This is a genomic window from Streptomyces sp. NPDC048664 (assembly GCF_040650555.1).
Lineage (GTDB): Bacteria > Actinomycetota > Actinomycetes > Streptomycetales > Streptomycetaceae > Streptomyces.
This window is the reverse complement of sequence record NZ_JBEZHK010000010.1, coordinates 172,577-256,951: the sequence shown is the minus strand read 5'-3', so window position 1 is coordinate 256,951 and position 84,375 is coordinate 172,577. Positions and strand designations below refer to the sequence as shown.

The 84,375-nt window shown below is 71.1% G+C and carries 66 protein-coding genes and 2 tRNA genes; 19 read left to right on the top strand and 49 right to left on the bottom strand.

The genetic code is table 11. The features are described 5' to 3' along the window. Positions 1 to 157: 157 nt before the first annotated feature. Positions 158 to 1,288, top strand: a complete 1,131-nt coding sequence (locus AB0C59_RS14320) for a M48 family metallopeptidase (protein ID WP_363004145.1) — start codon at positions 158 to 160, stop codon at positions 1,286 to 1,288. 36 nt (positions 1,289 to 1,324) lie between these two features. On the opposite strand, the gene AB0C59_RS14315 is transcribed toward AB0C59_RS14320, so the two are convergent. The 6 genes from AB0C59_RS14315 to galE form a co-directional block, all read right to left on the bottom strand. Further along, the gene (locus tag AB0C59_RS14315; protein ID WP_363004143.1) at positions 1,325 to 2,383 is read right to left on the bottom strand and encodes a hypothetical protein; all 1,059 of its coding nucleotides are present in this window, start codon (positions 2,381 to 2,383) and stop codon (positions 1,325 to 1,327) included. 160 nt (positions 2,384 to 2,543) lie between these two features. After that, positions 2,544 to 3,167, bottom strand: a complete 624-nt coding sequence (locus tag AB0C59_RS14310) for a hypothetical protein (RefSeq protein WP_363004141.1) — start codon at positions 3,165 to 3,167, stop codon at positions 2,544 to 2,546. A 101-nt stretch (positions 3,168 to 3,268) separates the two neighbouring features. Then, positions 3,269 to 4,555, bottom strand: a complete 1,287-nt coding sequence (locus tag AB0C59_RS14305) for a glutamate-5-semialdehyde dehydrogenase (protein WP_363004139.1) — start codon at positions 4,553 to 4,555, stop codon at positions 3,269 to 3,271. Between the two features lie 75 nt (positions 4,556 to 4,630). After that, positions 4,631 to 5,119, bottom strand: coding sequence for a hypothetical protein (locus AB0C59_RS14300; protein WP_363004137.1), 489 nt, complete (start codon positions 5,117 to 5,119; stop codon positions 4,631 to 4,633). Positions 5,120 to 5,312: 193 nt separating this feature from the next. Beyond that, the gene (gene proB, locus AB0C59_RS14295) at positions 5,313 to 6,419 is read right to left on the bottom strand and encodes a glutamate 5-kinase (protein WP_363004136.1); all 1,107 of its coding nucleotides are present in this window, start codon (positions 6,417 to 6,419) and stop codon (positions 5,313 to 5,315) included. Between the two features lie 160 nt (positions 6,420 to 6,579). Further along, positions 6,580 to 7,551, bottom strand: coding sequence for a UDP-glucose 4-epimerase GalE (gene galE, locus AB0C59_RS14290; protein ID WP_363004134.1), 972 nt, complete (start codon positions 7,549 to 7,551; stop codon positions 6,580 to 6,582). A gap of 329 nt (positions 7,552 to 7,880) precedes the next feature. On the opposite strand from galE, the gene AB0C59_RS14285 reads away from it, so the two are divergent. Both AB0C59_RS14285 and AB0C59_RS14280 read left to right on the top strand, forming a co-directional pair. After that, positions 7,881 to 10,112 carry a CDP-glycerol glycerophosphotransferase family protein gene (locus AB0C59_RS14285; protein ID WP_363004132.1) on the top strand — a complete coding sequence of 744 codons (2,232 nt, stop codon included), beginning with the start codon at positions 7,881 to 7,883 and terminating at the stop codon, positions 10,110 to 10,112. A gap of 25 nt (positions 10,113 to 10,137) precedes the next feature. Continuing rightward, positions 10,138 to 13,701 (top strand): CDP-glycerol glycerophosphotransferase family protein, encoded by a 3,564-nt coding sequence (locus AB0C59_RS14280; protein WP_363004130.1) that lies wholly within the window; start codon positions 10,138 to 10,140, stop codon positions 13,699 to 13,701. Between the two features lie 87 nt (positions 13,702 to 13,788). Here AB0C59_RS14280 and AB0C59_RS14275 read toward each other — a convergent pair whose 3' ends face one another. The 6 genes from AB0C59_RS14275 to AB0C59_RS14250 form a co-directional block, all read right to left on the bottom strand. Beyond that, positions 13,789 to 14,853: a glycosyltransferase family A protein gene (locus AB0C59_RS14275; protein WP_363004128.1), complete on the bottom strand. Its 1,065-nt coding sequence runs from the start codon at positions 14,851 to 14,853 to the stop codon at positions 13,789 to 13,791. 157 nt (positions 14,854 to 15,010) lie between these two features. Beyond that, complete coding sequence (obgE, locus tag AB0C59_RS14270; RefSeq protein WP_363004126.1) at positions 15,011 to 16,456, bottom strand: GTPase ObgE; 1,446 nt, start codon at positions 16,454 to 16,456, stop codon at positions 15,011 to 15,013. Positions 16,457 to 16,624: 168 nt separating this feature from the next. Then, entirely contained in the window at positions 16,625 to 16,879 is a 255-nt protein-coding gene (rpmA, locus tag AB0C59_RS14265; RefSeq protein ID WP_363004124.1) for a 50S ribosomal protein L27, read from the bottom strand. Between the two features lie 14 nt (positions 16,880 to 16,893). Further along, a complete protein-coding gene (rplU, locus tag AB0C59_RS14260) occupies positions 16,894 to 17,214 on the bottom strand; it encodes a 50S ribosomal protein L21 (RefSeq protein WP_363004122.1) in 321 nt (106 codons plus the stop codon). A 255-nt stretch (positions 17,215 to 17,469) separates the two neighbouring features. Continuing rightward, complete coding sequence (locus AB0C59_RS14255; protein ID WP_363004120.1) at positions 17,470 to 21,489, bottom strand: Rne/Rng family ribonuclease; 4,020 nt, start codon at positions 21,487 to 21,489, stop codon at positions 17,470 to 17,472. Between the two features lie 244 nt (positions 21,490 to 21,733). After that, on the bottom strand, positions 21,734 to 22,528 hold the full coding sequence (locus tag AB0C59_RS14250) for a TIGR03936 family radical SAM-associated protein (protein WP_363004118.1): 795 nt from the start codon (positions 22,526 to 22,528) through the stop codon (positions 21,734 to 21,736). A 387-nt stretch (positions 22,529 to 22,915) separates the two neighbouring features. Between AB0C59_RS14250 and AB0C59_RS14245 the strand changes: the two genes are divergently transcribed. Then, a complete protein-coding gene (locus AB0C59_RS14245) occupies positions 22,916 to 23,500 on the top strand; it encodes a TerD family protein (RefSeq protein ID WP_363004167.1) in 585 nt (194 codons plus the stop codon). A gap of 121 nt (positions 23,501 to 23,621) precedes the next feature. Further along, the gene (locus tag AB0C59_RS14240; RefSeq protein ID WP_363004116.1) at positions 23,622 to 24,212 is read left to right on the top strand and encodes a hypothetical protein; all 591 of its coding nucleotides are present in this window, start codon (positions 23,622 to 23,624) and stop codon (positions 24,210 to 24,212) included. A gap of 43 nt (positions 24,213 to 24,255) precedes the next feature. Here the strand turns inward: AB0C59_RS14240 and AB0C59_RS14235 are convergent, their stop codons facing one another. Further along, complete coding sequence (locus AB0C59_RS14235; RefSeq protein ID WP_363004114.1) at positions 24,256 to 24,807, bottom strand: MarR family transcriptional regulator; 552 nt, start codon at positions 24,805 to 24,807, stop codon at positions 24,256 to 24,258. A 195-nt stretch (positions 24,808 to 25,002) separates the two neighbouring features. Between AB0C59_RS14235 and AB0C59_RS14230 the strand changes: the two genes are divergently transcribed. Then, the gene (locus tag AB0C59_RS14230) at positions 25,003 to 26,091 is read left to right on the top strand and encodes an alkene reductase (protein ID WP_363004112.1); all 1,089 of its coding nucleotides are present in this window, start codon (positions 25,003 to 25,005) and stop codon (positions 26,089 to 26,091) included. Between the two features lie 14 nt (positions 26,092 to 26,105). Continuing rightward, the gene (locus AB0C59_RS14225; protein ID WP_363004110.1) at positions 26,106 to 27,011 is read left to right on the top strand and encodes an NADP-dependent oxidoreductase; all 906 of its coding nucleotides are present in this window, start codon (positions 26,106 to 26,108) and stop codon (positions 27,009 to 27,011) included. Between the two features lie 94 nt (positions 27,012 to 27,105). On the opposite strand, the gene AB0C59_RS14220 is transcribed toward AB0C59_RS14225, so the two are convergent. Together AB0C59_RS14220 and AB0C59_RS14215 are read right to left on the bottom strand one after the other, a co-directional pair. Then, the gene (locus tag AB0C59_RS14220; RefSeq protein ID WP_363004108.1) at positions 27,106 to 27,606 is read right to left on the bottom strand and encodes a DUF3761 domain-containing protein; all 501 of its coding nucleotides are present in this window, start codon (positions 27,604 to 27,606) and stop codon (positions 27,106 to 27,108) included. 108 nt (positions 27,607 to 27,714) lie between these two features. Further along, entirely contained in the window at positions 27,715 to 29,019 is a 1,305-nt protein-coding gene (locus tag AB0C59_RS14215) for a hypothetical protein (RefSeq protein ID WP_363004106.1), read from the bottom strand. Positions 29,020 to 29,432: 413 nt separating this feature from the next. Here AB0C59_RS14215 and AB0C59_RS14210 point away from each other — a divergent pair, with 413 nt between their 5' ends. After that, complete coding sequence (locus AB0C59_RS14210; RefSeq protein ID WP_363004104.1) at positions 29,433 to 29,939, top strand: RICIN domain-containing protein; 507 nt, start codon at positions 29,433 to 29,435, stop codon at positions 29,937 to 29,939. A gap of 115 nt (positions 29,940 to 30,054) precedes the next feature. On the opposite strand, the gene AB0C59_RS14205 is transcribed toward AB0C59_RS14210, so the two are convergent. From AB0C59_RS14205 to AB0C59_RS14155, 11 genes are all read right to left on the bottom strand, one after another. After that, positions 30,055 to 32,025, bottom strand: coding sequence for a TIGR03960 family B12-binding radical SAM protein (locus tag AB0C59_RS14205; protein ID WP_363004102.1), 1,971 nt, complete (start codon positions 32,023 to 32,025; stop codon positions 30,055 to 30,057). Between the two features lie 125 nt (positions 32,026 to 32,150). Continuing rightward, the gene (locus tag AB0C59_RS14200; RefSeq protein WP_363004100.1) at positions 32,151 to 33,662 is read right to left on the bottom strand and encodes a CYTH and CHAD domain-containing protein; all 1,512 of its coding nucleotides are present in this window, start codon (positions 33,660 to 33,662) and stop codon (positions 32,151 to 32,153) included. A 147-nt stretch (positions 33,663 to 33,809) separates the two neighbouring features. Next, positions 33,810 to 35,006, bottom strand: coding sequence for a rod shape-determining protein RodA (rodA, locus tag AB0C59_RS14195; protein WP_363004098.1), 1,197 nt, complete (start codon positions 35,004 to 35,006; stop codon positions 33,810 to 33,812). Then, positions 35,003 to 37,255, bottom strand: a complete 2,253-nt coding sequence (gene mrdA / locus AB0C59_RS14190; RefSeq protein WP_363004096.1) for a penicillin-binding protein 2 — start codon at positions 37,253 to 37,255, stop codon at positions 35,003 to 35,005. Before mrdA ends, rodA begins: the two co-directional genes overlap by 4 nt. A gap of 180 nt (positions 37,256 to 37,435) precedes the next feature. Further along, positions 37,436 to 38,104 carry a rod shape-determining protein MreD gene (gene mreD / locus AB0C59_RS14185; protein ID WP_363004094.1) on the bottom strand — a complete coding sequence of 223 codons (669 nt, stop codon included), beginning with the start codon at positions 38,102 to 38,104 and terminating at the stop codon, positions 37,436 to 37,438. 12 nt (positions 38,105 to 38,116) lie between these two features. After that, positions 38,117 to 39,169 (bottom strand): rod shape-determining protein MreC, encoded by a 1,053-nt coding sequence (gene mreC / locus AB0C59_RS14180; RefSeq protein ID WP_363004092.1) that lies wholly within the window; start codon positions 39,167 to 39,169, stop codon positions 38,117 to 38,119. A 328-nt stretch (positions 39,170 to 39,497) separates the two neighbouring features. After that, complete coding sequence (locus tag AB0C59_RS14175; protein ID WP_252421539.1) at positions 39,498 to 40,517, bottom strand: rod shape-determining protein; 1,020 nt, start codon at positions 40,515 to 40,517, stop codon at positions 39,498 to 39,500. Between the two features lie 342 nt (positions 40,518 to 40,859). Further along, positions 40,860 to 41,273, bottom strand: coding sequence for a nucleoside-diphosphate kinase (gene ndk, locus AB0C59_RS14170; RefSeq protein ID WP_363004089.1), 414 nt, complete (start codon positions 41,271 to 41,273; stop codon positions 40,860 to 40,862). 148 nt (positions 41,274 to 41,421) lie between these two features. Next, complete coding sequence (locus tag AB0C59_RS14165; RefSeq protein WP_363004087.1) at positions 41,422 to 41,778, bottom strand: DUF4233 domain-containing protein; 357 nt, start codon at positions 41,776 to 41,778, stop codon at positions 41,422 to 41,424. 6 nt (positions 41,779 to 41,784) lie between these two features. Beyond that, a complete protein-coding gene (locus tag AB0C59_RS14160; protein WP_363004085.1) occupies positions 41,785 to 43,293 on the bottom strand; it encodes a folylpolyglutamate synthase/dihydrofolate synthase family protein in 1,509 nt (502 codons plus the stop codon). A 142-nt stretch (positions 43,294 to 43,435) separates the two neighbouring features. After that, a complete protein-coding gene (locus AB0C59_RS14155) occupies positions 43,436 to 46,060 on the bottom strand; it encodes a valine--tRNA ligase (RefSeq protein ID WP_363004083.1) in 2,625 nt (874 codons plus the stop codon). 137 nt (positions 46,061 to 46,197) lie between these two features. Between AB0C59_RS14155 and AB0C59_RS14150 the strand changes: the two genes are divergently transcribed. Then, positions 46,198 to 47,184, top strand: coding sequence for a hypothetical protein (locus AB0C59_RS14150; RefSeq protein ID WP_363004081.1), 987 nt, complete (start codon positions 46,198 to 46,200; stop codon positions 47,182 to 47,184). Positions 47,185 to 47,247: 63 nt separating this feature from the next. On the opposite strand, the gene clpX is transcribed toward AB0C59_RS14150, so the two are convergent. From clpX to AB0C59_RS14125, 5 genes are all read right to left on the bottom strand, one after another. Beyond that, positions 47,248 to 48,534: an ATP-dependent Clp protease ATP-binding subunit ClpX gene (gene clpX, locus AB0C59_RS14145; RefSeq protein WP_363004079.1), complete on the bottom strand. Its 1,287-nt coding sequence runs from the start codon at positions 48,532 to 48,534 to the stop codon at positions 47,248 to 47,250. A 203-nt stretch (positions 48,535 to 48,737) separates the two neighbouring features. Continuing rightward, the gene (locus AB0C59_RS14140; protein ID WP_363004077.1) at positions 48,738 to 49,418 is read right to left on the bottom strand and encodes an ATP-dependent Clp protease proteolytic subunit; all 681 of its coding nucleotides are present in this window, start codon (positions 49,416 to 49,418) and stop codon (positions 48,738 to 48,740) included. 65 nt (positions 49,419 to 49,483) lie between these two features. Beyond that, complete coding sequence (locus tag AB0C59_RS14135; RefSeq protein ID WP_363004165.1) at positions 49,484 to 50,095, bottom strand: ATP-dependent Clp protease proteolytic subunit; 612 nt, start codon at positions 50,093 to 50,095, stop codon at positions 49,484 to 49,486. A 461-nt stretch (positions 50,096 to 50,556) separates the two neighbouring features. Then, positions 50,557 to 51,927: a trigger factor gene (tig, locus tag AB0C59_RS14130; RefSeq protein ID WP_363004075.1), complete on the bottom strand. Its 1,371-nt coding sequence runs from the start codon at positions 51,925 to 51,927 to the stop codon at positions 50,557 to 50,559. Between the two features lie 203 nt (positions 51,928 to 52,130). Then, positions 52,131 to 52,207: transfer RNA gene (locus AB0C59_RS14125), tRNA-Pro, on the bottom strand. A 214-nt stretch (positions 52,208 to 52,421) separates the two neighbouring features. Between AB0C59_RS14125 and AB0C59_RS14120 the strand changes: the two genes are divergently transcribed. Then, positions 52,422 to 52,492: transfer RNA gene (locus AB0C59_RS14120), tRNA-Gly, on the top strand. A gap of 69 nt (positions 52,493 to 52,561) precedes the next feature. Here AB0C59_RS14120 and AB0C59_RS14115 read toward each other — a convergent pair. After that, positions 52,562 to 53,644 carry a tyrosine-type recombinase/integrase gene (locus AB0C59_RS14115; RefSeq protein WP_363004073.1) on the bottom strand — a complete coding sequence of 361 codons (1,083 nt, stop codon included), beginning with the start codon at positions 53,642 to 53,644 and terminating at the stop codon, positions 52,562 to 52,564. 726 nt (positions 53,645 to 54,370) lie between these two features. On the opposite strand from AB0C59_RS14115, the gene AB0C59_RS14110 reads away from it, so the two are divergent. Beyond that, complete coding sequence (locus AB0C59_RS14110; RefSeq protein WP_363004071.1) at positions 54,371 to 54,859, top strand: hypothetical protein; 489 nt, start codon at positions 54,371 to 54,373, stop codon at positions 54,857 to 54,859. Positions 54,860 to 55,183: 324 nt separating this feature from the next. On the opposite strand, the gene AB0C59_RS14105 is transcribed toward AB0C59_RS14110, so the two are convergent. Further along, entirely contained in the window at positions 55,184 to 55,378 is a 195-nt protein-coding gene (locus AB0C59_RS14105; protein ID WP_363004069.1) for a hypothetical protein, read from the bottom strand. A 546-nt stretch (positions 55,379 to 55,924) separates the two neighbouring features. On the opposite strand from AB0C59_RS14105, the gene AB0C59_RS14100 reads away from it, so the two are divergent. After that, positions 55,925 to 57,061: an acyltransferase family protein gene (locus AB0C59_RS14100; protein ID WP_363004067.1), complete on the top strand. Its 1,137-nt coding sequence runs from the start codon at positions 55,925 to 55,927 to the stop codon at positions 57,059 to 57,061. A 48-nt stretch (positions 57,062 to 57,109) separates the two neighbouring features. On the opposite strand, the gene AB0C59_RS14095 is transcribed toward AB0C59_RS14100, so the two are convergent. From AB0C59_RS14095 to AB0C59_RS14060, 8 genes are all read right to left on the bottom strand, one after another. Beyond that, the gene (locus AB0C59_RS14095) at positions 57,110 to 57,562 is read right to left on the bottom strand and encodes an HD domain-containing protein (protein ID WP_363004065.1); all 453 of its coding nucleotides are present in this window, start codon (positions 57,560 to 57,562) and stop codon (positions 57,110 to 57,112) included. Positions 57,563 to 57,576: 14 nt separating this feature from the next. Next, positions 57,577 to 57,969 (bottom strand): hypothetical protein, encoded by a 393-nt coding sequence (locus AB0C59_RS14090; protein WP_363004063.1) that lies wholly within the window; start codon positions 57,967 to 57,969, stop codon positions 57,577 to 57,579. Between the two features lie 129 nt (positions 57,970 to 58,098). After that, positions 58,099 to 58,503: a hypothetical protein gene (locus tag AB0C59_RS14085; RefSeq protein WP_363004061.1), complete on the bottom strand. Its 405-nt coding sequence runs from the start codon at positions 58,501 to 58,503 to the stop codon at positions 58,099 to 58,101. Positions 58,504 to 58,544: 41 nt separating this feature from the next. After that, a complete protein-coding gene (locus AB0C59_RS14080) occupies positions 58,545 to 60,368 on the bottom strand; it encodes an ADP-ribosyltransferase (protein ID WP_363004059.1) in 1,824 nt (607 codons plus the stop codon). Next, positions 60,365 to 60,730: a DUF6507 family protein gene (locus AB0C59_RS14075; RefSeq protein WP_363004057.1), complete on the bottom strand. Its 366-nt coding sequence runs from the start codon at positions 60,728 to 60,730 to the stop codon at positions 60,365 to 60,367. The genes AB0C59_RS14080 and AB0C59_RS14075 overlap by 4 nt, the downstream gene beginning before the upstream one ends. A gap of 21 nt (positions 60,731 to 60,751) precedes the next feature. Next, positions 60,752 to 61,066, bottom strand: a complete 315-nt coding sequence (locus AB0C59_RS14070; RefSeq protein ID WP_363004055.1) for a pore-forming ESAT-6 family protein — start codon at positions 61,064 to 61,066, stop codon at positions 60,752 to 60,754. A gap of 22 nt (positions 61,067 to 61,088) precedes the next feature. Then, on the bottom strand, positions 61,089 to 61,415 hold the full coding sequence (locus AB0C59_RS14065) for a hypothetical protein (protein WP_363004163.1): 327 nt from the start codon (positions 61,413 to 61,415) through the stop codon (positions 61,089 to 61,091). 186 nt (positions 61,416 to 61,601) lie between these two features. Beyond that, entirely contained in the window at positions 61,602 to 62,783 is a 1,182-nt protein-coding gene (locus tag AB0C59_RS14060; protein ID WP_363004053.1) for a PP2C family protein-serine/threonine phosphatase, read from the bottom strand. Between the two features lie 149 nt (positions 62,784 to 62,932). On the opposite strand from AB0C59_RS14060, the gene AB0C59_RS14055 reads away from it, so the two are divergent. Further along, positions 62,933 to 64,162 carry a GNAT family N-acetyltransferase gene (locus AB0C59_RS14055; protein ID WP_363004051.1) on the top strand — a complete coding sequence of 410 codons (1,230 nt, stop codon included), beginning with the start codon at positions 62,933 to 62,935 and terminating at the stop codon, positions 64,160 to 64,162. A gap of 142 nt (positions 64,163 to 64,304) precedes the next feature. Here the strand turns inward: AB0C59_RS14055 and AB0C59_RS14050 are convergent, their stop codons facing one another. Both AB0C59_RS14050 and AB0C59_RS14045 read right to left on the bottom strand, forming a co-directional pair. Beyond that, positions 64,305 to 65,132 (bottom strand): DNA-formamidopyrimidine glycosylase family protein, encoded by an 828-nt coding sequence (locus AB0C59_RS14050; RefSeq protein ID WP_363004049.1) that lies wholly within the window; start codon positions 65,130 to 65,132, stop codon positions 64,305 to 64,307. A gap of 88 nt (positions 65,133 to 65,220) precedes the next feature. Beyond that, positions 65,221 to 65,706, bottom strand: a complete 486-nt coding sequence (locus AB0C59_RS14045) for a ribose-5-phosphate isomerase (protein ID WP_363004047.1) — start codon at positions 65,704 to 65,706, stop codon at positions 65,221 to 65,223. A gap of 262 nt (positions 65,707 to 65,968) precedes the next feature. On the opposite strand from AB0C59_RS14045, the gene AB0C59_RS14040 reads away from it, so the two are divergent. Beyond that, positions 65,969 to 67,453 (top strand): amino acid permease, encoded by a 1,485-nt coding sequence (locus AB0C59_RS14040; protein ID WP_363004045.1) that lies wholly within the window; start codon positions 65,969 to 65,971, stop codon positions 67,451 to 67,453. A gap of 83 nt (positions 67,454 to 67,536) precedes the next feature. Here the strand turns inward: AB0C59_RS14040 and AB0C59_RS14035 are convergent, their stop codons facing one another. Next, positions 67,537 to 68,124, bottom strand: coding sequence for a biotin transporter BioY (locus AB0C59_RS14035; protein WP_363004043.1), 588 nt, complete (start codon positions 68,122 to 68,124; stop codon positions 67,537 to 67,539). Between the two features lie 382 nt (positions 68,125 to 68,506). Here AB0C59_RS14035 and AB0C59_RS14030 point away from each other — a divergent pair, with 382 nt between their 5' ends. Next, positions 68,507 to 69,904: an amino acid permease gene (locus AB0C59_RS14030; RefSeq protein ID WP_363004041.1), complete on the top strand. Its 1,398-nt coding sequence runs from the start codon at positions 68,507 to 68,509 to the stop codon at positions 69,902 to 69,904. A gap of 56 nt (positions 69,905 to 69,960) precedes the next feature. Here the strand turns inward: AB0C59_RS14030 and AB0C59_RS14025 are convergent, their stop codons facing one another. Next, complete coding sequence (locus AB0C59_RS14025; protein ID WP_363004039.1) at positions 69,961 to 70,623, bottom strand: DsbA family protein; 663 nt, start codon at positions 70,621 to 70,623, stop codon at positions 69,961 to 69,963. Between the two features lie 152 nt (positions 70,624 to 70,775). On the opposite strand from AB0C59_RS14025, the gene pepN reads away from it, so the two are divergent. Both pepN and AB0C59_RS14015 read left to right on the top strand, forming a co-directional pair. Beyond that, a complete protein-coding gene (gene pepN / locus AB0C59_RS14020; RefSeq protein ID WP_363004037.1) occupies positions 70,776 to 73,343 on the top strand; it encodes an aminopeptidase N in 2,568 nt (855 codons plus the stop codon). A gap of 370 nt (positions 73,344 to 73,713) precedes the next feature. Next, entirely contained in the window at positions 73,714 to 74,778 is a 1,065-nt protein-coding gene (locus AB0C59_RS14015; RefSeq protein WP_363004035.1) for a hypothetical protein, read from the top strand. 30 nt (positions 74,779 to 74,808) lie between these two features. Here the strand turns inward: AB0C59_RS14015 and AB0C59_RS14010 are convergent, their stop codons facing one another. From AB0C59_RS14010 to AB0C59_RS14000, 3 genes are all read right to left on the bottom strand, one after another. Then, on the bottom strand, positions 74,809 to 76,020 hold the full coding sequence (locus tag AB0C59_RS14010) for a glycosyltransferase (RefSeq protein ID WP_363004033.1): 1,212 nt from the start codon (positions 76,018 to 76,020) through the stop codon (positions 74,809 to 74,811). Positions 76,021 to 76,277: 257 nt separating this feature from the next. Continuing rightward, positions 76,278 to 78,020, bottom strand: coding sequence for a TIGR03767 family metallophosphoesterase (locus tag AB0C59_RS14005; RefSeq protein ID WP_363004031.1), 1,743 nt, complete (start codon positions 78,018 to 78,020; stop codon positions 76,278 to 76,280). Between the two features lie 302 nt (positions 78,021 to 78,322). Further along, entirely contained in the window at positions 78,323 to 78,781 is a 459-nt protein-coding gene (locus AB0C59_RS14000) for an NUDIX hydrolase (RefSeq protein ID WP_363004029.1), read from the bottom strand. Between the two features lie 325 nt (positions 78,782 to 79,106). Here AB0C59_RS14000 and AB0C59_RS13995 point away from each other — a divergent pair, with 325 nt between their 5' ends. Together AB0C59_RS13995 and AB0C59_RS13990 are read left to right on the top strand one after the other, a co-directional pair. Beyond that, positions 79,107 to 82,421, top strand: a complete 3,315-nt coding sequence (locus AB0C59_RS13995) for a S8 family serine peptidase (RefSeq protein WP_363004027.1) — start codon at positions 79,107 to 79,109, stop codon at positions 82,419 to 82,421. Between the two features lie 355 nt (positions 82,422 to 82,776). After that, positions 82,777 to 83,793, top strand: a complete 1,017-nt coding sequence (locus AB0C59_RS13990) for an aspartate-semialdehyde dehydrogenase (RefSeq protein ID WP_363004026.1) — start codon at positions 82,777 to 82,779, stop codon at positions 83,791 to 83,793. 54 nt (positions 83,794 to 83,847) lie between these two features. Here AB0C59_RS13990 and AB0C59_RS13985 read toward each other — a convergent pair whose 3' ends face one another. After that, the gene (locus tag AB0C59_RS13985) at positions 83,848 to 84,339 is read right to left on the bottom strand and encodes a DUF1203 domain-containing protein (protein WP_363004024.1); all 492 of its coding nucleotides are present in this window, start codon (positions 84,337 to 84,339) and stop codon (positions 83,848 to 83,850) included. Positions 84,340 to 84,375 lie beyond the last annotated feature (36 nt).

Genomic DNA, 84,375 nt, shown 5'->3' with positions numbered 1-84,375 from the left:
ACATGTTCAGACGAAGGCCGTTTCCACGTACGGCAGTTACCGAACCGAGTGATCAAGTACGACGCACCGTTCGACAGCACACGTTAAAGATCAAGTTAGGCTGGACCTCGCTTCGGGGGCCACGTCGCGCGGGCCATCCAGACACCTGGGGGAAGACATGTCCGACACAGACCGCCCCGGCGCGAGCGGGCACGGCAGCGGCCACGAGCAGGTGCCGGGCCGGCGGCGCAGGCGCTTCCCGCGGATCTCCTCGCGGGCGTACGAGCATCCGGCGGACCGGTCGGCCCTGGTCGCCCTGCGCAGGCTCAGCGGCTTCGACGTGGTCTTCAAGGCCCTCAGCGGACTGCTGCCCGAACGCAGCCTCAGGCTGCTGTACCTCTCCGACTCGGTGCGGGTGTCGGAGAGGCAGTTCGCGCATCTGCACGCGATGCTGCGGGACGCCTGCCACATCCTGGACCTGGAGAAGGTCCCGCCGATGTACGTCACCCAGGACCCGCAGCCGAACGCGATGTGCGTCGGCCTCGACGAGCCGATCATCGTCGTGACGACCGGGCTGGTGGAGCTCCTCGACGAGGAGGAGATGCGGGCCGTCGTCGGGCACGAGGTCGGGCACGCGCTGTCCGGGCACGCGGTGTACCGCACCGTCCTGCTGTTCCTGACCGACCTGGCCGTACGGGTGTCCTGGATCCCGCTGGGCAACCTCGCGGTCATGGCGATCGTGACCGCGCTGCGGGAGTGGTTCCGCAAGTCGGAGCTGTCCGCCGACCGGGCCGGGCTGCTGGTCGGCCAGGACGTCCAGGCCTCGATGCGGGGCCTGATGAAGATCGCGGGCGGCAACCACCTGCACGAGATGAACGTGGACGCCTTCCTCGAGCAGGCCGAGGAGTACGAGGCCGGGGGCGATCTGCGCGACTCGGTGCTCAAGATCCTCAACCTGCTGCCGCGCAGCCATCCCTTCACCGCGGTGCGCGCCGCCGAGCTGAGGAGGTGGGCCTCCTCGCGCGACCACCAGCGCATCATGGACGGCCACTATCCGCGGCGGGACGAGGACCAGGACACCTCGGTCTCCGGCTCGTTCCGGGACTCGGCGGCCAGCTACGTGAACGACGTGAAGGAGTCCAGGGACCCGCTGATGAAGCTGGTCGGGGACCTCGCCGGCGGCGCGAGCGACCTCGGCGGCAGGGTGCGTCGCGGCTTCACGGGCTTCACGGGCGGCGCCCCCGAGGACACCGGGGGCCGGCCGCCCGGCACCGAGCCGGACGACGAGGGCACCGACGACGGCGCCTGATGCCGCGGGCCGTCGGTCGGCCGGCCCCGTCGGGGGTCACCGGGTCGTGAGGGCGCCGCACAGCGCCTCGGGCGTGGTGGCGCTGTAGGGGTTCGTGGCGGGGGGCGGGGCCGTGTCGGGGGTGTGGCCCGCCAACAGCGGGCGCAGATGGGTCGTCGAGTCCTCGGCGCAGGCGAGCGGGCCGGCCTGGAGGTACGAGGTGAGCAGCTGAGCCTGGTGCAGGCGCAGGTCGTCGCGGTCGAAGCGGAACGTCAGCCCGCGGCGGACGGTGAACAGGGAGGCTTGCGCCCTCGCGTCCGCGCCGGTCGGCTTCAGGGCGTACACCAGGACGTGGTCGGCCGTGACCTCCAGGGTCTCGGGGCCACTCTCCGCCACTCGCAGCGTGCCCCGCACCCGGATGCCGCGGTCGGCCAGCTGGGCGTGGGACGGGTCGAAGCGGACCAGCCAGCCGGTGGGCAGGTGCCGTCCGTCCGCGGCCGGCCGCTGGAAACTCCGGTCGAACTGGTCGAGCTGCCCCGCGTCGACCAGGACCCGTACCGGGCGCACGGCGCCGCCGGTGAGCACGGCCGGGTCGAGCGAGGACTCGACGACGTAGTCCTTCGCGGTGGCCAGGGCGGCGATCACCTGGCCTTCGGAGAAGTGCGTGGTGCGCCGGGTGGACGGCAGGGTGACGCCCTCGGCACCCACCCGGAACCGGGCGGCGGGGCTGGCCGCGTACAGCGCCTCGGCGTCGGTGGAGCCCGGCACGGCGGTGCGCGGGGCGAGGGGTATGACGGTCATGCGGGCCGGATCGACGGGCTGCGCCCGGGGGTCCTGGTACGGGTGGCGCATTCCCATGTAGATCGCGGTGCCGAAGGCGACGGCTATCAGCAGGACCAGGGCCAGGACCTGCCGGGACAGCCCGCGGTGGATCGCGGGGCGCCGGCGTACGGCCGGTGAGTGGTCGGTCATCCGCTCGTGCGCGGAGTACTCCTTGAGGCGGGCAGCCCGGACGAACGATTCGTCGAACACGACGGAGCGGTACTCGTATTCGTCCTCGCCGCCACCGGAGGCACCCTCGGGGGTCCCCTCGGGTGGGTCTCCAGGCCTGCCCATACCTTCAGGGTAGGTCCCCGGAGCCTTGGGTAAACGCCCTGTCGCACGACAAGTTTTGACAGGTTCTCACCACACCGGACAGGTGTCGAACATCCTCGCCCCCGGCCTTGCCCAGGGGGTCATCGGCCTCGGGGGGTCAGGGCCTCAGAGGGTCAGGGCCTCAGGGCGTCCGCGGCACCGCCGGGTGGGCGCGGGACGAGGAGGTGGCCGGTGCGGAGGGCCCCGTACTGCTCGCGCCCGTCTCCCTGCCCTGCTCCAGTCCGGTCGTGGCCGGTGGCGGGATCTGCTCCTGCCGGCCCGAGGAAGCGCCCCGGTACACGGCGGTGAACGCCAGCGCGACCATGCCTATGCCCATCACGAGGGCGAGCATCCAGGCGACCGGGCGGTGCCAGCGGGCGCCCGTGCCGTACCCCCGGTAGGTGCCCGGCGCGCCGTACCGCCCGCCCGGGTGGTCGTCGTCGTCCAGGTCGTCGAGGTCGTCCGGGTCGCCGAGGCCGAGCCCGCGGCCGAACGCGTCGGGCCCGAAGCCGTCCTCGTGGCGCTCGTCGTCGCCTCGCGTGCCTCTGGCGTGGGCCCGGCGCGCCTCGGCCTCCTGGGCCTCCGCGCGGGCCTGGGCGGCGGCGACGAGTCTCTCCACCGCCGTCGGCTCATGGACCACCGCGGCCCGTACGAAGGCCTCGTCGAAGACCACGGAGGCGAACTCTTCGTCCCTACCTCCGCGGTCGCGGTCGTCGTCGGGCTCCTGACCGTCGTGAAACGGCATGCCCCCCACGTCCTCCGGCACGGATCCAGAGTAGACCTGGGGGGTCAATTTGGGCAGACGGTACGGAAATTCGTCCGGCCCCCTCCGCCCGGTGGGACCGGGGCCGGACGCCGGGCGCCGGATCAGCGCCGTACGTGCCCGTCCCCGGTCACGATGTACTTCGTGCTGGTCAGTTCCGGCAGGCCCATCGGGCCCCTGGCGTGCAGTTTCTGGGTGGAGATGCCGATCTCCGCGCCGAAGCCGAACTGGCCGCCGTCGGTGAAGCGCGTGGACGCGTTCACGGCCACCGTGGTCGAATCGACCAGTCGGGTGAACAGGCGGGCGGCCTGCTGCGAGGTGGTGACGATCGCCTCGGTGTGCCCGGAGCTCCACAGCCGGATGTGCTGCACGGCCCGCTCCAGGGAGTCCACGACGGCGGCCGCGATGTCGTACGACAGGTACTCGGTGTCCCAGTCCTCCGGCGTGGCCTCCACCACCGTCGCCCGGGAGCCCTCGGCGTACTCCCGCACGCGCTCGTCGGCGTGCACGGTGACCCCGGCGTCCGCGAGGGCGTCCAGGGCGCGCGGCAGGAACTCGGCCGCGATGTCCTGGTGGACCAGGAGCGTCTCGGCGGCGTTGCACACGCTCACCCGGTGGGCCTTGGAGTTGATCAGGATCTCGACCGCCATGTCGATGTCCGCCTGGGCGTCCACGTAGACATGGCAGTTGCCGGTGCCGGTCTCGATCACGGGGACCGTGGACTCCTCCACGACCGTGCGGATCAGGGAGGCGCCGCCGCGCGGGATGAGCACGTCGACCAGGCCCCGGGCCCGCATCAGCTCGCGCACCGACTCGCGGCTCTCGCCGGGCACGAGCTGCACCGCGTCGGCGGGCAGCCCGGCGCCGCCCACGGCGTCGCGCAGGACCCGCACGAGGGCGCTGTTGGACTCGTACGCGGAGGACGAGCCGCGCAGCAGCACCGCGTTGCCCGACTTCAGGCACAGGGCCGCGGCGTCGACGGTCACGTTCGGCCGGGCCTCGTAGATGATCCCGACGACGCCGAGGGGCACGCGCACCTGCCGCAGGTCGATGCCGTTGGGGAGGGTGGAGCCGCGGACGACCTCGCCGACCGGGTCGGGCAGGGCCGCGACGTCCCGGACGTCGGAGGCGATGGCCCGGATCCGCTCGGGTGTGAGCGTGAGCCGGTCGACGATCGCCTCGCTGGTGCCGGCCTCGCGCGCCTTGGCGATGTCCTTGGCGTTGGCCTGGACGATCTCGCTCGTCCTGACCTCCAGCGCGTCCGCGACGGCCAGCAGCGCGTCGTCCTTCTCGGCCCGCGGCAGCGGCGCGAGGTCGGCGGCGGCGGCCTGGGCGCGATAGGCGGCCTGGGTGACCGGGGACATCGAGTCGTACGGCGAGAGCGTGGTCATGAAGGAAGCGTAGTGCGCCGCTCCGGCCCCTTACGGCACGTCCCAGGGAACGAGACGTCCGCGGGCCGGGGCGGCTCAGAAGGGGTGGACGCCCACCGGCGTCGCCCGCGCCGGACCGTATCCCTCGGCCACCCGCTGGTGGTACGTCTCGCGGTCGATGACCTCGAGGCCGACGATCTCCCAGGGCGGCAGCCCCGCGCTCTGGCGGTGCTCGCCCCACAGGCGCAGGGCGAGGGCGGCGGCGTCGTGCAGGTCGCGGGCCTCCTCCCAGTAGCGGATCTCCGCGTGGTCGCCCGCGTAGCGGCTGGTCAGCAGGAAGGGGTGGTCGTGGGCGAGCTGCTCCAGGGCCCGCCGCACCTCCTCCACCGGCGCCTGGCGCCCGGAGACGCTGAGGGTGACGTGCCACAGCCGGGGCACGTCACCGGGCTCCTCGTAGGAGTCACCGGCCCTGACGCTGGTCAGGGCGCGTTCCTCCCCCACCGTGCGCGGGGTGCCGCCGTCGCGGGAGGCACCGGAGGTGCCGCGACCGCGGAACGCCGCCGCCCCAGGTCGCACTCGTCTCACGACGGCCTCCTTCACGCAGAACGCGGTAGCAGTGGGTGCCCCGGGGCGACCTTCCCCGGGGCACGTCCCCCAGGGAAAGTGGAGCAGGCCGCAGCGCTTCATGGGGCGGTTTTACGGAACGTCTGCCCCCGGGGGCAGACGGGGAGCGGTCGGAAAACCGCTGGAGGACCGCCGCGGAACCGGCGCGGCCGGGTCACGGGTGCAGGAGGACCAGGTCGTCCCGGTGGACGACCTCGCGCTCGTAGGCGGGCCCCAGGTCACGTGCCAGCTCCCGGGTCGAGCGGCCGATCAGCCGGGGGATCTCCTTGGCGTCGAAGTTGACGAGCCCGCGTGCCACCGCCCGGCCCGTGCCGTCGCGCAGCTCGACCGGGTCGCCGGCGGCGAAGTCGCCCTCGACCGCCGCGATACCGGCGGGCAGCAGCGAGGTACGGCGTTCGACGACCGCGCGCACGGCCCCGTCGTCCAGCGTGAGCGCGCCCTGCGGCGCCGAGGCGTGCTGGAGCCACAGCAGCCGGCCCGCGGAGCGCTTGCCGGTGGTGTGGAAGTACGTGCCGGTGTCGCGGCCCGCGAGGGCGTCGGCGGCGTGGACGGCGGAGGTGAGCACCACCGGGATGCCGGCGGCCGCCGCGATCCGGGCCGCCTCGACCTTGGTGACCATGCCCCCGGTGCCGACACCGGCCCTGCCCGCGCTGCCGATCTCGACCTGCGCGAGATCCTCCGGCCGCCGGACCTCCGCTATCCGGGAGGTACCGGGCTTGCCGGGGTCCCCGTCGTAGACGCCGTCCACGTCGGAGAGCAGGACCAGCAGGTCGGCGTGGACCAGATGGGCGACGAGGGCGGCGAGGCGGTCGTTGTCGCCGAAGCGGATCTCGTCCGTGGCGACGGTGTCGTTCTCGTTGACGATCGGGAAGGCACCCATCGCGAGCAGCTTGTCGAGGGTGCGGGAGGCGTTGCGGTGGTGGGCGCGGCGGCTGGTGTCGTCGGAGGTCAGCAGCACCTGGCCGACGCGTACGCCGTAGCGGGCGAAGGAGGCGGTGTAGCGGGCCACGAGCAGGCCCTGGCCGACGCTGGCGGCGGCCTGCTGCCGGGCGAGGTCGGTGGGGCGGCGGCGCAGGCCCAGCGGGGCGAGACCGGCGGCGATGGCTCCGGAGGAGACGAGGACGATCTCCCGCTCGCCCCCGCCGCGGGCCTTGGCGAGGACGTCGACCAGGGCGTCGACACGGTCCGCGTCGAGTCCGCCCGCCGCGGTCGTCAGGGACGAGGAACCGACCTTGACGACGATCCTGCGGGCCTTCGCCACACTCTTCCTGGCCCCTGACACTGCCCCTGACACCTGCGGCCGTCCCCTTCGCCTGCGCTCACCGACGGCCGGCGGAGAGCCGGCTGCCTGGTGCGCAATCTACGCGAAGGGGCTCGGCGGCCGCAGGGCCGCGGGACGCGCCCCGCGGCCCCGTCGGACCTCAGCGGTGGTGGTGGCGCCAGCCCTGCCAGGCCGACTCGATCATCTCGTCCAGGTCGTGGCGCGCGGACCAGCCCAGTTCCCCGCGGATGCGGTCCGCCGAGGCCACCACACGGGCGGGGTCGCCCGGGCGGCGGTCGGTCACCTCCGGGGCGCTCTGCTCGTTCCCGGTGACCTTGAGGATGCGGTCCACCATCTGCTGTACCGAACTGCCCTCGCCACGGCCGATGTTGAGGGTGAGCGCGGTGCCCTCGGGGGCCTCTGCCAGGCGCCGCGCGGCGGCCAGGTGGGCGGAGGCGATGTCCTGGACGTGGATGTAGTCGCGCACGCAGGTGCCGTCGGGCGTGCTGTAGTCGTCGCCGAAGATCCGGGGTGCCTCGCCCGCCTCCAGGCGCTCGAACACCATGGGGATGAGGTTGAAGACACCGGTGTCGGCGAGTTCGGGAGCGGCGGCCCCGGCCACGTTGAAGTAGCGCAGGCTGGCGCCCCGCACCCCGTGGGCGCGCGCGGCGGCGGCGATCAGCCACTCACCGACCAGCTTGGTCTCGCCGTAGGGGCTCATCGGCTCGCAGGGGGTGTCCTCCGTGACGAGGTCCACATCCGGCATGCCGTAGACGGCGGCGGAGGAGGAGAAGACGATCCGGCCGACGCCGGCGGCCTCCATCGCCTCCAGGAGGGTCTGCAGTCCGGTGACGTTCTCCCGGTAGTAGTGGAGCGGGCGCTCCACCGACTCCCCCACCTGCTTCTTGGCCGCGATGTGCACCACACCCGTCACGGCGTGGTCGCGCAGGGCCTGCTCCAGCAGGGGCCCGTCCAGCACACTGCCCACGATCAGCGGCACCCCCGAGGGCACCCGGGCGGCGTCTCCCGTGGAGAGGTCGTCGTACACGACCACACTCTCGCCGCCCTCGACCATGGCGCGCACCACGTGTGCTCCGATGTATCCGGCGCCGCCCGTGACCAGCCAGCTCATCCTCATGCCTCCCGGGTCTTCGTCACTGGAACAGCAGACTCTGCCATGCGCCGCAATAAATCGAGTCCGGCATATGGGGCACACCGGCAAAGCAGGCAGGTGCGCCCAACTGTGAGGAAGTTCTCCAGCAGGGCGCAAATCCCCTACAGGAGCCCGGATCAGAAGTTCGTGACTATGGCGACCGATTAACCAACTTCGCACCGCCCCCACGGAAACTTCTAGTGAATCCCTTACGCTGATGCGGCGGCGCGCCGCTTGCCGCTCCCCCGGCAAGCACGCTCCGGCCCCGCTCACGCTCGCGTGGTCAGCCCCCGGAACAGGTTGTAAGGATGCCCCGACTCTCCCTCGTCGTCCCTGCATACAAAGTGCAGGGATACCTGCCCGAGTGTCTCGACTCGATTCTCGGACAGGACTACGCGGACTTCGAAGTCATCGCGGTGGACGACTGCTCCCCGGACGCTTCGGGAGCGATTTTCGACGAGTACGCGGAGCGCGACCCGCGCGTTCATGTGATGCACCTCACCGAGAACGTGGGGCTCGGACGCGCGCGCAACGCCGGCCTGGAGAAGGCCCAGGGCGACTACGTGCTGTTCCTGGACAGTGACGACACGCTGACCGACGGTGCGCTCAAGGCGATAGCCGACCGCCTCGACGCGACCGGGGACCCCGAGATACTCGTCTACGACTACGCGCGCAGCTACTGGGACGGGCGTGTCCGCCCCAACCAGCGGGCGGACCTCCTGGGGAGCGACGGACCGGAGGTGTTCGCGCTCACCGAGCGGCCGCAGCTGCTCGACCTGCTCCAGATCGTCTGGAACAAGGCCTACCGCCGGGACTTCGTCACCCGCCACGGCCTCACCTTCCCGCCGGGGTACTACGAGGACGCGCCCTGGACGTTCTGCTCCATGATCAGCGCGGAGCGCATCGCCCTGCTGGACCGGGTCTGCGTGATGTACCGGCAGCGGCGCGAGGGCGGCAACATCCTCAAGACCGTCAGCCGCAAGCACTTCGACGTCTTCGACCAGTACCGCCGCGTCTTCGACTACGTCGACTCCCGCCCCGAACTGGCGATCTGGCGGGCCCCGCTGTTCCGCAAGATGAGCGACCACTACCTGACGGTGCTGGAGCGCCCCGAGCGCCTGCCGCAGGACGCGCGGGCCGAGTTCTTCCACCGCGCCGCCCAGGACTACCGCGCGCGCCTGCCCGAGGACTTCCAGCGCCCGGCCGGCGGCCGCGGCCACAAGTACGCCCTGCTGGAGCGGGACGCGTACACCGCGATGGCCGGCGCCGCGGCGGCGATACGGCTGCGCAAGGCCGTCAGGACCCGCACGCGCACCGCGATCAACCGCTCCAAGCGCAGCGCGATGGGCGTCTTCTACCAGTCCCAGCTGAAGCTGCCGCTGGACGAGAACCTGGCGCTGTTCTCCGCCTACTGGAGCCGCAGCGTCTCCTGCAACCCGGCGGCCATCGACGCCGAACTCGCCCGTCTGGCCCCGCACGTCCGCCGGGTGTGGGCGGTGCGGCCGGACGCGGTGGCCGGCGTGCCCAAGGGCGTGGAGTACGTGCGGGTGGGCTCGCGCGAGTACTGGTCCGCCCTCGCCCGCGCCAAGTACCTCGTGAACAACGTCAACTTCGCCGACGCGGTCGTCAAGCGCGAGGGCCAGATCCATCTCCAGACCCATCACGGCACGCCGCTGAAGACCATGGGCCTGGACCAGCGCAAGTACCCGGCCTCCACGGCGATGGACTTCGACAAGCTCCTGGAGCGCTGCGACCGCTGGGACTTCAGCCTCAGCGCCAACCGGTTCTCCACCGCCGTGTGGGAGCGGGTGTACCCGTGCTCGTACACCTCCCTGGAGAGCGGCTACCCGCGCAACGACGCCCTCGTGAACGCCACCGCCGACGACGTGCGCGCGGCACGCGCCGCGCTCGGACTGGCCGAGGGCACCCGGGCGTTCCTGTACATGCCCACACACCGCGAGTACCAGCCGGGCTTCACCCCGGCCCTCGACCTCGCCCGCCTCGCCGACGACCTGGGGCCCGACGTGACCCTGCTGGTGCGGGGCCACTACTTCTACGGCTCGTCCCCGCACGTGGCCGAGCTGCGCCGCAGCGGACGGATCGTGGACGTCTCGGGGCACGCCCGGGTGGAGGAGCTGTACCTCGCCGCGGACGCGCTCGTCACGGACTACTCCTCCGCGATGTTCGACTACGCGGTCCTGGACCGGCCCATCGTGATCTACGCCCCCGACTGGGACATCTACTCGGCGGTGCGCGGCACCTACTTCGACCTGCTCCAGCAGCCGCCCGGCGCGGTGGCGAGAACGCAGACCGAGCTGATCGGACTGCTCGGATCGCAGGAGTACGACAGCCCCCGGGCCGCTGCGCACCGGGAGGCGTTCCGCCGTCGCTACTGCGAGTTCGACGACGGCCGGGCGGCCGAGCGCGTGGTGCGGCGGGTCTTCCTCGGCGAGAGGACCCCGCTGCCGTTCATCCCGTTCGCCGACCGTCCCCACGCACCGAACCCCGCCCAGGCGCTCGCGCCGGCCGCGCGGGCCTGAACCTGGATAGGAGATCCCCCACGCCATGGCCCCTCGGCTCAGCGTCATCGTCCCGATCTACAACGTGGAGCGGTATCTGCCCGCCTGCCTCGACTCGCTGGCGGCGCAGACCTTCCGCGACATCGAAGTGCTGATGGTGGACGACGGTTCGCCCGACGACTCCGCCGCCATCGCGGCCGAGTACGCCGCCCGCGACGCGCGGTTCAAGCTGATCCGCAAGGAGAACGCCGGACTCGGCGCCGCCCGCAACACGGGCATCGCCCACATGTCCCCCGAGGCGGAGTTCCTGACCTTCGTGGACAGCGACGACGTCATCCCGCCGGACGCCTACCGGCTGATGGTCACCAGCCTGGACGGATCGGGCTCGGACCTCGCCACCGGCAACGTCTTCCACCTCAAGGGCGAGAAGTCCTGGCAGGTGCCGCTGCTGAAGATGCTCGCCGGCGAGGCCCGCAAGCGCACCCACATCTCGAAGAACCCCAAGCTGGTCGCCGACCGCATCGCCTGCAACAAGGTCTTCCGGCGCACCTTCTGGGAGGGCGAGGGCTTCGCCTTCCCCGAGGGCATCCTGCACGAGGACATCCCCGTCGTGCTGCCCGCCCACTACAAGGCGCAGGCCATCGACATCATCGGTGAGCCGACGTACTTCTGGCGGCTGCGCGAGGGCGAGTCGGCGCCCTCGATCACCCAGCGCCGCAAGGAGCCGCAGGCGATCCGCGACCGCGTCACCGCCGTGAGCATGGTCAGCGACTTCCTCGCCCAGGAGCAGGACCCCGAGTTCGCCGAGTACAAGCGCCAGTACGACGACCGGGTCCTGCGCGACGACCTGCGCCTGTTCCTGCGTGTCCTGCCCGACGCCACGGCCGAGTTCCACGAGGCGTTCCTGGAGGCGGCCAACCGCTACCTCGACACCATCGACCCGAAGATCGTCATGGCGCTGCCGACGGATCTGCGGGTGCAGTGGCTCCTGGTGCGCAAGCACGCCATGCCCGAGCTGATCGCGCTCCTGGCCTCCCAGCGCCGCAAGGACCCCGTCGAGGTCTCCGGCACGTTCCGCAAGTACGCCAGCTTCCGCACCCTCGAGGAGAGCGGGTTCGAGCTGCCCAAGGCGGCCCTGCGCATCGACGGCGACCTCGGCCTGCGCGCCCCGCTGCGCTCGGTCACCTGGCAGGACGGCAAGCTGCTGCTGTCCGGTGACGCCTGGATCGACAAGGTCGACATGGCCTCCAAGCGCGCCAGCCTCAAGGTCCTCCAGCTCAAGCGCGAGGGCTCCCGCCGCCGTATGTTCCTGACGGCCAAGAACGCCTACCACCCCGAGTGCACCACCGACTCGGGCCAGAAGCGCTACAACTACGACTGGGCGGGCTGGGAGCTGGAGTTCGACCCGGCGAAGCTGCGCAAGGGCGGCGCCTGGCAGGAAGGCCTGTGGCACGTCGGCGTCAACGTCTACGCCTCCGGTCTGGTCCGGCGCAGCGGCGTCTGGGCCCGGGGCGGCTCCGCGGCCAACTTCCCGCCCTACCAGTGGCTGGACGACGACTTCCGGCTGCTGCCGAGCGTCGAGCGCGGCGCGTTCAAGCTGCGGGTCGAGCGGGTGCGCGCGCTGGTCACCGACCGCGCTCTGGACGGCGACGCGCTGTCCGTCGGCGGCGAGATACGCACCGACCTCCTGCCCGGTGAGACGGTGACGCTGCGTCTGAGCAACGCCAAGGGCGGCGAGGTGCGCACCTACCCCGTCGAGGTCACGCGGGACGGCGCGAGGACGGCCTTCCGGGCCCGTGTGCCGCTGACCGACGTGGCCCTGCTCGGCGACGAGAGCGTGGACGGCAAGGCGCAGCCCGAGCGCCGCCTGTGGAGCACGGTCCTGCTGGCCACCTCCGCGGACGGCAAGGAGCGCCAGTTCAGCAGTGTCATGAGCGAGAGCCTCGAGGACGTCAGCTTCGATCTGCCGGCGTCCTTCGGCGAGGCGGGCGCCCACCGGGAGATCGCCCTGGTCGGCGGCCACAACGGCTACCTCAAGATCATCGGCCGCAAGCGCCGCGCCATGATCACCGGGATCGGCCTGGAGAACGACCGGATCGTGGTGCGCGGCCACGCCAGCCCGGAGCTGATCGGCTCCGAGCTCGTCCTCAAGGCCGGCAACCGCTTCGACGAGCGCCGGACACCGGTGGAGTGGTCCAAGGACGCCACGTTCACGGTGGCCTTCGACCCGTCCGTGATGGGCGGCTCCGGCCAGGTACCGCTGAAGGCCGGCCGCTGGAACCTGCTGCTGCGCGCCGCGGACACCCGGGTGCCGGACACCGAGTTCGTCGTGGACCGGCTCGCCGCCGCGCAGTTCCCGCTGCGCGCCGAGCTGAGCGACCGCCGCTACTGGTTCGAGAACCGCTGGGGCGACTTCCCGCAGCTCAACTGCCGCTCGGAGCTGAGCGACCTGGAGCGCGGCCCCTACCGGCAGCTCCAGCTGCGCCGCGAGGTGTACGAGCCGCTGCGCCAGGAGCCTTTGCGCGAGCAGGTGTTCTTCCTCAGCTACAACGGCAAGCAGTACTCCGACAGCCCGCGCGCCATGCACGAGGAACTCCTGCGCCGCGGCAGCGACATGAAGTTCCTGTGGGCGGTGCGCGACGGCCAGGTGACCCTGCCGCCGACCGCCGAGAAGGTCCGCATGTGGGGCCGCGAGTGGTTCGAGGCGCTGGCCACGTCCAAGTACATCGTCACCAACGGGCATCTGCCCGAGTGGGTGGAGCGCCGCCCCGGCCAGGTGATCGTGCAGACCTGGCACGGCACCATGCTGAAGAAGATCGGCCACGACATCGAGACCCTGTACTTCGACCGCGAGTACCAGAACCGTCTGGCGCTGGAGGCGAAGAACTGGAGCCTGCTCGTCTCGTCCAACCGGTTCTCCACGCCCATCCTCAAGCGCGCCTTCTCCTACGACGGGGAGGTCCTCGAAGCCGGCTACCCGCGCAACGACTACCTCTACTCCCCGGACCGGGACAAGATCGCCGAAAAGGTGCGCCAGGAACTGGGCGTGCCCAGCGACAAGAAGATCGTGCTGTACGCGCCGACCTGGCGTGACGACCAGTCGCACAGCGCCGGCCAGTACCTCTTCGACCTGCGGATCGACCTGGAGGACGCGCAGAAGCGGCTGGGCGAGGACCACGTCCTGCTCATCCGGCGCCACTCCAACGTGGTGGACGCGGTGCCGGGCGCGGGCAACGGGTTCGTGTACGACGCCTCGGAGTACCCGGACATCGCGGACCTGTACGTCGCGGCCGACATCATGATCACGGACTACTCGTCGGTCATGTTCGACTACGCGCACCTCAAGCGGCCCATGCTCTTCTTCACCTACGACCTGGAGCACTACCGGGACAAGCTGCGCGGGTTCTACTTCGACTTCGAACAGGACTCGCCCGGCCCGCTGGTCTTCACCTCGGAGGAACTGGTGAGCTCGATCCGCGACATCGACCAGGTGTCGGCGGACTACCAGGACCGCTTCGACCGCTTCCACCACCTGTTCTGCGACCTGGACGACGGCCACGCCTCGTCCCGGGTGGTGGACCGCATGCTGGAGCAGTCGAAGGAGCTGTGACGCACAGGACGGGCCGGAGGCGGGCAGAGCCTCCGGCCCGTCCCCGAGTCCCCGTCCCCCGCGGCGGCACGGCATGCGCGGCGCGCGCTACCCGGGGAGCAGGAGGCGGCGCAGAAGCCGCCGCGCCGCCCGCAGTCGCCGGCGCGCCCAGGCCGCCCCCCGCCGGGGACCGCGCCGAGGCGCGGCCGGGGTCCGCGCCTCGGCCATCAGTGCCGTCACCGAGGTGAGTTCGTCGACCAGCCCCTGTTCCAGCAGGAGGCACCGCGCCCGCGCCAGCGGATCCAGCCGCGCGACGACCTCGGCCGGGAAGAAGTCCCGCACCAGCTCCCCGGCGAGCTTCACACACAGCGCCCGCGTCTCCTCGGGCAGTTCCGCGAACCGCTCGTCGAAGCGCCCCACCACCTCCAGCGTGAGCCACCGGATCAGCAGCCCGTCGCGCCGCGCGCCCGGCGGCACCCGCTCCACCACGACGCCCAGCACGTCGCGCACGACGCCGTAGAACGGCACCGGGTCGGGCATCTGCTGCGTCAGATGGGGGAAGCCCTCACGCCGCACCAGGTAGTAGCAGTCGTAGTCGGCCACGACGGAGATCGAGCGGGCCAGCAGATACGCGGAGACGACGAAGACCTGCTCCTCCGCCAGCCGCACCCCCTCGGTGAAGCACAGCCCGTGCTCCAGGACGAGGGAGCGCCTGAAGAGCTTGTGCGCGGTGAGCGACCAGACGGCCTTGGTGGTGAAGACGTCGCCGCCCTCGACACTGCGCCGAAAGGGCGTGATGGGCGCCTTGCGGCCCACCCCCTTGATCCGGCCGAGCACCACGTCGCTGCCGTCGCGCTCGGCCGCGGCCAGCATGCGTTCCAGCGCCTCGGCGCCCAGGTAGTCGTCCGGATCCGCGAAGAACAGGAACTCGCCCTCGGCCATCGCGACGGCCCGGTTGCGGGGCCCGCCCGGTGCTCCGGAGTTCTCCTGGTGCACCACGCGGACGCGGCCGGGGTGGCGTGCGGCCCAGGCGTCCAGGACCGCGGCGCTGCCGTCGGTGGAGCCGTCGTCCACCGCGACGACCTCGATGTGCTCGAACCCCAGCGACTGCTCGGCGATCGACCGGAGGCACCCCTCCAGGTGGACGCCCGCGTCGTGGACCGGGACGAGCACGGAGACCTTCGGACGGTGTGAGGGCGCGCAGCCCATATGACTCCCCCATGGAGCACGGATCATCAAAGGACGGCGGGGGCGCCGCAGGACGGCACCCCCACTCCTATGGATCACGTAGCGCGCCCACCCTCCGTTCACCCGGAGGGGGGTCCGACTGTCAGAAGGGTTCGAAGTCGTCGAAGTCGCGCTGCGCCTCGTCGCGCGCCGCGTCCCGGTCCCGGCGGCGCTGCGCGGCGGGCCGTACGCCCTCGAAGCGGTGGTCCTCGCCGCGCCGGCCGAGCATCTCCGCGCCCGCCATCGCCGTGGGCTCCCAGTCGAAGACCACGGCGTTGTCCTCGGGGCCGATGGCCACGCCGTCGCCGTTGCGGGCGCCCGCCTTCATCAGCGCCTGCTCGATGCCGAGGCGGTTCAGGCGGTCGGCGAGGTAGCCGACGGCCTCGTCGTTGTTGAAGTCGGTCTGGCGCACCCAGCGCTCGGGCTTCTCGCCGCGCACGCGGAACAGCGGCTCGCCGCCGGCCTCCTCGCGGGTGACGGTGAAGCCCGCGTCGTCCACGGCCTTGGGCCGGATGACGATCCGGGTCGCCTCCTCCTTCGGCTTGGCCCCGCGCGCGGTGGCGACCAGCTCGGCGAGGGCGAAGGACAGCTCCTTCAGGCCGAGGTGGGCCACGGCGGACACCTCGAAGACGCGGTATCCGCGCGCCTCCAGATCGGGCCGCACCATCTCGGCGAGGTCCTTGCCGTCGGGCACGTCGATCTTGTTGAGGACGACGAGCCGCGGACGGTCGCCGAGTCCGCCGTACTGCCGCAGCTCCTCCTCGATGATGTCGAGGTCGGAGACCGGGTCGCGCTCGGACTCCAGCGTGGCCGTGTCCAGGACGTGCACGAGGACGCTGCACCGCTCGACATGGCGCAGGAACTCCAGGCCCAGGCCCTTGCCCTGGCTCGCGCCCGGGATGAGCCCGGGGACGTCGGCGACGGTGTACACGGTGGAGCCCGCGGTGACCACGCCCAGGTTGGGGACGAGGGTGGTGAAGGGGTAGTCGGCGATCTTCGGCTTGGCGGCGGACAGCACGGAGATCAGGGAGGACTTGCCGGCGCTCGGGTAGCCGACCAGGGCCACGTCCGCGACCGTCTTCAGCTCCAGCACGATGTCCTGGAGGTCGCCGGGCACGCCGAGGAGCGCGAAGCCGGGCGCCTTGCGGCGGGCGGAGGCCAGCGCCGCGTTGCCGAGGCCGCCGCGGCCGCCCTGGGCGGCGATGTACGAGGTGCCCTCGCCGACCAGGTCGGCCAGCACGTTGCCCGCCTTGTCGAGCACGACCGTGCCGTCCGGGACCGTCAGGACCAGGTCCTGGCCGTCCTTGCCGGCCCGGAAGCCGCCCTCGCCGGGCTTGCCGTTGGTGGCCTTGCGGTGCGGGGAGTGGTGGTAGTCGATCAGCGTGGTCACCGACTGGTCGACGGTGAGGATCACATCGCCGCCGCGGCCGCCGTTGCCGCCGTCGGGGCCGCCGAGCGGCTTGAACTTCTCACGGTGGACGGAGGCACAGCCGTGGCCTCCGCTACCCGCGGCGACATGCAGTTCGACGCGGTCCACGAAGGTGGTCATCTTGGTGCCTCCTGCCAGTTCCCCCGGCCGGGCGGCTGGGGGATACGGAATACATGGTGCTCAACAAGCGAAAGGCGGACCCGCCTTCCCGACCGGGAAGTGAGGTCCGCCTCACGCGAGGATCTCGCGATTCACTCGCGAAGTCTCTGCCGTGTGTGCAGCGTTCGGTCAGGCGACCGGAACGATGTTCACGACCTTGCGGCCACGGTGGGAGCCGAACTCCACCGCACCGGGCTGCAGGGCGAACAGCGTGTCGTCGCCGCCACGGCCGACACCGGCGCCCGGGTGGAAGTGGGTGCCACGCTGGCGGACCAGGATCTCACCCGCGTTGACGACCTGACCGCCGAAGCGCTTCACGCCGAGCCGCTGGGCATTGGAGTCGCGACCGTTCCGGGTGGACGATGCGCCCTTCTTGTGTGCCATCTGTTCTCAGTCCCTTACTTCGCAGCCGTGGGGATCGACGTGACCTTGATCGCCGTGTACTGCTGGCGGTGGCCCTGACGACGGCGGTAGCCGGTCTTGTTCTTGTAGCGCAGAATGTCGATCTTCTGCCCCTTGTGGTGGTCCACGATCTCGGCCTGGACCTTGATGCCCGCCAGGACCCACGGGTCGCTGGTCACGGCGTCGCCGTCGACAACGAGCAGGGTCGAGAGCTCGACCGTGTCGCCAACCTTGGCAGTGGAAATCTTGTCAACCTCAACGATGTCGCCGACAGCAACCTTGTGCTGGCGACCACCGCTGCGCACGATGGCGTACACGCGGATCTCACTCTCTCGCTCGGGACGGCATCCCCGCAGTCCAGCCGCCCGGCACACGGGCGGCCTCTCCGGAACACCCAGTGCTCCGAAGGAAGAGGTTTACGGGGATGGGGCGCGCCAATACCTATGGACACGCCGACGGTCAAGGTTACGGGGCGGTGGCCTGGAGGGTCAAACCGGACCGGGCCCCGCGCCTGTGCGGCCGGTCACGTGGACCGGCCGCACAGGGCGATCAGGCAGGTGCCTCGAGGACGGTCAGTCCTCGTCGGCGGCGGACGCGGAGACCGTGGTCTTCTTCGCCGCCGACTTGGCCGCGACGGTCGTCTTGGCGGTCTTCGCCGCCTTCTTGGCCGTCGTCTTCTTCGCCGCCGTCGTCTTCTTGGCGGCGACCTTCTTGGTGGCGGCCTTCTTCGCCGTCGCCTTCTTGGCGGTCTTGCGGGCCGCCTTCTTGGCGGGCGCCGCCTCCTCGGCCTCGGCCTGCGCGGGCTCGGCCTCGGCCTCGGCCGGGGTCTCCGCCGCGGGGACGACCGTGACGGCCGTCTCCTCGGAGGAGGTCGGTGCCGTCGCCTTGCGCACGGCACGGCGGCGCGGACGGGCCGGGGCCGCCTCGCTCTCGGCCGGGGCCTCGGCCTTCGGCGCGGGCTCGGCCTCGGGCTCGGTGGCGACCGGCGCCGGCGCGGTCTCGGCCACCGTCAGCACGGCCTCGGCGGGCGCACCGGCGGGCGCCGACACCTTGCGGGTCGCACGGCGGCGCGTACGGCCCTTGGGCGCGGCGTCCTCCTCGACGGGCGCGGGTACCGCCTCGACCACCGGGTCCTCGGCGGCCATCGGCTCGGCCTCCGCCTCCACCCGGGACTTGGGGGCACGCTCGTCCTTACGCGACTTCGGGGCACGCTCCTCGGCCCGCGGCGCGCCCGCGGGGGCGGACGCCCTGCGGGTGGCGCGGCGGCGCGAACGGCCTCGGGACGCGGCGGCCTCGGCCTCGGCGACGCTGCTGAACAGCTCCTCGTCGGGCTCGAACGCCGGCTCGGGAAGCGCGGCGGGCGCGGCGACCTCGGCGGCGACCTCGGCCGCGCTCTCGGTGCGGCGCTCCGCGACGGCGGCCTCGGAGGTCTCCTCGACCTCGGCGGCCACGCTCTCGTGCGTCTCGTGCTCGTGGGTGTCGTGCTCGTGCTCGGCGCCGCCCCGGCCCCGCTTGCGGCGCTTGCCGCCACCGCCGGAGGCGGAGGCCTGCTCCATGTGCACGATCACACCGCGCCCGTTGCAGTGGACGCAGGTCTCGGAGAACGACTCCAGCAGGCCCTGTCCGACCCGCTTGCGGGTCATCTGGACGAGGCCCAGCGAGGTCACCTCGGCGACCTGGTGCTTCGTACGGTCCCGGCCCAGGCATTCCAGCAGGCGCCGCAGCACCAGGTCCCGGTTGGACTCCAGCACCATGTCGATGAAGTCGACGACGATGATGCCGCCGAGGTCGCGCAGCCGCAGCTGGCGCACGATCTCCTCGGCCGCCTCCAGGTTGTTCCTGGTGACGGTCTCCTCCAGGTTGCCGCCCTGGCCGGTGAACTTGCCGGTGTTGACGTCGACGACGACCATCGCCTCGGTGCGGTCGATCACCAGCGAACCGCCGCTGGGCAGCCAGACCTTGCGATCCAGCGCCTTGGCGAGCTGCTCGTCGATCCGGTACGTGGCGAAGACGTCGACCTCACTGGTCCAGCGCTGGAGGCGGCCGGCCAGGTCGGGGGCGACATGGGAGACGTATCCGTGGATCGTCTGCCACGCCTCGTCACCGCTGACGATGACCTTGGAGAAGTCCTCGTTGAAGATGTCGCGCACGACCCGGACGGTCATGTCCGGCTCGCCGTAGAGCAGCGTCGGGGCGTTGCCGCTCTTCGCCTTCTTCTGGATGTCCTCCCACTGCGCCTGGAGGCGCTCGACGTCCCGGCGCAGCTCGTCCTCGCTGGCGCCCTCGGCCGCGGTGCGCACGATGACGCCCGCGTCCTCGGGGACGATCTTCTTGAGGATGGTCTTCAGCCGGGACCGCTCGGTGTCGGGCAGCTTGCGGCTGATGCCGGTCATCGAGCCCTCGGGCACGTAGACCAGGTAACGGCCGGGGAGGGAGACCTGGCTGGTCAGGCGCGCGCCCTTGTGCCCGATCGGGTCCTTGGTGACCTGGACGAGCACGGACTGGCCGGACTTCAGGGCGGATTCGATGCGGCGCGGCCCGTTGGCCATGCCGAGCGCCTCGAAGTTGACCTCACCGGCGTACAGGACGGCGTTGCGGCCCTTGCCGATGTCGATGAACGCGGCCTCCATCGACGGCAGCACGTTCTGGACCTTGCCCAGGTAGACGTTGCCGACGTACGAGGTGGCCTGCTCCTTGTTGACGTAGTGCTCGACGAGCACGCCGTCCTCCAGGACACCGATCTGGGTGCGCTCGCCGCTCTGGCGGACGACCATCACGCGCTCGACGGCCTCGCGGCGGGCGAGGAACTCGGCCTCGGTGATGATCGGGACCCTGCGGCGGCCCTGCTCGCGACCCTCGCGACGGCGCTGCTTCTTGGCCTCCAGACGGGTCGAGCCCTTGATGGACTGCACCTCGTCGGCGGCGTCGCCGGACCGCTCGTCCTTCTTGCGGGGTTCGCGGACCTTGACGACGGTGCGCTCCGGGTCGTCCGAGGACGGCTCGTTGTCGCCACCGCTGTCACCGGCCCGGCGACGGCGGCGACGGCGACGGCGGCTGCTGGAGGAGCCGCCGGACCCCTCGTCCGACTCGTCGTGCTCGTCGGAGGCGTCCTCCGCGTCCTCCTCGACCTGCTCGGCGGTGTCCTCGGCGTCCTGCTCGGCCTGCTCCGAGGCGAGGTCCTCGCCCTCCTCGCCGTCGGCGGACTCGCCGCGGCGGCGGCGACGGCCGCCACGGCGGCGGCGACGGCGCGAGCCGGTCTCCTCGGACTCGTCGCCCTCGGCGGACTCCTCCGGCTCCTCGGCGTCCTCGGCCTCCTCCACCTCGTCGGTGGTCTCGGGCGCGGCGGCCACGGCCTCCTCGTCACCGGCCCGGCGACGGCGGCGACGGCGCGGCGCGGCGGCCTCCGCCTCCGCCTCCGCGGGCTCCCGCGACTCCTGGGTCTGGGGGGACTCCGGGGCGGCCTTGGGGGCCTTGGCGGCCTCGTCGCGCTGCTCGGCGGCCTCGGCGGCGGCGGCCGCGGCGGCTCGCTGGGGAGTCTGGAACATCGGCTCGGCGAAGACCGGCGCCTGGAACACGGGGACGCTGGGCCGCCCGGGACGGCGCCCGCCCTCGGCCGAGTCGTCGGCGGCGGGGCGCGCGGGCTCGGAGAAGCCGATGGCGGCCTTGCGGGTGGTGCGGCGGCGCCCACGGCGCGCACCGGACTCCTCGGCGGCGGGCTCCTCGACCTGGGTCGCCCGGGCCGGGGCCGGCTCGTCCTTGGGGGCGGCGGGCTGCGGCGTCGCCTCGGCCTCGGGGGCGGTCTCGGCGGTGGGCGCGGCCACCTGACGGGTGGCGCGACGGCGGGTGCGGCGGGGGGCGGGCTCCGCGGCGGGGGCCTCCTCTGCCGCGGCGGGCTCCGCCTCGGCGCCGGCCGGGGCCGTGGCGGGCTTCTCGTCACGCGTGGCGGCGGACGGCGTCTCGGCGGCTTCGGGCGCACCGGTGGGCGACGTCACACGACGTGTGGCACGACGACGCGTACGCCCCTTGGGCGCCGCTTCCTCCACCGCCTCCTCGGCGACCGCCTCCACGACCGGCGCCTCGGCCACAGCCTCCTCGGCGGCGGCCTTGACCACGACCTCAGCGGCCTCCCCGGCCGCCTCGGGCGCACCGGTGGGCGACGTCACACGACGTGTGGCACGACGACGCGTACGCCCCTTGGGCGCGGCATCCTCCACCGCCTCCTCGGCGACCGGCGCCTCGGCCACAGCCTCCTCGGCGGCGGCCTTGACCACGACCTCAGCGGCCTCCCCGGCCGCCTCGGGCGCACCGGTGGGCGAGGTCACACGACGCGTGGCACGACGACGTGTACGCCCCTTGGGCGCCGCTTCCTCGGTGCTCGGCTGCGTCTCTTCGTTCTCTTCCACCTCGGGAACCTCCACGGTCTCGGTGGCGGCTCCCGCCGACTCGGCGGGCGATGCGGTGGGCGTGACTGCGGCCGTCTCGGACGGCGGTCCCGCGGGACGCGATGCGGCACGGCGCCGACGGCGCGGCGGCAGGGTGTCGCTGGGGGTGGTGTGTTCGGAGCCCTCGGTGGGCTCGGTCGGTTCGAGCATGCGGGCGTTTCTCCCGTCAGGCTCCCGGGCGCCGCGCCTGGCCCGGCGATGCCGGTGACGTCCGCGGCTCGCGCGATGCGCGGTGCCGCCGTCCGGGGCGCGGGCGCCGCTCGGAAGCTCTCTGTGTCCTGTCTCGCCGGTTCCGTACGCCTTGTCGCTTACGGCCTGGCGAAAGTCTTCTGGTCGGTGCGCTGCCCGACCCAGGTGGCTCCCGAGTACGAGGGCGGCGCTTCGACGCGCGTCCTTACGCGGAACCTTCCGGCGTCGGCGCCGTCGCGGCGGCAGTAGTGGCGGCCGTGGTCGGCTCGGTCACTGCTGCCTCGCGGTCGGGCGCGAGCGGGTCGGTCACCGTGCCGGTCTCTTCATCGAGCAGCCCCTGCGCCAGCCTGGTCACCGCTGCGGGGACCGGCGGCGCCAGGTCGGCCACGGCGCGGAGACCGGACAGGACGTCGTCGGGTCGTACGGCAGGCGTCACGTGCCGAACAACCAGCCGCAGTATCGCACAGGGCTGGTCGGTCGGCCCATCATGGTGTGCGGTGTGAGCCTCTTCGACGGCCTGGAGGTCCGCGACGGCGGAGCGGGCGTCGAAGGTGCGGACGCCGTTCTTGGTCATGCGCTGGACCTCGACGACCGCGGCCTCGTTGAACGCCCGCACGGCGCGCCGGGCGTCCTCGGGGTCCACGCCGTCGAGCCGCAGCTCCCACACGGAGGCGGTGAGCCGGTCGGCGAGCCCGGAGGTGCGGGCCTCGACGGCGTCGACGATGTCGAGCCCGCCGGGCAGCGACTCGTCGAGCAGGGCACGCAGGGTGCCCGGGTCGCGCGCCTGGGTGAGGGCGATCTCCAGGTACTCCGCCTCACTGCCCGTACCGGTGGGTGCGGCATTGGCGTACGACACCTTCGGGTGCGGCGTGAACCCCGCCGAGTACGCCATCGGCACCTCGGAGCGGCGCAGCGCACGCTCGAAGGCGCGCTGGAAGTCACGGTGGCTGGTGAACCGGAGGCGGCCGCGCTTGGTGTAGCGCAGTCGGATGCGCTGCACCGCGGGTGCGGGCGGCGGGCCTTCGGGCTGTCGCTTGCCCAGTGTCGTTCAGTCCTTCGTGAGAGCGGTCGTCCTGGTACCTAGATTACGTGCCCCGCCGCCCGGAGGTTCCCGGCCCTGTCCCGGCCCCGACCGCGGCGTCGAGGGCGACGGGGTCCCGGGCCGCCCGGCCGCCCCCGCCGCCCGGGGTGCGACGGACCACGGTGTGGGCGCCAGGAGACGCGGCGCGCCCGGAACGTTCCGTTCCTCTTGCCTCCGGTTCGGCCCAAGTCACCGCACAGCGCCCACTGTCACGCGCTTGTAGCGAATACGCCATGTCGAACCCCGTTGAATCCGGGCACACTTTGCGTGTCGCAATCCGGCCATCAAGAGGATGTTCCACGCATGATTCATACGCTCACGAAGGAAGACGGCCCGGCGGATCTGGACGGAGTCACCCACCTGTCCATAGGGGTGTCCTGGGACCCCACCGCCGGGACGAGCGGCGGCGTGATGGGGATGCTGCGCCGCAACGTCGGCACGGATCTGGACCTGATCGCCGTCGCCATGCAGGGCTCGGACCCGGTGCGACTGGCCGGACTCGACTCGCTCGACCCCATGGGCAACGGCGCCCTGATCCACAGCGGCGACAACCAGACCGGGCGCGGAGAGGGCGACGACGAGACCATCACGGTCGAGTTCTCCCGGGTGCCGCCCCACATCACGGCCATCGTCTTCGTCGCCGCCGCCTTCAAGAAGGGGAGTTCGTTCCAGAAGGCGCGCAACATCAGCTTCAAGGTGTACGACGCGACGGGAGGCAGCACCCAGCAGGTCGCCGACATCTGGCCGAGCCTGCTCACCCAGGACAACGGCTGCGCGGTGGCCAAGGCCGTGCGCGTCGGGAACGTCTGGAAGCTCGAGGTGATCAACGTGACCGGGAAGATCAAGCAGGGCGACGAGCACGCGCTGATGCGTTTCGCGATCAGCAAGTAGTCCGTGCGGTTCGCCCCCTTGGCCGCTCCGCGCCTCGGGAACGGGGCGGCCGTAGGGTCCCTGGCGGTTCATAGGTGAAGGTACTCATGACAGCCGGCACGGCCGCGGGGACCATCGGCCCATGACGACGATCAGATCGACGGCGATCCGCCGCGCCGCGCTGCCGCTGGCGGCGCTCGCCGTTCTGGCGGCGGGCTGCGGGACGCAGCGGGCGGGCGACGACGCGGGCGCGCCGGCGCCTTCACGGTCCGGGACCGCGACGGCCGGCGTGCCCGGCATCCCGAAGGACTTCACCTGCCCGGGTGAGAGCCCCTCCCCCGCGGCACCGACCACACCGGGGACCTCGGCCCCCGCCTCGCCGCCCGCCGACCACTACGCCGAGAACCACGGCTTCCGGGTTCCGCTCCCGCTGCACGGCCAGAGCCGCTGCGACGGGCTCGCGGCGTCCGCCCGCATCGCGAGGGCACTCGAACCGCTGCGCCGGCACGGTGACTTCAGGGCACCGAGCACCCTCGCCGCACTCGTCCGCCTCGGCTACCCCGCCGAGAAGGTGCGGTCCTCCCAGAGCGGCCCCACCGGGGTGAGCTTCCTCGTCGACGCCTCCTCGACGATGTGCCTGGAGGGCACCCTCGACCGCGCCGCCGTCCAGGCGGACGCCTTCGCGGGCTACCCGGACCACTCCGGCTGCGACGTGCCCTCGGGCGGCCACTGACGCCGGAGGGGGTCCACCGCCTCCCGGCCGCCCGGACCCCCGGTCAGTCCTCCTCGCCCGCGTCCTCCTCGCCCGCGTCCTCCTCGCCCGCCTCCGCGCTCCGCGCCACGGCCCGGGCCACGTTCCGCTCCAGGCGTTCCATGATGCGCAGGGCCGCCGCGCTCTCCTCCTCGCCGAGGCCCTCCGTCGAGATGTCCTCCAACTGGGCCCACACCTGCTCGACCTGACGGCGCAGGGCGTGACTGGCCACGGTCGGCTCGATGAGCGAGGCGCGCCGGTCGGTGGGCGAGGGGCGGCGGCGCACGAAGCCCGCCTGCTCCAGACGGCGCACGGTGCGGGTCATGGTGGCGGCGTCGGAGTCCATCAGCCGCACCAGATCCGCCTGGCGCTGGGCGCCCAGCTCCCACAGATGCATCATGACCAGCTCCTGCCCGGGATGCAGGCCGATGCGGCGCAGCAACTGCCCCGCGTACATGCGGTGCAGCCGGGCGAGCCGGAAGATCGCGTGGCTGACCGGGCCGCCCCTGGCCGCGCCCGGCAGCGGGACGGACGCCTCCGGCTCCGCCCCGTCGGGCCCCTGAGTGGACCGTGCCATCACTACCTCACTTTCCTGTTCGAGCAATACAAGTCTCCCATACTCGCAGGTAGCAAGGCGTTACTTACTTCACAACCGCCGTCGGGAACAGATTCGAGGTGGTTACCTGTTCGGACAGGTGATTTACTTGTTCGGACAGGCAATCGCCGATGCCGAGCGACTCGCACCAGCTACTCATCCCGAGGAAGACAGACCATGACCACTGCTTTCGAGCCGATCGTCCTGGGCGGCAAGCGCCTCGCGAACCGCGTCGCCATGGCGCCGATGACCCGCAGCCGCGCCTTCGGCCCCGGAGCCGAGCCGACGGACCTGATGGCGACCTACTACGCCCAGCGCGCGAGCGCCGGCCTGGTCGTCACGGAAGGCATCCAGCCCTCGCCGGTCGGCCAGGGCTACCCCGACACCCCCGGCCTGCACACGCCCGGCCAGGTGCGGGCCTGGCGGGCGGTGACCGACGCCGTGCACCGCGAGGGCGGCGTGATCTTCGCCCAGCTGATGCACACCGGCCGGGTCGGCCACCCCAGCCTGCTGCCCGACGGCCTGGTACCCGTCGGCCCGTCGGCGGTGGCCGCCAAGGGCCGGGTCTTCACCCACGAGGGGCCCAAGGACTTCGTGACGCCGAAGGAGCTGAGCGAGGCCGAGATCCGCCAGACCATCGACGACTTCGCCGCCGCGGCCCGCAACGCCGTCGAGGCCGGGTTCGACGGCGTGGAGCTCCACGGCGCCAACGGCTACCTGATCCACCAGTTCCTGGCCCCCGGCAGCAACCAGCGCAACGACGCCTGGGGCGGCGACGCCCAGGGCCGCACCCGCTTCGCCGTCGAGGTCGCCACCGCCGTGGCGGAGGCGATCGGCGGCCACCGCGTCGGCCTGCGGATCTCCCCCGGAAACGTGTTCAATGACATCACGGAGAACGACCTGGCCGGGGTCTACGGCACCCTGCTGGAGCGCCTCTCCGGCCTGGGACTCGCCTACCTGCACGTGATGGAGGGCCCGGACCGCGAGGTGACCCCCCGGCTGCGCGAGGCCTGGTCCGGCACGTTCGTGCTCAACCCGTTCACCTACCCCGACGCCACCGGTCCCGACGCGCTGAAGCTGATCGAGGACGGCAGCGCGGACATGGTGGCCTACGGGGCACTGTTCCTGGCCAACCCCGACCTGCCCCGGCGACTGGCTGCCGGAGGCCCCTTCAACTCCCCCGACCAGGCCACCTTCTACGGCGGCGACCAGCGCGGATACACCGACTACCCCGCCCTTCCCACCCCGTCCGCCCCCTCCGTCTGAGCGAGGAGTTCCCGATGTCCCAAGCGATCACTTTCTCCGAGTACGGCGCACCCGAGGTGCTGCGACTGTCGGAGGTCACCGTGCCGGAGCCCGGCCCGGGCCAGGTCCGGATCCGGGTGCGCGCCGCCTCGGTGAACCCCCTCGACATGAAGATCCGCTCCGGCCTGCTGGCCGGGACCTACCCCGCCCGCTTCCCCGTGATCCCCGGCCTGGACGCGGCCGGTGTCGTGGACGCCGTGGGCGAGGGCGCCGAGGCGGCCGTGGGGGACGAGGTCCTCGGCGCCGCCGTCGGCGGCGCTTACGCCGAGTACGCCCTGCTCGACCGGCCGCTGGCCAAGCCCGGGACCCTGTCGTGGGAGGTCGCCGCGTCGCTGGTCACGGTCGGCGAGACCGCGTTCCGCGTCCTCGGGCAGTTGGACGCGCCCGCGGGGCGGACGCTGCTCGTCCACGGCGCGGGCGGCAGCGTGGGCACCGTCGCGGTGCAGCTGGCCGTCGCCCGCGGTCTCACCGTCGTGGGAACGGCCGGCGAGCACGACCTCGAACGCCTCACCGCGCTCGGAGCCGTCGCGGTCCGCTACGGCGACGGCTGGGTGGAGCGGGTCGAGGCCGCGGCGCCCGCCGGGGTCGACTTCGTTCTCGACGCCTCCGGCGCCGGGGTGCTCGCCGACTCCGTCGCCCTGACCGGTGACAGCGCGCGCGTCCTCACCATCGCCGACATGTCCGCCGCGCAGCACGGCGTCCGCTTCAGCGCGGGCGGCACCGGGCAGGCCGGGGAGGCCCTGCCGGAGCTGGTCCGCCTGGCCTCGGCCGGGATGCTCACCGTGCCGGTCGGGCGCACCTACCCGCTGGCGGAGGCCGCGCGGGCGCACAGCGACCTGGAGGCACGCCGCACCCGCGGCAAGGCCGTCCTGCTGCCCTGACCCGCCAAGACCGCCGTCTCGCCTTTCCAGAGTGGGCGAGACGGCTCGGGGCCGCGGCCGGCACCTCCCCGTGCCGACCGCGGCCCCCGCGCGTCTACTTGTAGAACACCGCCACGCCTCCGTGGTGGGAGCAGGCGCCCTGATGGTGGGCCGCGTACGAGTAGGTGCCGTCGTTGCAGCGTGCCGTGGCCCCGTTCCCCGCACCGCCGGACCCCGACGACCCGGAGCCGCCGCTCCCCGTCGACCCACCGGACCCACCGGACCCACCGGAGCCGGATCCGCCGGCGCCGCCGCCCGAGCCGGCCGCCCGCGCGGTGACCGTCACCTTCACCTGGACCGTCTTCGTCGCCGTCGCCGTGGCCGTCACCGTGGACGCCGGCCGGGGCGTCACGGTCCGCGTGGCGGTCGCGGTGACCGTGGCCGTCGGCCGCACCTTGTCGGCCGTGGGCGTCACGTCGCCGCCCTTGTCCTGGCCACCGGCTCCGAGGCCGATGGCGAAGGCCACACCGATCGCGGGCAGCACGTACCGCTTTCTGCCCCACCGCGGTCGCGACACGACGGGCGGCTGCGGCGGCATGGTGTACGGATTGTTCATGTCCCCCCCCAAGGGATGTGGCGAAGGGACGACCGTAGCGCCGGTCACGGCGGCCGATACGGCAGTTTCGTTGAGCAGTCACCTATTTGTGACCGCGTCCCCCGCCCCTCAGGCGCCACCGCGCCGCACCCAGGCGCCCCCTCGGCCCGCCTTCATCAGCGTGTTGACGATGTGGGAGCGCCTACGACCGCCTCGCAACAGCCTCTCCGCCGCCAGTCCGAACGCCAGCGCGGGCGCCGCCATACCGACGGCCTCTCCGGCGCCGAGGGCCAACCCGGACCCGGCGAGGCCGAGCCCGGCCTCGGCGGCGGCCCACAGGAGCTGCCGGGGGCCCGCCCCACCGGCCGGCAGCCTGCCCTTGACCGTACGCAGCAGTGCCGCCAGGGCGTCGTCGGCCGCCGCCGCGTCCCCGACGCGCAGCGCCTGCTGGAACCCGTCGCGCCGGTGGGCCACGGCGTCGTCCTGGTGGATCTTCCCGATGTCCTGCCAGCCGAGCGTGCCGACCGCCGCCAGGTCCGCCGAGGTCAGGCCGTGCCCCGCGGAGGGCGCGGGGACGGGACCCGCCGACTCGAACAGCGCGTCCGTCGGCCGCCCCAGATACAGGCCCACGTCGGCCGCCTCGGGCAGGGACCGCGGAGAGGCCCCGTCGGTGCCGAGCGTGCGCTGGACCGCCGCGTTCCACGCCTGCGTCGCGGTGTTGCGCATCGCGGCCCTGTGCGGCGGATCCGTCGCGTCGAGGTGGGCGATGAGCAGGGACCTGCGGTGCCGGTCCGCTTCCCCCAGATGGGTCTCCAGGTACTGGAGCGTGCGCGCCACCGGCGCGTAGTCGCGGCTGGGCAGACCGGGCAACTCGGCCACCTCGCGCAGTACGTCGCAGTACGAGCTGGGGCGCGCCACGGCACTGGTCCCGAGCGGCACCCCGGCCTCCCGGGAGAAGTGGTGCAGCGTCCAGGCCACGGCCTGGAGCCGGTGCCGTGTCGCGCCGCCTTCCTCGTACCGCCGTCCCAGCTCGGTGCCTCGGGCGAACAACGGCCCCGGATTGGCGTCCCCACGCTCCAGGACCGCCTGCGACAACCTGGTCAGCGGCTCGGGCGAGTCGAACGACGAGGAGAGCCAACCGGGCTCCAACGCCCGATGCAGCCCCGTCGTGACGAGCGTGAACGGGTCGCTTCCGGCCGGGGCGCCGGTGGTGCAGCGCAGGAACCCGGGGCAACCGCGCACGAACGCCCTGAAGTCCTCCGACGCGAACAGCGTCTGCACCACAGGGCTGTCGATGAGCTGGATGTCGCTCAGCACCACCGTGTGCCCCAACATGGCCTGGATCTTCAGCATGACGGACAACGACTCGTCCTGCGGCACCCACCCGGACAGCCGCAGATGGTCACCGTCGAGCCAGTAGGCGTAGATCTCCATGCCCCACCCTCCCCCGAACCCCCGCACAGCGAGGTGAACTCAACTGCACAGAGGGCGAGTTGCCCCTGTCACGAGAAGATCATGCCAGGAGCGGCCCTACTTGGGAGGCGGACGGCGGGAGGTCGTGGAAGAGACGTGCGGCGACTGCCGACCAGCCGCGCGGCGACGGTACTTGAGCACCAGGAGCAATGCCGCGGCAACGACGAGGACGGACGGCTCCGTGAAGAAGTCCATGTCCTCGATCCTCTCCCTGAGGGCGCGATGCCCGCAAGATTCGCCAGGCGCGCCGAGGGCTACTTCAGGCCTCTTCTGTACGTGTCCGTACCCGTACGGACACGTGAGGTCTACTCTGCTGCCCGGATCGCCTCGGGGCCGCACCTTGTTGATCCGCACGTGGGAAGTGGAGTCCACTCATGTCCACACGACTCATGTCCGCACGACGCGCTCTGCTCGCGCTCGCCACCGCCGCGCTGACCGTGCCGGCCGTGGCCCTGACCGGCACACCGGCGCATGCCGCGGGTTTCAGCGAGATCAGCGTCTGGAACTCGAGCCACTGCCTCGACAACGCCACCGAGAACGCCGCGAAGCTCCAGATGTGGAAGTGCACCGGTGGCCCCGAACAGAAGTGGCTCGAGGAGTCCCTGCCGGGCGGCATGTACCGCTTCGTCAACCAGAACACGGGACGGTGCATCACCGGGACGACCGCCGCGCACCCGGGTCTCTGGATGGACGAGTGCAACCTCCTCCCCGACACCCAGAAGTGGCGCGTCGCCTACGAGGAGCCCAGGGGCCTGTTCAAGGTGTGGCAGAACGTGTCGAACGGAGGGTGCATGACGACCAGCAGTGTGGCCAACGGCACGCAGCCGCAGACGACCACCTGCGACTCCTCGGCCGCCTACCAGAGGTGGCACGAGCAGTAGCGGGCCGAAGACCATGCGGGGCCCTCAGGCCGCCTCGACCCCTTCGGTGTGAGCGAGGCCGCCGCCGACCTGGCGGTGCGCACACCGTCCAGCGCGGCGGCAGCCTCGTCCCACCTCAGTGCGTGTGGCCGCTCGAAGCCGGGGTCGGGGCCGCGCTCTTGACCGTCAGCGGGAGCAACTTCTTGCCCGTCGGGCCGATCTGGATGCTGGTGTCCATCTGCGGGCAGACCCCGCAGTCGAAGCACGGCGTCCAGCGGCAGTCCTCGACCTCTGTCTCGTCGAGGGCGTCCTGCCAGTCCTCCCAGAGCCAGTCCTTGTCGAGGCCCGAGTCCAGGTGGTCCCAGGGGAGGACCTCCTCGTAGGTGCGCTCGCGGGTGGTGTACCAGTCGACGTCCACGCCGAAGTCGGCCAGGGCCTTGTCCGCGCAGGTCATCCAGCGGTCGTACGAGAAGTGCTCGCGCCAGCCGTCGAAGCGGCCGCCGTCCTCGTAGACCGCGCGGATCACGGAGCCGATGCGGCGGTCGCCGCGGGAGAGCAGGCCCTCCACGATGCCGGGCTTGCCGTCGTGGTAGCGGAAGCCGATCGAGCGGCCGTACTTCTTGTCGCCGCGGATCTTGTCGCGCAGCTTCTCCAGGCGGGCGTCCGTCTCCTCGGCGCTCAGCTGCGGGGCCCACTGGAAGGGGGTGTGGGGCTTGGGGACGAAGCCGCCGATCGACACCGTGCAGCGGATGTCGTTGGCGCGGGAGACCTCGCGGCCCTTCTGGATCACGCGCGTGGCCATGTCGGCGATCTGGAGGACGTCGTCGTCCGTCTCCGTCGGCAGGCCGCACATGAAGTACAGCTTCACCTGACGCCAGCCGTTGCCGTAGGCCGTCGCGACCGTGCGGATGAGGTCGTCCTCGGAGACCATCTTGTTGATGACCTTGCGGATGCGTTCCGAGCCGCCCTCGGGGGCGAAGGTGAGGCCCGAGCGCCGGCCGTTGCGGGTCAGCTCGTTCGCCAGGTCGATGTTGAACGCGTCCACGCGGGTCGACGGCAGGGAGAGGCCGATCTTGTCCTCGGTGTAGCGGTCCGCGAGGCCCTTGGCGATGTCGCCGATCTCGCTGTGGTCGGCGGAGGACAGGGAGAGCAGGCCCACCTCCTCGAAGCCCGTCGCGTTCAGGCCCTTCTCGACCATCTCGCCGATGCCCGTGATCGAGCGCTCACGCACCGGGCGGGTGATCATGCCCGCCTGGCAGAAGCGGCAGCCGCGGGTGCAGCCGCGGAAGATCTCGACGGACATGCGTTCGTGGACCGTCTCCGCCAGGGGGACGAGGGGCTGCTTCGGGTACGGCCACTCGTCCAGGTCCATGACCGTGTGCTTGCTCACGCGCCAGGGGACGCCCGACTTGTTGGGCACGACGCGGCCGATACGGCCGTCGGGGAGGTACTCGACGTCGTAGAACGCCGGTACGTACACCCCGCCCGTCCTCGCCAGACGGAAGAGCAGTTCCTCACGGCCTCCGGGGCGGCCCTCGTCCTTCCAGGCGCGGATGATCTCGGTGATCTCCAGGACCGCCTGCTCGCCGTCGCCGATCACCGCGCAGTCGATGAAGTCCGCGATGGGCTCGGGGTTGAACGCCGCGTGGCCGCCCGCCAGCACGATGGGGTCGTCCAGGGTCCGGTCCTTGGACTCCAGCGGGATGCCCGCCAGGTCCAGGGCCGTCAGCATGTTCGTGTAGCCGAGCTCGGTGGAGAAGCTCAGGCCGAACACGTCGAAGGCCTTCACCGGGCGGTGGCTGTCGACGGTGAACTGCGGGACGGCGTGCTCCCGCATGAGGGCCTCCAGGTCCGGCCACACGCTGTACGTGCGCTCGGCGAGGACGCCCTCCCGTTCGTTCAGCACCTCGTAGAGGATCATGACGCCCTGGTTGGGCAGTCCGACCTCGTACGCGTCCGGGTACATGAGCGCCCAGCGGACGTCACAGGCCTCCCACGGCTTGACCGTGGAGTTGAGCTCTCCGCCGACGTACTGGATCGGCTTCTGCACATGCGGGAGCAGAGCTTCGAGCTGCGGGAACACCGACTGGGCGGCTTCGGCAGACATCTCGCGACTTTCGTGAGCTGGACGGAACTTACAGGGGTGACCATCTAGCGTAACGCGAGCGCGGCGGCACCACGGACGGCCGGAGGCCGCAAGGCGGGCGAGACCCCGCCGCGGTGGTCCCCGCGTCAGAGCCGCAGGTCCCCCTGTACCGTCCGCCACACCCGGGGCAGTGCCTCCTCCGCCTCCGCCGCGCACCGCTCCTGTCGCCCGTACAGGACGCCGTAGGTGAAGGTGTTCTCCCCCGCCGCGTGCGCCAGGGCCGACAGCTCTCGGAGGGTGTTCCGGGCCATGACGCTGTCCTGGTGCTCGCCGAGCAGGGTCTGGAGCGACTTCATCGACGTGACCAGGGCTCGCGCGGGCTTGCCGAGGGCGGGGGCGGCGGCCTCGGCCGCGTACCGGGTGCGCTTGGCCTTCTTGCGGGCCGCGTGCATCGCGAGGTCGCGATCGGAGCCCGGCGGCAGGTCCAGGGCCTGGCCGACCAGGTGGGCGAGCTTGCGGAAGTCCCTGCGCACGGCCTTCGTGACCGCCTTGGCGGGGGGCTTTGCCGCCGCCTTCAGCAGGGGCGGATCGGCGGCCAGGGCGTCCAGCGCGTTCAACAGGTCCAGGTAGCGCTCACCGTCCAGGACGGCGATCAGTCCCTGCCGGGCGCCGTCGTGCCGAGCAGTCGACCAGGTGGTCAGTCGCTCGTGGACCGGGCCCGCGACCAGTGTCCGGGGCAGTGCGGACAGGGCGGCCGTCAGAAGGTCGGTGAGGACTTCGCGGTCGCGGTCCACGCCGAGTTCGCCGGCCAGCCACTTCAGCTCGTCGGCGATCGGGTCGGTGACGTCCCGGTCGAGGATCCCGCCGAACGAACGGAAGGTGCTGCGCAGCCGCCGGGTGGCCACGCGCATGGAGTGCACGGAGTCGAGGACGTCCCGGCGCACGGCGGAGTCGAGGGTGACGATCGCGTCGCGCTGGGCCCGGACATAAGCGAGGACGTGGTCGCCCGCGGTGACGGGCGGTATCTCGCCCGCCACGGCCCGGGAGGGCGTGGTGCGGGCTCCGGTCTCCTCCAGCGCCCTGGCGAGTTTGGAGGGGGAGGAGGAGCGGCTCACGCCCGCCTTGCGCAGCTTCTTGTCGACCTTGTCGAGGAAGGCGGGGTCGCCGCCGTCCGCGAGTTCGACCTCGATCTCCGTCCACTGGGCGCGGCCCTTGCCGGCGCCGAGCCGGTCGGCGCGGACCCGGTCCAGGCTGACCTCGGCGAGCAGGGTTCCGTCGGCGTCGACGAGGTGGCGGATGTCGCGGGCGGAGCGCAGCCGGACGACGGGGACGAGGGGAGCGTCGCGGACGTGGGAGCGGACCAGGCCGGCCAGGGAGGGCGGCAGGTCGTCCGAGAGCGGGGCGTGGATCTCGTCCCGCACGCCGTCGGCGACGGGCAGCTTGAGATGCCAGCCGGCGTCGCCGCCTCCGGTGCGGCGGCGCAGGGTGAGCCTGGCCGCGGCCAGGCGCTGGTCGGCCGTGTCGAAGTAGGTGGCGTCGAGTTCGGCGACACCCTTGTCGAGCACGGCGAAGACACCGCCGACGCGGGTCAGGTCGGGCAGCGGGTCCCCGGCTCCGGCCTCGTACTTACGCTCGATTTCGCGCTTGGTGTCCGCCATGCACCGAATCTAGTGCCATTCGGGGCGGTGCGGCAGAGGGGGCCGAGGATCGTCCGGATCCCGCGCCCGGGCCCGGCCGCCCTCGGTCCCTCAGCCTCTCGGTGACCTGCGTCCTGTCGCCCTGGGGGCCCGCCCCCAGGGCCTGCCCTAGGCCGACAGGGGTCTCTGCACCCGGATCGACTGCAGCAGTCCGACCGCTATCCAGACCGCGAACATGGATGAGCCGCCATAGGACACGAACGGCAGGGGGAGGCCGGCGACGGGCATGATGCCGAGGGTCATGCCGATGTTCTCGAAGGCCTGGAAGGAGAACCAGGCGATGATCCCGGCGGCGACGATCGTGCCGTACAGCTCGGTCGTCTCCCGGGCGATCCGGCAGGCGCGCCAGAGGATGACGCCGAGCAGGACGAGGATCAGGCCCGCTCCGATGAAGCCGAGCTCCTCCCCCGCGACCGTGAACACGAAGTCGGTCTGCTGCTCCGGCACGAACTGGCCCGTCGTCTGCGACCCGTGGAAGAGCCCCTGGCCGGTCAGCCCTCCGGAGCCGATCGCGATGCGCGCCTGGTTGGTGTTGTAGCCGACGCCCGCGGGGTCCAGGTCGGGGTTGGCGAAGGCGGCGAAGCGGTCGATCTGGTACTCGTCGAGGATGTGCAGCTGCCAGACGGCGAGCGCGCCGAGGGCGCCCGTGCCGATCAGGCCGAACACCCAGCGGTTGGAGGCGCCGGAGGCGAGCAGCACGCCGAGCACGGTGACGGCCATGACCATCGTGGAGCCCAGGTCGGGCATCAGCATGACGATCATCATCGGGACGGCGGCCAGGCCCAGGGCCTGGGCGACGGTCTTGTGGTCGGGGTGGGGCTTGTCGCCCGCGTCGACCCGGGCCGCGAGCAACATGGCCATGCCCAGGATGATCGTGATCTTCACGAACTCGGAGGGCTGGAGGGAGAAGCCGCCGCCGAAGACGATCCAGTTGCGGTTGCCGTTGATGGTGGCGCCCAGCGGGGTCAGCACCAGCAGGATCAGCAGGAGCGAGAGCCCGTAGAGGATCGGCACGGCGGTGCGCAGGGTGCGGTGGCCGAGCCAGATCGTGCCGATCATCAGGGCGAGCCCGATGCCGGTGTTCATCAGGTGCCGGATCAGGAAGTAGTACGGGTCGCCCTGGTTGATCTCGGTGCGGCCGCGGGTCGCCGAGTAGACGAGGGCCGTGCCGATCATGGAGAGGGCGATGGCCGACAGCAGTATCGGCCAGTCCAGGCGGCGGGCGACGCTGTCGCGGGCGAAGATCCGTGTCCACCCGGCGCGCTCGGGCCCGTATCCGGAGACGGAGAAGTTGTTGGCGGTCACGTCAGGATCCTCCGCCTCTTCTTCGGGCGGGCCGAGCGCCTGCGCGTGTCACGGTTGGTGGAGGTCGGCGAGGGGGCGGTGCCCGACGGGTTGTCCGTGGGGGTCTGCTGCTGGTTCTGGTCGGTCGCCTTGTTCGCGTTCGGGTCGTACTTCTGGATCTTCGGAGACACGATCGAGCCGTCGTGCTGGATCTTGGGCAGGCCCTTCTGCGGCGTGTAGAGGAGGGCCTTCTTCTTGTCGATCGAGCCGTCGCCCTGGACGCCGTACAGCGCGTCGTAGATGTTGTGCACGGCCTGTCCGGAGGCTCCCGAACCCGTACCGGCCTGGGCGATGGTCATGATGACCGAGTAGTCCTTGGAGTAGGTGGCCAGCCACGAGGTCGTCTGCTTGCCGTAGACCTCGGCGGTACCCGTCTTGGCGTGCAGCGGGATCTTGTCCTGCGGCCAGCCGCCGAACTTCCAGGCCGCCGTACCCCGGGTGACGACGCCCGCGAGCGCGTCGTCCATGACGCTGCGGGTCTTGGCGTCGATGGGGAGCCTGCCGTGGGACCTGGGCTTGATCTCGGTGACGTGCTTGCCGTCGGGGCTGACGATGGCCTTGCCGATGGTCGGGTCGTACATCGTGCCGCCGTTGGCGATCGCGCCGTAGATCACAGCCTCCTGGATGGGCGTCAGGAGCGTGTCGCCCTGGCCGATGGAGTAGTTGATCGAGTCGCCCTCACGCATCTTGTTGCCTTCGAGGCAGTTCTCGTACTCGATCTTCTCGACGTAGCTGCCGTCCTTCTTGCCGGACTTGCACCAGGCGTCCTTGTTGGCCTTCCAGTAGTCGAGCTTCCACTGGCGGTCGGGGACGCGGCCGGAGACCTCGTTGGGCAGGTCGATACCGGTGGGCTTGCCGAGGCCGAACTGGTGGGCGGCCTTGTAGAAGTAGTCCTTGGGCTGGCCCTTCTTCGGGTTGATGCCGCCGTCCTTCTTCCACTCGTTGTCGGCGAGGCCGTAGAAGACGGTGTCGCAGGAGACCTCGAGGGCGCGGCCGAGCGAGATCGGGCCGAAGTTCTCGCCCTCGAAGTTCTTGAAGACCTGGCTGCCCACCGAGTACGAGCTGGTGCAGGGGTAGTGGCCGTCGAAGGGGTAGCCGGCCTCGATGGCCGCGGCCGTGGAGACCACCTTGAAGGTCGAGCCGGGTGCCGACTGCCCCTGGATGGCCCGGTTGAGCAGCGGGTAGTCGGAGTCCTTGCCGGTGAGCTGCTTGTAGTCCTTGGCCGAGATGCCGCCGACCCACACGTTCGGGTCGTAGTTCGGGGCGGAGGCCATGGCGACGATGCGGCCGGTCTTGGCCTCCATCACCACGACGGCACCGGAGTCCGCCTTGTAGTTCTTACCGGTGTTGGTGTCGAACTGGGTGCGGGCGGTCTTCATCGCCGCGTCCAGCTCGTACTCGGCGACCCGCTGGACGCGTGCGTCGATGCTGGTGACGAGGTTGGAACCGGGTTCGGCGGCGTCGCTCCTGGCCTTGCCGATGACGCGGCCGAGGTTGTCCACCTCGTAGCGGGTGACGCCCGCCTTGCCGCGCAGCGCCTTGTCGTACTGGCGCTCGAGCCCGGAGCGGCCGACCTGGTCGGAGCGCAGATAGGGCGAGTCGGTGTCCTTGGCCTTCTGGATCTCGTCGTCGGTGACGGGCGAGAGGTAGCCGAGGACCTGGGCGGTGTTCGCCTCGCCGGGGGCCGGGTAGCGGCGCAGGGCCTCCGGCTCGGCGGTGATCCCGGGGAAGTCCTCGGAGCGCTCACGGATCTGCAGGGCCTGCTTGGGGGTGGCCTCGTCGGTGATGGGGATCGGCTGGTAGGGCGAGCCGTTCCAGCAGGGCTGCGGGGTCTTCGCGTCGCACAGCCGGACCTTCTCGACGACGTCCTGGGGCTTCATGCCCAGCACTCCGGCCAGCTTGGTCAGGACCGCCTTGCCGTCGTCCTTCATCTTCAGCAGGTCGGTGCGCGAGGCGGAGACGACCAGCCGGGTCTCGTTGTCGGCGAGCGGGACGCCGCGCGCGTCCAGGATCTCGCCGCGCACGGCGGGCTGGACGACCTGCTGGACGTGGTTGCCGCTCGCCTCCTTGGAGTACTCGGCGCCGTTGCGGATCTGGAGGTACCAGAGGCGGCCGCCGAGGGTGCCGAGGAGGGAGAGGACCAGGATCTGGATGACGACGAGCCGGATCTGGACGCGTGGGGTCCGTCCCGTCTCGGGAATGTTGGTCACCGCGCTGCCTCCCCTCTCAGTGCGTGGACATGTGTGCGTGGGCCCGTACGGATGAAGAACGCGGGACGGGCGCGACCCCGTTCCGCGACACTCTCCCCGTTCGGGTGAATCCGTGAGGAAGTCCGGAGCGGGGCCCGTCCGGGAGCGCGGACGGGACCGCCGGCGGGAACGCGTGGGGGTTCACAGGCGCTTGACCCCCTTGATACGGCCGGCGCGGGCGACCCGGGCCTTGGCCGCCTTGACCCGCAGGACCCCGCGCTGGCTGCCGATACGCAGCCCGGTGCCCGAGGAGAGCCAGCCGGTGGCGACGTCGGACGCCTTGGCGGAGCCGGTCTCGGCGAGCGGGTCGTTGTCGAGACGGCGGGCCAGCGCCATCACGGCGGGGACCACGAACGGCGCGAGCAGCAGGTCGTACAGGGCGGCCGTGAACAGCAGGCTGCCCAGGCCCACATGGCGGGCGGCCGTGTCACCGACGAGAGCGCCGACGCCCGCGTACAGCAGGGTCGAGCCGATCGCGGCGGCGACGACCACGGCCATCGGGCCCGTGGCGGACTTCAGGCGGCCGTTCTCGGGCTTGGCCAGGCCGGCGACGTAGCCGACGACACACAGCACGAGGGCATAGCGGCCCGCGGCGTGGTCGGCGGGCGGCACGAGGTCGGAGAGCAGGCCCGCGCCGAATCCGACGAGGCAACCTCCGACGTGCCCGTAGACCATGGCCAGGGCGACGACGGTCAGCAGCACGAGGTCCGGGACGGCGCCGGGCAGGTGGAAGCGGGCGAGGGCACTCACCTGGATCACGAGGGCGACGATCACCAGGGGGACGGAGAGCAGAATCCGGTTGAAGCGCATCTGGTTCAGCTCCTAGGGCGTCTGCTGGGCGTCGGGCTGCTGGCCACCGGGTTGCCGCTGGTCGGCCGGCGACCGGCCGCCGTCGGGCGACTGCTGGTTTCCGGGCGACTGGCCGCCGTCGGGCGACTGCCCCCCGTCGGACGGCTGTCCGCCTCCGGACGAGGGGGTGACGGTGACGGTCACCGTGGGCGTGGGCTTCGCCTGGGGCTTCGGGGGCAGGACGGAGTCACGCGGGTCCTTCTTGGGCGACTGGACGACCACCCCGACGATGTCCAGCTTGGTGAAGGAGGCGAACGGCGTCACGTAGATCGTGCGGGTGAGGTCGCCGCCGGACGGGTCCACCCGGGAGACCACACCGACCGGCACTCCGGGCACGAAGGGCTTGTCGGCCTCCGAGCCGAAGGTCACCAGGCGGTCGCCCTTCTTCACGTCCGCCTTGCCGTTGAGGAGCTGGACGCGCATCGCGCGGTCGCCCTGCCCGGTGGCGAACCCGAGCTCGTCGCTGCCCTCCATCCGGGTGCCGACGGTGAAGTCCGGGTCGTTGGCGAGGAGCACGGTCGCGGTGTCCGGGCCGACGGTGGTGACCCGCCCCACCAGTCCCTCTCCGTTGAGGACGGTCATGTCGCGCTGGATGCCGTCCTTCGCCCCCACGTCGATGGTCACGGTCCAGGAGAAGCCCTGGGCCGCTCCTATCGCGATGACCTCGGCACCCTTGATCCCGTACTGGCCCTCGCCCGCCACGCGGATCAGGTTGTCGAGTTGCTTGAGCCGGCTGCGGTTGCGGTCGTCGCTGCCCAGTTTCGCCTTCAACGCGGCGTTCGACTGCTCCAGTCGCGCGATGCGGTCATGCCGGCTGTCCGAGTCGCGCACGGCGGCGATCGCGTTGCCGACGGGGTTGACGGCGGACGACACCCCGTTCTCGATCGGGCCGAAGACCGTGGCGGCGGCCTCGCGGGCACCTTGGACCGGTGAGTCCTGGCCACCGCGGATGTCCACCGTGATCAGTGCGAACGCGATGGCGATCAGCAGCACCAGGAGCAGCCGGCTCTCTCGTGTGTCCCTCACGTGCGGCGGCCGTGCCTTCCTCGTCGGAATGGGTGGGCGGGCGTCCCGGGTGCGCTGGTCCGCTGGGCACGGACCGGCGGGCGATGCCTGGCGGGCACGACCCGCTGGACGCGATCCGGGGGTCGGTCCGGGTGTCGATGCCGGGGCGGTGCGAGGCGGTCCGGAGCCGGTCCGGTGATCGCCCCGGCATCGTTGCGGGATACGGGGGGTATGAGGGGTGATACGTCTGTGTCAGCGGTCCGCCCTACGAGGAAGGACCACCCGACCAAGAACCTTACGACGAAGGTCCGGCGAAGGCCCGCCCCGTGCGGCGGAGTCACGCCTCACGTCACCTGCGGGGCTGGGCGTCCAGCACCTGCTGGAGCGCCTCGAACTCCTCGACGCACTTGCCCGACCCCAGCGCCACGCTGTCCAGCGGGTCCTCGGCGATGTGGATCGGCATGCCGGTCTCCCGGCGCAGCCGCTCGTCGAGGCCGCGCAGCAGGGCGCCGCCGCCGGTCAGCACGATGCCCCGGTCCATGACGTCACCGGACAGCTCCGGCGGGCACTTGTCCAGGGTCGTCTTGACCGCGTCCACGATCGCGTTGACCGGTTCCTCGATGGCCTTGCGGACCTCGGCCGCCGAGATGACCACGGTCTTGGGCAGCCCCGAGACCAGGTCCCGGCCACGGATCTCGGTGTGCTCGTCGGCGTCGAGTTCGTACGCCGAACCGATCGTGATCTTGATCTGCTCGGCCGTCCGCTCGCCGAGAAGGAGCGAGTACTCCTTCTTGACGTGCTGGATGATCGCGTTGTCCAGCTCGTCACCCGCGACGCGGATGGACTGGGCGGTGACGATGCCGCCGAGCGAGATGACCGCGACCTCCGTGGTGCCGCCGCCGATGTCCACCACCATGTTGCCCGTGGCCTCGTGGACCGGCAGGCCGGAGCCGATGGCGGCCGCCATCGGCTCCTCGATGATGTGCACCTGGCGCGCGCCCGCCTGGGAGGACGCCTCGATGACCGCGCGGCGCTCCACGCCCGTGATGCCCGAGGGCACACAGACGACGACCCGCGGACGAGCCAGGTACCGCCGCTTGTGGATCTTCAGGATGAAGTAGCGGAGCATCCGCTCGGTGATCTCGAAGTCGGCGATCACGCCGTCCTTCAGCGGACGCACCGCGACGATGTTGCCCGGCGTCCGGCCGATCATCTTCTTCGCTTCCGCGCCGACCGCGAGGATGCCACCGGTGTTGGTGTTGATCGCGACGACGGACGGCTCGTTGAGTACGATCCCGCGACCCCTGACGTACACCAGCGTGTTGGCGGTCCCGAGGTCGACAGCCATGTCACGGCCGATGAACGACATTGAGTTCCCCATCAGGATTCGTCTGGCCTTCCCAAGGTGAGCGTGTAAGGGCTTTTGTTGGGTCGGCGAAGTGGGTGCTGTGACGTGAAGGCTTACATCGTAGTCTCGCCCGCACGGAACACTGCGCGAGGGTCTTCGCCATTGTCAGCAGATGACGCGTCGCCTCGCTCCTGGAGACGAGCGTTCGGGGGTAGCCGTTCCCCCGAACGCCACGCATATGCCACATGGCCGCAGGGTTTCCCGGAGTGGATATTCCGGGCACTCAGGTTCAGGCGTCCGAGTGACGCCGTAAAACCTCAGAATTTTTCACAAGAGGCGTTCAGAAGTTCATCATCCACGCGCTCAGAAGCGACCGGGGAAGAAGATTTTCAGCTCGCGCTCGGCGGACTCCTCGGAGTCCGAGGCGTGGATGAGGTTCTCGCGCACGATCACCCCGAAGTCCCCGCGGATGGAGCCCGGCGCCGCGGCGATCGGGTCGGTGGGGCCGGCCAGCGCGCGCAGGCCCTCGATGACCCGCTCGCCCTCCACGACCAGCGCGACGACCGGACCGGAGGCCATGAACTGGACCAGCGGCTCGTAGAAGGGCTTGCCCTTGTGCTCGCCGTAGTGCTGCTCCAGGGTGTCCTGGTCCAGGGTGCGCAGCTCCAGCGCGCTGATGGTCCAGCCGGCCTTGCGCTCGATGCGGCCGATGATCTCGCCGATCAACCCGCGACGGACGGCGTCGGGCTTGAGCAGGACGAGGGTGCGCGAGGTCACGAGAGGGCTCCTTCGTTGTTCTGTGCGGGTGTGATGCGTGTGGTTGGGGCGCGAGGATGAGGCTACAGGGCAGGCCGGGGCGGTCGTCACGCAGCGTCAGCGGCATCCGGCCCGGGGACAGGCCGCCGGCGCCCGGTCCGCCCGCGGGTCAGGCCGGGCTGCCTTCGCCGGTGCCCTCGGCCGCCGCGAAGCGGGCCTTGGCCTCGTCGATCTTCCGGCCGTAGTGGACGGACGCCCACCACAGGGCCGCGAAGACGGCACCCATGAAGAACATCGTCGGCACGAAGAAGCCGGAGGCGATCAGGGCGATCTGCAGGGCCCAGCCCAGCTGGACCCCGCCGGGGCGGGTGAGCACACCGCACAGCAGGACGCACAGCGCCATGGCGACGCCGCACACCGTCCAGACCGTGCCCGAGGTCAGATGCGGGTCCTTCATCGCGACCAGGCCGGCGAAGCCGATCACGAAGAACTCGCCGATCAGGGTCGAAGCACACAGCGTACGCATGGCGGGTCAGCCCTTCCCCAGGAGCAGCCGGGCCTCGCCGACCGTGATGACGGAGCCGGTGACCAGCACCCCGGCGCCGGCGAACTCCCCCTGGTCCTCGGCGAGCGTGATCGCCTCCTCCAGGGCGTCGGGCAGGCGCGGCTCGACCTGGACGCGCTCCTCGCCGAAGACCTCGACGGCGATCGCGGCGAGGTCGTCGGCGTCCATCGCGCGATGGCTGGAGTTCTGGGTGATCACGACCTCGGCGAAGACCGGCTCGAACGCCTCCAGCAGGCCCCGGACGTTCTTGTCCGCGCTGGCGCCGACGACCCCGACCAACCGGCTGAAGTCGAACGCCTCGCTCATGGCCTCGGCGGTGGCCCGGGCGCCCGCCGGGTTGTGGGCGGCGTCCAGGACGACGGTCGGGGAGCGGCGTACGACCTCCAGGCGGCCCGGCGAGGACACCCCGGCGAACGCCTTGCGGACCGTGTCGATGTCCAGCGGCTCGGGGCGCTGCGAGCCCACGCCGAAGAACGCCTCGACGGCGGCGAGCGCCACGGCCGCGTTGTGCGCCTGGTAGGCGCCGTGCAGCGGCAGGTACACCTCGTGGTACTCGCCGCCGAGGCCGCGCAGGGTGAGGAGCTGGCCGCCGACGGCGACCTGGCGGGAGACGACGCCGAACTCCAGGCCCTCGCGGGCCACGGTCGCGTCCACCTCCACGGCCTTCTTCAGGAGCACCTGGGCCGCGTCCACCGGCTGCTGGGCCAGGATGACGGTGGCATCCTGCTTGATGACGCCGCCCTTCTCCTGGGCGATCTCGCCGGGCGTGCCGCCGAGCCGGTCGGTGTGGTCCAGGTCGATGGGGGTGATCACGGCGACGTCCCCGTCGATCACGTTCGTCGCGTCCCAGGTGCCGCCCATGCCGACCTCGACGACCGCGACGTCGACGGGGGCGTCCGCGAAGGCCGCGTACGCCATGCCCGTGAGCACCTCGAAGAAGGAGAGCCGGTACTCCTGCTGGGCGTCGACCATCTCGACGTACGGCTTGATGTCCTCGTACGTCTCGATGAAGCGCTCGGCGGTGATGGGGGCGCCGTCCAGGCTGATCCGCTCGGTGACCGACTGGACGTGCGGCGACGTGTACCGGCCGGTGCGCAGGTCGAAGGCGCCCAGCAGGGCCTCGATCATGCGGGCGGTGGAGGTCTTGCCGTTCGTGCCCGTGATGTGGATGGAGGGGTACGCACGCTGCGGCTCCCCGAGGACGTCCATCAGCGCGGCGATACGGCTGACGGAGGGCTCCAGCTTGGTCTCGCCCCAGCGGGTGGCCAGCTCCGCCTCGACCGCGCGCAGCGCCTGGTCCACCTCGGGATCGCTGGGACGTGCGGGCACGTCCGCCTGCGGCGGGCCGCCCTGAGTGCGCAGGGTACGGCTGCCGGCTTCGATCACCGCGAGGTCGGGATCGCGCTCCGTCTCGGCGGCGACGATGTCCTCGAAGGGATCGCTCTCATTGGGGTCACGCGGAGGCAGGTCACTCACGAGGCCAGTCTACGGAGACCGGGTGACAACGCGTGCGGTGGCTTGGACACCGGGGGCCTCGGGGGCCTTCCCCCGCCCCCGGGGTGGGCGAAGGCCCCCGGAGTCCTGGGACTCCGGGGGCCTTAGCCGTGTGGCGTACCGCTCACGCCTGGGGCAGGCGGTCCAGCTGGGACTGGATGCGGGTGATGTCCTCGTCCGCCTTGGCCAGCCGGGTGCGGATCTTGTCGACCACGTTCTCCGGGGCCTTCGCGAGGAACGCCTCGTTGCCGAGCTTGGCCTCCGCCTGCTGGCGCTCCTTCTCGGCCGCCGCCAGGTCCTTGGCCAGCCGCTTGCGCTCCGCCGCCACGTCGATCGTGCCCGACAGGTCGAGCGCGACCTCGGCGCCCGCGACCGGCAGGGTCGCCGTGGCCGTGAAGCCCTCGTCCTCCGGCTGGAGGCGAAGAAGCTGGCGGATGGCGGCCTCGTGCGGGGCGAGCGCGGTGCCGTCCAGGGTGAGGCGGGCGGGGACGCGCTGGCCGGGCTGCAGGCCCTGGTCGGCGCGGAAGCGGCGGACCTCGGTGATCACGGACTGGAGGCTCTCGATCTCCCGCTCGGCGGCCGGGTCACGGAAGCCGCTGTCGGACGGCCACTCGGCGACGACGACGGACTCCCCGCCCGTGAGGGTGGTCCACAGCGTCTCGGTGACGAACGGGACGACCGGGTGGAGCAGCTTCAGCGTGACGTCGAGGACCTCGCCGAGGACGCGCTTGCTGACCTCGGCCGCCTCGCCGCCCGCCTGGAACGTCGTCTTGGACAGCTCGACGTACCAGTCGAAGACCTCGTCCCACGCGAAGTGGAAGAGGGCGTCGGACAGCTTGGCGAACTGGAAGTCCTCGTACAGGGCGTCGACTTCGGCGACGACCGAGTTCAGCCGGGACAGGATCCAGCGGTCGGTGGCCGACATCCGCTCGGGCGCGGGCAGCGGGCCCTCAACGGTCGCGCCGTTCATCAGCGCGAAGCGGGTGGCGTTCCAGATCTTGTTCGCGAAGTTGCGGGAGCCCTGGACCCAGTCCTCGCCGATCGGGACGTCGACGCCGGGGTTCGCGCCGCGCGCCAGGGTGAAGCGGAGCGCGTCGGAGCCGTACTTGTCCATCCAGTCCAGCGGGTTGACCGCGTTGCCGAAGGACTTCGACATCTTCTTGCCGAACTGGTCGCGGACCATGCCGTGCAGGGCGATGGTGTGGAACGGCGGGGTGCCGTCCATCGCGTACAGGCCGAACATCATCATCCTGGCGACCCAGAAGAAGAGGATGTCGTAGCCGGTGACCAGGACGGAGTTCGGGTAGAACTTGGCGAGCGACTCGGTCTGCTCGGGCCAGCCCAGGGTGGAGAAGGGCCACAGGCCGGAGGAGAACCAGGTGTCGAGGACGTCGGTGTCCTGGTGCCAGCCGTCGCCGGTGGGGGGCTGCTCGTCGGGGCCGACGCAGACGATCTCGCCGCCTGGGCCGTACCAGACCGGGATGCGGTGGCCCCACCACAACTGCCGCGAGATGCACCAGTCGTGGAGGTTGTCGACCCAGTCGAAGTAGCGCTTCTCCATCTCCTGCGGATGGATCTTGACCTTGCCCTCGCGGACCGCGTCGCCGGCCGCCTTGGCGAGCGGGCCGACCTTGACCCACCACTGCATGGACAGGCGCGGCTCGATGGTGGTCTTGCAGCGCGAGCAGTGGCCGACCGAGTGGACGTAGGGCCGCTTCTCGGCGACGATCCGGCCTTCGGCGCGCAGGGCGGCGACGATGGCGGAGCGGGCCTCCAGGCGGTCCAGGCCCTGGAAGGGGCCGTGCGCGGTGATGACCGCGTGCTCGTCCATGACGCTGAGGTTCGGCAGGTCGTGGCGCTGGCCGATCTCGAAGTCGTTGGGGTCGTGGGCCGGGGTGACCTTGACGGCGCCGGTGCCGAACTCGGGGTCGACGTGCGCGTCCGCGACGACCGGGATGGAGCGGTCGGTCAGCGGCAGCTTGATGAGCTTGCCGACCAGGTGCTTGTAGCGCTCGTCCTCGGGGTGGACGGCGACCGCCGTGTCACCCAGCATGGTCTCCGCGCGGGTGGTGGCGACGACGATGGTCTCGTCGCCCTCCCCGTAGACCATGGAGACGAGCTCGCCGTCGTCGTCCTGGTACTCGACCTCGATGTCGGAGATCGCGGTGAGGCAGCGGGGGCACCAGTTGATGATGCGCTCGGCGCGGTAGATCAGCTCGTCGTCGTAGAGCCGCTTGAAGATGGTCTGGACGGCCTGGGAGAGGCCCTCGTCCATGGTGAAGCGCTCCCGCGCCCAGGCGACGCCGTCGCCCAGGCGACGCATCTGGCCGGAGATTTGGCCGCCGGACTCGGCCTTCCACTGCCAGACGCGCTCGACGAAGGCCTCACGGCCGAGGTCGTGCCGGGACTTGCCCTCCTTGCCGAGCTCCCGCTCCACGACGTTCTGGGTCGCGATGCCGGCGTGGTCCATTCCGGGCTGCCACAGCGTCTCGTGGCCCTGCATGCGCTTGCGGCGGGTCAGGGCGTCGATGAGCGTGTGCTCGAAGGCGTGGCCGAGGTGCAGGCTGCCGGTGACGTTGGGCGGCGGGATGACGACGGTGTACGCGGGCTTGTCGCTCTTGGGGTCCGCCTCGAAGTAACCCCGTTCTACCCAGCGCTCGTACAGCGGCCCCTCTACGTCGGCCGGCGCGTACTGGGTCGGCAGTTCGGTCTCGGGCGCTGATGGCTGCTGCTGAGCGTTCTCGGTCACGGGGCCCAGTTTAGGGGGGTCACGACGCAGTACCGAACCGCATTTGTTGTGTAACGGTGCGGCCCCCGGTGGCCTGCGCGTTCCGCGTCCACGTAAGGATGTGAGGATCGTATAAGCATCTGGAGGGGAACCCAGAGATGAGCTTCAACCAGCCGGGCCCGTACGGCGGACAGCCTCAGCAGCCGGGGCCGTACGGTCAGCCGGGGCAGCCGGGCCCGTACGGTCAGCCGGGCCCCTACGGCCAGCAGCCGCCGGCGGCGCCCCAACCCGGTTACGGCTACCCTCCGCAGGCACCGCAGGGCGTACCGCCGCAGCAGCACCCGAATCCGTACGGCCAGCCGGGTGGCTACGGCCAGCAGCCCTACGGTCAGCAGTCCTACGGCCTACCGCAGCCGCCGCCGGCGGCGGGTGGCGGCGGGAAGAAGGCGGCCCTCATCGTCACCGGAGCCGTGGCGGTCGTGGCGGCCCTGGCCGTGGGCGCGTACCTCGCGTTCGGCACGGGCGGCGGCGGTCTCACCGACGACGGCCCGCACCAGCTGACCATGCCCAAGAAGCTGCTGGGGGACTACAACCGGGCGACCGGCCAGGACGATGTGACGTCCAGTGACCCGAGCACCGAGAAGGACCTGCGGGCCAGCGGCGTGCAGAACGGCACGGCGGTCTTCGGCTCCTACACCTCGGCCGACCTCAGCGGCTACAACCCGGCCGACCCGAGCACGGTCCCAAGCAAGACGGAGCTCGCGGCGAGCAGGTCCATCATGATCATCGGCGGCTACGGCAAGATCGCCGACCCCGGCACGGCCCTGGACACGTTCTTCGCCTCCCTCGCCAAGCAGAGCAAGGACGGCTCGTCCGGCGGCGGTTCCTCCAGCGGCGGCACCGCCCAGAAGACCGAGCTGCTCGGGCAGCCCGAGTCGGTGGACATGGACGGCGCGGTGATGAAGTGCCAGGCCGCCCGCGCCACCAGCGCGGCGAGCGGGCTCAGGAAGACCGACTGGTTCTGCGCGTGGGCGGACTACAGCACCCTCGTCATGGTCTCCCCCGGCGGTCCCACCGATGTCTCCAAGGACACCGCGGTCGACGTCACCAAGAAGGTCCGCACGGAGATCCGCGTCAAGGCGTGACCCGACGCGAAGGGCCCCGGTCGGGTGACCGGGGCCCTTCGCGTGCTGTGCCGTGCGGTGCCGCTACGCCGTCTTCTGCTCCCCGGGACCGCGCCCGCGCGCGTCCCTCGGGATCAGGGTCGGGTTCACGTTCGACAGGACCACGTCCGCCGTGATGACGACGCGGGCCACGTCCTTGCGGGAGGGCACCTCGTACATCACCGCCTGGAGGACCTCCTCCATGATGGCGCGCAGACCGCGGGCGCCCGTCTGGCGCAGGATCGCCTGATCCGCGATGGCCTCCAGCGCCTCACGCTCGAAGTCCAGCTCCACCCCGTCGAGTTCGAAGAGGCGCTGGTACTGCTTCACCAGGGCGTTGCGCGGCTCGACCAGGATCTGGAGCAGGGCCTTGCGGTCGAGGTTGTGGACCGAGGTGATGACCGGGAGGCGGCCGATGAACTCCGGGATCATCCCGAACTTCACCAGGTCCTCGGGCATGACGTCCTCGAACTGGTCCTTGGACTCCAGCTCGCGCTTGGAGCGGATGGTCGCGCCGAAGCCGATGCCCTTGGCGCCCGCGCGCGACTCGATGATCTTCTCCAGGCCGGAGAACGCGCCGCCCACGATGAACAGCACGTTCGTCGTGTCGATCTGGATGAACTCCTGGTGCGGGTGCTTGCGGCCACCCTGCGGCGGGACCGAGGCGGTCGTGCCCTCCAGGATCTTCAGCAGCGCCTGCTGGACACCCTCGCCGGACACGTCGCGGGTGATCGACGGGTTCTCGCTCTTGCGGGCCACCTTGTCGATCTCGTCGATGTAGATGATGCCCGTCTCGGCCTTCTTGACGTCGTAGTCGGCCGCCTGGATCAGCTTCAGGAGGATGTTCTCGACGTCCTCGCCGACATACCCGGCCTCCGTCAGCGCCGTGGCGTCCGCGATGGCGAACGGCACGTTCAGCATGCGGGCCAGGGTCTGCGCGAGCAGGGTCTTGCCGGAGCCCGTGGGGCCCAGCAGCAGAATGTTCGACTTCGCCAACTCGATGGCGTCGTCGCGGCCTTGGCCGCCGCCGTTCTCGCCGGCCTGGACCCGCTTGTAGTGGTTGTACACCGCCACGGACAGCGCCTTCTTGGCCGCTTCCTGACCGACCACATAGCCTTCGAGGAACTCGTAGATCTCGCGGGGCTTGGGCAGTTCCTCCCAGCGCACCTCGCTGGTCTCCGCGAGTTCTTCCTCGATGATCTCGTTGCAGAGGTCGATGCACTCGTCGCAGATGTACACACCGGGGCCTGCGATGAGCTTCTTGACCTGCTTCTGGCTCTTGCCGCAGAACGAGCACTTGAGCAGATCGCCGCCGTCACCGATGCGTGCCACGGTGTGCTTCCCCTTCGCCTGGGAGACGCCTTGGATCCAGCGGCTCCTGGTGCTGCCTTATGTCCGACGGTACCTTGCCGGGCCCCCCGTTCGTGCCCCCCTTGGCACGGTTCACTTCGACGTGCGGCGTGACGTGCGGCATGTCGAGCCGTGCCAAGGAGCGGCGACGATACAGGTCCGGCGACGAATCGGGTGGATTCGCGTCAGCTCACGGATGCGTTGTTCATCTTCCGGGTGGAGATGATCTGGTCGATCAGGCCGTACGACAGGGCGTCCTCGGCCGTGAGGATCTTGTCGCGCTCGATGTCCTCGCGGATCTTCTCGATCGGCGTGTTCGAGTGCTTGGCCAGCATGTCCTCCAGCTGCGAGCGCATCCGGAGGATCTCGTTGGCGGCGATCTCCAGGTCGGAGACCTGACCGCGGCCCGTCTCGCTGTACGGCTGGTGGATCAGCACCCGGGCGTTCGGGAGCGCCATGCGCTTGCCCGGGGTGCCCGCGGCCAGCAGGACCGCGGCGGCGGAGGCGGCCTGGCCCATGCAGACCGTCTGGATGTCCGGCTTCACGAACTGCATCGTGTCGTAGATGGCCGTGAGCGCGGTGAAGGAACCGCCGGGGCTGTTGATGTAGACCGAGATGTCACGGTCGGGGTCCATCGACTCCAGGCACAGCAGCTGCGCCATGACGTCGTTGGCCGAGGCGTCGTCGATCTGGACGCCCAGGAAGATCACGCGCTCCTCGAAGAGCTTCGCGTAGGGGTCGTACTCGCGGACGCCCTGCGAGGTGCGCTCCACGAAGCGCGGGATGACGTAGCGGGACTCGGCCACGGGGGCGGTGTACTCGGCGCGCGCACGGTCGTAGAGGCCGCTGCCGGGGAAGTCGTTCACGGTGTCTCCTGGAAAAGGCTGGGGCGGTGGCTGGGGGGCTTGGCGGAAGAGGGCCCGGTGAGCCCTTACGAGGCCGCCCCGGTGCCGCCGCCGCCCGGCATGCCGGCAGCGGTGGTGATGACGTCGTCGATCAGGCCGTACACCTTGGCCTCCTCCGCGTCGAACCAGCGGTCGCGGTCCGAGTCGCGGGTGATCTGCTCGACCGACTGGCCGGTGTGGAAGGAGGTGAGCTCGGCCATGCGCTTCTTGGTGTGCAGCAGCCGCTCGGCGTGGATCTTGATGTCGGACGCGGAGCCCGCGAGGCCGGCCGAGGGCTGGTGGATCAGGATCTCGGCGTTGGGCAGGGCGAAGCGCTTGCCGGGGGTGCCCGCGCTGAGCAGGAACTGACCCATGGAGGCCGCCATGCCCATGGCGACGGTCACCACGTCGTTCTTGATGAACTGCATGGTGTCGTAGATCGCCATGCCCGCCGTGATGGACCCACCGGGGCTGTTGATGTACAGGTAGATGTCCTTGTCGGGGTCGGCGGCAAGGAGCAGCAGCTGTGCGGTGATCTTGTTGGCGATGTCGTCGTCCACCGGCTGGCCGAGGAAGATGATCCGCTCGTTGAGCAGCCGGTTGTAGACCTGGTCACCGAGGCCACCACCGATGGAAGGCTCGCCTGCGGCGGAGGGCATCAGATTCGTCACGTATCCACCTGCTCGTCTTACGACGGCGCGGAGCCGTCTCACGTGTTCTGCTGGGGCGCGGGACCCCTTGCGCCCCGTGCCGGGGCGGCTTCGGGGACTCCCCTGCCCTCGTATTCATGGACCCTAACGCGCAGGCAGTCGGCTGCAATCCCGGTTCTGCGGGTGTTCGCTGTCAGCGCATGGCGGCCCACAAGCGGAATCCGGGGTCCGGGATCGCCCCCTCGGAGCGAGGACCCGGGCCCTCGCTCCATTGTCGCCGCGGGCAGGTCCGGGGTCGCGCCGGAGCGGGCTGTCAGGGGGGGTGCCGGGGCGATCGGGCCCTTCCCGTGCCGCTCACGGCCCGCCACACACCCTCACGGCCCGCCGCACACGACGACGGGCCCCAGGGGAGCGCGGTGCGCGCTCCCCTGGGGCCCGTCCCCGTACGGGGTGAGGTGCCGGCCGGAAGGTCAGGCCTCCGGGGTCTCCTCGGTGGACTCGGCCGCGGTGGCCTTCGACGCGTCCTCGTCCTCGTCGTCCAGGTCGACGATCTCGCCGTTGGTGTCCTTGACCGTGGCGGCCTCGACCACCACCGCCAGGGCCTTGCCGCGGGCGACCTCGCCGACCAGCATCGGGACCTGGCCGCCCTCGACGACCGCCTGCGCGAACTGGTCGGGGGACATGCCGGAGGAGGCCGCGCGCCGCATGAGGTGCTCGGTGAGCTCCTCCTGGCTGACGTTCAGCTTCTCCCGGTTGACCAGCTCGTCCAGGACGAACTGGGTCTTGATGCCCTTGATCGCGGCCTCGCGCGTCTCGGTGTCGAACTCCTCGGCGGTCTTGCCCTGGATCTCCAGGTACTTGTCGAGGTCCAGACCCATCTGGCCGAGCTGGTGGTGCTCGAGGTTGTGCTTGCGGGTGTTGATCTCGTCCTCGAGGAGCTTCTCGGGGACGGGGACCTCGACCAGCTCCAGCAGCTTGTCCAGGACGCGCTCCTGGGCCTGCGTGGCCTGGTCGTACTCCTTCATGTTCGCCAGGCGCTTGCGGCTGTCCGCCCTCAGCTCCTCCAGCGTGTCGAACTCGGAGGCGAGCTGCGCGAACTCGTCGTCCAGCTCGGGCAGTTCGCGGGCGGCGACCTGGGTGACCTTGACCGTCACCTCGGCCTCCTTGCCCGCCGCCGAGCCGCCCTTGAGCTCGGAGGTGAAGGTGGCGTCCTGGTCGGCCGCGAGGCCCTTGACGGCGTCGTCGATGCCGTCGAGCAGCTCGCCGGAGCCGATCGTGTAGGAGACGCCGCTGGCGACGCCGTCCTCCAGGACCTCACCCTCGACCTTGGCCTCCAGGTCGATCGTCACGACGTCGCCGTCCTCGGCGGCGCGCTCGACCGGGGTGGTCGAGGCGAAGCGGTCGCGCAGCTGCTCGACCGACTTGTCCACGTCCTCGTCCGACACCTCGATGGCGTCGACCTCGACCTCGATGCCGGAGAAGTCCGGGATCTCGATGGCCGGACGGATGTCGACCTCGGCGGTGAAGGACAGCAGCTCGTTGTCCTTCAGCTCCTTGATGTCGACCTCGGGCTGGCCCAGCGGGTTGAGCTCCGCCTCGTTGACCGCCTCGGTGTAGAACTTCGGAAGCGCGTCGTTGACCGCCTCTTCCAGCACGGCGCCACGGCCGAACCGCTGGTCGATGACCCGGGCGGGGATCTTGCCCTTGCGGAAGCCCTTCACCGTGACCTGCTGGTTGATCTTCTTGTACGCCGCGTCGAGGCTGTCCTTGAGCTCCTCGAAGGGCACCTCAACAGTGAGCCGAACCCGGGTCGGGTTCAGGGTCTCCACGGCGCTCTTCACGGTTCGGTCTCCTTGTGGCTGACTTCTTGGGGGTTCTGCCGATCTGCGCCTCCCGGGACGGGAGGGCCTTCGGCTGATGAGCGGCCCCTGCCTGAGAGATCAAGACAGTGCAGACACACGGGCACGCAGCTTGCATAGTAACCGCAGCGGGTCGACGCCCCAAAAGGCGATCACGCGAGTCGGCGCCGGAGCGACGGCGACGGTGGTCGGGGTGGCGGGATTTGAACCCACGGCCTTCCGCTCCCAAAGCGGACGCGCTACCAAGCTGCGCCACACCCCGTCTGGTGCGACACGTAGGGTACATGCCCGGACGAGGTGCGTAGGCCTCTTCCTCACACGGCCGCCGCACGCGGTCACGGCGTACAGCTGTGCGACCGAGGCCTCTGTCCGTACACGGGCTGTCCGTACACGCGGATTCAACGCGTTGGCCTCCGAGGCGGGCGACCCGCTACGATGCCTTCTGTGCCGCGGTCGGGGACTGCGGCACAATCTGCGCGGGCGTAGCTCAATGGTAGAGCCCTAGTCTTCCAAACTAGCTACGCGGGTTCGATTCCCGTCGCCCGCTCTGTACGACTCAGGGCCAGGTCAGAGGATCATTCCTCCGCCTGGCCCTGATCGCCTTCCGGGGTCCGGATCAGCCCACCGTGTCCCCCGCGTGCCCCTCGGGCTTTCGATCTTGCTTCTTCCTGGCCTTCCGAGTTTTCTTGCGCCCCTTGGCCACGAGACTGCTCACGGCGTCAGCGATCAGCCGGTCACGGTCGACGCTGGCGTGCTGGTAGATCAACGCGGCACGGGCGCTGCTGTGACCCGTGCGCGCCATCAACTCCCGCGTGCTCGCACCCGTGGACGCGGCCAGCGTATTGCCCGTGTGGCGAAGGTCATGAAAGTGCAAGCCCTTGATCCCTGCCTCCTGACAGGCCTTGCGCCACAGGCGGTTGAAGTGGTTCCGGCGGGGAGTCGCACCCTTGGCACCCACGAAGACGCGACCGTCAGCGCCCGACTCGGCGTATCGCCTCAGGTGATCACGAAGGTCCGGGAGAATGGCCGGCGGGATCGCAACGGTGCGCTTGCCCGCAGCACTCTTGGGGGCCTTGATCTCACGCTGTCCGTTGAACAACTCGGCCACCGCCCGGCGCACCCGAACGGCGCCAAGGTCGAGGTCGATGTCCCGACAGTGCAAACCGATCAGCTCGCCCCAGCGCAGACCCAGGAAACCGGCCAACAGCACCAGTGCCCGGTAGCGGGGCTGAATCGCCTCGGCAAGGTCGTACACCTCTTGCACGGTCGCCGTAGGCCGCTCCGGGGTATGCACGGTACTCGCGCCCTTGATCGTGCACGGATTGCGCCGGATCATCTGGTCAGCCACCGCCGTTCCCGTGATCGCGCGCAGTAGGGCGTACGCCTTGGCGACCGTGGTCGGGCCGGTACCGGAGGCCAGCTTGTCGGCGCGCCAACGTCGCACGAGCGGGGGCGAGATCTCTGCGACGCTCATGGAGCCGAAGGTGGGTTCGAGGTGATGCCTCAGCAGTGAGCCGTACAACTGGCGAGTGGTCGAGGTGAGTTCCCGTTCCTTGATCAAGCCCCGCCGTTCCGGCGGGGAGGGGGGATCCTTCCAGCACGGCCCGCACGGTCCGGCGGAGTCCCGAGCCGTCGCGCACTTGGGAGAACAAGACTCGACAGCTCCACGACGGGAAACCTCAACGTCTCTGTGCTTCACAGCCTTCCGGGGCTACAGCCTCACCCTCTTGGTCACCGGCCTACAGCGTCACGGTCCAGGGGCGGGGGTCTCTTGGCCTTCGGCTATCCGCTTGCGCTGGCCCAATGGCTTCCCGGCCGTCGCTACGCAGGATCACACCCCACCGGCCCGCACTGCGGGCCGGCGCCGGGCTCGGGACTCGGGGCTCTGCTCCTGCCTTCGGCCCGCGCCGCCCCGGCCCCGGCCCCGCGCCACTCTCGATGCCACGGGATGATCCGCGTTTCACGCTCTGGCTCGCCAGGGGCCGATGCACCGGACCAAGCCTGATTCCTCACCCTTGTCCCACACCGCCAGGCCTGACCTGGAGATACGGCGTTGCCACCCAGGGCCGTCCGCATGATCCGCCACGGACCCGAAAGACGCTAGAGGACTCGCCACGAATCCTTGCAGACTCCGCCGACCGCGCGATGCGGTGCGCGTCACGAGTCCGAATGACCCGGATCCGCCCTAACTCTATGATCCACCTGATGAGTTGATCTCTACAGGGGGAGACGGACCGTGACAGGAACGAATCAAACGACGCGACGTCTTACGCTGTCGGCGGCCGTCGTGGCCGGCGTGCTGTGCGCAACTCTTACAGCGTGCAGTGGCGGCGGTACCAACGACTCTGGGCAAGGCGGCGGACACGCCGGTGTGACCAGCAGCCCATCGCCGGAGAAGTCATCCGCCGTGCCAGACTCCAGCACTGTGCTGAGCCAGAAGGCCCAGGTGAAGAACGCGCTTCCGGACATCGGGGCGATGGGCGGCCTTGAGGGCGTGAGCGGGGACGTCGGCACCGCGGACGGGCATCTCAACTGTCCGAGTCCGCAGGAGTGCAAGGGCAAGTGGTACGGCCACGACAAGTTTGCTCTGTCTGGCGACGCGCACTACGTCAATTTCGAGATCACTACCTACACCAGCAGGCAGGACGCCAAGGACGGGCTGAAGGTCGAGGTCGGTGACAATCCTCCTCTGTCAAAGCCCACCTTTGGGAACGAGAGCCAGGCCTACACCAAGGAAGGCGGAGGACTGACGGGCGAGTACATCACCATGCGCGTCGGCACGGTGGTCGCTACCACCTTCGTAGAGGGCGGTGAGAGCGAGCCGATGCTGACGCAGGGAGCGACGATGTTCGCCGATCGGATCGCCCAGGTCCAGGCCGGGAAGAAGGCCACAGCAACACTGCCTCAGTACTGATCGTGCCATTCGTGTCCCCCGCGTGCCCGATCGAGCAGCGAGCGACGGGGACCAAAAGGGAACAGCGGCAAGCAGTCCGAAGACCCGCACGTCAGTGTCTCGCCAGCTCAGCCCCAATCCGCGTACGCGATCTTCCAAACTAGCTACGCGGGTTCGATTCCCGTCGCCCGCTCTTCATGGTTCGGGGCCGGGTGGAGGAGTGATCCTCCACCCGGCCCCGATTGCTTTCCCACCGGGTCCGACCGCGACCGGCAGGCCGGCGGGCGCCGCCGTCCGGAACGTTCCGGCGTCGGTCGGCGACTCGGTGTGAACCCGGGCGGCCCGTCAGAAGCTGATCGAGTTGATGGTGTCCGCTATCGAGTTGAGGAACTTGCTGATCGACGGCGCCATCGTGGTAGAGGCGAGGAAGAAGCCGAAGAGGATCGCGACGATCGCCGGCCCCGCCTTGATCGACCCCCCTCGGATCATGACCACCAGGATGATCGCCAACAAGAGCACCACAGACAGTGAAATGGCCACAACTGATCACACCCTCGGTCGGTCCGCTCTCCCGGCCCGGGGCGCATCCCCTCACGCGCCCCCGCTGGAACCATCGTGCCACCAACAGGCCTGTCCTATGCGGCCCATGAGGCATCGTCGGCGTCTCCCGTCGCACGGATCGGGACCCGCGCCGCCCGGACCGCGTTGCCCACACCTCGGCGGCGCCCCGCCCGCGGCGGCCAACCCCCGCGTCCCGCGGGGAATTTCGGGCCCCCACTCCGACCTTCATCGACCGGCGGTCGTTTCCATGCCCACACATCACGTTCGCAAGTAATTCGAGACGTCTCGACAATTCATTTAGGTCGGACATTCCACCGGAGTCGCCCGCGGGCGTTATGCCCGGTTTAGTCGGGATGAATGCGGACACAACAGCCGTACGGCGAGGGCGGATCGCTCGGCAGCAGGTGTGTGACACCACACGTTTTCGCGACGCCGACTTCCGCGGATCGGGGGTAAACGCAAGCCAAAGGTGTATTCACATCGCGGGTTTTACGAAAACGCACCGCCGACGCTAGGGTTCCCCAGATGTTCCACGCCGACTCGTCCTCCGCAAGAGCAACAGGTACGGCCACGGCGCAGGCCATACCGAGTCCGCGCTCCCCCGAAGCCGTCCAGCCGCGACCCGCGGAGCAGCCGCGGCCTGCCGCCAAGCAGCGTGACGCCTTCTTCGACAATGCCAAGTACCTGGCGATCGTGCTGGTGGCGCTGGGGCACTCGTGGGAACCCCTGCACCCGGGGCGCACGCTCCAGGCGGGGTACAACTTCGTCTACGCCTTCCACATGCCGGCGTTCATCATCATCTCCGGCTACTTCTCGCGCAGTTTCGACATGCGCCCCGACCGGCTGAAGCGGCTGGTGACCGGGGTCCTCGTGCCGTACGTCGTGTTCGAGACGGCCTTCGTCCTCTTCGAGCGCGCCCTCGGCAACGATCCCGACATGCCGATCAGCCTGCTCGACCCCTGGTACCTGACGTGGTTCCTGATCGCGCTGTTCATCTGGCGGCTGACGGCTCCCCTGTGGAAGCTGGTGCGCTACCCGGTGCCGGTGTCGATCACCGTGGCGATGCTGGCGTCCGTCTCCCCCGACATAGGCAACGACCTGGACCTCCAGCGGGTGCTGCAGTTCCTGCCGTACTTCGTCATCGGCCTGTCGATGAAGCCCGAGCACTTCCGGATGGTGCGGCGGCGCGCGGTGCGGATCGCGGCGGTGCCGGTGTTCGCCGGCGCCTACGCGGTGGCGTGGTGGACCCTGCCCCGGATGAACGGGGCCTGGTTCTACCACCGCGACAGCGCGCAGGAGTTGGGGGCGCCGTGGTGGTGCGGGCCCCTCATGACCCTCGCGATGCTGGGGTGCTCGCTGCTGCTCACCGCCTGCTTCTTCTCCTGGGTGCCCGGCCGCAGGACGTGGTTCACGTCGCTGGGCGCCGGGACCCTGTACGCGTACCTGCTGCACGCGTTCTTCATCAAGACCGCGGACTACGAGGGCTGGTACGACGTGTCGTGGCTGCACAACCGGCTGGGAGTGCTGCTGGTGACGCTGCTCGCAGGCGTCGTGGTGACCGCGCTGTGCACCGCTCCGGTGCGGCGGGCGCTGCGGTTCGTGGTGGAACCGGAGATGGACTGGGCCTTCAAGGGAAGCCGGAGCCAGGAGGCACGGGCGTAGGGGTGCTCGGCCCCTGCCCTTGCCTGGGCCTGGGCCGGTGGGGGCTGGTCAGTCCTCGGTGGTGAGGCCGAGGTACTCCCGCATGGCGGCGTACTTGCGGGTGAGCCGCTCGGCGGTGGGGGCGTCGAGCGCGGCCAGCCGGCGCGGGTCGGCGTTGTGCGCGAGGTCGGCGGTTTTGACGAGCCGGGCGCCCGGGGTGGCGAGGATGCGTCGCGCGTACTGCCGTAGCGGTTCGCCCTCGTGCTTCGTCACCGCCCGTACGACATCCTTGGTGACCTGAGACAAGGCGGCCGCCTCCAGCCAGGCCTCGCTGAGGACACCGTCCTCCACCGCGTCGTGCAGCCAGGCGGCGGCGACGAGTTCGTCACCGCCGCCACGGGCTCGTACGCCGTCGGCCACGGCCCGCAGATGCTCCGTGTAGGGCCGTCCGGCCTTGTCCCGCTGCGCGGCGTGCGCGGCGCACGCGACGGCTTCCACGTCTGCGGTTGTCATGAACTGCATGCCGACTCCTCTCGCTAGCGGGCCGCGCCGGCCGTGCGGAGCTTCTTCACCTTGCCGGCGGCTATCACGTTCCACAGGAGGGTGAACGGGGTGAACACGACGAGGGAGGCGGGGCTCCACCAGCCCTGCCACAGGGTCTCGGTGGTCATCTTCCGGTAGACCTGCATCCCGCAGGAGTGGCACATGGGGCCTTCCAGCTTGCGGAACGTCATGAGGACGAGCAGGCCTCGGTGGGCGCGGAAGGTGACGTCGGCGGCGGGGGCGGTGCCGCAGAACCGACAGGACACCTGACCGCCGTACGCCCCCGCGTACCCCCCGGGCTGCGCCGCGTAGGGGTTGTACTGCGGTGGCTGCGGCTGCGTTTGGTGTTGCGGGTGGGCGTAGGGGTTGAACTGCGGGGTGGTCATGAGCAGAACTCTCCGGAGACTCGTCGCGGGGGGGGGTGAGCACATCTCTATCGCGCGAGGAGCGCCTGCTCCAACTCGGTTCGGGTGCCAGGGAGGCGACCACCACGCGCACGCCGGACCTCGCGCCGGTCAGTCACCCCGCGCCAGCGCCTTGACCACACCGGCGTTGGCAGCCTCCGCGAACGAGCCTGGCAGAACTCGGCCTTTGCCCCCCGCATCTGGATCGCTGTACAGCTCGGAGAGGGCTACGGAGGGAAGAGTGCCTCGCTCTTTGGCCTCTTCCAAGATGGCATGCCAGACACCCCCCTCAATGTGCGCACGAGGCCCGACATCCCCCCTCGGTTCCCACGCAGCGGCGTCGTCGTCATCAGCAGCCCAGACATATCCGAGGACCACACCATCCTTCTTGTCCACCACCGTGAAATAGTGCACCGGCCTCTCAGTCCGACTCCTGTAGCGCGGCGGCCCTGGGGAGACCTGGTTGAACCACATGTCATCCTCAAAGCGTGGGTTGATCGGTCGTTCACTACTCATCCGGTTCGCATTCCTTTACCACTGCATGATCCACAGCGAGGTTACGGTCTCGCCAATACCTGTCCGTAGACGTGCCACTTGCCAGCCTCGTCCATGAAGACTCTCGTCACTCTGTACTGAGTGCCACGAGCAAGGAGCAGCTCCCGCTCACCGGGGAACTCGGAGATGCGGTCCAGCCAGAGAGCAGGGGTACCCTTCGGGACCCGCAGGTGTATCCACACTGGCTTCCCCTCGAACGGCGGCGGCGGTGTCTTACCAAGTGCCGTGGAGGTGTACGCCTTGTCGTCGTAGACACCACCCCGCATGTCCAGTGGCGTGTCCAGCTGGAGGTGTTCAATACCAGTGCCACGGACGACCATGATCTCCTCGGGCACGGGACGCGCACCCATGACCTTGTCCATCTCGGCGATCGTATGCAACGTCTCCGGAGAAGTTTCAGTGCCGAACCGGAGGTGGCCGTTGATCTCGTCGTAAGCGCTACTAGTGTAGGTGGCCAGCGATTTCCTCGATGCCGGTTCGAGATCGTCCAGAAACTCGCCCCAGTGCGCGTTGCCGTATTCAAGCCCTGCGCCGTTGCTGAGGCTGGGTGCAGGATTCGTGCCGTGCACGAGTTCAGCCGTGGCAGCCGCATGCTTCTCGGCATCTGTCGCCAGCCCAGAGAATGCCCTCTCCGACATGGACGGCACATACTGGAACGACCTCCCCCCATCCGCACCCCCCTGCCCCCAACGCCCCGTATCAGGGAATTCCGGGTGGAGGTGGGTTTCCGGGGGTGTTGTGGGGTGGGGGACTCGGGGGGCCGTTGGTGGGTGGGGGAAGGGTGCGAGTTTCAGGGTTTTTGTGAGGGTGGTCAGTTTGGTGAGGCCTGCTGTCGCGGCCTTGCTGGCGTAGGTCATCGGGTCGACCGCCCTGGCCGCCCGCGCGGCGAGGCCCGCCCCCTCGCCGCCCGTGAGCACCGTCGTCACCACGTTGAACGTCACCGCCCCCGCGGCACGCGCCGGGTTCTCGCGCCACTCGTCCCACGCGACCAGCGCCTTCCCGGTCCGCTTCGTCGCGGCCCGCGACTCCCGCAGCCAGGAGGGGAGGCTCCGGTCCGGCAGCGTCCAGAACAGGGCTCCCGTCCCCGGAAGGGAGGTGACCGCCAGGCCCGTGGCCAGTTCGGCCAGGCCCTTCCACGCCTGGCCCATCGCGTCCCAGCCGCCGGCGCCCGCCAGCTCGCCCAGGCCCTTGAGCGTCCCCCACACCCCGTCCACGACGATGCCGTCCCACACGAACGACTTCGCCCAGTGGCCGACGTCGTACCAGGGGGTCTCCCGCTCCACGGGGTCGCCCCAGGGGAGCCGGGCGTGCGCCAGGGCGGCCGCGGAGTACCCGGCGCCCGCCGCCACCGGCACCCCGCACCACACGGCGCTGATCCTGTTGTGGCACTCGCGTTCCGCCGCCCAGAACGCCGCCACCGTCGCCGTGACGTCGTCCCGGATCCGGTTGTGGGCCTCGACCTTGTCCCCGTCGCGCTCCCAGTCGTCGTCGCCCCGCACCGACGCCGTGAAGTCCGCCGCGTCGGCCCTGAGCCGTTCCAGTCGCGCGATCAGCGGCTGGACCTGGGCCGCGTACGCCGCCAGCGCGCCCGCGGCCGTCTCCAGGCCCGTCGCGAAACCGTCCGCGCGGTCCACCACCGGCTTCGTCGTCGCGAACAGCCGCCGCGCCTCCGGCGCCGTGTAGTACGCCGCCAGGCCCTGGAACCTCCGGTCCGTCTCCGCGCCCGTGGCGCGGACGTCCGACGCCACCGTCCGCAGCGCGGCGCAGGCCTTCTCCAACCGCGCCAGGTCGCCCGTGAACCGGGGGATGCGCCCCGGGTCGATCACGGGCCCGGCTCCGGACGCGCCGTCCGGCGCGTCCGCGCGGCCATCGCCTCGTCGCCCTCCAGATACGCCGTGGTCGCGTCCGCCGCGCCCCGCAGCGACGCGCCGGCCCGTGTCACCAGCCAGACCAGGTCCGTGGTCGCGTGCTCCGCGTACCGGGACAGGGCCAGAGCCACCAGGCCGCCCCCGCCTCCCTCGCCGCCGTCCCCGTGTGCGGCGGCGGCAGACAGCGTGCCCGCGCTCGACGCCGCCGCCGTCAGATGGTCCGCGTACGCCTTCGCCTGGCCCTCAAGACGCGACGCCGCCTCACTCGCCGCACTCAGCACCCCCGCGATGCCCTGCGGTGTCAGATCCCAGCCGGTCACCACACACCCCGTGTCCGGGCGTCAGCCGATGCCGTCGACCGCCGCCCCCGCCTTCGCCATCGTGGACCGCGCCGTCGCGTCGTCGTCCTCCAACGTCGCTCTCACCAGCGCGATGATGTTCCTGACCTCCTGCGACGCCCGGGACCACCGCAGTTCCCTGCCGTGGTACTCCTCGGCCACGCCGTCCGCCGTGAACTCGGCCATCGCCTCCCGCACCTGGGCCTCCCGCTGCGCCATGACCTCTTCCAGGCGGGCGATCACCGCCTGGATCCCGGCCTGCGCCTGAGCCGACGCCTCCGTGTCGTACGAGCGGCGATCCGTGCCCGAACCCGCCATCACACCCGCCACCTCCCGCGGTTCAGCGGAACCGCGCGCCGTCGAAGTCGGCCGCCGCCATCTGCCGCCTCGCGTTGTCGCCCTGCTCCTGGTCCCCGGAGCCGAACGCCGACTCCATCCCCGACTGGCCGCCCACGATCGCCGCCAAGGACGCCTCCAGCTCCCTGGCGACGGCGTCGGCCCGCGACGTGAACGCGTCGAACGCCGCCCGCCCCGCGCCGTTGAACCTTCCTTCCAACGGCTGCGCTGACCCGGCGAGTTGGCGCACCAGGGCGCCCAGGTCGGCAGAGGATCCGCGCGACGCGCCGATCAGTGTCACGAGGGTCCGCGCCCCCATGTCGAACTTCACCGCGACCTCCCGGTCCGTCACGCCACGCGCATGTGCATGTGCGGACATCTCTACCAATGTCGCGATTGCACACGCAACGCACGCCCGGAGCGTCGCCACGAAGGTGTGAGGGACCCGGACGGGAATTCGGGACATGTCGTACATGCCGTACGGGAGTTCAGGGGCGCCGGTCGCAGCGCGGGCGGCTCAGCGCGTGGCGGCCTGTGCCGTCGGGCCGTCGCGGGAGATCAGCAGCAGCGCCCGGTCGTCGTTCACGTCCTTGGCGACCGCCTCGATGAGATGCCAGGCCGCGCCGTGGAAGCCGCCGGCGACATAGCGGTCGGCCTCGCCCGTCAGGCGGTCGATGCCCTCCACGATGTCCCGTTCGGACGTCTCCACCAGGCCGTCGGTGAACAGCATCAGCACGTCACCGGCCCGCAGGGAGCCCTTCACCGGGTCGAACTGCGCTCCGTCGTACACGCCGAGGAGCGGCCCGTCCGCGGCCTTCTCCTCCCAGCGGCCGCTGCCCGCGCTCAGCTGGAGGCCCGGCGGGTGCCCCGCGGTGTACAGCTCGTAGTCGCCCGACTCAAGGTCGAGGACGAGGTGGATGGAGGTGGCGAAGCCCTCGTCCCAGTCCTGGCGCAGGAGGTAGCCGTTGGCCGCGGGCAGGAACTCGTGCGGTGGCAGCGAGCCCAGCAGACCGCCGAACGCCCCGGACAGCAGCAGGGCCCGGGAGCCCGCGTCCATGCCCTTGCCCGAGACGTCCGTCAGGACGACCTCCAGCGTCCGGCCGCCGTTCGTCCGGGCGGCCACCACGAAATCCCCCGAGAAGGACTGGCCGCCCGCCGGTCTGAGCGACATCTCGCGGTGCCAGCCCGCCGGCAGCTGGGGCAGGTTGCTCTGTGCCCGGATGCGTTCGCGCAGGTCGAAGAGCATGGTTCCGCCGCGCCGCCACGGCACCCCCACCCGGCTGCGGAACTGGGCGATCAGCAGTCCGAAGAACCCGCAGGCGGCGACCACGAGGACGACGCCCGGGGTGACCCTGGAGGGGCCCTCGGTGTACGGGCCGAGCTTGACGGCCTCGACGATCAGCGCGGTGGCCCCGGCGGCGTACAGGCCGAGCAGGCTGGCGGGCCGCAGCAGCAGACCGCCCGCCACGATCGGAAGTATGAGCAGGGCGGGCGCGCACCACACGGGGTCGAACAGGGTGGCGGCCGCGATCAGCGGGATCATCAGCAGCAGGCCGGCCAGGGCGATCCAGTCCGAGCCGTCCCCGCGGAAGTAGTCCACGGCGGATCTGCGCAGGCCGGTGCGGGCCCGGTGCCACTGCTTCTTCAACCGGGCCGTGAACGTCTCGGCCGCCGCGCGGCGACCTCGTCCTGCTGCCATTGCTCGGGACCCTATCCATCGGACCTGTCACTTGGCACGGGAGGTGCCACTTGTCCCCCGTCCGAGCGCCCGACCGCGCGGGTTCGCGCCCCCCCTCGCGGGACACAAAACCGCTCGCTCGTTCCGCATTGTCCTGGTAGGCATGCCGCATGACGACCGAGGTGCGCGTGCTGCGGCAGGACGAGTGGGACGACTGGTACGGCAATCTCGTCCGTGCCTTCGGCGGCATGGGCGTTTCCCCCGAGGAGCGGGCGTTCGACCGGGATGTCACGGAGTTCGACCGCTCCCTGGGCGCCTGGGACGGGGCGTCCTGCGTCGGCACGGCCGGCGCGTTCGGTTTCCGTCTCACCGTGCCCGGCGGCCTCTCGGTCCCGGCCGCGGGCATCACGGCGGTGAGCGTGGCGGCCACCCACCGCAGGCGCGGGGTGCTGAGGTCGATGATGCGACGGCAGCTGGACGACGTCCGCGCCTGGGGCGAGCCGATCGCGGTGCTGCACGCCTCGGAGCCGGCGATCTACTCCCGGTTCGGGTACGGCGCGGCGGCCTTCCAGCTCGGCGCGGAGATCGACACGAGTCGCGTCGAGCTGTCCGTTCCGGCCGGTACGGACGGCGTACGGCTGCGCTACGCGGATCCCGCCGAGGTGCTGGACGCGTGCGAGACCGTGTACGCGCGGCTGGTGCCCGCCCGTCCCGGCATGCTCGCGCGGCAGCCGGGCTGGGAGCGGCAGCAGCTGCTGGACCCGGTGAGTGAACGGGAGGGGGCGTCCGCGCTGCAGTGCGTGGTCGCGGAGCGGGAGGGCGCGGTCACGGGGTACGCGCGGTTCCGTACGAAGCTCGGCTGGGGCGCGGGCGGGCACGACGGCACGATCTCCTTGTCGGACCTGTTCGCGCTCGATCCGTCGACGGACGCGGCGCTGTGGCGCTTCCTGTTCGGCATCGACCTGATGACGACGCTGTCCGTCGGCGCGCGGCCGGTCGACGACGCCTGGCAGTACCTGGTCTCCGACATCAGGCGGTGCGGGACGCGGGTGCGGGACTCGCTGTACGTGCGTCTGGTAGACGTCCCCGCGGCGCTGGAGGTGCGGACCTACCAGACGCCCGTGGACGTCGTGTTGGAGGTCGAGGACGAGTTCTGCCCCTGGAACGCGGGGCGCCTGCGGCTGGTCGGCGACGCCAAGGGAGCGTCGTGCGCGCGGTCCACCGACGCCGCCGATCTCGCCCTGTCCGCGAGGGAGTTGGGGGCGGCCTATCTCGGGGGCGTGTCCCTGGCCTCGTTGGCGGCGGCCGGGCGGGTGCGGGAGCTGCGGCCGGGAGCCCTGGCCCAGGCGTCGGTGGCGTTCGGCTCACCGGTGGCGCCGTACCCGCCCCACGGCTTCTAGCACCGCGGCAGGCGACACTCGCCCGTGAACGGCGCGGCAGGCGATGCTCGCCGTCAAGGAGCGGTGCCCGGTGCGGCACCAGTGCCGCGGCAGGCGATCCGTGGTCGGGCCCGGCGGGACTCGGGGGCCTGTTCCGGGCCGGTCAGTCGGCCGCCGTGTTCGTCGGCGGCTGACAGGTCGGGCACCAGAAGAGGTTGCGGGCGGCGAGACCGGCGGTGCGGATCTCGCCGCCACAGATGTGGCAGGGCAGGTCGGCCCTGCGGTACACGTACACCTCTCCGCCGTGGTCGTCCACGCGCGGCGGGCGGCCCATCGCCTCGGGAGTGTGCTCGGGGCGGACGGTGTCTATGCGGTTGCGGCGTACGCCTTCGCGCATCAGAGCGACGAGGTCGGCCCAGAGCGCGTCCCAGGTGCCGGGGGTGATGTCCCTGCCGGGCCGGTAGGGGTCGACGCCGTGCCGGAAGAGGACCTCGGCGCGGTAGACGTTGCCGACGCCCGCGATGACCTTCTGGTCCATGAGCAGGGCGGCGATGGTGGTGCGGCTCCGGGAGATCCTGCGGTACGCGGCGGCGGGGTCCCCGTCGCCGCGAAGCGGGTCGGGGCCGAGCCTGCCGTGCAGGGCCGCCTTCTCGTCGTCGGTGATCAGCGCGCAGGTGGTGGGGCCGCGCAGGTCGGCGTACGCGCGGGGGTTCGCCAGGCGCAGCCGGACCGTGTCGGTGGGCGGGGGCGCGGGGGCGTCGCCGAGGGCGACCTTGCCGAACAGCCCGAGGTGGATGTGCACCCAGTCGCTGTCGCGGAAGCCGAGGAAGAGGTGCTTGCCGTGGGCGTCGGCCGTGCGCAGGACGGCCCCGTCGAGCAGGGCCGCGGCGTCGGCGAACTTGCCCTGGGGGCTGCTGACGGCGACGGCGCCGCCGCGGAACCGGGCGGCGTAGTCCTCGGCCAGCCGGTGAATCGTGTGCCCCTCCGGCACGGTGCCCCTACCTCCTGGTGGACGAACGTCGGACGACGGGCTCCGCCCGCGGTGGCGGGGGCGGAGCCGGTGGCGTCACACGGAGGGCTCAGCCCTGCGGGTGGTGCGGGGGGATGGGCGGGAGGTCGCCGGTGGTCTCGTACGAGCTGAGCATGTCGATCCGCCGCACATGCCGCTCGTCGCCGGAGAACGGCGTGTTCAGGAACGTCTCCACGAACTTCGTGGCCTCGTCCTGCGTGTGCATGCGGGCGCCCACGGCGACGACGTTGGCGTTGTTGTGCTGCCGCCCGAGGGACGCCGTCTCCTCGCTCCAGGCCAGGGCCGCCCGCACCCCCTTCACCTTGTTCGCGGCGATCTGCTCGCCGTTCCCGGAGCCGCCGATCACGATGCCGAGGGCGCCCTCGTCCGCCGCGGTGCGCTCGGCGGCACGGAGGCAGAACGGAGGGTAGTCGTCCTGGGCGTCGTAGATGTGGGGCCCGCAGTCGACGGGCTCGTGGCCGGCGGCCCTGAGCCACTCGACGAGGTGGTTCTTCAGTTCGAAGCCGGCATGGTCGGAGCCGAGATACACGCGCATGATCCGAGTGTGGCACGCCCGCGAGTGAGGTGCCTCACTGGGTGTTACCGGTCAGGAATGTGAGCCAGGCTATAGAACCTCAAGGAAACCTCAAGTAACAATCCGGATTCAAAGGTTCCTGAATCCGGATGCCTCGGATTCACTGGACCGACTCGTACGCCGCTCGTGCGAGCCTCCCTGTCGCTCGTACGGGACCGGACGCGTCCGTACGTACGGGTGTCCCCCACATTCCGTACACACCGGCTCAAAGGAAATCCCTTTCATGACCTCGCAGCCGACCCCCACAAAGTCTGGCAGTCCCGTCCACGGCACCACCCAGGACCCTGGCGGCGGCCTCCAGGCCGGGCTCAAGAACCGTCATCTGACGATGATCGCCATCGGCGGCGTCATCGGTGCCGGCCTGTTCGTCGGTTCCAGCACCGGAATCGCCACCGCGGGCCCCGGCATCCTGCTCTCCTACGCTCTCGTCGGCACGCTCGTGGTGCTGGTGATGCGCATGCTGGGTGAGATGTCCGCCGCGAACCCCACCTCCGGGTCCTTCTCCGCGCACGCCGACCGCGCGCTCGGCCGCTGGGCCGGATTCTCGATCGGCTGGCTGTACTGGTTCTTCTGGGTGGTCGTGCTCGCCGTGGAGGCGACCGCGGGCGCCGGAATCCTCGCCGGCTGGATCCCGGCCGTGCCCCAGTGGGCCTGGGCCCTGATCGTCATGGTCGTGCTCACCGCCACCAACCTGGTGTCCGTGGGCTCCTACGGCGAGTTCGAGTTCTGGTTCGCCGGTATCAAGGTCGTCGCCATCGGCGCCTTCATCGTCGTGGGCCTGCTCGCCATCTTCGGTGTGCTGCCCGGCGTCCACAGCGACCAGGCGAGCTTCGGCAACCTCACCGGCCACGGCGGCTTCCTGCCGCACGGCCCGGGCACCATCCTCACCGGTGTGCTGCTGGTGGTCTTCTCCTTCATGGGCAGCGAGATCGCCACGCTGGCGGCGGGCGAGTCCGAGGACCCGCAGCGCGCGGTGACCAAGTCGACCAACAGCATCATCTGGCGTATCGGCGTCTTCTACCTGGGTTCGATCCTCGTGGTCGTCTCCCTGGTGCCGTGGAACGACCCGGCGATCAAGAAGGACGGCTCGTACGTCGCCGCCCTGGACTCCCTCGGCATCGCCCACGCCGGCGACATCATGAAGTTCATCGTGCTGACGTCCGTGCTGTCCTGCCTGAACTCCGGGCTCTACACGGCCTCCCGCATGGCCTTCTCGCTCGGTGAGCGGGGCGACGCGCCGAAGGCCTTCACCCGGACGACGAGCCGCGGTGTCCCGATGACGGCGATCACCGTCTCCGTCCTGTTCGGCTTCCTGGCCGTCTTCTTCAACTACAAGTACCCGGACTCGGTCTTCCTCTTCCTGGTGAACTCCAGCGGTGCGGTCGCCCTGTTCGTCTGGCTGGTGATCTGCTTCTCGCAGCTGCGGATGCGGAAGATCATCCAGCGCGAGGCGCCGGAGAAGCTCGTCGTCAAGATGTGGCTCTACCCGTACCTGACCTGGGTCGCGGCGGCCGTGATCGTGTTCGTCCTCGGCTACATGCTGACCGACACGGAGCACGACGGACGCGAGACCGTCCTGCTGTCGCTCCTCGTCGCCGCGGTGGTGCTCGTCATCGCCGTGGTCAAGGAGAAGCTGGGCGGCCGTCGTACCGCGGTGAGCGCCGCCGCCGAGGACGCGGACCAGACGCGCACCGGGATCGGCGCCTGAGCGTCACCCGGAGCTGAGACAGGGCGAGGGCCCCGCGGCATGATGCCGCGGGGCCCTCGCCCTCTCGTGGTGCCGCCGAGGCGTCACTTCCCGCCGACGAGCTTCCAGGCCGCGGGCAGCAGGCCCATCGCCAGGGCCGCCTTCAGTGCGTCGCCGATCAGGAACGGGGTGAGCCCGGCCGCGATCGCGGCGCTCGCGGACATCCCCGTGGCGAAGGCCAGGTACGGGACGCCGACGGCGTAGATGACCGCCTCGCCCAGCAGCATCGCCCCGGCCGTGCGCACCACGGAGCGGTCGGCGCCGCGGCGGGCGAGGGCGCCCACGACGGTGGAGGCGATCAGCATGCCGAGGACGTAGCCGAAGGACGGGGCGGCCGCGCCCGAGGCACCGCCGGCGAACCACGGGACACCGGCCGCACCGGCCAGGGCGTACAGGGCGAGGGAGAGGAATCCGCGCCGGGCGCCCAGCGCCGTGCCCACGAGCAGCGCGGCGAAGGTCTGACCGGTGACCGGCACCGGGGTGCCCGGAACGTGGACCGAGAGCTGCGCGGCGAGCCCGGTGAGCGCGGCGCCGCCGACCACGAGGGCGGCGTCACGGACGCGGGACGCGGGGAGCAGGTCCGCGAGGACCTCGCCCGGACGGGTGGTGGCGGTGGCGGTGGCGGTGCTCATGGGGCTCTCACTCCGGCGCTGAAGACGGTGGGGACATCGTGACGCTATCCCGGCGACCGCACCGCGATCACCGTCAGCGCTCGACAAAGGCTTGATCCAGGGCTTGGTGGGCTGTGCACAAAAGAAGCGGCCCACACCCGGTGCGGCGTGACGCCGCTCACTGAGGTGGCGTGGCCGACGGTACAGAGACGCCGGGTGCGGCGACTGTGGAGTTCCACCAACCGTTCCCCCGACCACTCCCCCGACCGCCCGCGATCGAGTGACCAGGCCGACACGTTCCGTGCGCGGAGCGTCCGGATGCTGGGCGGGCTCTTCGCGGCGGGATGCGGACCGCCCAGACTATGGGCGATTTTGTCCTCCACCGACTGGACGAGCCTCGCCCATGCCCAGCACCGCAGAGACACCGAAGCCGACTCCGGCCCGGCCGGACGACGCCTCCCTGTCCCACGGCCTCAAGCAGCGCCACCTGTCGATGATCGCCCTCGGCGGGGTGATCGGCGCCGGTCTGTTCGTGGGATCCGGTGCCGCGATCGCCGCCGCCGGGCCGTCCGTCGTGATCGCCTACACGGTCTCCGGGCTGCTCGTCATGCTCGTGATGCGGATGCTCGGCGAGATGTCCGCCGCCTATCCGTCCTCCGGCTCGTTCTCCGCGCACGCCGAACGCGCGCTGGGCCCCTGGGCCGGGTTCACGGCGGGCTGGTCGTTCTGGGTGCTGCTCTGCACGGCCGTGGGCCTGGAGGGCATCGGCGCCGCGAACATCGTCGCCGGCTGGCTGCCGGGCACGCCCACCTGGGCGTGGGTGGCGCTGTTCATGGTGGTGTTCTGCGGTGCGAACCTGGCCGCGGTGAAGAACTTCGGCGAGTTCGAGTTCTGGTTCGCGGCGCTGAAGGTCGGCGCGATCACCCTGTTCCTGGTGCTCGGCTTGCTGGCGATCACCGGGGTCCTGCCCGGCACGGACTCCCCCGGCGCCTCCCACCTCACCCACTTCCTGCCCCACGGCAGCCAGGGCCTCGTCATCGGCCTGCTCGCGTCGGTGTTCGCGTACGGCGGCCTGGAGACGGTCACCATCGCGGCGGCCGAGTCCGAGGACCCGGTCAAGGGGGTCGCGAGCGCCGTGCGCACCGCGATGTGGCGCATCGCCCTCTTCTACATCGGCTCGATGGTCGTCATCGTCACGCTGATCCCGTGGGACTCCAAGGACCTCGTCGACCCCGACAAGGGGCCCTACGTCGCCACCCTCGACCATCTGGGCATCCCCGGCGCCGGACAGCTGATGAAGGTCGTCATCCTGGTCGCCCTGCTCTCGGCGATGAACGCCAACATCTACGGCTCCTCGCGCATCGCCTACTCCCTGGTCCAGCGGGGCCAGGGGCCGAAGGCGCTGGCCAAGGTGTCCGGCGGCGTGCCGCGGGTCGCGGTGCTCACCTCCTGCGTGTGCGGGTTCATCTGCGTGGCCCTCAGCTACTGGCGGCCCGACGACGTCTTCCCCTGGCTGCTGAACATGATCGGCGCGGTGGTCCTGGTCGTCTGGTTCTTCATCGGGGTCTCGCAGCTGCGGCTGCGCCGCCGGCTGGCACGCGAGGAGCCCGAGAAGCTGGTCGTCCGGATGTGGGCGTTCCCCTACCTGACCTGGGTCGCGCTGGCGGGGATGGCCGCCGTCTTCGTCCTGATGGCGCGGGAGCAGAACACCCGCGTGCAGCTGTACTCGACGGGGGCGATGACGCTGGTCCTGGCGGTCGTGGGCTATGCCAGGCAGCGGATGCGCGCCGCCGGGCGCTGACGCCCCGCGCTCCGTCGAAGTGCCCCCGCGTACGACACGCGGGGGCACTTTCCGCTCTACAGGTTGCTGAAGTCGGGGCCCGCGGTGCGGGTGCGCTTGATCTCGTAGAAGCCCGGGACGGAGGCGACCGCCAGCGTGCCGTCCCACAGCCGCGCGGCGTCCTCGCCCTGGGGCGCCGGGGTGACCACGGGTCCGAAGAAGGCGATCTGCCCGCCGTCGGGGCCCGGGACCGCGATCACCGGCGTGCCCACCTCCTGGCCGACCTTCTCGATGCCCTCCTTGTGGGAGGCACGCAGCTCGGCGTCGAACTCGAAGTCCTCCCGCTCGGCGTGGTCGATCAGGTCGGCGGGCAGGCCGACCTCCTCGAGGGCGGCGGCGATCGCCTCCAGCGTCGGGCCCTCGCCCTGGTTGTGGAAGCGGGTGCCGAGCGCGGTGTACAGGGGGCCGAGCACGTCGTCGCCGTGCTTCTGCCAGGCGGCGGTCACCACCCGCACCGGCTGCCACGCCTTGGTGGCGAGCATCTCCCGGTACTCCTCGGGCAGCTGGTCCAGCTTGTCCTCGTTGAGCACGGCGAGGCTCATCAGGTGCCAGCGGACCTCGATGTCGCGGACCTTCTCCACCTCCAGGACCCACCGGGAGGTCATCCAGGCCCACGGGCACAGGGGGTCGAACCAGAAGTCGACGGGCGTCTTGCCGGCGGACGGCGCGGTGGCGGACATGGCTCTCCTCGGACGGGGGTCTTTGAACCGGCAACATCCCGTCCCGCCGCCTCATTCCCCGGCGTGCCGGCCGCCCCCGGCCGGGCTCCTGCCGGTCGGGCGCGCATGGCAGGATCGGCGCTGACCACACCGTCCTCCAGAGGGAGTCCCCCGTGCCCGGTGAGAACCTGTCCCGCGACGAGGCCCGGGAGCGGGCCGCCCTGCTGTCGGTCGACGCCTACGAGGTGTTCCTCGACCTGCGGTCCGCCGTCGGCGAGGGGGACGGTGACCCGCGCACCTTCCGGTCGGTCACCACGATCCGCTTCCGCTGCGCCGAACCCGGCGCCGAGAGCTTCGCCGACCTGATCGCCCCCTCCGTCACCGCGCTCAGCCTCAACGGCAAGGACCTCGACCCCGGCGAGGTGTTCGACGGCACCCGCATCCGGCTGGAGGACCTGGCCGCCGAGAACGAACTGACCGTCGACGCCCGGTGCGCCTACTCGCGGACCGGTGAGGGCATGCACCGCTTCGTCGACCCGGAGGACGGCGAGGTGTACCTGTACACGCAGTACGAGCCCGCCGACTCCCGGCGCGTCTTCGCGAACTTCGAGCAGCCCGACCTCAAGGCCCCCTTCCGCTTCGAGGTGCGCGCCCCCGAGGGCTGGACGGTGTGGGGCAACGGCGCGGGCGGCCGGCACGACGACGGGGTGTGGCGCTTCGCCGAGACGAAGCCGATCTCGACGTACATCACGGCGGTGGTCGCGGGCCCGTACCACTACGTCACGGACAGCTACTCCCGCACGTTCGCCGACGGTACGACGCTGGAGATCCCGCTCGGCGCGATGTGCCGCAAGGGCCTGGCACGGCACTTCGACGCGGACGACGTCTTCCTCGTCACCAAGCAGGGCCTGGACTTCTTCCACGACCACTTCGACTACCCGTACCCGTTCGGCAAGTACGACCAGGCGTTCGTGCCCGAGTACAACCTCGGCGCGATGGAGAACCCGGGTCTGGTGACCTTCCGCGAGGAGTACATCTTCCGGGGCAAGGTCACGCAGGCGTCGTACGAGCGCCGGGCCAACGTGATCCTGCACGAGATGGCGCACATGTGGTTCGGCGACCTGGTCACCATGGTGTGGTGGGACGACCTGTGGCTCAAGGAGTCCTTCGCGGACTTCATGGGCTCGTTCTCGATGGTGGAGGCGACCCGCTTCACCAACGGCTGGATCACCTTCGCCAACAACCGCAAGGCCTGGGCGTACCGCGCCGACCAGCTTCCGTCCACGCACCCGGTCACGGCCGACATCCGCGACCTGGAGGACGCCAAGCTCAACTTCGACGGCATCACCTACGCCAAGGGCGCCTCCGTGCTCAAGCAGCTGGTGGCGTACGTGGGCCGGGAGGCGTTCCTCGAAGGCGCCCGCCGGTACTTCAAGCGCAACGCGTACGGCAACACGCGCCTCCCCGACCTGCTGTCGGTGCTGGAGGAGACCAGCGGCCGGGACATGGGCGCCTGGGCGCGGTCCTGGCTGCAGACCGCGGGCGTCAACTCCCTCACCCCGCAGGTGCTGCTGGACGAGGACGGCCGTGTCGCGGAGCTGTCCGTGCTGCAGGAGGCCGCCGAGTCCCACCCCGAACTGCGCCCGCACCGGGTGGCGGTGGGCCTGTACCGCACCGAGGGGGGCGCGCTCGTGCGGTACGCGCGCGCGGAGGCGGACGTCGACGGTCCGCGGACGGTCATCGGCGAACTGGCGGGTGCGCGGGCGCCCGAGCTGGTCCTGGTCAACGACGACGACCTCACGTACTGCAAGATCCGGTTCGACACCACCTCGCTCGCGACGCTCGGGGAGCACCTGGGCGACATGACCGACCCCCTGGCGCGGGCGCTGTGCTGGTCGGCGCTGTGGAACATGACCCGGGACGCGCTGCTGCCGGCCCGCGACTTCATCGGCCTGGTGCTGCGGTTCGCGGGCCGGGAGTCCGACATCGGTGTCCTGCAGATGCTGCACACCTGGGCGAACTCGGCGCTCACCCACTACGCGGCGCCGGGCTGGCGGGAGACCGGCGGGCGGCTGCTGGCCGAGGGGGCGCTGGCCGAGCTGCGGCAGGCCGAGCCCGGCAGCCAGCAGCAGCTGACCTGGGCGCGGTTCCTCGCCTCCGTGGCGTCCGAGGAGGGCGAACTGCGTCTGCTGCGGGGGCTGTTGGAGGGTACGGAGGAGATCGACGGGCTCGAGGTGGACCAGGAGCTGCGGTGGGCGTTCCTGGAGCCGCTGGCCGCGCACGGGGCCGCGGACGAGTCGGTGCTCGCGGCGGAGCTGGAGCGCGACGACACCGCGTCCGGGAAGCGGCACCAGGTCCGCTGCCTGGCCGCCCGCCCCTCGGCCGCGGTCAAGGCGCAGGCGTGGGCGCAGGTCGTCGAGTCGGACGCCCTGTCCAACGCGCTCGTGGAGGCGACCATCTCGGGGTTCGCGCAGGCGTCCCAGCGGGAGTTGCTGGCGCCGTACGCGGAGAAGTACTTCGCGGCCGTCGAGCGGGTGTGGGCCGAGCGGTCGATCCAGATCGGGATGGATGTGGCGCGGGGGCTGTTCCCCTCGCTCCAGGACTCCTCCCGGACGCTGGAGGAGGCGGACGCGTGGCTCGCCTCCCGCGCGGGGGCCGCGCCGGCGTTGCGGAGGCTGGTGGCGGAGGCTCGGGACGATCTGGCCCGGGGGTTGCGGGGGCAGGCCCGCGACGCGGGGTAGCGGGCGGGGTTTTTGCGCAGTTCCCCGCGCCCCTTTGACGCGGGCTCGTCGTCGGCTGCGGGTGCGTGGGGGGATTTGCGCAGTTCCCCGCGCCCCTTGTCCTTGATGCAGGCTCGTCGTCGGCTGCGGGTGCGTGGCGGGTTTTGCGCAGTTCCCCGCGCCCCTCAAAAGCTGGGCGTGCTGTTGACGGGTGAGGGGGCGTGGCCGTTACGAAAGAGGAGGGGCGGAGGCCGTAACCCGGGGGTTCGCGCATCTCAACACGGTTGCATCGGCACTCGAACGCCCGTACTTGAGGGCCGTGTTGTCCAGGTTTGACGACAGGCGTGTAACAGCGGTTAGCGGGTGGACCGGCCGCGGGAAACCCCGGGGCATGACCTACGAGACCCCGCTCTCCCCCCGCCCCCTCGGCCACCTGTCCACGGCGCAGCGCCGGGTGCTGACCACGGCCGAGTTGCGCGCCCACGGCGTGACCGCCGCCGAGGCCGAGGAGCGCGCTCGGCCCGGCGGGCCCTGGCAGCGGGTTCTGCCGGGTGTGTATCTGCTGCACCCCGGCCCCCCGACGGCGCAGGAGCGGCTGCACGCGGTACTCCTCTACGCGGCCCGCGCCCCCCTGGCCGCGCCCGCTCCCGGGGTGCCGGCCCAGCCGGACGCGGGTGGCCCCCGCCCCTCGCCGGCCCGGCCGGACGCGATGGTCACGGGGCTGGCCGCGCTGACGCTGCACGGCTTCGGCTGCACTCCCCCGCTGACGGCTCTGGAGAAGATCGACGTACTGGTCCCCCGGCTGCGCCGGCTGCGCAGCACGGGCTGCGCGCGGGTGATCCGCACCCCGGTGATGCCCGCCCCGCGCCGGGTGACGGGGCTGCCCGTCGCCCCGGTCGCGCGCGCCCTGACGGACGCGGTGGCGAGCCTGACCGACGCGGCGGCCGTGCGCTGTCTGATGACCGAGGCCGTGCGCGGCGGGCACTGCGAACCGGCCGCCGTCGTCAGGGAGCTGAGTCAGGCCAAGCTGCTGGGCCGCCCGCATGTCGTGGACGCGGTGGACTCGATCCTGGCGGAGCGCCGGGCCCTCGCGGAGGACCGGCTGTACCGGATGGTGCGCGAGCACGGCCTGCCCGAACCCCTGTGGAACGTGGACCTGAGGTTGCCCGGCGGCCCCTACCTGGGCGGCCTGGACGCCTACTGGCCCGATCAGGCGGTGGCCGTGGAGGTGGACACGCGCGGCCCGCGGCACGGTCTGCGACCGGAGGAGGACGTGTTGTCGGAGCGGTACGACCGCAAGCGGGAGCATCTGGAGCGGCTCGGGATCACGGTCGTCCGGGTCACCCCGAGAATGCTGCGGGACGCGAGCGGGCGGCAGGCGGCCGTGATCCGTACGGCGCTGATGACCGCGGCCCACCGGGAGCCGGCCGCCCATGTCGCGGTGCTGCCCCGGTGAGCCAGGGGCCCCGCGTGTGCGGCGCGCCCGTCAGAGCGGCTCCGGCAGGGGAGGCTCCGGGAGCGGGGACCTGACCGCGTCCACCCCGTGCACGCGGTCGATCAGACCGGCGTACAAAGCGATCATGCGGGTGCGGCTGAACCGCTCGCGGCTGCCGGCGAGGGCCGGTTCGAGTCCGGGGCGCGCGGCGACGGCCTCGGTCCAGGCCCGGGCGACGGCGTCCGGGTCCTGCGGGGTGACGAAGCCGAGTCCGGCCACGATGGCCGCGCTGTCGCCCACGTCGGTGGTGACGGGGACGGCCCCGCACATCATGCCCTCGATCAGGCACAGCGGAGCGGCCTCGCCCCAGGCCGAGGTCAGCGCGACCACGTCGGAGGCGGCGTAGACGTGCTCCATGTCGCGCCGGACCCCGAGCAGCCGCAGGCGGTCCGCGTGGCGCAGGTCGCCGCCGAAGGCGTCCTCGATGTCGGCGCGCAGTCCGGGCTGCCCCTCGGACATGCCCGCGCCGCACATCAGCACCTGCCCGCCGGGGGTCGCGCGCAGCCAGGAGCGTGCCGCGCGCAGGAACAGCGAGACGTTCTTCATCGCGTCGTAGCGGGCCGCGAAGACGACCACCGGCGCCGCGGCGGGGATGCCGAGGTCCGCGCGCAGCCGGGCCCGCCGGGCGGCCTCGGGCTTGAAGCGCAGCAGATCGACGCCGTTGGGGATCACGTGCAGCACCTCGGAGGGGATCCCGGCGGCCTCGTAGGCGGCCCGGGTCGACTCGGCGCAGCAGACGCACGCCACGACCGTGCCGTCGGCGATGGCGGCCTCCAGCTCGTCGAGCGCGGCTCCCTGGTTCTCGGGGTCCGAGCGGTGCAGGCTGACGATCACCGGGCGGCGTGGCAGGCCCGCCTGGTTGAGCAGGGCGAGCGGCTGCTCCTTGAGGGAGAGGATGACGTCGGCGCCCGCCATGGCCCGCGCGGTGGCGGCCAGTTCGGGGCCGGTGTACCGCGCGGGATCGGAGGCGAGGGCCCCGGGCAGGCCAAAGGTCCGGCCCAGGGACTCGACCTCCACGCCGACCGAGGTCAGCGACCGGTAGCAGGTGTCGTTCTCCATCGCCTGCCGGGTGGCCTCACGGAGCACTTCCCCGTGAACGCTCAGCACCCGGTGGTACTGGCCGCCCTCCTGAAGTCCCAGGACGACGTCGGTGTGAAGGATCCGGGCGCCCCCGGAGAAGAAGCCCTCGTAGACCGAGAGCACGCGCAGAGGGTGCCTTGTGAGCACGCGACCACCCGCCTAGCAACAATCAGTGGACCATCCCCGTGAACAGCGGGTTGTCCGTTATGAGGCGGCATGGATGTTTCGGGCGGATGAACGGCGTGTCTCATGTCCGGGTCGAATGGGTTTACACCCCTCTTCGTCGACACCGTGCGATCGTCCGGTCGCTCTGCGGGGCGGGCCCAGCCTGCCCGGGGGCTGCGCACGCCTCGACGGGGCGGCGGTGCGAGCCGCGGGTCTCAGCCCTTCCTGAGGACCAGCTCCGTGTTGCGGTCCCCGGCCGCGCCCACGAAGTTGAGGTGGGCTCCCGGGGCGTTGAAGGCCAGTTCCCGGTAGAGGGCGGCCAGGCCCGTCTGGGTCAGGTCGGTGAGGTCCGTGCGGTGCGGGGCCGCGGACTCGATCAGGGTGGTGAAGATCGACAGCGTGCCGTCCTTGTTGTCCACCAGCTCGACGATCCGGGCGAGCTGGGGATGGTCGATGTGCGAGGCGGTGCAGATCTCCCAGAAGGAGTGGCCGTCGCGGGCGGTGTGCGGGGTGATGGTGTTGCGGTGGGTGTGGCCGTTGACCCAGGCCAGCACGTTGCGGTGGGCGCCGAGGAGGGCGAGGACCTCGGCGCCGCCGTGGCGCCGCTCGGCCGGGCGGGCCGGGTCGGGCCGGGTGTTGTCCATCGTTGTACTGGTGTGGTGGCTGAAGACGATCGCGTAGGCGTCCTTGTTCTCGCTCAGCGTCCGCTCCAGCCAGTTCAGCTGGGCCGTGCCGACGGAGCCCTGGTAGTCGCCGCCCGCGTCGGTGGTGTCGAGGCTGATGCCGATGACGTCGTCGGCGACGCGGAAGGAGTAGTACTGGGTGCGCGCGTCCAGGTTCGCCGGTGAGTAGCCGTGGCCGACCGGCCCGTGGCCCGCGTACGCCGGGTCGAGGTGCGCCTTCAGGTACTCGGCCGGGGTGAACGGGGCGCGCTTCTCGTCCGGGGTGACGGACCGCATGGCGCGGGCGTGGGTCCTCAGCAGTTGCTGGAGGTGGACGCCCTTCGGGTCCGTGGCCTTCTTGATCTCGTCCTGGAACTTCCTGGACTCGGCCGCGGGCAGGGTCATCAGCTTCTTCCCGCCGACGGCGTACTCGGCGAAGTACGGGCCGCCCGCGTAGCAGCCGAGCGGCAGGCCGTCGTGGTTGCCGACCGTGGAGTACCAGGGCAGGTTCAGTCCGGGGCTGCGCACCTCGCGGGTCGCGGCGGCGAGGAAGCCGTGCACCTGGGGGAAGCCGAGCCGCTTGTCGGTGTCGCGCAGGGGCGACTCGGGCTGCCAGTACTGCGTCAGTCCGCTGTTCTGGACGCCCTCGTAGTGCCGCGGGTCGCCGGAGTCGGGGGTGATGCGGCCACCGCTCATGACCTTCATGTACCACTCCAGTTCGTGCCTGGAGTTGTTGTCCGTGTTGTCGCCGGTGGTGATGACGAAGCCCAGGGGGGATCCGGTGACGGGCGCGCCGTGCAGGGAGTTGACCCGTTCGACCAGGGAGACGGCACCGGCCACGGTCAGCGCCTCGTGGGGCCGCCAGGCGTGGATGTCGCCGGAGCGCAGGAACTCGGAGCGCAGCGGGTGCTGGGTGTCCGTCAGATGCATGTCGGTGAACTGGACGAACGCGGCGAGCGCCGTACGGCGGTCGGTCCGGCCCGACCTGGGCGCGGCCAGCTCGGCGCGCACGACGCGCTTCCAGCCGGGGCCGTCGCCCAGGCGCCGGTAGCCGGTGCTGTTGCGCGGGGCGGCGGTGGTGGCGAGCGTGGTGCCCTTGGTGTACGGGGCCGGGGACGCGGCCCGCGCCTGCCGTGCGTCGGCGACGACGGAGGCCGCCGTGCCGTCGGCGGCGTGGCCGTCCTCGGGACGCAGCGCGAGCCCGAGGCCCGCGGTGAGGGACACCGCCCCAGCGGCGGCGAGCAGGTTGCGGCGGTTCAGTGCGGTCGTCGTGGCGACAGAGCGTGTGCGCGGCATGGCGCGATCTCCCCGGGTGCGAACGCGTGGGCGGTGGGGCGGGACACTCGCCCTCGCGACCGTCCCGCTTCGCTCTCGATCGTTGGCACCAGGGGTGACCTGGGAGTGAACGCGGCGGCAACGGGCAGCGCCGATCGTCGTACGTGGATCTGCGCCCACCCGTCGCGCCCACGAGCGCTCGTCACCCGGCCCGGGCCCGGTCACTCCGCGTTCACCTCACGGGGAAGGCGGCGCGGGACGGCGCGTCCCGCGGGGTGCGACGGCCGCGCGGCCCGGGGGGGGCGCCGGTCGGCGGGGGTCGGTCACGCCCCGGGGAGTTCGGCGCGTCCCGCGGGTGGGCGTTCCCGCCACAGGGCGAGGCCGGCGTCGACCAGGGCGATGCGCGGCAGCCCGGACACCGCGTCCAGGTCCTGCCAGGCGGCCAGGTCGGTGGAACCGCCGACCTCGTCGCGCAGTTCGCCGCCGGTGACATGCCCCTCGTACACGAGCCGCACACTGTGGCGGTCCACGGTGCGGCCGAGGCGGCCCCGCGTGGTGAAGCGCGCCGAGTCCACGCCGAGCAGTCCGGTGACCTCCACCCGGTAGCCGGTCTCCTCCCTGACCTCCCGCAGGACGGTGTCGTAGGGATCCTCGCCGTGCTCCATGCCGCCACCGGGCAGGCCCCACACGGACATTCCGTCGGAGTTCGGCATGCGGACCATCAGCAGCCTGCCGTCGCGGACACAGACAGCGTAGGCCGCCACCCTCAACTTCTCGCGCACACAGCGACGTTAACGCGTTCCTCGCGATCCGTGCGAGGTTCGCGCACAGGGAGTGGAGGCGAGGGCACGGCGTGCGCACGGACGGCACACGAACCGTGCCGGTGAAACGGCGAATGCCCGTTCCGCCCCGCTAGGTCCCCCGTGGCGTATGGCGGGATCACGCCATGCTTCCACCTAGTCCGAGTCAACTCTCCCCAAACATCTGCCCCTTGGGTAAAGCTGAGCGGTCTTCCGGACCCGAAATCCGGACGACTGCGGTCAGGACCGGTCGACTTGAGCGGTTCGGGCCGTACCACCCCCCGTTCCTTTACCTCAAGGGATGCCGATGACGACCGACGCTCAGCGCGCTCCGATGTCGCGCGCGAGACGCGTGGCCCGCACAGCCGTCGCCGCGGGTATCGTGGCCGCACTCTCCGCGGCCGGCCCGATACCCCTGGCCTACTCCGCGAACCACCCGTCGGCCCCTGCCGACCCGGCCGTCAAGTCCACGAGCCCCAAGCTCGGTTCGGACGACGCCGACCTTCTCGCCCAGGCCAAGGCCGACGGCGCCAAGAACGTCACGATGATGATCGCGACGGCACCCGGCCAGACCGAGCAGGTCGCCGACCAGCTGGACGCCGTCAAGGGCGGCTCCGTGGGCCGCGCCTACGACAAGGTCGGCTACGTCCGCGCCACCGTGCCCACCGCCAAGGCGGACGCGGCCATCGCCGCCGCCGAGAAGCTGTCCTCCGTGCACGCCATCGACCTGCGGCAGGAGATCCAGCTCGACGACCCCACGCCGAGCGCGGACCGCGCCGAGTCGGCCCGGGGACACGCGGCCAAGGGCTCGGCCACCTACCCGGGTCCGAGCAGGAAGACCCCCGCCGAGAACCCCTACAACCCGTCCTTCGAGACCGGCGCCGTCGACTTCGTGCGGCAGCACCCGAAGGCGGACGGCCGGGGCGTCACCATCGGCATCCTCGACTCCGGCGTCGACCTCGGCCACCCGGCGCTGCAGAAGACCACCACCGGCGAGCGCAAGATCGTCGACTGGGTGACCTCCACCGACCCGATCGCGGACAGCGACGCGACCTGGCGCCCCATGATCACCCCGGTCGCCGGCCCCGCCTTCTCCTACGGCGGCCAGTCCTGGACGGCGCCGACCGGCTCCTACGAGATCAGCACCTTCAAGGAGTCCGCGACCACCGGCGGCGACGAGAAGGGCGACCTGAACCGCGACGGCGACACCACCGACAGCTGGGGCGTCCTGTACGACCCGGCGGCGGGCACCGTCACGCTCGACCTGAACAACAACCACGACTTCACCGACGACACCCCGATGAAGCCGTACAAGGACGGCTACCAGATCGGCTACTTCGGGACCGACGACCCGAAGACGGACGTCTCCGAACGCATCCCGTTCGTCGTGCAGATCCGCAAGGACGTGGCGATGGACCCGTACGGCGGGTCCTGGGTCGGCAAGAAGGCCGACTTCGTCAACATCGGCGTCATCGAGTCGGAGCACGGCACGCACGTCGCCGGCATCACCGCCGCGAACGGCCTGTTCGGCGGGAAGATGAGCGGCGCCGCCCCCGGCGCGAAGATCGTCTCCTCCCGTGCCTGCACCTGGACCGGCGGCTGCACCAACGTCGCGCTCACCGAGGGCATGATCGACCTCGTCGTCAACCACGGCGTCGACATCGTCAACATGTCCATCGGCGGCCTCCCGGCGCTGAACGACGGCAACAACGCGCGCTCCGAGCTGTACACGCGCCTCATCGACACCTACGGCGTCCAACTGGTGATCTCCGCGGGCAACTCCGGCCCCGGCGCCAACACCATCGGCGACCCCGGACTCGCGGACAAGGTCATCTCGGTCGGCGCGGGCATCTCCCGGCAGACCTGGGCCGCCAACTACGGCTCGCAGGTGACCCGGAAGTACCAGATGATGCCCTTCTCCTCGCGCGGCCCGCGTGAGGACGGCGGCTTCACCCCGACCCTGGTGGCGCCCGGCGCCGCGATCAACACCACCCAGACCTGGCTGCCGGGCTCCCCGGTCGCGGAGGCGGGCTACACCCTGCCGGCCGGTTACTCCATGCTCCAGGGCACCTCGATGGCCTCCCCGCAGGCCACGGGCGCCTCGGCGCTGCTGCTGTCGGCCGCGAAGCAGCAGGGCATCGACCTCAAGCCCGCCACGCTGCGCACGGCCCTCACCTCGACTGCCGACCACATCCGCGGCGCGCAGGCGTACGAGGAGGGCGCGGGCCTCATCGACATCGTGGACGCGTGGACCGCGATCCGCCGCGGCGCCGAGGCCCACGACTACACGGTGAAGGCCCCGGTCGACACCGCGCTCGACCAGGCCCTGAAGACCCCGGGCTTCGGCACCGGCCTGTACGACCGCGAGGGCGGGCTCAAGGCCGGTGACAGGAAGACGTACGACATCACCATCACGCGTACCTCCGGCCCGGACAAGGCGCTGCGCCACGAGCTGCACTTCGCGAACGACCACCAGCGCACGTTCCGCATCGTCGGCTCCGACGAGGTCAAGCTGCCGCTGAACCAGCCGGTGACCGTCAAGGTCCAGGCCTCCCCGCGCTCCGCGGGCGTCAAGAGCGCGATCCTGGAGGTCGACGACCCGAGGACGGTGGGCCTCGACAAGCAGATCCTGACGACGGTCGTCGTGTCGGCCCCGGTCAGGTACACCTGGTCGGCGTCGAGCTCCGTGCAGCGCAACAGCAGCACGTCGTACTTCGTGACCGTGCCGCAGGGCGCCAAGTCGCTGGAGGTCGCGATCGGCGGCCTGGCGGACAAGAGCCAGACCCGGTTCATCGCGATCCACCCCTACGGCACACCCGTCGACAACACCTCGACGCCCAACTGCTACAACAACTACCTCGACGGCAACGGCTGCAAGCCCGACGTGCGGTCGTACGCGGACCCGCAGGCCGGTGTGTGGGAGATCGAGGTCGAGGCGCGCCGCACCTCGCCGCTGCTCGACAACCCCTACAAGCTGGACGTCTCCGTCCTCGGCGCCTCCTTCGACCCGGCGACGGTGACCGTGCCCGAGGCCAAGGCCGGCACCCCGGCGACGGCCTCCTGGAAGGTCACGAACGCGTTCGCGGCCCTGGACGGCAATCTGGTCGGCGGTCCGCTCGGCTCCTCGAAGACGGGCCGCCCGACCATCAAGGCCGGTGAGACGCAGACCAGCACGGTCGAGGTGCCCGCGGGCGCCACGTCGCTGGACGTCGCCATCGGCGGCGTGTCGGACACGGCCGCCGACCTGGACCTGACGGTGCTCGACGCGTCCGGCAAGCAGGTCGCGCAGTCCGCCGACGGCGACTCGGAGGAGGCCGTGCACATCGCCTCCCCCGCCGCCGGTACCTACACCGTCCAGGTGGCGGGCTACTCGGTGCCGTCCGGCTCGACGGCCTACGACTACCGGGACGTGTTCTTCTCCGCCTCGCTCGGCCGGGTCACGGTCGACGACGCGGCGACGGTGAAGCTCGGCACGGGTGACAGCGCGACGGTGTCCGGTGCGGTCACGGCGGCCTCGGCGGCCCCCGCGGGCCGGGAGTTCTTCGGACAGGTCCAGCTGGTCAACGCGCGCGGCACGGTCGCGGGCGTGGGCAGTGTGAAGATCGGCACGGTCACGCCGTAACGGCGTCGTCCCCGACGGGACCACAGCGGTGGGGCGGGCGTCCTCGGGCGCCCGCCCTTCGTCGTACGCGCGCCGCGTCCGAGGTGTGCGTCACACCGCCGTGTGCGCCGGGGGGCCCTGGGCAGGGACGCAGCAGCACGGTGTGCGGCGCGGGCGGCCCGAGGGAGGCTTTTCTCCGGCTCGGCGGCGGGCGGACACGAGATCCGCAACCGGCGCCGCGCCCCGGGACGTCCCAGTCCTCGGGCACATCGTGCGGAAAATTGGACAGACTGCCTGGTGCCGGCCGCATGATGGAGATGCCTCGGCCGGACAACAGGCACGTCAGAGGCATGTCAGCACACGCAGAGGAGTCGTCGTGAGGGTCGGAATCGTCGGAGCCACCGGTCAGGTCGGCACGGTCATGCGCAGGATCCTCACCGAGCGGAACTTCCCCGTGACGGAGCTGCGCCTGTTCGCCTCGGCCCGCTCGGCGGGGACGGTCCTCGACGGGGTGACGGTGGAGGACGCGTCGACGGCCGACTACTCCGGCCTGGACATCGTGCTGTTCTCCGCGGGCGGCGCGACCTCGAAGGCACTGGCCGAGAAGGTCGCCGCCCAGGGCGCGGTCGTGATCGACAACTCGTCCGCGTGGCGCAAGGACCCGGACGTGCCGCTGGTGGTCTCCGAGGTGAACCCGCACGCGGCGGTGAACCGCCCCAAGGGCATCATCGCCAACCCGAACTGCACGACGATGGCCGCGATGCCGGTGCTGAAGCCGCTGCACGAGGAGGCGGGCCTTGAGGCGCTGGTCGTCGCCACCTACCAGGCGGTGTCCGGTTCGGGCCTCGCGGGCGTCGCGGAGCTGCACGGCCAGACCCAGAAGGTCGTCGCCGACGCCGACCGGCTGACCCACGACGGCGCGGCGGTCGACTTCCCCGAGCCGCAGGTCTACCAGCGCCCGATCGCCTTCAACGTGCTGCCGCTCGCGGGCAGCCTCGTGGACGACGGCCTGAACGAGACCGACGAGGAGCAGAAGCTCCGCAACGAGTCCCGCAAGATCCTGGAGCTGCCCGGCCTGAAGGTCTCCGGGACCTGCGTCCGCGTCCCGGTCTTCTCCGGCCACTCCCTCCAGATCCACGCCCGCTTCGCGCGCCCGCTGTCGGTGGAGCGCGCCACGGAGCTGCTGGCGGGCGCCCCCGGTGTGGCCCTGTCCGACATCCCGACCCCCCTCCAGGCGGCCGGCCAGGACCCGTCCTTCGTGGGCCGCATCCGCACGGACGAGACGGTGGACAACGGCCTGGCCCTCTTCGTCTCCAGCGACAACCTGCGCAAGGGCGCGGCCCTGAACGCGGTCCAGATCGCGGAGCTGGTGGCGGCGGAGCTGAGCGAGTAGCCGACGGCATCCGACGAAGGGGGCGCCCGCCGGTACCGGCGGGCGCCCCCTTCGTCATGCCGGCCGCCGGACCTCGTACAGGAAGCACCCGTACGCCACGGCCCGCACATGGACGAGTTCCACGGCCGGGTCGGCGAACGCCTCGGCGAACGCGTCCTCGAGCGCACCGGGCCCCTCCTCCACCAGGCGGCCGCCCAGGATCCGTCCCTGCGCCGAGTACCGGCGGACCACCCGGGAGGCGCCGTCGAACGGATGGCCGCCCCCGTCGTCGACGGCCGGGCCCCCGCACGCCTCGGCGTGGACGAAGACAGGACCCTGCTCGTCGTACGCCCCCGGATCCACCCCCGCCCCGGCCGCCCAGCGCCGCAGCGGCGCGTACGACACGAGGGCGACCCACTCACCCGGCTCGCTGTGGCGCAGGCAGCACCGCAGCGGGGCACCTCCCTCGTCGTCCACGACGGACGCCACGGGGCGTCCCGCGTCGTCGGTGCGGCGCAGTTCCTTCAGGGCGGCGGGGGCGATGGGGCGGGCCGTGTGGGTCGTCATGCCCCCAGGTTCGCTCCCGGCGGCGCCGGCCACCGG

Bases quoted from the DNA above. Each gene is read 5' to 3' on its own strand.
- AB0C59_RS14255 (WP_363004120.1), bottom strand. From the start codon at position 21,489: ATGCTCGAACCGACCGAGCCCACCGAGGGCTCCGAACACACCACCCCC.
- mreD (WP_363004094.1), bottom strand. From the start codon at position 38,104: ATGCGCTTCAACCGGATTCTGCTCTCCGTCCCCCTGGTGATCGTCGCC.
- AB0C59_RS14165 (WP_363004087.1), bottom strand. From the start codon at position 41,778: ATGCGTACGCTGTGTGCTTCGACCCTGATCGGCGAGTTCTTCGTGATC.
- AB0C59_RS13985 (WP_363004024.1), bottom strand. From the start codon at position 84,339: ATGACGACCCACACGGCCCGCCCCATCGCCCCCGCCGCCCTGAAGGAA.
- AB0C59_RS14090 (WP_363004063.1), bottom strand. From the start codon at position 57,969: ATGACCACCCCGCAGTTCAACCCCTACGCCCACCCGCAACACCAAACG.
- AB0C59_RS14205 (WP_363004102.1), bottom strand. From the start codon at position 32,025: ATGTCTGCCGAAGCCGCCCAGTCGGTGTTCCCGCAGCTCGAAGCTCTG.
- rpmA (WP_363004124.1), bottom strand. From the start codon at position 16,879: ATGGCACACAAGAAGGGCGCATCGTCCACCCGGAACGGTCGCGACTCC.
- AB0C59_RS14215 (WP_363004106.1), bottom strand. From the start codon at position 29,019: ATGGAGATCTACGCCTACTGGCTCGACGGTGACCATCTGCGGCTGTCC.
- AB0C59_RS14025 (WP_363004039.1), bottom strand. From the start codon at position 70,623: ATGTCCGCCACCGCGCCGTCCGCCGGCAAGACGCCCGTCGACTTCTGG.
- AB0C59_RS14095 (WP_363004065.1), bottom strand. From the start codon at position 57,562: ATGCAGTTCATGACAACCGCAGACGTGGAAGCCGTCGCGTGCGCCGCG.
- AB0C59_RS14225 (WP_363004110.1), top strand. From the start codon at position 26,106: ATGTCCCAAGCGATCACTTTCTCCGAGTACGGCGCACCCGAGGTGCTG.
- AB0C59_RS14030 (WP_363004041.1), top strand. From the start codon at position 68,507: ATGCCCAGCACCGCAGAGACACCGAAGCCGACTCCGGCCCGGCCGGAC.
- AB0C59_RS14150 (WP_363004081.1), top strand. From the start codon at position 46,198: ATGAGCTTCAACCAGCCGGGCCCGTACGGCGGACAGCCTCAGCAGCCG.
- AB0C59_RS14285 (WP_363004132.1), top strand. From the start codon at position 7,881: ATGCCCCGACTCTCCCTCGTCGTCCCTGCATACAAAGTGCAGGGATAC.
- AB0C59_RS14220 (WP_363004108.1), bottom strand. From the start codon at position 27,606: ATGAACAATCCGTACACCATGCCGCCGCAGCCGCCCGTCGTGTCGCGA.
- AB0C59_RS14045 (WP_363004047.1), bottom strand. From the start codon at position 65,706: ATGCGCGTGTATCTCGGCTCCGACCATGCCGGCTTCGAACTGAAGAAC.
- AB0C59_RS14055 (WP_363004051.1), top strand. From the start codon at position 62,933: ATGACGACCGAGGTGCGCGTGCTGCGGCAGGACGAGTGGGACGACTGG.
- AB0C59_RS14320 (WP_363004145.1), top strand. From the start codon at position 158: ATGTCCGACACAGACCGCCCCGGCGCGAGCGGGCACGGCAGCGGCCAC.
- AB0C59_RS14210 (WP_363004104.1), top strand. From the start codon at position 29,433: ATGTCCACACGACTCATGTCCGCACGACGCGCTCTGCTCGCGCTCGCC.
- AB0C59_RS14240 (WP_363004116.1), top strand. From the start codon at position 23,622: ATGACGACGATCAGATCGACGGCGATCCGCCGCGCCGCGCTGCCGCTG.
- AB0C59_RS14315 (WP_363004143.1), bottom strand. From the start codon at position 2,383: ATGGGCAGGCCTGGAGACCCACCCGAGGGGACCCCCGAGGGTGCCTCC.
- AB0C59_RS14200 (WP_363004100.1), bottom strand. From the start codon at position 33,662: ATGGCGGACACCAAGCGCGAAATCGAGCGTAAGTACGAGGCCGGAGCC.
- AB0C59_RS14175 (WP_252421539.1), bottom strand. From the start codon at position 40,517: ATGTCGTTCATCGGCCGTGACATGGCTGTCGACCTCGGGACCGCCAAC.
- AB0C59_RS14230 (WP_363004112.1), top strand. From the start codon at position 25,003: ATGACCACTGCTTTCGAGCCGATCGTCCTGGGCGGCAAGCGCCTCGCG.
- AB0C59_RS14235 (WP_363004114.1), bottom strand. From the start codon at position 24,807: ATGGCACGGTCCACTCAGGGGCCCGACGGGGCGGAGCCGGAGGCGTCC.
- AB0C59_RS14100 (WP_363004067.1), top strand. From the start codon at position 55,925: ATGTTCCACGCCGACTCGTCCTCCGCAAGAGCAACAGGTACGGCCACG.
- AB0C59_RS14305 (WP_363004139.1), bottom strand. From the start codon at position 4,555: ATGACCACGCTCTCGCCGTACGACTCGATGTCCCCGGTCACCCAGGCC.
- galE (WP_363004134.1), bottom strand. From the start codon at position 7,551: ATGAGCTGGCTGGTCACGGGCGGCGCCGGATACATCGGAGCACACGTG.
- AB0C59_RS14135 (WP_363004165.1), bottom strand. From the start codon at position 50,095: ATGCCCTCCGCCGCAGGCGAGCCTTCCATCGGTGGTGGCCTCGGTGAC.
- AB0C59_RS14040 (WP_363004045.1), top strand. From the start codon at position 65,969: ATGACCTCGCAGCCGACCCCCACAAAGTCTGGCAGTCCCGTCCACGGC.
- obgE (WP_363004126.1), bottom strand. From the start codon at position 16,456: ATGACCACCTTCGTGGACCGCGTCGAACTGCATGTCGCCGCGGGTAGC.
- AB0C59_RS14015 (WP_363004035.1), top strand. From the start codon at position 73,714: ATGACCTACGAGACCCCGCTCTCCCCCCGCCCCCTCGGCCACCTGTCC.
- AB0C59_RS14035 (WP_363004043.1), bottom strand. From the start codon at position 68,124: ATGAGCACCGCCACCGCCACCGCCACCACCCGTCCGGGCGAGGTCCTC.
- AB0C59_RS14085 (WP_363004061.1), bottom strand. From the start codon at position 58,503: ATGAGTAGTGAACGACCGATCAACCCACGCTTTGAGGATGACATGTGG.
- AB0C59_RS13995 (WP_363004027.1), top strand. From the start codon at position 79,107: ATGACGACCGACGCTCAGCGCGCTCCGATGTCGCGCGCGAGACGCGTG.
- AB0C59_RS14280 (WP_363004130.1), top strand. From the start codon at position 10,138: ATGGCCCCTCGGCTCAGCGTCATCGTCCCGATCTACAACGTGGAGCGG.
- AB0C59_RS14060 (WP_363004053.1), bottom strand. From the start codon at position 62,783: ATGGCAGCAGGACGAGGTCGCCGCGCGGCGGCCGAGACGTTCACGGCC.
- AB0C59_RS14070 (WP_363004055.1), bottom strand. From the start codon at position 61,066: ATGGCGGGTTCGGGCACGGATCGCCGCTCGTACGACACGGAGGCGTCG.
- AB0C59_RS14005 (WP_363004031.1), bottom strand. From the start codon at position 78,020: ATGCCGCGCACACGCTCTGTCGCCACGACGACCGCACTGAACCGCCGC.